Here is a 115,343-nt window from a genome sequence, read left to right as displayed (position 1 = left end):
AGGAGACCGTGGCCCGCGTGCACAACCTGGGCCACCCGCCCCGCCGTTTGACCTTCCTCGACCTGGACGGCTCCGAGCACACCCTGCCCGCTGCCGGTTCTGCCGTGATGAACGGCGAGAAGAAGGTGGGCACCGTGACCTCGGTGGCCCTGCACCACGAGGCTGGGCCTATCGCCCTGGCCGTCCTCAAGCGCTCGGTTGACCCCGCCGCCACCCTGCGCGTGGTGGACGGGGGAGATACGGACGCCGACGGCAACCCCGCAACCAGCCAGTACGCCGCCGCCCAGACCGTGATTGTCGCTCCGGACGCCGGCCAGGTGGCAGGACGCCGGAACATGGGGGACTTTTTACGGTAGGCAGTGCTGTTCTGCTGTGACCTCCGCTGCGTATCACGAGTTGCTCTCTGGGGCGCAGGGGCCTTGGTCGTCAGTTGAAGGAGGCAGGGGGATTCTTGCTTGGGTCTTAGACGGTAGAACCAAGCGTTGGTAGTAGGTGGAACTGGTTTGGTTCTGTTGCCAAAATATTTTTCACAGATTCTTGACAAGTGATGTTCATCATGTAAGTATTTGTAATACGGCTCACAGGTTCACAATTTGTAATGAAAAATTTTCAATTTAGGGAGTCGCGATGTTTAAGCGATTTTATGTTTTTCTTGTATCTCTAGTAATTGCTATTTCGTTTGGCCTAATGGTGCCAGCAAATGCTATTACTTCCCCTGGAGGCTCGCATAATAGCGAGATTCTGGCAGAGAAGCTTTTAGAGTATGCTGTCCTTGATTCAGCTGGCAATATTGACTACTTCGATGTCGATGGAGCCCGGGCAGACGATGTAAGCGAAGTTGTTTTGCTGTCAGCCATTTCGTACAATCAGGGGGTATCAAATCGTCTTGGAGGGGGAGCTTTTCCTGCTCTTGCTGGGCATGATCCTCAAATTGGCTTTCCAGTTCATGGGAATTGGTGCGGCCCAGGGGTGAGTGGCCCTGGCGCTCCGATTGATTTGCTCGACACGCGGTGTCGCACTCATGACCTGTGTTATGCAGAGAAGGGTTATTTCAATAAAACCTGTGACCGTCAGCTAGTTGCTTTGATTACAGTTGACTTACAGATGAATAAGTACTCAGGCTGGGTGAAGGCTAAGGCAATTGCTATTAGGCAAGTTTTTGCTCCTAATGCGATTTTTTAGAAAAGGTGGTAGAGATGGTATCTTACGTGACTGGTAATCAGTGGGGAACATTCTCTTCCCCGCGCTGGCAAAAATTCAATCTGCTTGCTGCCTTTATATTTCTGGCAGGTGCTCTTGCCTTTACCTATGGAGGGCTTACCACCAGCTATAGCTGGGCTCTTGCACCCCTGCTGGGTCTTCTTGGCCTTGGGCTAAGTCTCTTGGCCCGCACCTGGGGCTGGGCAGTGGCCTTCTCCCTGCTAATCCTAACCCTCCCAGCAGTCATCGCCCTACAGGGCGTATAAGGCGCATAAAACCGACCGATACTAAAGAAGTGGGCCGCCGACCCCCCCCCGGTGGATGGAGACCTCTTATGCCTCTAGGGCCTAGCGGCCGAAGAGGACCTTAGCCTCTTCGTAGCGGTGAACCGGAACGGTCTTGAGGCCGTTGAGGGCCTCAGCGAAATCAACACGCTTGATCTCGGTGCCCTGCATGGCAACCATCTTGCCCCATTCCTTGTCGTGAATCATGTCGACAACCTGGATGCCCAGGCGGGTGGAAAGTACGCGGTCAAAGCCGGTAGGGGCGCCACCGCGCTGGATGTGGCCCAGGGTGGTGTTGCGGGTTTCAATGCCGGTGATGCGCTCGATCTCCTGGGCAACCCAGTCACCGATACCGCCCAGGCGGGGGCGGCCGTCCTTCTCCTGGCCCTTGCCTGCCATCACATCGTCGAAGCCTTCAGGGATGAAGCCTTCGGCAACAACGATCAGGGGGGAGCGACCGCGGTCGTGAACTTCCTTGACCCAGCCGGAAACCTCTTCCATGGAGACCTTGACCTCGGGAATCAGAATGGCGTGGGCGCCACCGGACATGCCGGAGTGCAGGGCAATCCAACCAACGTGACGGCCCATGACCTCAGCGACCATGGCGCGGTGGTGGGACTCGCCGGTGGTACGCAGACGGTCCAGGGCATCGGTTGCGATAGAAACTGCGGTATCGAAACCGAAGGTGTAGTCGGTTGCCTGCAGGTCGTTATCAATAGTCTTGGGAACACCAACCACGGGCAGGCCCGCGTCAGCCAGGCGCTTAGCACCAGCCAGGGTACCCTCGCCACCGATAGCGACAATAGCGTCGATACCGTTGCGTTCCATCATGATCTCGATGTTCTCGGGGCCACCCTTAGGACCATCGAAGGGGTTAGTGCGGGAAGTACCCAGGATGGTGCCGCCGGTACGGGCCAGGCCACGAACCTTGGTGCGGGGCAAATCCATGAAGTCGCCTTCAACAACACCGCGCCAACCGTCGCGGAAGCCAACGAACTCATCGCCGTAGGTCTTGACGCCATTGAGCACAGCGCCACGGATAACAGCGTTCAGGCCGGGGCAGTCGCCGCCGGAGGTGAGCAGACCGATCTTCATGGAGAAACTCCTTGTGTTATTCCTGGTGGGGAATGATGGTGGTGACCCTGTTGGGTTTCTGCCCGTTTAGGCAGTCCAAAGTGTGGGTCTTTGTTGGTTTCTATTGTAGTAAAGAGGGGTTGCGTTGGGTAGCTGTGGGGTAGGTTGCGCTGTATGTTTTCAACCTCGCCGTTAGAGTCAGTGATGACTTTATGTCGGGTGAGGTAGTAGGTTCGGGCGCACCGGATATACAGATAGCGCGGCACATGAACCTTCACAAGCGACCCTCTCGCAGCTTCGCTTCGCTCAGGTGCGATTCACGCCAGCCGCCGAGCCAGCTTGCTTGCGGTTCATATGCCGCGCTTACTTGGCGTCCTGCGTACCACTGAGGCGCACGCGCCTGTATACCCGCGTCAGGCAAATTACTGCGCGGTTGCCAACAGCTTCTGCATGCGGGCCAGGCCTTCGGCGAGGTCTTCATCGCCCAGGGCGTAGGACAGGCGCAGGTAACCGGAGGGGCCAAAAGCCTCACCGGGAACAACCGCTACTTCAGCCTCTTCCAGGATGATTTCGGCAAGCTCAGCGGAGGTCTGCGGGGTCTTACCCGCAATGGTCTTGCCCAGCAGGCCGGTGACGTCGGCGTAGGCGTAGAAGGCACCCTTGGGGGTGGGGCAGTGGACGCCCTCGATAGCGTTAAGCCCCTCAACGATGGTCTTGCGGCGGCGGTCGAAGGCCTTATGCATCTCGTTGACGGCGTCGAGGGAACCCGAGACAGCTTCAAATGCCGCCAGCTGGGCGATGTTGTTGACGTTAGAGGTCATATGTGACTGCAGGTTGGTTGCCGCCTTGGTGATGTCGGCGGGGGCAATCATCCAGCCCACGCGCCAGCCGGTCATGGCGTAGGTCTTAGCAACGCCGTTGAGAATAACGGTGTTCTCAGCCAGGGCAGGGACGGCTTTAACGATGGAGGTGAAGGGTACGCCGTCGTAGGTCAGGTGCTCGTAGATTTCGTCGGTGAGCACGATGATGCCCTTCTCCAGAGCCCACTCACCAATGGCCTTGGTTTCTTCGGGGGTGTAGACCGCGCCGGTGGGGTTAGAGGGGGATACGAAAATCAGGGCCTTGGTGGCGGGGGTGTAGGCTTCCTCCAGCATGTCGGGGGTGACCTTGTATTCCTTGTCGGCGCCGGCGAAGACTTCAATGGGGTTGCCACCGGCCAGGCGGATAGCCTCGGGGTAGGTGGTCCAATAGGGGGCGGGTAGCAGCACGTCGTCGCCTTCGTCAATGACGGTGGCAAAGGCCTGGTAGACGGCCTGCTTGCCACCGTTGGTCACGATCACCTGGGAGGCATCGATATCGATACCGGAATCGCGCTTGGTCTTCTCAACGATTGCCTGCTTGAGGGCGGGTAGACCAGCAGCCTGGGTGTAGCGGAAGTTAGCGGGGTCATCGAGGGCCTTGCGGGCGGCGTCCACGATGTAGTCGGGGGTGGGGAAGTCGGGCTCGCCCGCACCGAAGCCGATCACCGGGCGTCCTTGTGCCTTCAGGGCCTTAGCTTTAGCGTCAACGACCAGGGTGGCCGAGGGGGCGATAGCGCCGATGCGGCGTGATACGCGGGCAGTCATGGTGAGGTTCTCGCTTCCGTCCTGCGGGCAGGACCGTCGGGGTGGGGCAAATGAAGGGCGCGGACGCCAGCGCGGCGGCTGGCACCTACCCCTTAAATCATAGGGCGGACGGCAGCTGGGAGAGGGGCTGGCGCGCACCAAATTGCCAAAGCAAAAAATTTGTTCTACAGTAGATAACGTTGTTCGCAACCGAACAGCTTTAGGTTTGTGCCCGTAAAGGTTTCAAGCCTCCTTGAAGGGGTAACCTTCAAAGGGCGGTGGCTCAATTGGTAGAGCAGCGGTCTCCAAAACCGCAGGTTGCAGGTTCGAGTCCTGTCCGCCCTGCTTCAAGCCTCACAGGTTTATTTGTCAATCGAACAGTTGATGTTCATGATGAGTCTAGAAAGGGGCGGGCCTACCATGGCTAAATCAATCGCCGCCAGGACCGCCGATTCTGAAGAACCAGGCGCAGAGAAGAAGCTGGGCTTCTTCGGCCGTATTTTCCAGTTCTTGCGCGAAGTTATCGCAGAACTCAAAAAAGTCACCACCCCCACCGGTAAAGAACTGGTGCAGTACGTGATTATTGTTCTTTTCTTTGTTGCTTTTATGATGCTCTTCATCTCGGGCCTAGATTACGTTTTTGGTCAGGGAGCCTTCTGGATTTTTGGTAACGGCATCAACTAGTAGCTCCGACAGCTAGGCCGATGGCGGCCTAGCCCGTAGAATCTTTTGTGAATGTAAGGGTCTATGTGCCCTCAAGTAAACCCCAATGACGAAAGCAGGAAAGCGTGTCCGAGCAGGAAGTTGCACCTGAAACCGAAGAGGTCGTAGAACCTGCAGAGCAGGCAACCGACGAGGGCCACGAGGCTGTTGAAGTAGCAGCCGCTGAGGTCGTTGAAGAAGTCACCGAAGCTGAAGAAGCCGGTGAGCCCGCCGTTGACCCGCTCGAAGAATTCAAGGCTAAGCTGCGCCGCCAGGAAGGTGAATGGTTCGTCATTCACACCTACGCCGGCTACGAGAATAAGGTTAAGGCCAACCTCGAATCCCGTGCCCAGACCATGAACGCTGAAGACGACATCTTTGAGGTTCAGGTCCCCATGGAAGAGGTCATGGAGGTCAAGAACACCACCAAGAAGCTGGTTCGTCGCGTGCGCGTGCCCGGCTACGCTCTGGTGCGCATGAATCTGACCGACGAGAGCTGGGGCGTTGTGCGCCACACCCCCGGTGTGACCGGCTTCGTGGGGCAGGACGCCTACAACCCGGTTCCCCTGCGTCTTGATGAGGTTGTCGACATGCTGGCTCCCGTCTTTGAGGCTGAGCAGGCAGAAGCAGGCGCCGCTCCCAAGGCTGCACCCGCCGTCGAGACCGGCTTTGAGATTGGTGAGGCCGTCACCGTTAAGGAAGGCCCCTTCGAGGGCATGCCCGCAACCATCTCAGAGATCAACGCAGCAGCTTCATCCATGGTTGTGCTGATTTCCGTCTTCGAACGCGAGACCCCCGTGACCCTGAACTTCTCACAGGTCACCAAGATGTAACACCGGTCAGACCGGTTACAGGCCGCCCCGCTTGATGTGGGGCGGCCCTTTTGTTTTCGTTCAAAAGTGGGGGAGGGCTACTAAAATTTTCCGCATTTATTCTGGTTTACCCGCAACTAGTTGCGGGTAAACCAGAATAAATGCGGGGGAGTCTATCGTGAGGGCGTTTGCACAGTCGACCTAACCCCGCACCTACGCGCGCCTGTGAGCAAGCACCCAGGGGCGGACGTCCGCACCGCAATAGCTTTAAAGCCCAGACCGTACTAAGATAGAAGACTGTATGTGCGCACCCACGCCGGTGTGCCCCTACACGGTGCAGCCGCCGCCATGGCAGCACCACCGCCCGGTACATACTCCTGTGTGCCGGTCCACCAGCTAAGAAAAGGACCAAACACAAATGGCTCCCAAGAAGAAGGTCGCAGGCCTCATCAAGCTGCAGATCCAGGCAGGCGCCGCTAACCCCGCGCCCCCCGTTGGCCCCGCACTCGGTGCACACGGCGTCAACATCATGGAATTCTGCAAGGCCTACAACGCAGCCACCGAATCCCAGCGCGGCAACATCATCCCCGTAGAAATCACCGTCTACGAGGACCGCTCCTTCACCTTCATCACCAAGACCCCTCCCGCAGCACAGCTCATCAAGAAGGCAGCTGGCGTTGCTAAGGGCTCCGGCGTACCCCACACCCAGAAGGTCGGCTCACTGACCCTGGACCAGGTCAAGGAAATCGCCCAGACCAAGATGGAAGACCTCAACGCTAACGACATCGACGCCGCAGCGAAGATCATCGCCGGCACCGCCCGCTCCATGGGCATCACCGTCGAAGGCTAAAACCCTTCCACCCCGCCCACCGCGGGGAACCGAGGTTCACACCTCACCCAAAGACAATTGTTAGAGTCTCCCACCCGGGAGGCATGTGGCAGAGCCGAGCGCGGCTCACCAAAGACCACACCTGCAAAGGAGAAAAGCAGATGGCAAAGCGCAGCAAGGCGTACCAGGCAGCTGTAGCCAAGATCGAAGCGGACAAGCTCTACGCACCCGCCGAGGCTATTGCAGTAGCAAAGGATATCGCGGCAGACAAGCCCAACTCAACCGTTGAGGTCGCACTGCGACTCGGCGTTGACCCCCGCAAGGCAGACCAGATGGTACGCGGTACCGTCAACCTGCCCAACGGCACCGGTAAGACCGCCCGCGTTGTAGTTATCGCAGCCGGCGAAAAGGCTGAAGCAGCAGAAGCAGCTGGCGCTGACTTCGTTGGCTCAGACGACCTGATCGCAAAGATCGCTGGCGGCTGGACCGACTTCGACGCAGCAGTTGCAACCCCCGACATGATGGGCAAGGTTGGCCGTCTGGGTAAGGTTCTGGGTCCCCGTAACCTCATGCCCAACCCCAAGACCGGCACCGTCACCATGGACGTTGCTAAGGCAGTTGCAGACATCAAGGGCGGTAAGATCGACTTCCGCGTTGACCGCAACTCAAACCTGCACTTCATCATCGGTAAGGCTTCCTTCACCGCTGAGCAGCTGACCGAGAACTTCGAAGCAGCTCTCGAAGAGGTTAACCGCCTCAAGCCCTCATCAGCTAAGGGCCGTTACATCTCAAAGGCAACCATCGCCACCACCTTCGGTCCTGGCGTTCCCGTTGACCCCTCAACCGTAGCCTAAGTTTCTTAGACCCTAACGGTTAAACAAGGCAGGCTCTCCGCGCATACGTGCGGGGAGCTTGCTTTTTCAGATTAAAGAAAAGTACTTAAGTACTCTCTTTGGTCTAGTGACAGAATAACTCTGGTTTTTCCTGCACCCTGGCTATAGGCTACTTATCAACCAGCCCCATCAAGGAGTCTGGCATGTTAGAGAAAAGAGATAAAGATGTCCCTTTTACCCCCCCCGTTCTGCTTTTAGTATCTGTGCGGTTGGCGCTGTGTTGATTGGTGGAGTAGGTCTTGCACCTGCTTCAGCTGATAGTTCAGTTCCAAGGAGCCAAGATAGCTCTGTGCAGATGGTAACTATGATTGCTGATTCCTCTGCCTTTAAGGAATACGTTTATGATTTTGATTTGCCGGAAGGCGCCAGCATGGAGATTCTTGAGGGCGGTCTTGTTCTTGTAGAAGATGCTGAGGGGAATTTTATGGCTGGTGTTGCTGCTCCTTGGGCTAAGGACGCCGAGGGAGTGGACGTACCGACTCATTATGAGATTCGGGGATCTACTTTGGTTCAGGTTGTAGAGCATCGGGGGCAGGAGAGCGTAGCGTATCCTGTGACAGCTGACCCTTGGCTAGGACGGGATTTGATTAGCCGCGTCTGGGTAACTAACCATCGTGAAGGCTACAAGGTAAATGTTGTAGCCACTAGTTGGGGCAGGGCTTTTAGTGGAGTCGCGACACATAAGGCACATGTTGATGAACTTGTCTCGAAGACCGCACGGGGGCGGATAACACCAACTATCCGAGAACAGTATCTCTGCCATGTCGCTGGTAACCTTTTCGAGAGAGAAGATTATAATATGGAATCCTGGTTGCCCTATAGGCCCTGGTGGCAGCAACTGAACTTGGTTGACCAATATAACCCGGGAGGTAGCCGTTATGCATAAGTATAAGTATCTCGTAGGTGTACTCAGTATAGTAACCCTTGGTTTCCTCATTTTTATCTGCAGCAGTTTTAGCGCTATAGTGACTTATTCTAAAATTGCTGCAAGCCCCTACGAATCTACTCCAGAAGAAGTTGCTTTAGCTTTCGCATACACGCTAGATAAAGAAGATTTCGATAGTTCTACCTCTCTGTACGATGTCTTCGCTGATTCAACAGTTTCAATAGCAACTATTGATGACCTTAAGAAAGCAGTAGGTTTACCGGATACATGCGATTTAGCGACACAGGAAGTAGAAGACGTAAAAAGTAGGAAGTTAGATGGCACGATTTCAGTTGCAATTCCTTATATCTGTGAGGGGAAAGCAACCACTCATGAAATCTATGTTTCAAATGGAACCTGGGAAACTCCCAACGGTGCAGGAAAATTTGTGGTTTCGATAGCGGCTGGCAAAGCTGGATATCCTCTATAAGCATTGAACGCCTGATTTAGCGTGTAGAGCACTCCTCCCTGATAGGCCCCACCACCGTAGCCTAAGTTTCTTAGACCCTAACGGTTAAACAAGGCAGGCTCCCCGCATGTGTCGCGGGGAGCCTGCTTTTTGTTGTGACGGGGGCAGGGCAAGGGCGGGGTGAGCGGATGCCCGGGTCTAGCTTTCGCAGGCACAGCCAGCTATTCTTGTGTTCAAGAGCACACCCCTATCAAAGATGATTGGAGGCCCCGCCCCGTGTACCGTGTCGCCTACTACCCCTACCCGCGTCCGTCCGACCTGCCCGCCTATCGCGATGAAAAGTCGCTCTACCCCGGCCTGCTTGCCCTGCAAGAACCGGTGAGTCAAACCGTCTTTCTCTACCGCCTAGAAACCCTGTACGAGGGGGACTTTCCCACCGACTACACCATCTATAACTATGCTGGTGGACCCCTTGAGAGCGAAATGCGCATTAATATCTCCGCCCTGGGGCCTGCAGACGAACGTGGGGACGGCGAGCCGATGTATCAGTTTGAAGCGTACTCCCGCTTCGAAGACCGCGCCGGCAAACTCATCTCGCAGGGGCTGCTGACCCGCACCGGCGAAATCCGCTGGGACGAACAAGACCCCGGCCACTGGCTACACCCACATGTGAAAACCCTGATTGAGTACCTGGCTCAGGCCCCGGCCAAAGCACCTGAGACCATCGAAGAAGGGCAGGTTATCACCTGGGACCTGCCACAACTCCTGAGTGAAGAACTAACCATCACCGACCATAACTTTGAACGCCACCTGCCCCACTGGTTCGCAGTAGAGCACAGCGAAGATTGCACCTGGTATACAGAGCACCTCGCGCAGCAAACCGACGATGAGGAGCCCCTGCCACCGCTTAACCGTCTAGTACAGGTAGTCCACCCCGATACAGTAAGCGACAGACCAGCCCACCCGGGGGCGTCTGCCCCTAGTATCGGCTATACCGCGAAGATTCATAGAGGGGGTGGCGTCCTCAAATGGGGCCGAGACTTGGCGCCCACGGTGTGGGGCAGAGAAGCTGATGCCGGGCTACTTCCCGGTTTCAGCGGCGAGAACCTGCCCGGTTCAATTCGAGATTTGGTAGAGCAGGGTGAGATTATCTACCCCGATGACCGCATTGAGCAGGCACGAGGCTAACTGCTTCCCTAACGAGTGTGCGCCTTATCGCCGAGCGTGCCGCAGATAGGTGCACGCTCAGCGATAAGGCCCACGCTCGGTCGAATCAGGGTTGCGCTGTGGTGGGAAGGCTACGGTTAGGGCATACCGTGCAACCGTCGGGCATAATAGAGGTCATGACCAGCCCCGCCCTCACCATCACCGGCCTGACCAAGCTGTTTGGTGCGTCCGCCGTGCTTGGCGGCATCGACCTGACCGTGCCCGGTGGCAGCCTGCTTTCCCTGGTGGGGGAATCGGGGTCGGGTAAATCTACCCTGCTGCGCATTATTGCTGGGCTGGAACAGGCGGACGCCGGTAGCGTCCTCTTCGGGAACCAGCCGGTAGGCGTTGGGGGAGGGCGCCACATCAAGGGAACAGACAAGCCCCGGCAGGCAGGGGGAGCGCCGGTGGGGTTCGTCTTCCAAAAACCCGTGCTCTACCCCCACCTGAGCCTGGAAGAGAACATCCTCTTTGCCCAGCGCCTGCGCGCCCAGAAGCAGCTGGACCGCGACCACTACCTTTCCCTCGTCGATACCCTGGGGCTGGGGGAGCACCTGCGCAAGAGGCCGGCGCAACTATCGGGCGGCCAGGCCCAGCGGGCCGGTATCGCCCGGGCCCTGGTGCGTAAGCCCACCCTGGTTCTCTTCGACGAGCCGCTCTCCAGCGTGGACGAGCACCTGAGCGAAGCCATCCGCGCCGACCTGGTGACCCTGCACCGCCAGCTGGGGTTTACGGGTATCTACGTCACCCACAACCCCGACGAAGCCCTCGCGATGGGCCAGCAGCTTGCGGTGCTAGAGGGCGGACGCCTGGCCCAGGTTGCCGCCCCGGGGCAGGTACTGGCCGCACCGGCGTCCGCGCAGGTTGCCCGCCTGCTGCACCCGCTCTACAACGAGCTAGAGGTAGAACGGGATGGGCGGGCAATACCGGCCGGTATCTCCGCCCACGGCTTTAAGCGAGCGGACGCCGCTAGTCCGGGGGCCCTACCTGTACGGGTGCTGGGCGTACTCGCCCATACGGCAGGGAACCGTTTTAGCCTTGAAACCACTCGGGCGGTAGAGCTGCCACACCCGGATGGTGCCGTGACCATTCCCGCCGGTAGCCCGCTCACGGCTGTGCTGCCAGAAACCCCGGTAGGTGCGGAGCAGGCTCTCTACTTGAAACTCCGACCAGGTGCTCTGCACGTATTTAAGTGATTAAGCACCCTTAAACCCGGTTTTAACTTGCCAGAGCCCCGCTAACCGTGGTTAGATGAAGTAACCAAAGACCGCCGGTCTGTGCCTTTTACAGGTACGATAAGGGCTAACCAGCCCACCTGCGTAGGTGCCGATAACAGAATACAAACCAGTTTTTGCTGGGCTTGTATTATGCCTCGATGCCTGCGCGTCGGGGCATTTTTTGTTGGCCTGGCGGGATAAGAACTGGAAGGAACACCATGGCAACACAGGATAAGATTGCTGCCGTCTCTGAGATCAAGGAACTCCTTGAATCCTCAAACGGCGTAATTCTCACCGAGTACCGTGGTCTCACCGTTGCACAGATGAAGGAACTTCGTCGTGCACTGGGTACTGAGACCGAGTACGCCGTGGTAAAGAACACTCTGACCGCTATCGCGGCTAAGGAAGTTGGCATCGACGCATTCGATGGTCAGCTCCACGGCCCCAGCGCAATCGCATTCATCAAGGGCGACTTCATTGATGCTGCGAAGGGTCTGCGTGACTTTGCCAAGGCTAACCCCCAGCTGATCGTTAAGAGCGGTTACTTCGAGGGCGAAGCTCTCGACGAAGCTGGCATCAACAAGTTTGCAAGCCTCGAATCACGCGAGGTACTTCTTGCAAAGGTCGCAGGCGGCGCAAAGGGCGCAATCGCAAAGGTTGCTCGCACCGTTGACGCTCTGCGTATCAAGCTCGAAGAGCAGGAAGGTGCAGCGCCCGAGGCCGAGTAATCGCCTCGTCTCTGCCCACCGCACAGACTTCGGCCCACTCGTCTGGGCCACCCCACAATTTTCAAGCTCGCAGGCTGAAATACTGAGGCTTGCAACTGAATCAAAGAAGGAGCCAATCTCATGGCTAAGCTTTCAATCGAAGAACTCATTGAAGCATTCAAGGAACTGTCACTCGTTGAGGTTTCCGAATTCGTTAAGGCATTCGAAGAAGAATTCGACGTAACCGCAGCTGCTCCCGTTGCTGTTGCTGGTGCTGCCGGTGGCGACGCTGGTGCTGCTGAAGAGCAGTCAGAATTCGACGTTATCCTCGAATCAGCTGGCGACAAGAAGATCGGCGTTATTAAGGAAGTTCGCGCCCTCACCTCACTGGGTCTGAAGGAAGCTAAGGACCTCGTTGACGGCGCTCCCAAGCCCGTTCTCGAAGGCGTTTCCAAGGAAGACGCAGAGAAGGCTAAGGAAGCTCTCGAAGGCGCTGGCGCAACCGTCACCCTCAAGTAAGTTTCTTACTTTTCTTATCTTTGGCGCAGGGGCGGCACCCGTTACGGGTTGCCGCCCTTGCGGCTTTTTGTTTAAGGACGGACGCCGCCCTCACCTCTTCCCCTGCCTGCTGGTTTTGGTTAGGCTGGGGTCATGGGTAAGACTCTGATTCGTGCATTCTGGTGTCTGTTGCTGGCCGGTGCTCTGGCCTGGCTGGCTATCCTGGTGTGGCCGGGGCACCCGGTCACCTCCTGGCTGACCACCCGCCTGGTTATAGCCCAGGCCGTGGCCTTCCCCACCCTGCTTGCGGTGGCCGGGGCGGGCGTCCTGATAGCGGCCCTGCTGGTAGCCCTGCGCTCTAGAACCAGCACAATCACCCGCTGCCTCGCCGGGCTGACGGCACTAGCCTGTGCCGCTTCTAGCCTGCTGGCGGTGATTGACCCCTACGGGGCTGCACGCTACCAGGCACGCGGGGTGCCCGCCATCGGGTGCGCCAATATGCAGCCCTACCGGGTCACCATCTATAACGCCCTCGACACCCTCACCGACCAGAGCCTGGCCCGGCTACTGGCTGATCAACCGGATTTTCTGGTGCTCCCCGAAGTCTCACCCGACACGCCCGCTCTAGCTGGTGGGGTACCGGGCTACCAGGTCTTTGCATCCACGAGCCAAAAGCCCCATATTGCCCCAACCCTGACCCTGGTGAGCGACAGGCTGGGCTCCTACACCGCGCAGGAAGTGCCCATGACCTTCGGGGCCCTTCTGCTGACTCCTGAAAACCAGGCCAGCGGGCAGCCCCAGCTACTAGCGGTGCATACCGCCCCGCCCGTCCCTATCTATATGCAGCAGTGGCGTGAAGATCTCGCTACGATTGACCGGCTGGCCCGCGATGAGGGGAGCCTCGACCTGATAGCCGGTGACTTCAACGCGACCCTGCTGCACGGCAGCTTGGCCAGCTACGCGGGGGCTGGCTCACTGCTGGGGGCGGACGCCGCCTTGGCTACTGACCAGATAGAGGGCACCTGGCCGGTGGGCGGGGTGCTGGGAATGAGAGCCCCTATTGATCACGTCATAGTGATGCAGGGTCCACCTGCTCGCGGTGAAGAAGTGACCTACCAGCAGGTGGGTGAATCTGACCACCTGGCAGTGAACGCCCTCGTAGGACTCTGCGGGTAGGCACGTGGGCTAGCACATAGCACAATCTGGAATATTTGCCGGTCTGCCCTGCACGCTGGTACCCCGGACCTAGAAGGAGGGCAGAGGGGTAAGCTGGATATGACAAACGATTGACAGAGCCCCCACCGCACCCCACCCAAGGAGCCCCGCGTGACTAAGCCCGGACGTCCGGACGCCGCCGAACTACTCGCCGCTGCTGAGCAAGCCTATGCCACCTACCATGAGCAGGTCCGCACCGACCCCGACTACCCGGCCCTGCACCTGGCACCCCCCGTTGGCCGCCTTAACGACCCCAACGGGCTGATCTACCATGAGGGTACCTACCATGCCTTCTACCAGTACTCACCGGTACACCCCACCCGTGCCGTATTCTGGCGCTACGCCACCAGCGACGACCTGACCCACTGGCAGGACCGCGGCACCGCCATTGCCCCCACCGACTGGTTTGACAAGAACGGCTGCTACTCCGGCTCCGGCTTCGTGGGTGAGGACGGCACCTTTGAGTTCTTCTACACCGGCAACGTGAAGGACGCCGACGGCAACCGTGAAGCCTACCAGGTGCTCTTTACCTCCCCTGACCAGGGCAAGACCTTCACCAAGCAAGAGGTCTTTATCAACGGCCCCGAATCTGGCTACACCGCCCACTACCGCGACCCCCACGTAGTGGAGCGCGACGGCACCTTCTACGCCGTGATCGGTGCCCAGCGCGAGGACGAAACCGGGGCCGTGGTGCTCTACTCCTCACCGGACCGCCGCACCTGGACCTTCGACGGCGAAATCACTTTCTCAGACCCGGCCCTGGCCAAGCTGGGCTATATGTACGAGTGCCCCGGCCTGATTCAGCTGCGCGATGAAGAAACCGGCGAGCTCAAGGACGTGCTGATTTTCAGCCCCCAGGGTATGGAGGCCGACGGGGAGAAGTACAACAACATCTTCCAGACCGGCTACATCGTGGGCACCCTCACCGGCACCCATTTTGAGGTCACCACCCCCTTCACCGAGCTGGACGCTGGCACCGAGTTCTATGCCCCCCAGTGCTTCCACGGAGTGGGGCAGGACGGCTCCCATGCTGTGCTCCAGGGCTGGTTCGGCAACGCCGACCAGGACGACCACCCCTCCTGGGACAACCACTGGGTACACATGCAGACCTACCCCCGCCGCCTCACCCTGCGTGCTGGCCGTATCTACCAGAACCCCGTGGATCAGCTTGATAGCGCCCTGGCACCCGCCCCGGTTAAACCCGCAGCTCATGGCGAGATTGTAGAACTGTCGGACGCCCGCGTCTGGCGCCTGCGCGGTGAAGTTGAGGTGGCTAGCCCTGTGCAGATTATCGTTGAGGACGCCGCAGGCCAGGCTCTGGCTCTGACCCTGAGTGAGGATGGAGCCCACCTGGACCGCACCGGTAGCCGTTACACCGTGGGCGGGGCAGAACGCCACCGCACCCTTGAGAAGGCCACCACCCGCACCTTTGACCTGCTGGTCGATGCCTCCGGTACCGAGCTCTTTGTCGATGGGGGAGCGGCCGTCTTCTCAGCCCGCACCTACTTCACCGGCAGTAAGCGTACCGTCCGCCTGCTAGCTGATGAGGCAGCCGTGCTGAGCCTCGAAGCTGCCCGGCTTGTAGAAGACTAGGGTAAATGGCGCCGGTGCCTTAGTGCACGGGGCGAAAAATTTTCCGTGACCTGGCACCGACAGGAAACAGTAAGACCTGTCTCACAGGTTGTCGACGGTGGTAGGCTGGTAGAGACGCCGCACACAGCGGCCCCACCACTCCCAACCACTATGAGGTGACAACCATGGCAGGCTTCTTCAAAAAGCTCTTCGGCGGTAGCGACGACACCGCAGCGCAGACTCCCGCTCCCGCAGCTACTCCCGCGGCAGTACCGTCCGCCGCTGGCGCGTCCGCTCTGACCGCCCACATGAACGGTACCGTTGTCGAGCTTGCCGGCGTGAGCGACCAGATGTTCGCCTCAGGCGCCCTGGGCCCCGGTGCCGCCATTGAGCCGACCGCAGGTGTGGTTGTGGCTCCCGCAGACGGCGAAGTAACTGTCGCCTTCCCCACCGGCCATGCCTTCGGCATCCGTACCGCAGACGGCTTGGAAATCCTGATTCACGTAGGCTTCGATACCGTGGAGCTGGACGGCAAGTTCTTTGAACCCAAGGTCAAGAAGGGGGATACCGTCACCCGCGGCCAGGTGCTGGTGGAGTTTGACCTGGAGCAGGTCAAGGCTGCAGGCTACCCCGTGACCACCCCGCTGGTTATCACCAACGCCAAGAGCTCCGTTGCCGACCTGACAGTTGCCAACGCAGGAAGCGACGTAGCAGCCGGTGCTGACTTCATCACCGCAGCTCGCAAGGGCTAAAACAAAGCGTGAGATAGGGTCGGTGGTCACCTAACCAGGTGGTCACCGACCTTCTGTAAGGGGCTGTTTTGGCCCCTTTTTTGGTGCTAGTATGTCAAACGATTGGCATGTTTGTTTTTACACACAACATACACACTCGCGCCGAGGCAGAACCACAGATATAGGGGGAGCCTGGCCCATACACCAAGGAGAAGACATGGACCACAAATCCGTGGCTGAGCGAGTCCTCACCGCCGTTGGCGGCACGGACAACATCGCAGCAGGCGCCCACTGCGCCACCCGCCTGCGACTGGTGCTCAAAGACATGAACGTCATCAACCAGGCTGCCCTGGACAACGACGAGGACCTCAAAGGTACCTTCAACAACTCCGGCCAGTTCCAGATCATCGTGGGACCCGGCGACGTTGACGAGGTCTACAAGCACATGGCCGCAGCCGGCATGAAACAGGTATCAAAGGACGAACTCAAGAACGTCGCAGCGGACCAGGGCAACCTCTTCACCCGCTTCATCAAGGTCGTCTCAGAAATCTTCCTACCGATCATCCCCGTGCTGGTCGGTTCCGGTCTGCTCATGGCACTCAACAACGTGCTTACCGCAACCGGTATCTTTGACCCCGATAAGTCACTCATCCAGCTCTATCCCGCTTGGACCGGCTTCGCCGAAATCGTCAACCTGCTCTCGGCAGCGGCCTTCGCCTTCCTGCCCGTGCTCGTCGGCTTCACCGCCACCAAGGTCTTCGGCGGTAACCCCTACCTGGGTATGACCATGGGTGCTGCCATGGTCTTCCCCTCCCTGGTCAACGGCTACAATGTAGCAGCCGCCCTGCAGGACGGCACCATGACCTACTGGGACGTCTTCGGCATCCAGGTGCAGCAGGCTGGCTACCAGGGCACTGTCCTGCCCGTCATCCTGGTTGCCTTCATCCTGGCCAACATTGAGAAGTTCTTCCACAAGATTCTCAAGGGTGTCATCGACTTCATGTTCACCCCCACCCTCACCCTCTTGATCACCGGCTTTGTCACCTTCATGCTGGTCGGCCCGCCCATGTTCAAGCTGGGCACTATGCTGGGCGAAGGCATCAACTGGCTTTACGACACCGCTGGCCCCCTCGGTGGCTTCCTCCTCGGTCTGCTCTATTCACCGGTTGTCATTACCGGCCTGCACCAGTCCTTCCCGCCCATTGAACTCCAGCTCATCGCCACAACCGGCGGCTCCTTCATCTTCGCTATCGCTTCCATGGCTAATGTGGCCCAGGGCGGTGCCGCCCTCGGTGTCTACCTGACCACCAAGGACAAGAAGATGAAGGGCCTGGCGGGTGCCACCGCACCCTCAGCCTTCCTCGGTATCACCGAACCCGCCATCTTCGGCGTCAACCTGCGCCTGCGCTGGCCCTTCTACATCGCAATGGGTGCCTCAGCTATCGCATCAGCTCTGATTGCTCTTTTCGGTGTCAAGGCCAAGGCCCTGGGCGCGGCAGGCTTCCTGGGCTTCCCCTCCATCAATAACGACCTGGGTATGGGTTGGACCGGCTTCGCCATCGCTATCGTGACCTCAGCCGTCCTCTCCACCGGTGCCTCCTTCATCTACGGTAAGCGCGCCTTCGCCGGCCAGGTTGCCGAAGAAGAAGTTGAAGCCGCCACCCCCGCAGCTACCGCTGCATCTGTAGCTGCCCCCGCCGCGTCCGCCCCCGCAGAAGCCACCGAAGGCTACGAACTGACCGCCCACCTCAACGGCACCGCCGTGGAACTCTCAGCGGTATCAGACCCCACCTTCGCCTCCGGCGCCCTGGGCCCCGGCGCAGCCGTAGAACCCACCGAAGGCAAGCTCTACGCACCCGCCGACGGCAAGGTCACCGTAGCCTTCCCCACCGGCCACGCCATCGGCATGCGCACCGACAAGGGCGTAGAAGTCCTCATGCACATCGGCTTCGACACCGTCGAGCTGGACGGCAAGCACTTCACCCCCAAGGTCGAAAAGGGCCAGGACGTCAAGCGCGGCGACGTGCTCGTCGAGTTCGACATGGCTGCCATCAAGGCCGCAGGCTACCCCCTGACCACCCCGCTGGTCATCACCAACGCCAAGAAGACTGTTGACTCAACCGCTCTTGCCGTTGCTGCAGGCTCAACCGTGGCCGCAGGCCGCGACGAGCTGGTCAGCGTAGCCGCTAAGACCGCAGCCGTCTAAAACCTTCCCGGCGAAGAAAACCCGCCCCGTGCCCGTCCTGATAGTAAGGACGCGCGCGGGGCGGGTTGCTTTGCGCGAGGGGGCGGAGGAATCTGCGTCGTAGCTCGTTGGCTCGGGGCTGGCGTGAATTGCGACGAGCCCCCGGGCGAGGAGCAAGAGGGTCACGAGCCAAGACGCAGATTCCTCCGCTCACCTCAGCTACAGAGTAACCTTGAAAGGTAACACCGTACCCAGGAGGATTCCATGCCCGAGCAAACCTACGACTTTACCGTGCGCGAAGCGACCGAAGCTGACTACCCCGGCGTGATTGAGGCACTGACCAACGCCTTTGAGCACGACCCGGTCATGAACAAGGCGATGGGCGGGGATGGCCGCACCGAAACCGTCCGCGGGCTTTTTGAGTTCCAGCTGCGCACCACCTACGCCCCGAAGGGCACTATCGATATCGCCGTCACCGCCGACGGCAAGGTGCTGGGCGCTGCCCTGTGGCTCTCGCCCAAGGCCCAGAAGGGTAACCTGCTGGCCGACATTAAGGCCCTGCCCGACTACTACCGGGTACTGGGGAAGGGGCTGGCTCGTGCCACCGTCACCGAGCTGCGCCTGCTGGCGGCCCGCCCAAAATTCGACCACTGGTACCTCTACACCATCGGTGTGCACGAGGACGCCCGCGGGCACGGCATCGGCTCCCACCTGCTGGATTACCGCCGCGAGCGTCTGGGCGAGGTGCCCGCCTACCTGGAGGCTTCTACCTACCGGTCAGCTTCTCTCTATGCCCGCCACGGGTTTGTTGAGCTTTTCCGGTTTAAGGGCGGCAAGCCTGCCCTGGGCATGTTGCACCCGGCTCCGGTGACCCAGGTATCGCTTCATGACCACCACCGGAATAAGTAATATTCTTTTTCCTCTGGTTCAGGGGCGTTCACGAGTGAGCTCTGTGTCAAAGAATAGAAATCGCGGAGAGGTCGGGCAGGGGACGTTAGCTTATGCCACCGCGCTCTCTACCCAGAGCAGGGAGCGGGTGCTTGACCCCTCATGAAGGCTCACCGGTAGTGTATCGCTGCCGGTGAGCTCTTTTTCTTCGCCGTTCATGGCGTGCATGAGCTGGGCGACGGCCCGCTGGGCCATTGCGTCGATGGGCTGCACCACGGTGGTTAGCTCGGGCAGGAGGGCCCGGCTGGTTTCGGTGCCGTCAAAGCCGATGACCTGTAGGTCCTGGGGCACCTGCCGGCCGCTAGCGCGGGCATAGCCCAGCACCATGGCGGCATAGACATCGTTTGAGGCGAAGACAGCATCAACCTGCGGGTGCTCAGCGAGATAGGTATGAATGCGCTCGCGTTTGGTGGCCTGCGGGGTGGTGAAACCTAACTCGAGAATCTGGGGGGCGTAGCCTGCTTCGGTGATGGCTAGCTGGTAGCCGCGCTGGCGGGCGTTGTCGGGGGAGAGTGTGGAGGTGATGTGCAGGACGTTGGTAGCACCCCCGTCCAGGAGCAGGCGGGTAGCTCGGTAGGCGCCGTCGAAGTTATCGCAACTGATGTTGGGGCCCCGGCCGGTCTCTTGCCGGTCGATGGTAATCAGGGGAGCGCCCAGGTGGGGGAAATTGGCGACAACCTGGGAGTGGGCGCCGGTGATGACTCCGTCGACCTGGTTGGCAATGAGCATATCCAGGTAGCGCTGCTCTGACTCGGGGTGGTCGTTGGAGTTACAGAGGATGGTCTTGTAGCCGATGTCGGCCAGATGGGATTCGATGCGGTAGGCCATCTCCCCGTAGAAGGGGTTGGCGACGGAGGGGAAGACTAGGCCGATGAGCTGGCTTTTTTGCCCCTGGAGGGAGCGAGCGATGGCGTTGGGCCGGTAGCCCAGCTGTTGCATGGCGTCGAAAACTTTGACGCGGGTGGCTTCGGAAAGGTAGCCCCGGTTGTTGAGTACCCGGGAGACGGTGGTGGGGGAGACGCCTGCCAGCGCAGCGACATCGCCAAGTTTTGGTTTGGGCACGCGGTGCTCCGGTCTGTTGGGTTGGGCTCGGGTTGTTCTCAATTATAGGGCCTGTCTAACAGGCGCTGAGAAGTGTTGAGCTGTGTGACGGGAGCTAAGCTGTGCCCTGAGACTGACGGCGCCGCCCCGGTAAGGGGCTAGCTGGGAAGAGGAAGGTAGGAGACAGCCTGACCGGCAGCAGCTCCGTCTGGTGGGATGAGCGCCAGAGCGTCTGCGGTGGCAAAGGAAGTGAGCATATGGGACTGGGTCTTGGGCAGGGGGGTGAGCTTTCTGCCCTCGGGGGTGGGAGTAAGGGTAGCTGGTAGCAGGCGCAGGTCGTGTTTGCGGTAGCCGGGTACCGGGTGGGTGAGGACGCCTTCAGCCAGCTCGGCTAGGGGAGCAGCAGTGGCGCCGGTGAGCCAGGGGGTGAGGTAGGAGTAGAGGGCGGTGTAGGCCGCCAGCGGGTTGCCGGGTAGGCCGAGGACGAGAGGGGAGGTGGGGTTGCTGCTGGCAGGTAGGCGGGCGGCCAGGGCTGGGTGGCCGGGACGGATGGCGACGGATTCAAAGAGGTAGCTGGCCTGAAGGTCGTGGAGGGCGCGGCGCACCCAGTCGGCGGTGGAGGTTGAGGAGCCGCCGGTAATAAGTAGCAGGTCGGCGCCGGTGGCGGTGAGCCAGTTGGTGAGCTGGGTTTTGCTGTCGGGCAGACGGCGGACGCTGCTAACGCTGGCTCCCAGGTTTTCGATGATGTGGGGGAAGGCCATGGAGTAGGCGTCGCGCACCTGGCCGGGGCCGGGGAGGCCGGAGGTAATTATTTCGTTGCCGGTGTAGGCGATGGCGATGGTGGGGCGGGCGGTGACGGTGAGGGTGTCAAGGCCGAGGGTGGCGAGGGCTCCGAGATGACGGGCGGTAATGGGTGTCCCCGCGGGAAGTACCGTGCTGTTGGCTGAAAGTTCTTCACCTGCCCGTCGTATGTCGGCACCGAGTGCCGGATAGCCTTGACCAAAAACTTTGGGATCGGGTCCGAGCGTGTTGCCGTCTACTAGGGCGTGTTCCTGGCGGAGCACGGCGTCGGTGCCCGGGGGGATGAGCCCGCCGGTCAGAACGGGGGTAGCCTGGCCGGGGGTTAGGGGCAGAACTCGCTGGTGGATATTCTCGCCCTCTGCTGCTGGCGGGTGGGTGAGCAACTGCCAGGGTGGGGCACCGGCGGTGGCGTAGCCGTCCATAGCTGAGGAATCATAGTGGGGCACCGGCAGCAGAGCGCGGGCATCCTTGCTCAGGGTTCTGCCGACGGCTTCAGCGAGGGGAACCTCTTCTTCGGTAAGGGTAAGGGCCTCCCCTGCCCGGTGCAGGAGCTGCCTGGCCTGGTGCCAGCTGATGTGGTGCACGGTGGTCCTCCTTAGGGCTGGGGCGGTGCCTGGGTGTAGCCTGCGGCGCGGGCGGCCTCCCAGGTATCAACGTCGGCGGTCAGGTCGGCAGGTAGCTCTAGTTCTGCGGGGTCAAGGGGGCTGAGAAAGCGGCGGACGGAGGCGTTGGCGGTATCTCCGGCAAAGGCAGGAGCCAGGGCCGTGGCCCGGTAGATGCCCAACAGGGGTTGGGTGATGCCCTCAGAGACAGCCCAGTAGCCGGTGACCTCATCCGGTGCGGACGCCGCCGCCTGCAAAAGTAGGGGCACAGCGGCCCGGGCTCGGGGCAGGTCGCAGGAAAGGACCAGTACCCAGTGGTGGGAGAGTGCCGAAAAGTCATGCTGGGCTGCTGCCAGGGCCGCAAGCCCGGCAGAAATACCGGCTGCTGGCCCGCTAAAAGCTGGTTCTTCTCGGGTCTGTAGGACGCCCGCGGGCAGGGTGAGCTCTGCCGGGCCGACGACCACGCGGTGCTCCGCACCCGTGCAAGCGGCGATAACTCCGTCGAGCAGGGTGTGCTCACCGTTGGAGAGCAGGGCCTTGGGTACCCCGCCGAGGCGGGAGGAGCGTCCGCCCGCCAGGATCAGGGCCGAGTAGCTGGGGGTGTTCACCGGGTTGTCCTCCTAGCCACCGGCAAAGGGCGGAAGAACATCCAGGCGTTCAGCCTGTTTCAGGAGCATCGGGTCATCGAGTTGCTCGTCGGTGGCGGCAACCCCGTCGACGAGGAAGGTGCAGCGCGGCAGAATATCGGCCAGGGTCTGGCCCGAGGGAGTGCTGCCGGTGAATTCTTCTGCCAGGTAGGTACGAACCTGGGCAAGAGTAGGGGCAGGTAGCTGGGCTGGGTCGAGGGTGAGGCTGGGGCGGCCCGCTGCCGCCCGGGCTGCGGCGAAAAAGTTAATCTGCATGGAAAGTCCTTGAATCTTAGCCGCCGATGGCGCTCATGGATCGAGTAGGTTGGGTGAAGTCGGGGGCGTCGAAACCGACGGTATCCTTGCCGTGAGCCTTGGGCTTGGCCCACATGGCTCCGCGCCAGATCTGAGCCAGTTCAGTATCGCTGGCTCCGCCGCGCAGGGCGCCCATGAGGTCGGTTTCGGTCAGGGAGAAGAGGCAGGAGCGCACCTTGCCGTCGGCGGTGATGCGGGTGCGAGTGCAGGCCGAGCAGAAAGGCTCGGTGACCGAGGCGATAATGCCTACCTGGCCCAGGGGCTCTGCTGTGCCGGCGTGACCCAGTGGGTAGACGTCCCAGAGGGCTGCGGGGGAGGCCCCGCGCGGACGCCCGTGGGGCAGCAGGTCGTAGTGGTCAGCCAGGCGCTGACGAATCTGCTCGGCGGTGATGGTGCCTTCGCGGGTCCAGTTGTGGTCGGCGTCCAGGGGCATCTGTTCGATGAAGCGGAGCTGGTAGCCGCCCTCTAAAGCCCAGGTGAGGAGTTCATGGCCCTGCTCATCGTTGACGCCGGCCATGAGGACCGCGTTGATTTTGAGGGGGGTGAGCCCGGCGGCAGCTGCGGCTTCAATACCTGTGAGTACCGAGGCTAGCTTATCCCTGCGGGTGAGCTGCGCGAACGTTTCGGGGCAGATGGTGTCGAGGGAGACGTTGACCCGGTTGAGCCCGGCCTGAACCAGGGCATCTACCTTTTTATCGAGTCCGATGCCGTTGGTCGTCAGGGCGATGGGCAGGTGGGGGTGTTCGGCGCGGACGGCAGCAATAATATCGGTGAGGTCAGCTCGTACTAGGGGCTCGCCACCGGTAAAGCGTACCTCTTCGATTCCTAGATCTCGCACACCTACCCTTACCAGGCGGGTGACCTCATCGAGGGTTAGAAGCTGTGTGCCGGGCAACCAGTTGAGGCCTTCGGCGGGCATACAGTACACACAGCGCAGATTGCACTTGTCCATCAGGGAAATGCGCAGGTCAGTGGCGGTTCGGCCCCAGCGGTCGGCAAGGGGCCCGGTGGTGGGCACGCCCGGGTGTGCAGCTGCACTGGCACCGCCGGTCACAACTGGGATAGACGAACCCAGGGGCACCGGGGGATTGGGGGCTGAAGACTGGGGCATACCCGCACTTTCACAAATCTTAATCGGCATTTCAGATGTAATATTTAGCCTAGCTAAACCGGGTGAAGAACACCACCTGGCTCTACACTAATCTATAGACAAAGACCCTCTGCTAGCCACTGTTACCCCGTCATTGGAGACCCCATGCGCCGCCTGAGCACCCTTCTCGTCCCCCTTCTATTGGGTCTTACCGCCTGCGGGGGAGTAGCAACCTCCCCACAGAGGCAGGACGCTGAGGTACAGCTCTTTGCAGCGGCCTCCTTGGGGGCTGTGGGCGATGAGCTCATAGCGGCCTATCGTCAAGAAAACCCGCAGGTCTCTATCACTGCCACCTACGCAGGGTCATCCCAGCTGGTTACGCAGATGGTCGAAGGCGCTACCCCCGACCTGCTGATTACAGCCGATAGCACCACCATGAACCAGGCTCTTGAAAAGGTTGAAGAGCTCGCTGCTGCGACCCCTGAGACTATTGCCACCAACGCCCTGGTGCTGGCAACTGCTCCAGGTAACCCTGCCGCCATTGATAGCGTTGATGACCTGGCCTCACCCGGCGTCCTAACCGCTATCTGCGCCGAGCAGGTGCCCTGCGGACGCCTGGCCCACCAGGAACTTAGCCGCCAGGGCGTAGAGCTAGCCACCTCCACCGAAGAAGCTAACGTCTCGGCAGTTTCCACCAAGGTAGCCACCGGCCAGGTGGATGCCGGCTTCATCTACTCCACCGACGCCACCGCTATCTCAGCCAGCGACGATATCACCGTCATCGACCTGCCCGACTTAGAACGCAACGCCTACCCCCTAGCTCTTACCGGCAGCGGTCAAGGTAAGGAAAGCGCCCAAAACTTTGCGAACTGGCTGACGACCTCAGATGCCGCCGCCCAGATTCTTGCCGACTACGGCTTCGAACCTGCCTAAACTAGAACCATGAGCACCCCCGGTTCCGCACCCCCACCGCCAAGAGTGCGGGTTAGTCCCTTTACCTCCGTCCCCGTGCACGCTGTGCTCCCCACCCTGCTCACCCTGGCACTCATCGCGGGTCCCCTACTGTCTCTCCTGGTCCGTACGCCCTGGGGGAGTCTGCCCCAGCTGCTGGCAGAACCAGCTGCCCTGGCTGCCGTCCGGCTCTCGGTGCTCACCGCTCTAGCTGCTACCGCTGTATCAGCCCTGCTGGGCACCCCTACAGCCCTAGTGCTGGCCACGGTTCTCGAGCAGTCTCGCGCTCGCCGCCTGAGCTGGACCCTCTACGGGTTGATCTACACCCCCATCATCTTCTCCCCGGTGGTCTCTGGTCTGGCCCTGCTCTTTTTCTGGGGCAGGCGAGGGCTGCTCGGCTCCTGGCTTGAAACGGCAGGCCTATCGGTGGCCTACACCCCGCTGGCTGTGGTTCTGGCCCAAACCTTTGTGGCCCTGCCCTTCTTTGTGGCCACCCTGGTCACCACCCTGCGGGCCCTGCCGCCAGAATATGCCGAAATAGCCCGGCTTGAGGGGGCCAGCCCCGCGGAGGTCACCGCCCGGGTGCTGCTCCCGCTGGCTACCCCCGGCCTGCTGACGGCAGCCGTCCTGACCTTTGCTCGCGCCCTGGGGGAGTACGGTGCCACCGTCACCTTCGCCGGGAATATTGAGGGTGTGACCCGCACTCTTCCGCTGGCTATTGACCTGGCTTTAAGCTCTAACCGCATGGACGCTGCCCTGGGGGCGGCGCTCATGCTGATCGCCCTCTACCTGGGCCTGCTGGCCGCCGGAGCCTTTGCCCTCTGGCTGGGCCGACTGAAAGGAAACCGCCGAGCATGACACAAGCCCAAGAGACCCTTGACCGGCTGCTCCCCGCGGGGGAGAGTATCGCGCCGGGCGCCTATGCTGCCTGTGTGCGTGAACTGGTCGCTGCTACCGTCACCCCCACCAGTCAGCGGTTACCCCTCCAGCAGGCCGCCGGCCGCCAGCTCGCAGAACCTCTCTACGCCTTGATTCCACAGCCCTCCTTCGCCAACTCCCAGATGGACGGCTACGCCCTGACCAGTAGTGCGGCACAGGGGGAAGCTCGTATCTTTCGGGTGGGGCCCGATATTCCCGCCGGGGCGTCCGTGAGCGGGCTGCCGGTGGCTGATGATGTGGTCTACCCCGTTATGACCGGCGCTCCCGTGCCTGCTGGGTACACCACCGTGGTACCGGTTGAGCGCAGCCGCCCGCTGGGAGGGCAGCCGGACGCCGCCGGTTTCGTGGGCGAGGGCGGGCAGGTTGAGCTACCGCAGGCATCTCCCGGTACCTTTGTGCGCAGCGTGGGGGAGGACGTTGCCGCCGGTCAGCTCCTGGCCGACACCGGTAGCCGTCTGACTCCGGCCCTGCTTGGTGCCCTGGCTGCCCAGGGGATCGGGGAAGTGGAGGTCTACCGCCCTCTGAACCTGCTCATCATTACCGGGGGCGATGAGGTCGCTCCCGCCAGTGCTGCCCCCGCCCCGGGGCAGATATTTGATGCCAATGGGCCGGTACTCACTGCCCTTGCTGAGCAGGACGGTTGCGCCACCGACCACCTGCCCATCGGCGACTCCGTGGAAAACTTTATTGCTGCCCTGACCGGTGCGCTTGCAGAGCGGACGCCCGATGTAATCGTCACCAGCGGAGGTATCAGTCACGGTAAGTATGAGGTGGTTCGTCTGGGTCTGGCGGCCCTGGCTGCCGACCCTGCTGCTCGGGGCACTGCTGCTGGCAGCGCGGTTCGGGTGCTTGCGCACTGGTTTGGTCACGCCACCCAGCAGCCCGGCGGCCCCCAGGGCCTGGCCCTGCTGGGTTTTCCTGCTGGCAGGGTGCTGCCGGTGGTCTGCCTGCCGGGTAATCCGGTCAGTACCCTCATCAGCTACCACTTGCTGCTGCGGCCAGCCCTGGTTCATCTGACGGGTGAAGAACGGAAGGACGCCCGTGGCCAGCTAGTGCTCGAAGCTCCCCTTGCTGCCCCGGAAGGTAAAACCCAGTACCGGCGGGCTCGGCTGACCCGGCAGGTCCAGCCGGACGGGAGCGTCCTGACCCTGCTGGCTCCGAGTGCTGCCACCGGTTCCCACCTGCTGCTGCACGCGGCGCAGGCTGATGCTCTGGTTGAGCTTGAGCCCGGTCAAACCTATCGCGGCAGCGAGCTGGTGCGGTATATTCCCCTGTAGATGCACCAAAAGTTACCCCGCCTGCAAATCACGTATAGTAAATACTGATTAATTTTGTGTTGAGAGGCTAAGCCAAGAACCATGACCGCCCCCACCCCCACAGACCAGCTCACCCACGTGCGCGCCGACGGCAGCGCCCACATGGTCGATGTCACCGAGAAAAACGAAACCACCCGCACCGCCGTGGCTGAGGGCTATATCGTTACCCGGGCAGACGTCATTGAAAAAATCTTTGACGCCGACCTGCCCAAGGGGGACGCTCTGCCCGTCGCCCGCGTCGCCGGCATCATGGCAGCCAAGAAAACCCCCGACATCATCCCGCTCTGCCACCCCCTTCCCCTGGGCAAAATCACCATCGACTTCGAACGCCACCCCGACCGCGTCCGCATCGAAGCCCTGGTCAAAACCCGCGGCGTCACCGGCGTAGAAATGGAAGCCCTCAGCGCGGTCTCCGGCGCAGCCCTCACCGTCTATGACATGATCAAGGCCGTCGATAAGCAGGCCACCATCACCGGCCTGCGGGTTCTGGAAAAAACCGGCGGAAAATCCGGCGACTGGAAGGTGGAGCAGTGAGCAGCAGCTACACCCTGCCCGAGAACCGCACCGGCCTAGTGATCGTGGCCTCTACCCGGGCCGCCCGCGGAATCTACGAAGACAAGTCTGGCCCTCTGGCCGTAGCCTGGCTGCGCGACCAGGGCTTCGACACCCCTGACGCGGTCGTCGTAGCGGACGCCGACGTCCCCGCCTACATCGACCGGCTAGTCGCTGCCGGTAACCTACCCACCTTCATCCTGACCAGCGGCGGCACCGGCCTCAACTCAGACGACACAACCGTCGAAGCCGTGCGCCCCCACCTCACCAAAGAAGTCCCCGGCATCATGCACGCCTTCTGGAATCAGGGTCTCAAAAACACCCCCGCCGCCGTCCTTTCCCGCGGAATCGCAGGCGTCATCGGCACCAGCTTCATCATGACCCTGCCCGGCTCCACCGGCGGAGTCAAAGACGGCTGTGCCGTGCTCGAACCCCTCGTTACCCACATCTGCCGCCAGCTAGAGGACTACCATGACCACTAACCACCCAGACCCCACAGGAGCCAACCCCTACGCCGGGCGTCCGCTCGAACCGGTTGACTCCACAGTCGTTCACGCCTCCATTACCGAAGACCCCCTCGAACCGCTCCTGGCAGGAGCTAAAGAAGCGACCATGACCCGCGCCATGGGTGCCCTGGTCGTCTTCGACGGTATCGTGCGCGACCACGACCACGGGGAGCCTGTAGCGGCCCTTGCCTACAGCGCCCACCCCCAGGCAACCGACTACCTGGAGCGCGTCCTGCACTCGGTGGCAGAAGAAATCCCCGGCGTGCGTCTGTGGGCAGCCCACCGCATCGGCCCCATCCCCATCGGCGAATCCGCCCTCACTGTCCTTGCGGCAGCAGCCCACCGCGGTACCGCCTTCACCGCCTGCTCCCTGGCAGCTGACCGCATCAAAGCAGAAGTGCCCATCTGGAAAGAACAAGAACTCACCGACGGCAGCGTGCAGTGGGTAGGAATCGATACGCCTACCGGCTAGAAGCATAGAAGATGCAGATGCTGCTGGGGCAGGTCTTGCGTTCCGAGCCCGCTGGCTCGGGGCTGGCGTGAATTGGGGCGAGCGCCCCAGCGCGAGCCCCAAGAGGGTCTGCGGGCGAGAATGCGAGACCTGCCCAGCGGGAAGAGCCCGCTTCACTCTAGAGAAAGACCTACCATGACCTCTGAACTAACCTCGCTGGCCTACCAGCTCTACGGGCGGCAGATGATTCTGCCGGAGATGGGGCAGGCTGGTCAGGAAAAGCTGAACACTGCAACGGTTGCGGTGATCGGGGCAGGCGGCCTGGGGTCCCCGGCCCTGCTCTACCTAGCCGGGGCGGGCGTCGGTCGTATTCTCATCATCGACGATGATGCGGTAGAAACCTCTAACCTGCACCGTCAGGTCATCCACTCCTATGCCCGGGTGGGGTCCTCCAAAGCTGACTCAGCCGCCCAAACCCTACGCGAACTCAACCCCCTGATTAGGGTCGAAGCAGTCAAGGAACGTCTGACCGACGCTAATGCGGCAGAGCTACTAGCCGGGGTGGATGTGCTGGTCGATGGTTCCGATAATTTCCCCACCCGCTACACCGCCTCCCGCGCTGCTGCCGCCCTGGGTATTCCCCATGTGTGGGGTGCCATTCTCGGGTTTGACGCCCAGATGAGCGTCTTCTGGGCGGGTCATGGGCCGGTCTACGAGGACCTGTACCCGCTCGAACCAGCCCCCGGTTCGGTGCCTAACTGCGCTACCGCAGGGGTGATTGGTGCCTTGGCTGGGGTCGTTGGAACCGCAATGGCCCTGGAAGTTATTAAGCTGCTGGCCGGTATTGGGCAGCCGCTGATGGGCGAGGTGGGCTACTATACCGGTCTGACCGGCCGCTGGGAGTACATCCCCCTGCTTGCCTCTACCCCCCGCGCCGCTTCTGGTTCGGGCACCGACCCGAGCGCCCGCACTGCGGGTTCCGGTGCGGACGCCGGTGGGCAGGTAGCGGGGGAGGAGCAGGCCCCTGCGCCCCTGCGTCCGCCTGCTGCCGACTGGGAACCTGCTACCGCGGAACCTGACCAGTACGGTATGGAAGTTACCTGGGCTGATATTGCCAGCTCACCCTACTTTGAGGGGGTTCCCCTCATTGATGTGCGAGAGCCCCACGAGCACGCAGCGCTGGCTGTTCCGGGTAGCTTCAACCTACCCCTGTCGCTGATTGAGGCCGCATCCACCGATCTGGATCTAGGGTCGGCCATTGACACGATCCTGCCCAGCCACCAGGGGCGCTATGCCCTCTACTGTGCGGCGGGGGTGCGCTCGCTCAAGGCGCTGAAGCTGCTCACCGATGCTGGTTTCAGTGATCTCTACAGCGTGGAAGGCGGGATTGACTCCTGGCTGACAAGCCAGGGGTAGGGCTTCTGAGCGGATGGTTTAAAGCCCTATCGCCGCTGAATATGTGCATGCCTGATGCTTAATTAGCGAAGATTTTTATTCGGTATTTATTGTGCGAATTATTGGGTAAACTGGTGCCCATGACACAGCAGGCATCACACACACCTGGGCCCGACGGGCCGCTCACTGACAAGCTCATCAAATTTGGCAAATTCTTCACCAAGTGGGACGAAACCGACGACGGCCGCGCAGCCTTCCTCAAGGGTGGTCGCGCAGGCGATGTTTTCTACCGCAACCGCTGGAGCCATGACAAGGTCGTCCGCTCCACCCACGGCGTTAACTGCACCGGCTCCTGCTCCTGGCAGGTCTTCGTCAAAGACGGCGTGATCACCTGGGAGGCTCAGGCCACTGACTATCCCACCGTCGGCCCCGACCGCCCCGAATACGAACCCCGCGGCTGCCCCCGCGGCGCTGCCTTCTCCTGGTACACCTACTCACCCACCCGCGTGAAGTACCCCTACATCCGCGGTGTGTTGCTGGAGATGTACCGCGAAGCCCGTGCCCGCCTGGGCGACCCCGTCGAAGCCTGGGCCTCGATTGTCTCTGACCCCGAAAAGCGTTCCCGCTACCTGAGCGCCCGCGGTAAGGGCGGCCTGGTACGCGGCTCCTGGGCAGAAGCCCTGGAAATGGTGGTCGCAGCCCAGATTCACACCATCAAGACCTACGGGCCCGACCGCAACATCGGCTTCTCGCCCATTCCTGCCAAGTCCATGGTCTCCCACGCTTCGGGTGCTCGCTACATCGAGCTCATCGGCGGCGTGATGACCTCCTTCTACGACTGGTACGCCGACCTGCCGGTGGCCTCACCCCAGGTCTTCGGCGACCAGACCGACGTGCGTGAATCCGGTGACTGGTGGGATGCCACCTACCTGATGATGTGGGGCTCCAACATCCCGGTCACCCGCACCCCCGACGCCCACTGGATGGCCGAGGTACGCTACCGCGGCACCAAGGTTGTCTCCGTCTCGCCCGACTACGCCGATAACACCAAGTTCGCCGACGAGTGGCTACCCGCCCAGGCTGGCACCGACGCCGCCCTTGCTATGGCTATGGGGCACGTGATCCTCAAGGAGAACTTTGTCGACCGCCGCGTTGAGTTCTTCGAGAACTACGTGAGCACCTACACCGACTTCCCCTTCCTGGTCACCCTAGAGACCCGCGAGGACGGGGTGACGGTTCCGGCTAAGTTCCTCACCGCCGCCAACCTTGCCGAGCACGCCCAGGTGCCCGATGCGTCCTTCAAGACCGCCCTGCTCAACCGCGAAACCGGTGAGGTTGTGGTACCCAACGGTTCACTGGGTTACCGCTACAACGCAGAGGACGAAGGCAAGTGGAACCTGGACTTACAGGGGGTCAAGCCCGCCCTGTCCATCCTTGATCTGCCGACCGGCGCCGAGCGCGCCGTCGAGATCCAGATGCCCGCCTTCGACGAGCCCTCGGGCCGCGGCAAGATTATTACCCGTGGCGTACCCACCATCACCGTCGAGGGCAAGACTGTCACCACCGTCTTTGACCTTATGCTGGCTCAGTACGGCATTGGCCGCCCCGGTCTACCCGGTACCTGGGCCACCGGGTTTGAGGACGCCGACACCCAGTACACCCCGGCCTGGCAGGAAGCCATTACCTCCGTACCCGCCGATGCTGTGATTCGCACCGCCCGCGAATTCGCCCAGAACTCCATCGATTCGGGTGGCCGCACCATGATTATCATGGGTGCCGGTATCTGCCAGTGGTACCACGGTGACACCACCTACCGCGCGATTCTAGCCCTGCTCATGATGTGCGGCGCTGAAGGCCGCAACGGCGGCGGCTGGGCCCACTACGTCGGCCAGGAAAAGGCTCGCCCCATCACCGGCTGGTCCCACATGGCCAACGCCCTGGACTGGATTCGCCCGCCGCGTACCCAGGCAGGCACCGCCTTCTGGTACATGCACACCGACCAGTTCCGCTCCGACGGACGTACCACCGACTCCCTGCAGTCACCCCTAGCCAAGGGGGATTTGCGCGGGGTTCACACCGCGGACGTCCTAGCCCGCTCCGTACGCATGGGCTGGATGCCCTTCTACCCCCAGTTCCCCGAGAACTCCCTGGACCTGGCGGACGCCGGTGCCGCAGCGGTTGCCGCAGGCACCGCAGAGTCCCCGGCAGACTACGTTGCCCAGCGCCTTAACTCTGGCGACCTGGACTTCTCGGTGGAGGACGTCGATAACCCGGTCAACTGGCCCCGCACCCTGGTGCTGTGGCGCAACAACCTGCTGGGCTCGTCCGCCAAGGGCGAGGAATACTTCCTCAAGCACCTGCTGGGCACCCACAACTCGGTCATGGGTAAGGACGCCGAGGATTTCAAGCCCGCCGAGGTCAAGTGGGCCCAGAATGCGCCCGAAGGCAAGCTGGACCTGCTGGTGACCACCGACTATCGCATGACGTCCTCAACCCTGCTGTCGGACATCGTCTTCCCCGCCGCTACCTGGTATGAGAAGCACGATATCTCTTCCACCGACATGCACCCCTACATTCACGCCTTCTCCCCGGCCATTAACCCGCCCTGGGAGACCAAGACCGACCACCAGGTCTTCAAGGAACTGGCCTACCTGTTCTCCAAGTGGGCAGCCAAGCATCTGGGCAAGCGCAGCGACCTGGTATCCGTGCCCCTGCAGCACGATACCCCCGGTCAGCTGGCCCAGCCCGGCGGCCATGCACCTGACTGGAAGAACCAGGGCATCAAGGGCATTCCGGGCAAGAACATGCCCATCTTCACCGTGGTGGAGCGCGACTACCCGGCTATCTACGACATGTACACCTCGGTCGGCCCCCTGCTCTCCAAGCTGGGAACCACCACCAAGTTTGTGACCGTGGACGTCAACGAGCAGCTGGCCCAGCTGGCTGAGGAACACGGCGTCATGGGTAGCGGTAAGGGCGCTGGCCTGCCGGCTCTCGACACCGATATCAAACTGGCCGACACCATCCTGGCTCTTTCGGGTACCTCCAACGGCCCCGTGGCCCTCAAGGGCTTCAAGGCCTTGGAAAAGCGGGTGGGCAAAAAGATGCACCACCTTGCTGAGGGTAACGAAGAAAAGCGCATTAAGTTCCGCGATACCCAGGACCGGCCCTGCCCCGTCTTTACCTCACCGGAATGGTCAGGCTCAGAGACCGGTGGACGCCGCTACGCCCCCTTCACCCTCAACATCGAACAGCTCAAGCCCTTCCACACCCTCACCGGTCGTATGCACTTCTTCCTAGACCACGACTGGATGAGCGAGATGGGCGAGCAGCTGCCGGTCTACCGCCCGCCGCTGGATATGCACAACCTCTTCGGTGAACCTGAAATTGGTGAGACCGGCGACCTGTCGGTAGCTGTACGCTACGTGACGGTGCACAACAAGTGGGCTATCCACTCCTCCTACCACGACAACCTCTACATGCAGACCCTCTCCCGCGGTGGCACCCATGCCTGGATGAGCCCTCAGGACGCTGCCAAAATCGGGGTCAAGGACCACGACTGGATTGAGTGTGAGAACGCCAACGGCGTCTTCGTGGGTCGCGCGGTGGTCTCCCACCGTATGCCCGAAGGTGTGGTCTACGTGCACCACGCCCAGGAGCGCCTGGTCAACATTCCTAAGTCAGAGGTCTCGGGCAAGCGAGGCGGCATTCACAACTCCGTCACCCGCATCATGGTCAAACCCACCCACCTGATCGGTGGCTACGCCCACCAGGCCTACGCCTTCAACTACCTGGGACCCACCGGTAACCAGCGAGATATCGTTTCAAGAATTCGCCGCCGCAAGCAGGAGGTAACCTACTAATGCGCGTCATGGCACAAGTTTCAATGATCATGGCCCTCGACAAGTGCCTGGGCTGCCACACCTGCTCCGTCACCTGTAAGCAGGCCTGGACCAACCGAGCCGGTACCGAATACGTCTGGTTCAACAACGTCGAGACCCGCCCCGGCCAGGGCTACCCCCGCCGCTACGAAGACCAGGAAAAGTGGAAGGGCGGCTGGGTGCTGAACAAGCGCGGACGCCTGGAGCTCAAGAGCGGTAACCGCTTCAAGAAACTCTTTACCCTCTTCGCCTCCCCGGTTCAGCCCGAACTCTCGGACTACTACGAACCCTGGACCTACGACTACGAGAACCTCACCAACGCGCCCCTAGGCGATGACTTTCCCACCGCGCGTCCTAAATCTCTGATTACCGGTGAGGACACCTCCATCGAATGGGGCCCCAACTGGGACGACAACCTGGGCGGTGCCCACGAGTCCGGCCACCTGGACCCTCTGGTTGAAAAGGTGCGTCAGCAGTCAGAAGAGAAGATAAAGTTCGAGTTCGAACGCACCTTCATGTTCTACCTGCCCCGTATCTGCGAGCACTGCCTCAACCCCTCCTGCATGGCATCCTGCCCCTCCGGCGCTATCTACAAGCGCGAAGAGGACGGCATCGTGCTGGTCGACCAGAATCAGTGCCGCGGCTGGCGCCAGTGCATCACCGGCTGCCCCTACAAGAAGATTTACTTCAACCACAAGAGCGGCAAGGCCGAAAAATGTACCTTCTGCTACCCCCGCATCGAGCACGGTATTCCTACCGTCTGCGCCGAAACCTGCGTGGGCCGCATGCGCTACATCGGTATCTTCCTCTACGACGCCGACCGCGTGACCGAAGCCGCCTCTGTACCCGATGAAAAGCAGCTCTACCAGGCCCAGCTCGACATCATGCTTGACCCCTTTGACCCCGAGGTCATTCGTGAGGCAACCAAGCAGGGCATCCCCGACTCCTGGATTACAGCAGCCCAGAAGTCACCGGTCTACAAGCTGGCCAAGGAGTGGAAGATCGCCCTTCCCCTGCACCCCGAATACCGCACCATGCCCATGGTCTGGTACGTACCGCCGCTCTCACCCATCATCGACCTGCTCAAGGAACAGGGCCACGACGCAGAGTCCCAGGCCAACCTCTTCGGAGCCATCGACTCCCTGCGTATCCCCGTCGAATACCTTGCCGAGCTCTTCACCGCAGGTGACACCACCATCGTGGTCAATGTGCTCAAAAAGCTAGCCGCCATGCGCGCCTACATGCGAGACATTACCCTCGGCGGCGTCGGCAACGAAGAGATCGCCCACGAAGTCGGCATGACCGGCGCAGAAATGTACGAGATGTACCGCCTCATGGCTATCTCCAAGTACGAAGAACGCTACGTCATTCCTCCGGCCCACCTGGAGGACGCCCACAACCTCGAAGAAATCGGCTGCTCCCTCGACACCGACGGCGGCCCCGGCATGCTCTACGACGGAGCCTTCACCGACCCCGGCGATCGCCCCGTGCCTGTCTCCGCAGGTTCCTACGCTAACGCCGCCCGCGCCGACGGCAAGGTCGATATCTTCATGTGGGACGGCAAAACCCGCCCCGACTCCCTATTCCCCGATACTTCCGGAAGCAAGAAGGTCTAGCCGTGGCAGGATTCTTCTCCAAACTCCTCAAACGCAACGCGGCGGAGGTGGAACCACCCACCCCGCCCTCGGGCGACCCCTTCGACATGGACTGGGGGAGCGGGCACCCCACCGACGCCGTGGTCTACCAGCTCACCAGCGTCCTCATGCGCTACCCCAGCGAAGAAACCCGCGCCCTGCTGCCCGAACTCACTGCGCTTGCCCAAGAAACCGGCAATGACTACTTAATGCGCGGTGTAGCCCGCATCAAGACCTGGTACGAGGCAACCGAGCTTGACGCCATGCAGGCTGAATATGTGCAGGAATACGACCTGTCGCGTCGCCACGCTTTCCACCTGTCCTACTGGACCGAGGGAGACACCCGCCGCCGCGGCGAGGCCCTGGCCCGTTTCAAGCAGATGTACCGCGACTCCGGCATGGTCACTACCCTGCACGGGGAACTGCCGGACTACCTGCCCATGGTTCTCGAGTTCACCGCCCTGGTGGACGCCCGGGCCGGACGGGCAGCGCTTCAGGCCTACCGGCCCTCTCTGGAACTTCTTCGCCTGGCCCTGCGCGATGACAACCTGCCCTACTATGAGCTGATTGAGGCGGTCTGCCAGACCCTGCCCGGAGTTTCCCCAGAAACTCAGGCGGACGTGCAAAAACTGGTCACCGCAGGCCCGCCCGCAGAAGCTGTCGGCCTGGCCCTGGCCCCCGGCGACCCCCGCCTGCTACCCCTTTTGCTGCCCCACGAACAGACACCCGGCGCCACCATCGGTGCCGACCATAAGAACGGAGCCACCCTGTGACCGGCACAGTTAACGCCCTCGACTTCTTCCTCTGGGGCATCTTCCCCTACATCACCCTCGCCATCGTCATCGGCGGTACTCTCTGGCGCTACAAGACCGACCAGTTTGGCTGGACCACCCGCTCCTCCCAGATGTACGAGTCCAAGCTGCTGCGGATTGCCTCCCCCATGTTCCACTACGGCATCCTGGTCGTGCTCGTGGGCCACATCGTGGGTCTGGTAATCCCCAAGTCCTGGACTGACGCGGTTGGCATCTCCGAGCACTTCTACCACATCAACGCCCTGGTGCTGGGCTCCATTGCAGCGGTTGCTACCCTGATCGGCCTCTTCGCCATGATTTACCGCCGCCGCACCTCGGCCACCGTCTTCCGCGCCACCACCTGGAACGACAAGATGATGTATGTAGCCCTGACCAGCGCCATCGTCCTTGGCTCAGTTGCCACCCTCTTCAACGCCATGGAAATCGAAGGCGAACACAACTACCGTGAAACCGTCTCGGTCTGGTTCCGCTCCCTCTTCTACTTCCAGCCCAACGTCGAGGCCATGGCCAGCGCTACCACCTCCTTCCACATCCACGTGATTGTGGCCATGATTCTCTTCTGCCTCTGGCCCTTCACCCGCCTGGTGCACGCCTTCACCGCACCCCTGCACTATATCTTCCGGCCCTACATCGTCTACCGCTCCCGCGGCAAGCGCAACCACGCCCGCGGCTGGTCACCGGTCGGCACCGCAGATTCCGTGAATAAGGACGCCCGCACAGTCGAGCGCCAGCACCACCACCACTAAGGAAAACACCATGTCTACTACAGCAGCGCCTGCGAAAGATCCGCAGCTTGCTGGCCAGTTCAAGTACGTCATTATGGCGGCCCTGGCCTCCATGATTGGCTTCTGGGGCTGGACCATGATTGGCCCCCTGGCCAAGTACTACACCGAAACCTACGGCCTGACCGAGGGGCAGCGATCCCTGCTCATTGCTACCCCGGTGATCGTTGGGTCCCTTGCCCGTATTCCGGTGGGTGCACTGACCGACCGCTTCGGTGGGCGCATTATGTTCACCATCATGCTGACCCTTACCGGGTCCATGGTGCTCGTTACCGGCCTGGTGGGGCAGATGGGTAACTTCTCCCTGCTGCTGGTGGCAGCCTTCTTCCTGGGTATTGGTGGCTCCATCTTCGCGGTGGGTATTCCCTTTGCCGCTGCCTGGTTTGAGCCCCACCGCAAGGGCCTAGCCACCGGTATTTTCGGCATGGGCATGGTTGGTACCGCCTGCGCCGCCTTCTTCAACCCCCGTATGCTGGCTGCTTTTGGCTACTTTCCCACCCACGTCATTATGAGCTGCGCAGCCCTGACCTACGCCGTCATTGTCTGGCTCTTCATCCGTGACTCACCCGTCATGAAGGCCCGTACCCCCGAGCCTGTTCTGCCCAAGATTCTGGCGGTGTCCAAGAAACTGGTGACCTGGCAGCTCTGCTTCATCTACGCCGTGGTTTTCGGTGCCTTCGTGGCTTTCTCCAACTTCCTGTCAACCTACATGCAGAACATTTACGGCTATGAGGCCGTTGCCGGTGGTACCTTCGCTGCCATGTTCGCAGCCTGTGCCGTGCTGGCTCGCCCCTTCGGCGGCGTCGCAGCCGATAAGTTCGGCGGCAAGCTCACCACCCTCATCGTTTTTGTTGCTATGACCGTGCTGGCTGTCTGCATCGCCTTCGAGCCCGAGAGCACCGCTGTGAACACCCTGCTTCACGTGGTCATGGCCCTCTTCGTGGGTTTCGGTACCGGCACCATCTACGGCTGGCTGGGCAAGGTCGTTCGCCCGCAGGACACCGGCACCGTATCGGGCCTGGTCTCGGCAGCCGGTGGTCTGGGCGGCTACTTCCCGCCCCTGATTATGGGCGCTGCCTACACCGCTTTCGGCAACTACTTCTGGGGCGTTCTGGCCCTTGGCGCGACCTGCGTCATCTCCATTGTGGTTTCCCTCTGGATGGCTTCAGATAAGAAGCCTGCCCGCGCCGCCTAAGCTCGGCTTGGCACTCCCCGTTCAGGGAGATTTCCGGACGCCCGCGCCCCGCTTTCCTGCCTTTGGGCAGGGGCGGGGCGCGGTTGCGTCCGCCCCCCCGTAAAATCGACTTCTCCACCCCAAAAGTCCCTCATGTGGTGCTTTGGGTGTAAGGTGTGGCACAATAAGGGTTGTTACAACTAAAACGCCGTTACAACTGGTGCGGGAGAGACCGTACATGCTCGAGGTTGAGGGACCACGGGCACCGGCGCCGAAGGAGCAAACCCTCCCCGGGAAACTCTCAGGCACATGTACCGCTCAGTTAGGCAACTCTGGAGAGGGGCGTCAAACCCCCACCGAAGGGGCAAAATTCGCGCCCGCTACCAAGCGTGATGGGTAGCTGCGAACCAAAACTCTCAGGTTTTAACAGAGCGGGGAGGGCACCACCACAGGGCACCCCTGTGGGCAGGTTTACCCTCTACCCCTGGAGAGTCACCATGTCATTTATCGACCGCCACCTTGGCCCCCGCTCAAACGACCAAGAAACCATGCTCTCGGTGCTGGGCTATGACAGCCTTGGCGCCCTCATCAACGAGGTCATCCCTTCCAATATTCGTCTAGAGGGCGACCTCAACCTGCCCGCCCCCCTGACCGAGCTTGAGGCCCAGAACAAGATTGCCTCCTACGCCGCCCTCAACCAGGTCAAGCACCAGATGATCGGTGCCGGCTACTACGATGCCATTACCCCGGCTGTGATTCGCCGCAATATTCTTGAAAACCCGGGCTGGTACACCTCCTACACCCCCTATCAGCCCGAAATCTCCCAGGGTCGTCTCGAAGCACTACTAAACTTCCAGAACACCGTGATGGAACTGACCGGCCTGCCCATCGCTAACGCCTCCCTGCTCGATGAGGCAACCGCCGTCGCTGAGGCCGCCGTCATGATGCACCGGGCCAACCGCAAGGTCAAGAACGGCTTCTTCGCTATTGACTCCCGTGCCCTGCCCCAGACCCTCTCGGTTGTCCGCGGCCGCGCTGAAGCCCTGGGCATTCCTTTTGTGATTACCGACTTTGCCGATGGCCTGCCCGAGGGCGACCTTTACGGCGTCATTATCTCCAACCCCGGCCACGATGGCGAAGTGCGCGACATTGAGCCGCTCATCAAGGCTGCCAAGGACCGCGGCGCCCTGGTCACCGTCATTGCTGATCTGCTGGCCCAGACCCTGCTGACTGCCCCCGGCCACCAGGGCGCTGACATCGCTGTTGGCTCCTCCCAGCGCTTTGGCCTGCCCTTCTGGTACGGCGGCCCGCATGCAGCTTTCATGGCTGTCTCTAAGGGCATGGAACGTAACCTGCCCGGCCGTCTGGTGGGTGTTTCCCAGGACGCCTTCGGCAAGCCCGCCTACCGCCTGGCCCTGCAGACCCGCGAGCAGCATATCCGCCGCGAAAAGGCCACCTCAAACATTTGTACCGCCCAGGCCCTGCTGGCTATCGCCGCCGGTGCCTACGCCGTCTACCACGGCCCTGAGGGCCTGCGGGCTATCGCTAACCGCCTGCACGATAATGCCGCCCGTATCGCCGCCGCTGGTACCGCTGCCGGCCTGAAGCTGGTCCACGAGACCTTCTTCGACACCGTTGCCTTCGAGGCCGAAGGACGCGCCGACGAGCTGGTCGCCAAGGCCCTGGACGCCGGTATCAACGTCCGTAAAATCTCAGCAGATCGTATCTCCATCTCCGTGGGCGAGTCCCACACCGATGAGGTCCTGGAAGCCCTGGCAGCTGCCCTGGGCGGTGAACTGGGGGAGACCGATGCCTACGAGCTGCCCGAGGCTCTGCTACGCACCGACGACTACATGACCCACCCGGTCTTCCACCTCTACCGCTCTGAGACCTCCATGATGCGCTACCTGCGCTCCCTCTCAGACAAGGACCTGGCCCTGGACCGCACCATGATTCCCCTGGGCTCTTGCACCATGAAGCTGAACGCAGCAGCCGAGATGGAACCCATCTCCTGGCCCGAGTTCGCCTCCATCCACCCCAACGTGCCTGCCGACCAGGCTGCCGGCTGGAAGGCCCTGATTGATGAGCTCTCAGCCTGGCTGGTGGAAATTACCGGCTACGACGCTATCTCCCTGCAGCCCAACTCCGGTGCGTCCGGCGAGTACGCTGGCCTGCGTGCTATCCGCGCCTACCACGAGGCTAACGGCGATACCCAGCGCACCGTCGTCCTGATCCCCATGAGCGCCCACGGCACCAACGCCGCCTCCGCCGCCCTGGCAGGTTTGTCCGTCGCCGGTGTGGCAACCGCCCCCGACGGCTCCATCGATGTTGAAGACCTCAAGGCCAAGATCGAAAAGTACGGTGACACCATCGCCGGCATCATGATCACCTACCCCTCCACCCACGGTGTCTTTGAGGAGCAGGTTGTTGAGGTCTGCCAGCTGGTGCATGACGCCGGTGGCCAGGTTTACGTAGACGGCGCCAACCTCAACGCCCAGATGGGTCTGGCCCAGCCCGGCAAGTTCGGTGGCGACGTCTCCCACCTGAACCTGCACAAGACCTTCGCCATCCCCCACGGCGGTGGTGGCCCCGGCGTCGGCCCTGTTGCTGTCGGTGCCCACCTTGAGAAGTACCTGCCCGGTAACGGCTTTGAAGCGGATGCCGAAGGCAAGCTGGTAGATGCGCCCCTGCCCATCTCCCAGGCTATGTTTGGTTCAGCCGGTGTGCTCCCCATCTCCTGGATGTACATCGCCATGACCGGCGCTGAGGGCCTGCGAGCTTCTTCCGAAACCGCCATTCTCTCGGCCAACTACATCGCCAAGAAGCTGGGCTCCCTGTACCCCGTGCTCTACGCGGGTGAGACCGGCCTGGTGGCCCACGAGTGCATCCTAGATCTGCGCGAGCTGACCGCCGCGTCCGGCATCACTGCCGAGGACGTCTGCAAGCGCCTCATGGACTACGGCTTCCACGCCCCCACCCTGGCCTTCCCCGTGCCCGGCACCCTCATGGTCGAGCCCACCGAATCAGAGTCCTTAGCTGAGCTGGATCGCTTCATTGAGGCCATGACCCAGATCCACGCTGAGATTCAGGAAGTCATCGACGGTAAGGTCAGCGCCGAGGAGTCTGTGCTGCGCAACGCCCCGCACACCGCCGAGGTTGTCACCGCCGACGAATGGACCCGCCCCTACCCCCGTTCGCAGGCCGCCTACCCCGTGCACGAGCTGCGCCTGAATAAGTACTTCACCCCCGTTGGCCGCATCGACGGTGCCGGCGGCGACCGTAACTTTGTCTGCGAATGCCCGCCCATGGAAGCCTTCGACATCGAAGTCCACAGCGCTTAAGGCTAGAAAGGTTTACCCCTATGTCACCCCAGAAAACTGCCCTCTACCAGGTCCACGCTGACCTGGGTGCCGCCTTCACCGACTTTGGCGGCTGGGACATGCCCCTCAAGTACACCAACGACGTTGAAGAGCACAAGGCTGTTCGATCAGCAGCTGGCCTTTTCGACCTCTCCCACATGGGTGAATTCCGGGTCACCGGCCCCGATGCCGGCGCATTCCTGGACTATGCCCTGCTCTCTAACATGTCCATTCTCAAGGTGGGCAAGGCCAAGTACTCCCTGCTGTTGGCCGAGGACGGCGGCGTTATCGACGACCTGATTACCTACCGCCTGGGCGAGGAAGAGTTCCTGGTTATTCCCAACGCAGCCAATGTTGCTGCTGACTACGAGGCTATGAGCGCCCGTACCGAGGGCTTCGATGTGCAGCTGGTCAATGAGACTGAAGCGACCTCCCTGGTCGCTGTTCAGGGCCCGGCCTCAGAAGCCATCCTGCTGGAGATGGACCCCTCTGACGCCGAGACCATCACCTCCATGGGCTACTACGCAGCTGCCCCGATTCGCTTCGGCAACATCGAGGCCCTGCTGGCCCGCACCGGCTACACCGGTGAGGACGGCTTTGAAATCTACGTCGCGAATGAGGACGCTGCCCAGCTCTGGGCCCTGGCCTCTGAACGCGGTGAGAAGCACGGGGCAATCCCTGCCGGGCTGGCCGCCCGCGACTCCCTGCGCCTCGAAGCCGGTATGCCCCTCTACGGCCACGAACTGGGCCGGGATATCACCCCCTTCGAGTCCGGCATGGGCAAGCTGGTTGAGATTGCCCTGACGAAGAAGACCGCCGACTTCGTGGGTAAGGACGCCCTGGTTCAGCTCTCCGAGCAGACCCCGGCTCGTTCTCTGGCGGGCCTCAAGGCCCAGGGCAAGCGCCCCGGCCGCGCGGGCTCCAAGCTGGTCGATGAGAGCGGCACCGAGATTGGTGAGATTACCTCAGGTATTCCCTCACCCACTCTGGGCTACCCTGTGGCTATGGCCCTACTGGCAACCGAGCACGCCACCGTAGGTGAGACTGTCAATGTTGATATCCGTGGTAAGGTTGCCCCCTTCGATATTGTAGAGCTGCCTTTCTACAAGCGCGAGAAGTAGGCCACGAGCGCATCTCGATCAGAACCCTGTGCTACCGTTACCCCGCCACGATCGGTCGGAAGCCGGTTGGTAGCACAGGGTTCTTTCTGACCTAGGAACCCTTGACACCCCAAAGGAGCATCACCTATGGAGCTAACAGCCACCCCCGATTATCTTTCTGAACCACCCCACTCAGAAGCACAAACCAAAGCCGAAGCCCTGGACTACGACATTTCCGTCTTCGAGATGTTCTCCATCGGTATTGGCCCTTCTAGCTCCCATACCGTGGGTCCCATGCGAGCCACCAACCGGTTCATCGCTGAACTGATTGATGCTGGCACGCTCAAGGACGTCACCCGGGTTCACATCGACCTCTACGGCTCCCTGGCTGCTACCGGCGCCGGGCACGGCACCATGAGCGCAGCCATTAAGGGGCTGGCTGGTTTCGTGCCCGAAACCATCGATATTGCTGCCGCCGAGGCCCTCATGGACCGCAACCAGGTGGACGGTACCCTGCCCCTGGCAGGCTACCCCTCGGCAGCCTTCGAGTCCGGTGCCCCCGGCCCAGAGGCAACCAAGGTGAGCGGGCCCGTCCTGGCCTACAGGGAAGCCGATATCACCCTGCGTCCGCTCACCGTACTTCCCCGCCACACCAACGGCATCAAGGTCACCGCCTACGCGGGGGAGGGCCTGCTGTTAGAGCGCACCTACTTCTCCATCGGCGGCGGGTTCATCGTTGAAGAAAACGAAGAATCATCGGGTTCCACCGGGCTATCTAAGGCTCCCTATCCCTTCGGGTCGGGCGAAGAGCTCCTTGATATGGCCAATAGTGCGGGCCTGTCCATCGCCCAGCTCAAGATGGAAAACGAGAAGACCGAGCGCAGCGAGAGCGAAGTACGTGCCGGAATTTTGCATATTCGGCAGGTCATGAAGGAATGTATTGGCTCGTCTCTGGAACGAATGGGTTACCTGCCTGGCCCGCTCAAAGTGCGCTGCCGTGCTGGCCAGTGGCACCGCGACCTGCTGGCAGAAGACCCTAAGAAGTCACCCGAGTTTGCTATTGACTGGGTTAACCTCATCGCCCTGGCCGTCAACGAGGAAAACGCCTTTGGTGGCCGTATCGTCACCGCCCCCACCAATGGGGCCTCAGGTATTATCCCGGCTGTGCTGCACTACGCCCTCAACTACGTGCCCTCGGTGCGTCACCGCGGTCAAAAGGTTATTGATGATGCTGTCGTTGACTTCTTCTTAGCGGCTGCCTCCATCGGTGCCCTCTACAAGAAGCGGGCTTCAATCTCTGGCGCTGAAGTAGGCTGTCAGGGTGAGGTCGGCACTGCCTCATCTATGGCGGCTGCGGGCCTGGCCCAGGTTATGGGCGGCACCAACGAGCAGGTAGAAAATGCCGCCGAAATCGCTATGGAGCACAATCTGGGGCTGACCTGCGACCCCGTGGGGGGTCTGGTGCAGATACCCTGCATTGAGCGTAACGCCATGGCGGCCTCCAACGCGGTGACCGCGGCCAAGATGGCCCTGCGAGGGGACGGTCAGCACCGAGTCTCTCTGGATCAGGTCATCGAAACCATGCGCCAGACCGGTGAAGATATGTCGCACCGCTACAAGGAAACCTCCATGGGTGGCCTGGCCGTCAATGTGGTGGAGTGCTAATCGGAGTTTGCAAAAAGAGCGGAGATTGGGTATAGACAGCGCAAATATTTTGCTGTAGCATGAATATTTGCGCTTCCCTAATCTTCTGTGCCTTCATATAGCGGTGGGCAGGTTGTAACAGGTTTTAAGTACGCCCCAGTACCCTCGAACATCAATCTAGCCACTACCCAGCACGGCACAGGTGCTATGACAGGCTAGTTTGTCTCTTCAGCGGGTCCTTGAGCGTACCGCCCCTGGTGGGGGAGCGGGTACGAACAGACATGTCTGTGGAAGGATCCAATCTTGGTCGCCTCGAGCACCTCTAACACTGAAGCCGCTAACGGCGTAGGTTCGCAGCGCCGAATCTCATTCGCAAAAATTGCTGAGCCCCTGCAGGTACCTAACCTGCTCGCGCTCCAGCTCGACAGCTTTGATCAGCTCGTCGGTAACGAACGCTGGGCAGCCAAAGCCGCTGTAGCAGCAGAAACCGGCGATACCTCCGTCAGCCAGACCTCAGGTCTTGCCGACATCTTCGAAGAAATCTCCCCGATCGAAGACTTCCAGGGCACCATGTCCCTGTCCTTCTCCGATCCCGAATTCGCCGACCCTAAGTACACCATGGAAGAGTGCAAGGATCGCGATGCGACCTACGCAGCTCCCCTGTACGTCAAGGCCGAATTCATGAACAACAACACGGGCGAAATCAAGCAGCAGACCGTGTTCATGGGTGACTTCCCCCTGATGACCGAATCCGGCACCTTCGTGATCAACGGCTCCGAGCGTGTCGTTGTTTCCCAGCTGGTTCGCTCACCCGGTGCCTACTTCGAAAAGACCGCCGACCGCACCTCCGATAAGGACATCTACACCGCGAAGATTATCCCCTCCCGCGGTGCCTGGTTCGAACTCGAAATCGATAAGCGTGACCAGGTAGGCGTCCGTCTGGACCGCCGCCGTAAGCAGTCCGTCACCACCCTGCTCAAGGCCCTGGGCTGGAGCGAAGCCAAGATTCTGGCTGAATTCGGTGAATTTGACTCCATTCGCGCCACCCTCGAGAAGGACACCGTCCAGACCCGCGAAGAGGCCCTGCTTGACATCTACCGCAAGCTGCGCCCGGGCGAACCCCCGACGGTTGATGCTGCCCAGAACCTGCTGGACAACATGTACTTCACCCCCCGTCGCTACGACCTGGCAAAGGTCGGCCGCTACAAGGTCAACCGCAAGCTCGGTATCGACACCCCCGTCAACGACCCCTCAGCATCAGTGCTGTCCCAGGACGACATCGCAGCCATGATTCGCTACCTGGTCACCCTGCACGCAGGTGGCACCAGCATCAAGGGCATCCGCGACGGCCAGGAAGTCGACATTCGCGTTGACGTTGACGACATCGACCACTTCGGCAACCGCCGCATTCGCGCCGTGGGCGAACTGATCGAGAACCAGATTCGCACCGGTCTGTCCCGCATGGAGCGCGTCGTTCGCGAGCGTATGACCACCCAGGACGTCGAGGCCATCACCCCTCAGACTCTGATTAACATACGCCCCGTGGTTGCCTCCATCAAGGAATTCTTCGGTACCTCCCAGCTCTCCCAGTTTATGGATCAGAACAACCCGCTGGCAGGTCTGACCCACAAGCGTCGTCTCTCCGCTCTGGGCCCCGGTGGTCTCTCCCGTGACCGCGCAGGCATGGAAGTGCGAGACGTGCACCCCTCTCACTACGGCCGTATGTGCCCCATCGAAACCCCTGAAGGCCCCAACATCGGTCTGATTGGCTCGCTGGCAACCTACGCCCGCATCAACCCCTTCGGTTTCATCGAGACCCCTTACCGTATCGTCAAGAACGGTCAGGTCACCGACGAGGTCAAGTACCTCACCGCCGATGACGAAAAGGGCAACACCATCGCTCAGGCTAACGCGCCCCTGAACGCAGACATGACCTTCGCCGAAGAGCAGGTTCTCTGCCGTGCGGGCGACGGTTCTGGCGAAGCTGTGCTGGTAGACGCCTCTGAGATTGAGTTCATGGACGTCTCCCCCCGCCAGATGGTGTCTGTGGCAACCGCCCTGATTCCCTACCTGGAACACGACGACGCTAACCGAGCACTGATGGGTGCTAACATGCAGCGTCAGGCCGTTCCCCTGCTCGAATCAGAAGCACCCGTCGTTGGTACCGGTATGGAGCGCTACGCGGCTCTTGACTCCGGTGACTCCGTCGTTGCTAAGAAGGCCGGTGTGGTCTCTGAGGTCTCCGCTGACCTGGTAGTCGTTCGTAACGACGATGGCACCACCACCTCCTACCCCATCCTCAAGTTCCAGCGCTCCAACCCCGGTAACTGCTACAACCACCGCGTTGTGGTCAAGGTAGGCGACCGCGTTGAAGAGCGTAGCCTGATTGCCGACGGTCCCTCCACCGATAAGGGCGAGCTGGCACTCGGTAAGAACCTGCTCGTGGCTTACATGTCATGGGAAGGCTTCAACTTCGAGGACGGTATCATCCTGTCCCAGCGCATGATCTCCGACGACGTGCTCACCTCAATCCACATTGAAGAGCACGAAATCGACGCCCGCGACACCAAGCTGGGTGCTGAAGAGATTACCCGCGACATCCCCAACGTCTCCGAAGAGGTGCTCTCAGCCCTCGACGAGCGCGGCATCATCCACATCGGTGCCGAGGTTGAGGCCGGCGACATCCTGGTTGGTAAGGTCACCCCCAAGGGCGAAACCGAACTGACCCCCGAAGAGCGCCTGCTGCGCGCCATCTTCGGTGAGAAGTCCCGCGAAGTTCGCGACACCTCCCTCAAGGTTCCCCACGGTGAGTCCGGTACCGTTATCGGCGTCCGTATCTTTGACCGCGAAACTGATGACGAAGACCTGCCCAGCGGTGTTAACCAGCTGGTTCGCGTCTACGTTGCCCAGAAGCGTAAGATCACCGTCGGCGATAAGCTGGCAGGCCGCCACGGTAACAAGGGTGTTATTACCAAGATCCTCCCCATCGAGGACATGCCCTTCATGGAAGACGGCACCCCCGTTGACATCATCCTCAACCCGCTGGGCGTCCCCGGTCGTATGAACATCGGTCAGGTACTCGAAGTTCACACCGGCTGGCTGGCCAAGCAGGGCTGGAAGATCGAAGGCAACCCCGCCTGGTTGGACAAGCTCCACAACTTCCCCAAGGAAACCGGTCCCACCAACGTCGCAACCCCCGTGTTCGACGGTGCCGGCGAAGAGGAACTCTTCGAGCTACTGGACCACGCTAACCCCAACCGCGACGGCGACCGCCTGATCAACCGCTCAGGTAAGGCCCGCCTGCTCGATGGCCGCTCCGGTGAGCCCTTCCCCGAGCCGGTATCCGTTGGCTACCAGTACATCCTGAAGCTGCACCACCTGGTTGACGACAAGATCCACGCACGCTCCACCGGCCCCTACTCCATGATCACCCAGCAGCCCCTGGGCGGTAAGGCCCAGTTCGGTGGCCAGCGCTTCGGTGAAATGGAAGTGTGGGCACTGGAAGCATACGGTGCCGCCTACACCCTGCAGGAAATCCTGACCGTCAAGTCTGACGACGTTCACGGCCGCGTGAAGGTCTACGAAGCCATCGTCAAGGGCGAGAACATCCCCGAACCCGGTGTGCCCGAGTCCTTCAAGGTCTTGATCAAGGAAATGCAGTCCCTCTGCCTGAACGTTGAGGTTCTCTCAACCGACGGTAAGACCATCGAAATGCGCGATGTAGAAGACGAAGGCTTCCGAGCAGCAGATGACCTGGGCATCGACCTGTCCCACGCAGAGCCCAGCTCTGTCGAAGAGGTCTAAACCCTCCCATCTGTTCGAACAAGACTTCAAAACACTAGGAAAGAGATAAGGACCAAATGTCCAACGAATCTTCACTTGGTTTGATGCGTATTGGCCTAGCGACCTCCCAGAACATCCTGGATTGGTCCTACGGCGAGGTTAAGAAGCCCGAAACCATCAACTACCGAACCCTGAAGCCCGAAAAGGAAGGCCTCTTCGACGAGCGCATCTTCGGCCCTACCCGCGACTGGGAATGCTACTGCGGTAAGTACAAGCGCGTGCGCTTCAAGGGCATCATCTGTGAGCGCTGTGGTGTAGAGGTAACCCGTGCCAAGGTGCGCCGCGAGCGCATGGGCCACATCGAGCTGGCAGCTCCCGTGACCCACATCTGGTACTTCAAGGGCGTGCCCTCACGCCTGGGCTACCTGCTTGACCTGGCCCCCAAGGACCTGGAAAAGATTATCTACTTTGCCGCCTACATGATTACCCATGTGGACGAAGAAGCCCGCCACGAGGACCTGCCCAACCTGCAGGCAGCCCACGACCGCGACAAGAAGGTCCTGCAGGACCAGCTCGCAGCCGACATCAACCTGATCGCCCGCGAAACCGAAGAGGAACTCGCCAAGATCGAGGCTGACGGGGGCAAGGCCGCCGAAAAGCGCAAGCTGCGCGACGCAGCCGAGCGCCAGATGGCGTCCGTCCGCAAGAACGCAGAGCGCGAAATCGAGCAGCTCGAGCGCGTCTGGGACCGCTTCAAGAACCTCAAGGTCGCCGACCTTGAAGGCGATGAGGCCCTCTACCGTGGCATGGTCGACAAGTACGGCATGTACTTCGAAGGCTCCATGGGTGCAGAAGCAATCAAGAAGCGTCTTGAGAACTTCGACATGGAAGCCGAAGCAGAGGCACTCAAGGACATCATCCAGACCGGCAAGGGCCAGAAGAAGACCCGCGCCCTCAAGCGTCTGAAGGTTGTCAACGCCTTCCTGACCACCGACAACTCCCCGCTCGGTATGGTACTGGACTACGTTCCCGTCATCCCGCCGGAACTGCGCCCCATGGTGCAGCTCGACGGTGGCCGCTTCGCGACCTCCGACCTGAATGACCTCTACCGTCGCGTCATCAACCGCAACAACCGACTCAAGCGTCTGCTGGAACTCGGTGCCCCCGAGATCATCGTCAACAACGAAAAGCGCATGCTGCAGGAAGCTGTTGACTCCCTCTTCGACAACGGCCGTCGCGGTCGCCCTGTCACCGGTCCCGGTAACCGCCCCCTCAAGTCCCTCTCTGACATGCTCAAGGGTAAGCAGGGTCGTTTCCGCCAGAACCTGCTGGGTAAGCGTGTTGACTACTCGGGTCGTTCCGTTATCGTCGGTGGTCCCACCCTGCAGATGCACCAGTGTGGCCTGCCCAAGCAGATGGCTCTGGAGCTCTTCAAGCCCTTCGTCATGAAGCGCCTGGTTGACCTCAACCACGCCCAGAACATCAAGTCTGCTAAGCGTATGGTCGAGCGTTTCCGCCCCCAGGTGTGGGACGTTCTCGAAGAGATCATCACCGAGCACCCCGTGCTGCTGAACCGCGCACCCACCCTGCACCGCCTGGGTATTCAGGCCTTCGAACCCCAGCTGGTCGAAGGTAAGGCTATCCAGCTGCACCCCCTGGTCTGTTCAGCGTTCAACGCTGACTTCGACGGCGACCAGATGGCAGTCCACCTGCCCCTGTCACCCGAGGCTCAGGCCGAGGCCCGCATCCTCATGCTGTCCTCCAACAACATCCTGAAGCCCTCAGACGGCCGCCCCGTTGCGGTACCTGACCAGGACATGATCATCGGTCTCTTCCACCTGACCACCGCCCGTGACGGTGAAAAGAACGAAGGCCGCCTCTTCTCGTCCTACGCCGAAGCCATCATGGCCATGGACCGTCACGAGATTGAGCTCTACACCAAGGTCAAGATCGTGCTGGACGACTTCGTACCCTACGAGGGCTGGGAAGCCCCCGAAGGCTACGAGCCCGGTCAGCCCGTCCTGGTAGAAACCACCGTCGGTCAGGTCATCTTCAACGAGACCCTGCCCGCCGACTACCCCTGGTACACCGGCATTGCCGACAAGAAGTCCCTGGGTGCCCTCATCAACGACCTTGCTGAGAAGTACCCCATGCACGTGGTAGCCAAGACCCTTGATGCCCTCAAGAACACCGGCTTCTACTACGCTTCACGCTCAGGTGTGACCGTTGCGGTCTCCGATATCGCAGCGCCCCCCACCAAGCCCGCCATTATGGAAGGCTACGAAGAGCAGGCTGCCAACATCGAATCTCAGTTCGCCATGGGTCTGATCGACGACGCCGAACGCCGTACCGAACTGATCGACATTTGGACCAAGGCAACCGACGAGGTTGCCGAGGCCATGAAGGAAAACCTGGCTGAGAAGAACACCACCATTAACCGCATGGTCACCTCCGGTGCACGCGGTAACTGGATGCAGGTTCGTCAGATTGCAGGTATCCGTGGTCTGGTGTCCAACACCAAGGGTGAGATTATGCCCCGCCCGATTAAGTCTTCCTACCGTGAAGGCCTGTCGGTTCTGGAGTACTTCATCGCAACCCACGGTGCTCGTAAGGGTCTGGCAGATACCGCGCTGCGTACCGCAAACTCCGGTTACCTGACCCGCCGTCTGGTTGACGTTTCTCAGGACGTCATCGTGCGCGAGCATGACTGTGGTACCCGCCGCGGTCTGACCCTGCCCCTGATTGAGAAGGACGCTTCTGGCAAGGTTTCCCTGCACGAGAACGTCGAGTCTTCAATTCACGGCCGCGCTCTTGCCGTTGATGTTGTGGCTGAAGACGGTACCGTTCTGGCTGCTGCCGGTGCCGACGTCTCAGATATCGTCATTGACGACCTGTTCAAGGCCGGTATCGAAGAGGTTCGCGTCCGCTCCGTCCTGACCTGTGAGTCAGCAGTTGGTGTTTGTGCCCTCTGCTACGGCCGTTCCATGGCCTCTGGCAACCTGGTCGACATCGGTGAGGCCGTCGGTATTATCGCGGCTCAGTCCATTGGTGAGCCCGGTACCCAGCTGACCATGCGTACCTTCCACACCGGTGGTGTCGCATCGGCTGACGATATTACCCAGGGTCTGCCCCGTATTCAGGAGCTCTTCGAGGCCCGCACCCCCAAGGGTGTTGCCCCGATTTCAGAGGTCACCGGTCGCGTTACCATCGAGGACACCGACAAGTCCCTCAAGGTCGTTGTCACCCCCGATAACGGCGATGACCCGGTAGCCTACCCCGTGCTGCGTCGTGCCCGCCTGGAAGTTGCTGAAGGTGACCACATCACCGTCGGTACCCAGCTGGTCGCCGGTGCTGTTGACCCCAAGGAGATCCTGCGTATCCGCGGTCCCCGTGAGGCTCAGAAGCACCTGGTGGACGAGGTCCAGGGCGTGTACCGCTCCCAGGGTGTAGGCATCCACGATAAGCACGTTGAGGTTATCGTTCGCCAGATGCTGCGTCGTATCACCGTCATCGACTCCGGTGAGACCAACCTGCTCCCCGGTGAGCTGGTTGAGAACATCGCCTTCCAGAACGCCAACCGTGCGGCTCTGGCTGAGGGTAAGCGTCCTGCCTCAGGTCGCCCCGAGATGATGGGTATTACCAAGGCGTCACTGGCTACCGAGTCCTGGCTGTCTGCCGCGTCCTTCCAGGAAACCACCCGCGTCCTTACTCAGGCTGCGATGGAAGGTAAGGAAGACCCGCTGGTCGGCCTCAAGGAAAACGTCATCATCGGTAAGCTCATCCCCGCCGGTACTGGCCTTGCCATGTACAACGACATCGAGGTTGAGCCCACCGACGAGGCCCGCGAGGCTCTGTTTGCTCAGACCGCAACTCCCTACAATGATTTCAGCTATGCCGAGACCAACGAGGGTGCTATCAGCCCCGAGTTCCAGGCTATTCCGCTGGATGACTACGAGTTCGGTAAGTAAACCGTCCGCCGTTAGCCCGGTATAGATAAGGCCCTTCCCTGCAGATTTGCGGGGGAGGGCCTTGCTTGTAGGTGTATGTTGAGTCTGCGCGAAGAAACAGGCGGACGGACGGGCGCCTGTTTGCGGGGAAATCTTAGGTGAGCTGGTTGCCCTGTGCTGCTAGGAGCCTTTCGAAGTGAGTAAGGAGTTCTGCCCTGTCTGGGCTCAGGCCGGTGATGAGTTCAAAGGCGTCGGCTGCCTGTCCCACTGCCATGAGCCCGCCGGGTAGTACCCTGCACCCTATAGAACTGGCTTTCTGTATCAGCGGGGTGTTTTGCGGTAGGTAGATGACGTCGAAGACCCAGAGTTGTGGGTGCAGATAGTCCAGGGGTAGGGGAGCGCCGGGGTGGTGGTGCATACCGATAGGGGTGGCGTTGACCAGGCCGGTAGAGGCAGCAAGAACAGCAGCTAGCTCATCCTCCGTGACGGCGCGGACGGTTGCGTCCGGGTAGAGCTCGGCCAGCTGCTGGGCTTTGGCTATAGCCCTTTGACCATCGAGGTCAAATAGATTGAGCGTTCTAGTTCCTAGGCTGAGGAGGGCATCTGCGGTGGCAGAGCCCGCACCACCCACACCTAGCTGGGTGACCTCTCTCAGATCGCCGGGAGCAGGCTCAAGGCCCTGACTCAGAGCCGAGGCAAAACCACTGACATCGGTGTTGTAGCCTAAGAGCCTGCCTTCTTGCGCTACCACCGTATTGACAGCCCCTAGTCGGGCGGCGGCGTCCGACACCTCATCCAGGTGCTCAAGTACCGCTTGCTTGTAGGGGAAGGTGATGTTGAAAGCGTTGAAGCCAAAATCAAAGCCCCAGTGTAGGAGCTCACCGATGGGCAGGGCGCCAGCTGCCCGCTGGCTAGGGCCTAAAGCATCAAGGTCAATGGGTCGGTAAAGATATCGCAGTCCCGCTCGATCGGCCGCAAACTCGTGCAGCGGGGGAGTCAAGGAAGCTGTAATACCGCTTCCCAGTAACCCGACCAGGTATGACTCTTGGGGTGTGCTCACGGGGCCGTCCTTTATCTACGAGTAAAGCTCTTCCGTTCTACCACGAATCGCTGGGTAAGCCTAGCTAGCTAGATGGCTGTCTCATCGGTAGGCTTATTTGAGCACACTTGAGCGGCCTCAGCTGCTCACCTTTCGCACACTTTGAGGGTTGAATGAAACTATCACGACATGTAGGGGTCAAACTTGGCGTCTTTGGGGCTGCCCTGTCTTTAGCAGCCGGAGCCTATCTGATCCCGTCCCAGGCCGACGTGGAGCTGACACCGGCGGGCGTCAACGCCCAGAATCTGGCCCAGCTGGTGAACTCCACCCAGCCCACCGCTAATAACCCCTACCTGGTAGGAGCGGGCGTCGCCGACATTACCGGTGAGGTCGCCGAGGTGGCCTTCGTGGGCTACGGTACTGACACCCAGAAGGGGTCTGGTATTCACTCCCGCCAGTACGCCCGTGCCTTCGTGGTCATTGACCCTGCCACCGGTTCCCGTAACCTCATCGTGGTCCTCGATGCGCTTAGCGCCTGGAACAGCATCCGGGCTGAGCTAGTAAACCGAATTCAGGCAGAACTCGGCCCCGAGTTCACCGAAGCCAACATCATGGTCACGGCCTCCCATAGCCATGCCACCCCTGGCGGGGTGAGTAAGGATGTACTGTACAACCTGGCAACCCTGGGCTTCAACGAGCCCACCTTTAACAATCAGGTCAACGGGTCTATGCAGGCTATCCGCGAAGCCCTGGCCGACCTTGCCCCCGGTAACGTGACGGTCTCTAGTAGCCAGCTCACCGGTGTGGGCGTCAACCGCTCGGCGGTGGCCCTGGAGCAAGACCCGGCTAACCTCACCGATGCGCTGATCGACGGGGTAGACCCTACCAGCACCACCTTCCGATTTGAGCACGACGGGGTGACCCGGGCCGTCCTCAACTGGTTTGCTATCCACCCCACCTCCCTCACCAACAAAAACACCCTGGTCTCCTCCGATAACAAGGGCTACGCCCAGTACCTGCTCGAAACTGTCGATCACGGGGTGAACCTCAACGCGGGTTCCGAGGACGATGCCTTCATCGCGGCCTTTGCCAACAGCAACACCGGTGACGTCTCACCCAACACCCAGCTGCAACCGGGTATGGGCCCCACCAACGACATGTTCACCAACCTTGAGATTCAGGGAACCAAGCAGGCGGACGCCGTCCGCACCCAGCTTGCCAGTGCCGGTACCCCGGTGGGGCAGGGGCTGGATTCCCGCATTACCTATGTAGATTTCTCCAAGGTGCAGGTGGACGCCCGGTGGACGGGCACCGGCTACGCGGGCTCTACCTGTAACGCCTCGCTGGGTGCCCCCTTCGCAGCCGGCAGCGTGGAGGACGGCCCCGGCGCAGCAGGCTTCAATGAGGGGGCTAATGCGAACAAGGTCTGGAGCGACTTCAACTGGCTGGCCTACAGCTCGTCCGCTGATCTAACCGCCTGCCAGTACCCTAAGGCCAACCTGCTTGCCGTCCACGAGAAGGTGCAGCAGAAGCTACCCGTGCAGGTGATGCGCTTTGGCAACTACTACCTACTGGGTATGCCCGGTGAACACAACGGGGCCGTGGGCGTACAGTACCGCCAGGATATGGCAGCCCTGCTGGGCGTTGACGAGTCGCAGATTATCGTGCAGGGCTACACCAACGCCTACAGTCACTACGTGACTACCCCGCAGGAATATCTTTCTCAGCAGTATGAGGGTGGGGCCACCGTCTTTGGCATCAACACCATGGGGGCCTTCCGTCAGACCCTCAACACCGTGGCGACTTCCCTCCGTGATGGCACGGAGCTGCCGCTGGGTGATAAGCCTTCCGTGCGCACCCCCATGAAGAGCGCTGTGGGTAAGGTCTGGTACGACCTGCCCGGTGCAGGCCATCACTATGGCAAGGTGCTCACCCAGCCTGCCAATACGGCTCGCGGCTCAACCGTCAGCGCCCTCTTTGTGGGAGCTCACCCCAACAACGACCAGCAGCTCAACTCCAGTTACCTGGAAGTGCAGCGGCTTGTGGGGAACCAGTGGGTCACCGTTGCCGGTGATAACGACCCGGCCACCCGCTTCCACTGGAAACGCCATCTGGCAGCCCAGTCCCGCGTAACGATCGAATGGCAAATTCCTGCTGATGCGCTTCCCGGTACCTACCGGATTCTCTACCACGGGGACTCCAAGAACGGGGTCGGTACGATCACCCCCTTCACCGGGGCCACCCGAAACTTCACCGTCAGCTAGTTCCATACAAGGTGCGGACGCCGGCGCCCCCTTCCCGGAGTAGGGGAGGGGGGGCACCGGCGTCCTTGATATTTAAGCCTTAAGTGCCCGACATCACCAGCTTTAAAGGCTTAAAGCTGCCTCAGAGCTGGGCAGGGGGTAGATTAAGCCTTTCTAACCAGCTAGAGTAGTACCTGGAGTACTTAGCAGTAGTATCTACTGCCCGCACAGACACGTTCTGAGCAGTACATAAGAACCAATGGCAGAATGGACACCGTCCTTTGGCCTTGTTCGCCCGGGCACTCAGCCCGATTAGCGATCTTGAGGCCTAAATGCCATTTTTTGTTGTGTCTGGGCTCCTGCTAAGTCAAAGAGATTTTCTTTTGCGCTTATCCCAAGTGACAGAAGGCAAGTAAACCGGTAGCCCCTAACGGGGCCACCGATACCAAACGGAGAACAAGTGCCTACAATTCAGCAGTTGGTCCGTAAGGGCCGTGCACCCAAGGTCGTTAAGACCAAGGCGCCCGCACTTAAGGGCAACCCCATGAAGCGTGGCGTATGCACCCGTGTATACACCACCACCCCGAAGAAGCCGAACTCAGCACTGCGTAAGGTCGCACGTGTTAAGCTCAACGGCGGCGTCGAGGTTACCGCATACATCCCCGGTGAGGGCCACAACCTTCAGGAACACTCCATCGTGCTCGTTCGCGGTGGTCGTGTGAAGGACCTCCCCGGTGTTCGTTACAAGATTGTACGTGGCGCACTGGATACCCAGGGCGTTAAGGGCCGCGGTCAGGCTCGTTCACGCTACGGCGCAAAGAAGGAGAAGAAGTAATGCCTCGTAAGGGTCCCGCTCCTAAGCGTCCCCTCGTAAACGACCCCGTTTACGGCTCACCGCTGGTTACCCAGCTCATCAACAAGGTTCTGCTGGATGGCAAGAAGTCAACCGCTGAGCGCATCGTTTACGGTGCTCTCGAAGGCGTTGCCCAGAAGACCGGCGCAGACCCCGTAGTAACCCTCAAGAAGGCAATGGACAACGTCAAGCCTTCACTCGAGGTCCGCTCACGCCGCGTTGGCGGCGCGACCTACCAGGTCCCCGTCGAAGTTCGTGCAGGCCGTGCAACCGCTCTGGCCCTGCGCTGGCTCGTTGGCTTCTCAAAGCTTCGCCGCGAGAAGACCATGACCGAGCGTCTCATGAACGAGATCCTGGATGCGTCCAACGGTCTCGGTGCCGCTGTGAAGCGTCGCGAAGACACTCACAAGATGGCCGAGTCCAACAAGGCCTTCGCACACTACCGCTGGTAATTTCTTCGTAGCCTGCCGTTATTACATACGTACATAGCGGCAGGCTTTCGGAGTTTCTCACAAGGGAGAACAAAGTGGCACTAGACGTGCTTACCGACCTGAATAAGGTCCGCAACATCGGTATTATGGCGCACATTGACGCCGGTAAGACCACCACCACCGAACGCATCCTCTTCTACACCGGTATCAACCACAAGCTCGGTGAAACCCACGACGGTGCGTCCACCATGGACTGGATGGCTCAGGAACAGGAACGCGGTATTACCATTACCTCCGCGGCAACCACCTGCTTCTGGAAGAACAACCAGATCAACATCATCGACACCCCCGGCCACGTTGACTTCACCGTTGAAGTTGAGCGTTCACTGCGCGTCCTCGACGGCGCTGTTGCAGTGTTCGACGGCAAGGAAGGCGTTGAGCCCCAGTCTGAAACCGTTTGGCGCCAGGCTGACAAGTACGAAGTTCCCCGCATCTGCTTCGTCAACAAGATGGACAAGCTGGGTGCAGACTTCTACTTCACCGTAGACACCATCGTCAAGCGCCTCGGCGCTAAGCCCCTCGTTATGCAGCTGCCCATCGGCGCTGAAAACGACTTCATCGGCGTCGTTGACCTGCTCACCATGCAGGCCTACGTCTGGCCCGGCGATGTCAAGGGTGACGTTACCATGGGTGCCTCCTACGAAATCCAGGAAATCCCCGCTGACCTGCAGGAAAAGGCAGAGCAGTACCGCGCAGAGCTCGTTGAAAACGTAGCAGAAGCCTCTGAAGACCTCATGGAAAAGTACCTCGAAGAGGGCGAACTGACCATTGAGGAAATCAAGGCAGGCGTCCGCGCCCTGACCGTTGCCAACGAAGCCTACCCCGTCTTCTGTGGCTCAGCATTCAAGAACCGCGGCGTTCAGCCCATGCTTGACGCAGTTCTCGACTACCTGCCCTCACCGCTGGACGTCCCCGCGATGATCGGCCACCTGCCCTCTGATGAAGAGGTTGAGGTAACCCGTAAGCCCTCAGCTGACGAGCCCTTCGCAGCTCTGGCCTTCAAGGTTGCAGCACACCCCTTCTACGGTCAGCTGACCTACATCCGCGTTTACTCCGGTAAGGCAGAACAGGGCCAGCAGGTCCTCAACGCCACCAAGGGTAAGAAGGAACGTATCGGTAAGCTCTTCCAGATGCACTCCAACAAGGAGAACCCTGTTGAAGAGATCCAGGCAGGTCACATCTACGCAGCAATCGGTCTGAAGGACACCACCACCGGTGACACCCTCTGCGACATTGCTAACCCCGTAGTTCTGGAATCCATGACCTTCCCCGCCCCCGTGATCTTCGTGGCTATCGAGCCCAAGACCAAGGGTGACCAGGAGAAGATGTCAACCGCTATCCAGAAGCTGTCTGCTGAAGACCCCACCTTCACCGTTTCACTCAACGAAGAAACCGGCCAGACCGAAATCGGCGGCATGGGCGAGCTCCACCTCGACATCATCGTTGACCGTATGAAGCGCGAATTCAAGGTTGAGGCTAATGTTGGTAAGCCCCAGGTTGCTTACCGCGAAACCATCACCAAGAAGGTCGAGAAGGTCGACTACACCCACAAGAAGCAGACCGGTGGTTCCGGTCAGTTCGCGAAGGTTCAGGTTTCCTTCGAACCCATCGCCCTCGATGCTGAAGAGCTCTACGAGTTCGACAACGTCGTCACCGGTGGTCGTGTTCCCCGTGAATACATCCCCTCCGTTGACGCCGGTATCCAGGACGCAATGCAGCTCGGTATCCTCGCTGGCTACCCCGTTGTTGGTGTCAAGGCAACCCTGATCGACGGTGCTTACCACGATGTTGACTCGTCTGAAATGGCCTTCAAGATCGCTGGTTCAATGGTCTTCAAGGAAGGCGCACGTCGCGCTGCTCCCGTCCTGCTGGAGCCCCTGATGGCTGTTGAAGTACGTACCCCCGAGGACTACATGGGCGACGTTATCGGTGACCTGAACTCACGTCGTGGTCAGATCCAGTCCATGGAAGATGCAGCAGGCGTCAAGATCGTTCACGCTCTTGTACCGCTGTCAGAAATGTTCGGTTACATCGGTGACCTCCGTTCAAAGACCCAGGGTCGTGCAGTCTTCTCCATGGAGTTCGACAGCTACGCTGAGGTTCCCAAGAACGTCGCTGATGAAATCATCCAGAAGAGCCGCGGCGAGTAATTCTCACCCGGGTGCGGCTCACCCCGTGTGAGCCGCACCGCTTTTCAAAAAAACCTTGTAATTGAACCCGTCTTCGGGTTTCGCCCCACCGGCCTTATCCGCTATTGTGGTAGCTAGACCGCCTTTTACGGCGGAGTGCGCCGGTGTGAAACCCGAGTGCAGGTTCTCAAATCTTCTCTATAGGAGGAATACTCTTGGCTAAGGCTAAGTTCGAGCGCTCCAAGCCTCACGTAAACGTCGGTACCATCGGTCACGTTGACCACGGTAAGACCACCCTGACCGCTGCAATCTCCAAGGTTCTGGCTGACAAGTACCCTGACCTGAACGAGCAGCGCGACTTCGGTATGATCGACTCCGCTCCTGAAGAGCGCCAGCGCGGTATTACCATCAACATTGCTCACATCGAGTACCAGACCGAGAAGCGTCACTACGCACACGTTGACGCCCCCGGTCACGCTGACTACGTCAAGAACATGATCACCGGTGCTGCTCAGATGGACGGCGCAATCCTCGTTGTTGCTGCTACCGACGGCCCCATGGCTCAGACCCGCGAGCACGTTCTGCTGGCTCGCCAGGTTGGCGTTCCCACCCTGCTCGTTGCTCTGAACAAGTCAGACATGGTTGAGGACGAGGAACTGCTCGACCTCGTTGAAATGGAAGTTCGCGAACTGCTCTCCTCACAGGAGTTCGACGGTGACAACGCTCCCGTTGTTCGCGTTTCCGCTCTGAAGGCTCTCGAAGGTGACCCCGAGTGGGTTGCTAAGGTTGAAGAGCTCATGGACGAGGTTGACAACTTCATTCCCGACCCCGTTCGTGAGAAGGACAAGCCCTTCCTCATGCCCATCGAAGACGTCTTCACCATCACCGGTCGCGGTACCGTTGTTACCGGTCGCGCCGAGCGCGGTACCCTGAAGATCAACTCCGAAGTTGAGATCGTTGGTATCCGCCCCATCCAGAAGACCACCGTTACCGGTATCGAGATGTTCCACAAGCAGCTCGACGAAGCATGGGCAGGCGAGAACTGTGGTCTGCTGCTTCGCGGTCTGAAGCGCGACGACGTAGAGCGTGGCCAGGTTGTTGTTGAGCCCGGCTCAATCACCCCCCACACCCAGTTCGAGGCTAACGTCTACATCCTCTCCAAGGATGAAGGCGGCCGCCACAACCCCTTCTACTCGAACTACCGCCCCCAGTTCTACTTCCGCACCACCGACGTTACCGGTGTTATCACCCTTCCCGAGGGCACCGAAATGGTTATGCCCGGCGACAACACTGAGATGACCGTTGAGCTCATCCAGGAAATCGCAATGGAAGAGGGCCTCGGCTTCGCAATCCGCGAAGGTGGCCGCACCGTTGGTTCAGGTCGCGTTACCAAGATCATCAAGTAAGTTTCTTACTTCCCGATCTGAACTCCTGCTAGCTACTAGCTAGCGGAGGGCGATAGAGGCTGGCCCCGCAGAGCAATCTGCGGGGCCAGCCTCTTTTGTGTTACTTGATGAGGCTCTGATGAGCAGTGTGTCTATTGATTCTTAGCCCAGGGGATAACCGGGGTCTCACGATTGCCCTGCTTCTGGGCTTGAGGCTGCATTGCCGGTTCGTCTGCCCGGGCAAGGAGCCGCCAGATAACGAGCCCCATGAGAACAAAGCCCAGGAAGAGGAGTGACCAGGCATTTAAACCGTCTAAGACGTAGAGCACCTGGTAGGTCAGCAGTAGAGCCGTGAGGGGAGGAGCCAACTTTTTCCCTACCATGGCGGAGGCCCCGAGAAGCGTGCCGGTGGCAGCAAGCAGCAAAATCGTATCGTAGGGGGCTAGAGAGGGATAGTTGAAAGGGAGAATGAACAGGCTATAGAAGACCTGGGCGCTAAAGGCTAACCAGAAAAGACGGGTAGGGCGATTGCTCTGACGCGGGACGCCAGCAGGCTGGGCACGCATCCATATCGGCAGCACTTCAGGGCGGCTTACCAGGGTCAAAATCGCACGGCTGAGGGTGAGGGCCTGGAAGAAGTAGAACACCCCGTTATCCATATCGTGATAGAGCAGGGTCTTCAGGAGCAGGCTATTGAGCCCTAGAAGCAGGATTGCGGGCCGGGCGGCAGGGGAGACCAGCAGGAACCAGGCTAGGGTGAAAAGCAGAATAAGAACCAGCGAGAGCGGGAAGCTTTCATCGGAGAAGTAGGGGTAGACCCCGGTGAAGTGAGCGATAATCAGACCGGTGAGTGACATGGCCCGGTTGTGCTGGTAGCCCCACCGTCCTAGCGGGTCAGCAGGACGTACGCGCAGAGGCACACGACCCGGAACAGGAGGACGGGCAGCTTGTGCTGCCGGGGCTAGAGCTGCCAACAGGGTTGTAGTTACTAGAACGCTCACCGTAATCCAGGTCAGAACAGCGACGTTGCTGAGGCTGGTGAGCCCCCATAGCAGGGTAGCTAAGCCCGTGGTGAGAGCAACCGAGATAAGGGCTGACTGGGCAGCAAGGACGCCCTGGGTGCGTGGTGCTCGTAGCCAGGTGAGAGCAAGCGCCAAGAGTATGAGGGAGCCAAGAGCCGTGCTGGGGTTCCAAGCGGTATCAATAAGGAATAGGGCCACTGCGGCAGAACCCCAGCTCAAACAAAGACCCAGGATATACTCCACCGGGCTCTGAGCAGGAGTTCTCTGAAAGAGCAAGAGTATGGAGCTCAGGGCAAGGGCTGCGGTAAAGCTAAGGAGGAGCAACAACAGGCTACGACCGGTGAAGGAAGAAAAACTCATCAGCACGACAGCTGCGCCCACCAAGTAGATCCTCAAGGTAACCAGAGCATGAGAACGTGCTGAATGATTAAGCAGGGGGAGGGCAGCAAGGATGCCTGCCGCTGCAATTGCCAGGGTGAGAAGATTGTACTCAGCCGGTAGCGGACCTGTGCACAGCATGATGAGCGCAAGGGGCACAACCACATAGAACGTGGTCAAAAGCCCTACCGGTTCAAGGCCGCTAGGGGAGCGTAGCTGGGCTGGGGCGTCCTTACTGTAGGGAGAAGTGAGGGGAGTAGCAGTCCTGCCCTGCATTGTGCGGGTACCCAGAGCCCTGCTCAGGGTGAGAAGGGCAACGCAGAGGGTCAGCCCGGTATAAATACCGAGTCCAAGGCTATGAATTCCGTACCCCATCGGTTCAGTAAGAGCCATGAAGGTCAACGATACTGAGGGGCGGGTCGTAATAGCTGCCGTCGTTCCGAGGAGGCCCGCGAGGAGAGCGAAAAAGAAGATGGCATGAGAGGCGGGAAAGGACCCGCGGGATGCAGGAGGTGCTGTTTTTCGGGAACGCAGGAGCAGCTCGGCCAGGAGATAGCTGGCGGATGTTCCTGCCGCCAGAAGGACTACCCCAAGGTAACGGGGGCTACCTGCTACGAACCCTAGAGCAAGAACCGCGACAGCAGTGAGCGTGAGCGTGGAGAACTGAGTCCAGCGGACAGAGCGCAAGCTGGTAGCGTTGCGGACGTCGAGCGCTTGAGCACTACCGCTCGCTGCTGGCAGGCAGAAAGCCCCAAGCAGGAGGAGAATAACCGCTAGGGGAGCCGGCGGTAGAACGAAAAATCCTACCCACGCCAGAGCTAAGGCACCTAGGGGAAGATGCTGACTGAGCTGGGTGCGGTAGGCCAAAATGCCGAGAGAGGCGCAGTTGGCGAGGCTGATGAGGCCCAGGAGCACAGTGCTTGAAAGATTCTCCTGCGTGAAAGAAGTCAGCGGTGTTGCGGGAGCGGTATCAATAAAGGTGGGAATTGCCTGCATCCGGTCTATGAGCCATGCGAGAGCAGAAGCAAGGAAGGGCTGGGCTAGTGCCCAGGTGATCCAAGCATCGATGTCCGTCCGCCAAGGTAGGGGAGGACGGGCCCAAGCTAGTACGAGCGCACTTGCCACCAGGAAAAGGGCAACAGGGATAGAGAAAGGGAACGAGATGACGCTGAGCTCGTGAAGCCACAGGGCTAGGGCAGCTACCGCTAGCAAGGAATAGATACGGGCCTGGAGGTAGTAGAGCCAGGTGGGTGGCTGCCTGAGCTGGGCTCCCGCATAAAGGGCCGCCAATGCTGCAATGATGCTGATTTCCCAGGGCGCCAGGCTGGTGTAGAAAATGGCAGCGCCTACAGTTGCCGGAACGAAGATACGAGAAGCATCGAGAAAACCTGCGGCAAGTTGAGTAGGCATGCGGTCCTGGAAGGCCCGCAGCCAGAGAGTAAGCGCGGTTGCAAGGACGAGGAGAGCAACGAAATACCAGATCAGCGCGACTTGCAGGTTCTTTGACATGGCCAGGACGTCAGAGACCAAAAAGGCTAGGGCCAGGTAGCTCATAACCCGGGCCTGCATCAGGGCTAGGGCGCCACAGGCGGCAAGAGTGCCGATGCAGGAAACCAGTAACCAGAGTAGGGGCCCTGACTCTGGCCAGATGAGGGTGTAGAAAGCGAACCCGCACAGGGGGATAAGAGCTAGGGCCGTACCGGTAAAGGCGTAGGACGCCAGTCGCAGCTTGGGAACCCAACGAAAGGTGCCCAGCCCCGCTGTATAGAAGAGAGCGGCAAGAGCAGACAGCAAAAAGGCCTGTTGCGGCGCTGTGGCCAGAGAGGTGGCCAGCAGCCCGGCGGCGCTGATAATCAGAAGACTGCCCAGGTATAGACCGATATTGAGCAGGATATTCTCAGTAGAGCGTCGGTGAGATTGGGGCCGGAAATCTGGGTGTGTGCTCATAGTTTTATCCTAGTGAGGGCGCGCACTATTGCTCGGTATATGACAGGCTTCTTTCCTCTTCTATGCAGTGCGCGGACGCTCGCGATTGAGTAGAAGATTAAAGGAAAAGTGGGCTGAATGTGGGGCTGGGCACTTCACACAGAAAAACCTTGCGGGGAGCCCTGGACTCTGGCAAGATGGATAACGTTGTTCAAGCGCTTACCCCGTGAAAGTAGCCCTGATTCCTTCTCGAATCGGGTGAAGGTAAGCCCAAATATGACCCAATCGATCAGTTCGAGGGAAAAGTGCGCTCCTTTTTGCCCTAGCAAAAAAGCGACACGCCCGAGTTCGGGGGTCGGTGCCTCGGTAGGGTGAGGAACCCGGCAAACGTCGGATTCAGCCTACGCAGAGGTGGCGCGAAAGAGACGAAGAATCATCTCTTTACCTCAAGCGCCAGATAAAGGAGCAACCGCTCCGTTACAGGGAAGTAGACAAGAAAGAGAGTCCGACAGATGGCGGGACAGAAAATCCGCATCCGTCTGAAGTCATACGACCACGAGGTCATTGATTCTTCAGCTCGGAAAATCGTTGAGACAGTTACGCGTGCAGGCGCGACGGTAGTAGGCCCCGTGCCGCTGCCCACCGAAAAGAACGTTTACTGTGTTATCCGTTCGCCTCACAAGTACAAGGACAGCCGCGAGCACTTCGAAATGCGCACGCACAAGCGTCTGATCGACGTCGTTGATCCGACCCCCAAGGCTGTTGATGCCCTCATGCGTCTTGACCTTCCGGCAGACGTAAACATCGAAATCAAGCTGTAGAGGATCGCATCTAAATGACTAACAAGTTCGAGCGCCAGGTTAAGGGCCTGCTGGGCACCAAGCTTGGCATGACCCAGGTCTGGGACGAAAACGGCAAGTTCGTGCCCGTTACTGTCGTCAAGGCCGATTCCAACGTTATTACCCAGCTGCGCAACGCTGAGACCGATGGCTACGAAGCTATCCAGATCGGTTTCGGTGCAATCGAAGCTCGCAAGGTAACCAAGCCCCTCGCCGGTCACTTCGAGAAGGCAGGCGTAACTCCTCGCCGTCACCTCGTTGAACTGCGTACCTCAGACGCCGCTGAATACTCACTCGGTCAGGAACTGACCGTTGAGCTCTTCGAAGCTGGCCAGAAGGTCGACGTAGTTGGCAAGACCAAGGGTAAGGGCTTCGCCGGTGTTATGAAGCGTCACGGCTTCGCAGGTGTAGGTGCATCACACGGTGCCCACAAGAACCACCGTAAGCCCGGCTCAATCGGTGGCGCATCATACCCCGCACGCGTTTTCAAGGGTATGCGCATGGCAGGCCGTATGGGCGCTGCACGCCACACCACCATGAACCTCACTATTCAGGGTGTAGACGCCGAAAACAACGTTCTTCTGATCAAGGGTGCTATCCCCGGTCCTAAGGGCGGCGTTGTTCTGGTTCGCACCGCTGTGAAGGGAGCCTAATAAACCATGGCTGTCAAGACCGTAAAGGTAGACCTGCCCGCTGACATCTTCGACGCTCAGGCCTCTATTCCCCTGCTTCACCAGGTAGTAGTAGCCCAGCTCGCAGCAGCACGCCAGGGTACCCACAAGACCAAGAACCGCGGCGAAGTTTCCGGCGCAGGTCGTAAGCCTTTCAAGCAGAAGGGCACCGGCCGCGCACGTCAGGGCTCAATCCGTGCACCCCACATGACCGGTGGTGGCATCGTACACGGCCCGACCCCGCGTAGCTACGCACAGCGTACCCCCAAGAAGATGATTGCAGCTGCACTGCGCGGCGCTCTCTCAGATCGCGCTCGTCACGACCGCGTTCACGTTGTTGAAGCTCTGGTAGAAGGCACCAAGCCCTCCACCAAGGCAGCTAAGGCAGCAATCGCAGAGATCACCAGCCGCAAGAACGCACTGGTTGTCATCGACCGCAAGGACGACCTGGTAGCACTGTCAGCACGCAACCTTGAGAACGTTCACGTCATCTACGCAGATCAGCTGAACACCTACGATGTTCTGATCTCAGACGACGTCATCTTCACCAAGGATGCCTACGACGTATTCGTCGCAGTTGCTTCCAAGGCTAAGAAAGAGGCTGCTAAGTAATGTCTGTTACCACCTCAACTTTCAAGGATCCCCGCGACGTGATCATCGCTCCCGTCGTGTCGGAAAAGAGCTACGGTCAGCTCGACGAAGGTAAGTACACCTTCCTCGTAGACCCCCGCTCCAACAAGCTGGAAATCAAGCAGGCCATCGAGACTATCTTCGATGTCAAGGTTGCTTCCATCAACACCGCTAACCGTCAGGGCAAGCGCAAGCGCACCCGTTTCGGTTGGGGTGCTCGTAAGAACACCAAGCGTGCGATTGTAACCCTCAAGGAAGGTTCAATCGACCTCTTCGGCGGTCCGGCTGCATAAGCACCGGAGACCACTTTAGCGAAGGAAAGAAATATCTAAATGGGTATTCGTAAGCACAAGCCGACGACCCCGGGTCGCCGCGGCTCGAGCGTCTCAGATTTCGCAGAAATCACTCGCTCAACCCCGGAAAAGTCCCTGGTTCGTCCGCTCCCCAAGAAGGGCGGCCGTAACAACACCGGTCGCATCACTACCCGTCACAAGGGTGGTGGCCACAAGCGCCAGTACCGTCTGATCGACTTCCGTCGTCACGACAAGGACGGCGTCGACGCACGCGTTGCACACATCGAGTACGACCCCAACCGTACCGCCCGCATCGCTCTGCTCCACTACGTTGATGGCACCAAGCGTTACATCATCGCCCCCAACAAGCTTGCTCAGGGCGACATCGTAGAGTCAGGTCCCTCTGCCGATATCAAGCCCGGCAACAACCTGCCCCTGCGCAACATCCCCGTTGGTACCGTGATTCACGCTGTTGAGCTCCGCCCCGGTGGCGGCGCCAAGATGGGCCGCTCTGCTGGCGCATCCATCCAGCTGGTCGCTAAGGAAGGCAAGTACGCCCAGCTGCGTCTGCCCTCCGGCGAAATCCGCAACGTGGACGTCCGCTGCCGCGCAACCGTCGGTTCCGTCGGTAACGCTGAGCAGTCCAACATCAACTGGGGTAAGGCCGGCCGTAACCGCTGGAAGGGCATCCGCCCGACCGTCCGCGGTGTCGTCATGAACCCCGTTGACCACCCCCACGGTGGTGGTGAAGGTAAGACCTCAGGTGGCCGTCACCCGGTTAACCCCAACGGTAAGCCCGAGGGTCGCACCCGTCGCCCCAACAAGGAAAGCGACAAGCTCATTGTTCGTCGCCGTCGTACTGGCAAGAAGCGCTAAGGAGCCTGAAACATGCCTCGTAGTTTGAAGAAGGGCCCTTTCGTTGATCAGCACCTTTTTGTAAAGGTTGCAGCTCAGAACGAGAAGGGCACCAAGAACGTTATCAAGACTTGGTCCCGCCGCTCGATGATTATCCCCGACATGCTCGGTCACACCATCGCAGTGCACGACGGACGCAAGCACGTACCCGTGTTCATCACTGAGTCCATGGTTGGTCACAAGCTCGGCGAGTTTGCGCCCACCCGTACTTTCCGTGGCCACGTTAAGGACGACCGCAAGGGTAAGCGTCGCTAAGCTACGGTTCACCCCGTACCTTAGAAACGTTTTCCTTTCGGCAATAGACGAAAGAGAGATAGGCAATGGAAGCCAAGGCAACTGCGTCTTACGTACGCGTTACGCCTATGAAGGCACGCCGCGTCATCAACCTTATCCGTGGTAAGCAGGCGGAAGAGGCTCTGGCGATTCTGAAGTTCGCTCCTCAGGGCGCATCAGAACCGGTATACAAGATCGTTGCATCAGCTGTTGCAAACGCTCGCCAGAAGGCCGCCCAGCAGGGCGTCCCCTTCAAGGAAGAAGAGCTGTTCATCAGCGAAGCATACGCGAACGAAGGTCCCACCATGAAGCGATTCCAGCCTCGTGCCCAGGGCCGTGCGTTCCGCATCAACAAGCGCACCAGCCACATCACCGTGGTAGTCGCTACCCCGGAGAAGGAGGAGGGCCGCTAAATGGGTCAGAAAATTAACCCCAACGGTTTCCGACTTGGCATCACCACCAACCACGTCTCAAAGTGGTTCGCTGACTCCAACAAGGAAGGCGAACGCTACGCAGACTTCGTTCGTGAAGATGTAAAGATCCGCGAACTCCTGTCCAAGGGCATGGAGCGCGCAGGCATCGCCAAGGTCGAAATCGAGCGTACCCGTGACCGCGTCCGTGTGGACATCCACACCGCACGTCCCGGTATCGTTATCGGCCGCCGCGGCACCGAAGCTGACCGCATCCGCGGTGAGCTCGAGAAGCTGACCGGCAAGCAGATTCAGCTGAACATCCTCGAGGTTGCTAACCCCGATCTGTCAGCTCAGCTGGTTGCCCAGGGCATCGCAGAACAGCTCGCTTCACGCGTTGCTTTCCGCCGCGCTATGAAGAAGGCAATCCAGTCCGCACAGCGTGCAGGCGCCAAGGGTATTCGTATCCAGTGCTCCGGCCGTCTGGGTGGCGCTGAAATGTCACGTTCCGAGTTCTACCGCGAAGGCCGTGTGCCCCTGCACACCCTGCGTGCGAACATCGACTACGGCTTCTTCGAAGCAAAGACCACCTTCGGCCGCATCGGCGTCAAGGTTTGGATCTACAAGGGTGACCTCACCGACAACGAGCTTGCTGCACAGCAGGCTGCCGGTAACCGTCGTGGCAACGGCCGCGGTGGCGACCGTCGTCGCGCAGGTGGCCGTGGTCCCCGCCGTGAACGTCGTTCCGACAACGCTTCAGCACCCGCTGAGGCTAAGACTGCAGAAAACGGTGAGGCATAAATGCTAATTCCCCGTCGAGTAAAGTACCGCAAGCAGCATCACCCTAAGCGTTCAGGTATGGCTAAGGGTGGCACCGAGGTAGCGTTCGGCGAGTGGGGCATCCAGGCCCTGACTCCCGCATACGTCACCAACCGCCAGATTGAAGCTGCACGTATTGCAATGACCCGTCACATCAAGCGTGGCGGTAAGGTTTGGATCAACATTTATCCCGACCGTCCGCTGACCAAGAAGCCTGCTGAAACCCGTATGGGTTCCGGTAAGGGTTCACCCGAATGGTGGGTCGCAAACGTCAAGCCCGGTCGAGTCATGTTTGAACTCTCCGGCGTATCCGAAGAAGTGGCTCGTGAAGCTATGCGCCTCGCAATCCACAAGCTCCCGATGAAGGCACGTGTTGTGCGTCGCGAAGGTGGTGAATAGAAATGGCAGTTGGATCAAAGGATCTGAGCATCGACAAGCTGGCAGAGCTCTCCAATGAGAATCTGGTAGAGAAGCTGCGTGAGTCGAAGGAGGAGCTGTTCAACCTCCGTTTCCAGGCAGCCACCGGTCAGCTTGAAAATCCCGGTCGTATCCGCTCGGTCAAGCGCGACATTGCACGTATTTACACCGTGCTGCGTGAACGCGAGCTCGGTATTCGTCCCGCAACCGAAGGTTAAATCACATGAGTGAAGTAAAGACTGAAGAGCGCGGCTACCGCAAGACTCGCCGCGGCTACGTAGTGTCCGACAAGATGGACAAGACTGTAGTCGTTGAGGTCGAGGACCGCGTAAAGCACGCCCTGTACGGCAAGGTTATGCGCCGTAGCTCCAAGATCAAGGCACACGACGAGCAGAACACTGCTGGTATCGGTGACCTCGTTCTCCTGGCCGAGACTCGTCCGCTCTCCGCTTCAAAGCGCTGGCGCATCGTCGAGATCCTCGAAAAGGCTAAGTAAACACTACGTTTACTCAAGCTACGAGCTAGCTAGAGCTCCCCTTCCCCTCATACCGAGGGGGAGGGGAGCTCTCTATTTTTAAGGGTGCTAGCTCACTGCCTAAGAGTGGTGCATCTCTCTAGGCTGGCAGCCCCTGCTGTGGTAAAGTTTTCATTCTGTGTGGTTCTCTATACCCACACAACCACGGTTCTTTTCGTGCCACAGCATAATGCCGCTCAAAACGCGGGGTTCGCCCGCTTACGCGGGTCTAGATGTTCGTCGGCATGATAGGAGCCCAGGCGTGTCCGCCAACTCTTCAACTTCTCTAAGGGCTGTAAGAGACCGGCGCGTCAACATCCCGTAGAAATGTTCCGCAAGGCTGGCTCACAAAATATCGTGTGTCGGAACCGGCGAGACGACAGGAGAAATATGATTCAGCAGGAGTCACGACTCAAGGTTGCTGACAACACCGGTGCGAAGGAAATCCTGACCATCCGTGTTCTCGGTGGCTCAAAGCGTCGTTACGCAGGCATTGGCGACATCATCGTCGCAACCGTCAAGGACGCAATCCCCGGCGGTACCGTAAAGAAGGGCGACGTTGTTAAGGCAGTAGTCGTCCGCACCAAGAAGGAAGTTCGTCGTCCCGACGGCTCCTACATCAAGTTCGACGAGAACTCAGCAGTAATTCTCAAGAACACCGATGGTGACCCCCGTGGCACCCGTATCTTCGGACCTGTTGGCCGCGAACTGCGCGACAAGAAGTTCATGAAGATCATTTCACTTGCTCCGGAGGTGCTCTAACTCATGGCTAAGATCAAGTCTGGCGACCTGGTACAGGTTATTTCAGGTGCAGATAAGGGTAAGCAGGGCAAGGTTCTGAAGGTATTCCCCAAGACCGAGCGCGTGCTGGTTGAAGGCGTTAAGATCGTCACCAAGCACAACAAGGCTAACCCCATGACCGGCGAAGCTGGCGGCATCGAAAAGGTTGAGGCACCGATTCACGTTTCAAACGTTGCAATCGTTGATCCCGAGACCAAGAAGCCGACCCGCGTTGGTTACCGCCTCGAGACCGTAGAGCGCAATGGCAAGGAACGCACTGTTCGCGTTCGCGTTGCCAAGAGCTCGGGTAAGGACATCTAATGACCGAAGCAAAGATTACCCCTCGTTTCAAGACTAAGTTCAACGAAGTAGTCACCCCCGCCCTGCAGGAAGAGTTCAAGTACGAGAACGTCATGCAGGCACCGAAGATCGTTAAGGTCGTCGTTAACATGGGTGTTGGTGAAGCTGCTAAGGACGCGAAGCTCATGGATGGTGCTATCCGCGACCTCACCGCTATCACCGGTCAGAAGCCGCTCGTTACCCGCGCGAAGAAGTCCATCGCACAGTTCAAGCTGCGTGAAGGTCAGCCCATCGGCGCACACGTCACCCTCCGTGGCGATCGCATGTGGGAATTCCTCGACCGCCTCGTCACTCTGGCACTTCCCCGTATCCGCGACTTCCGCGGCCTCTCGGACCGCCAGTTCGACGGTAACGGTAACTACACCTTCGGTCTGACCGAACAGTCTATGTTCCACGAAATCGATCAGGACTCAATCGATCGTGTACGTGGTATGGACATCACCGTAGTAACCACCGCAAAGACCGACGATGAAGGCCGTGCGCTTCTGAAGGCACTCGGCTTCCCGTTCAAGACCCAGTAACGACTACGTTATAGGTCCGCACCGAATCACGGTGAGGAAACCATAACGAGGAAGGGCTCAGCCCACCATGACTATGACAGATCCTGTCGCAGATATGCTGACCCGTTTGCGCAACGCAAACTCAGCACATCACGACACCGTGTCAATGCCTTACTCCAAGCTCAAGGCTCGCATCGCCGAGATCCTCAAGGCTGAAGGCTACATCGCTGACTTCAAGGAAGAGGAAGCAAAGGTCGGTAAGACCCTCACCCTCGAACTGAAGTTCGGCCCCTCACGTGAGCGCTCCATCGTAGGCGTTCGCCGCATTTCCAAGCCGGGTCTGCGTGTATACGCAAAGTCCACCAACCTGCCCCAGGTACACGGTGGCCTCGGCATCGCAATCCTGTCAACCTCTTCAGGTCTGCTCACTGACAAGCAGGCTGCGAAGAAGGGTGTTGGCGGCGAAGTCGTCGCTTACATCTGGTAGTCGGTAGAAGAGAAAGGAAGAAGAATGTCACGTATTGGACGTCTCCCCATCTCGGTTCCTGCCGGCGTTGAGGTAAAGATCGACGGCAACGTAGTTGCTGTTAAGGGTGCAAAGGGCGAGCTGACCCACGAGGTTGCTGCTCCCATCACTGTTGCACTCGAAGACGGTGTTGTCACCGTTTCCCGCCCGAACGATGAGCGTGCATCACGTTCACTGCACGGCCTGACCCGCACCCTGATTCAGAACATGATCATCGGTGTTACCGAGGGCTACTCCAAGAAGCTCGAAATCGTTGGTACCGGTTACCGCGTAACCGCTAAGGGTTCCGACCTCGAGTTCGCACTTGGCTACTCACACCCCATCATCATTGAAGCACCCGAGGGTATCAGCTTCGCTGTTGAGGGCGCTAACAAGCTGACCGTTTCCGGTATCAGCAAGCAGCAGGTAGGCCAGGTAGCCGCTAACATCCGCGGTCTGCGCAAGCCCGATCCCTACAAGGGCAAGGGCGTTCGCTACGAAGGCGAGCAGATCCGTCGCAAGGTCGGAAAGGCTGGTAAGTAACAATGGCTGTAAAGACTAAGTCAGCACAGCGCGCACGCCGTCACGCACGCGTCCGCAAGTACGTTTCAGGCACCGCAGCACGCCCCCGCCTGTCTGTCACCCGCTCAGCTCGTCACATGTTCGTTCAGGTCATCGACGACACCAAGGGTCTGACCCTGGCATCAGCTTCCACCATGGAAGCAGACCTGCGCGCAGCAGAGCTGGACAAGACCGCTAAGGCAAAGCGCGTCGGCGAACTTGTTGCCGAACGTGCCAAGGCTGCAGGCATCGAAGCTGTTGTCTTCGACCGCGGTGGTAACAAGTACCACGGCCGTGTCGCAGCAGTAGCTGAAGGCGCACGCGAAGGAGGTCTGGCACTCTAATGAGCGAGCAGACTGTAAACGAAAAGGAAACTCAGGTGACTGAAGCAACCGCAGAAGCTACCGCTGAAACCTCCGAAAAGCGCGAAGCCCGCCGCAACGAGCGTGGCGAACGCCGCGGCAACCGCGGTGAGCGCCGCAACAACCGCGGTCGCGAAGAAGAGAAGGACAAGTTCATCGAGCGCGTTGTCACCATCAACCGCGTCTCCAAGGTCGTCAAGGGTGGTCGTCGCTTTAGCTTCACCGCACTCGTCGTCGTCGGTGACGGTAACGGTATGGTTGGCGTTGGCTACGGCAAGGCGAAGGAAGTTCCTGCAGCTATCTCAAAGGGTGTTGAAGAAGCAAAGAAGAACTTCTTCCGCGTACCCCGCGTTGAAGGCCGCACCATTCCTCACCGCGTTCAGGGTGAAGCAGCAGCAGGCGTAGTTATGCTCCGCCCCGCTACCGCTGGTACCGGTGTTATCGCTGGTGGTCCCGTTCGTGCCGTACTTGAGGCAGCAGGCATCCACGATGTTCTGTCCAAGTCACTCGGTTCATCGAACCAGATCAACATTGTCCACGCGACCATTGAAGCACTGCGTCAGCTCGAAGAGCCCGTAGCAGTTGCTGCACGCCGTGGTCTTCCCCAGGACGAGGTTATCCCCGGCTTCCTGCGTGTCGCTCAGTCTGAAAAGGCAGGTGCGTAATGACCGGTAAGCGTATTCAGCCCAGCGACGCAAAGCTGGAAATCACCCAGATCAAGTCCTACGTCGGTGAAAAGCAGAACATGCGCGACACCCTCCGTTCCCTGGGCCTCAAGCGCCCCGGCAACAAGGTTGTTCGCACTGCTGACCCCGTCACCTGCGGCATGATCAACACCGTAGCTCACCTGGTTCAGGTTGAGGAGGTCAAGTAAAGATGGCAAACAACGACGCTATCAAGATTCACGATCTGCGCCCGGCACCGGGTGCCCATAAGGCTAAGACCCGCGTAGGCCGCGGTGAAGGCTCAAAGGGTAAGACCGCAGGTCGCGGTACCAAGGGTACCAAGGCACGTTACCAGGTTCGCGCCGGCTTCGAAGGTGGTCAGCTTCCGCTGCACATGCGCCTTCCCAAGCTGCGCGGCTTCAAGAACCCCTTCCGCACCGAGTACCAGGTTGTTAACCTGGACCGCATCGCGGAACTGTTCCCCGAGGGCGGCGACATCACCGTTGACGCTCTGGTAGCAGCTGGCGCAGTTCGCAAGAACGAACTGGTCAAGGTTCTGGGTACCGGCGAAATCTCAGCAGCCTACAACGTAACCGTTGACAAGGTTTCTGAGTCAGCTAAGGCCAAGATTGAGGCTGCCGGCGGTTCTGTAACCGTCAAGTAGTCCCATGACGCACCGGGCAACCGGTTGCGGCATCTTCTTGCGGGTGCCCCGCTCACTTCGGTGAGCGGGGCACCTTTCTTTACGCTCAGAGGTTTGAGCTACACACGATTGAGTTTTAAGCGATAGACTGGAAGAGATTGTGTACTTACCCCCACCGCCTGCACCGTGCAGGGGAGAGGGGCATCAAAGATTTTGTCTCACAGGAGGACATGTGCTGACCGCTTTCGGACGGGCTTTCAAGACGCCCGACCTGCGTAACAAGCTGCTGTTCACCCTGGGTATTATCGTGATTTACCGTGTGGGCGTCTTCATCCCCGCTCCCGGTGTCTCTTACGGAAACGTGCAGCAGTGCCTGTCGACCGTCACCGCAACCGGTGGCGTTTACGACATGATTAACCTCTTTAGCGGTGGCGCCCTGCTCCAGCTGTCGATTTTTGCCCTGGGCGTTATGCCTTACATTACCGCGAGCATTATTGTTCAGCTGCTTCGCGTTGTCATTCCCCGCTTCCAGCAGCTTCACGAGGAAGGTGCCCAGGGGCAGACTAAACTGACCCAGTACACCCGTTACCTCACCATTCTGCTGGCGCTATTGAACGCGACCACCATTGTGTCGCTGGCCCGCTCCGGTATGCTCCTTCAAGGGTGCACCCTGCCGATTATTCCTGACGATGGCATCTGGAACATCCTGCTGATTATCACTGCCCTCACCGCCGGTACCGGCGTGGTTATGTGGCTGGGTGAGCAAATCACCGAAAAGGGCGTGGGCAACGGTATGTCCCTGCTGATTTTCACCTCAATTGCAGCCTCCTTCCCCTCGGCGTTCGGTTCCATCTTGCAGACCCAGGGCTGGGGTATCTTCTCAGCGGTCGTAGCGGTAGGTCTGCTGGTCATCGTGGCCGTTGTCTTCGTTGAGCAGTCTCAGCGTCGCATCCCAGTCCAGTACGCTAAGCGGATGATTGGGCGCCGTACCATCGGCGGCACCACCACTTACATTCCGCTCAAGGTCAATATGGCTGGCGTTATCCCCATCATCTTCGCCTCCTCCATGCTCATGGTGCCCGGCCTGATTGCCCAGTTCAACACCCCCTCAGACGGCTCAGCTCCGCCCGAATGGGTTAACTGGATCAACACCTACCTGGTCATGGGTGATCACCCGCTCTATATGACCCTCTACTTCCTGCTTATCCTGGGATTTGCCTACTTCTACGTCTCCATCACCTTCAACACCGAAGAGGTGGCTGGCAACATGAAGAAGTACGGTGGCTTCATCCCCGGTATTCGTGCAGGACGTCCCACCCAGGAATACCTGAGCTACGTTCTCAACCGTATTACCCTGCCCGGCGCCATCTACGTAGCTGTCCTAGCGCTCCTGCCGCTGGTGGCCTTCGTCCTCTTCGGCGCTAACCAGAATTTCCCGCTCGGCGGTGCCTCACTGCTGATCGTCATCGGCGTTGGTCTTGACACTGTCAAGCAAATCGACGCCCAGCTCCAACAACGCAACTACGAAGGACTACTGCGATGAACCGTCTGCTCATCATTGGCCCTCCCGGCGCCGGTAAAGGCACCCAGGCCGTCAAAATCGCTGAAAAGCTGAACATCCCCGCTATCTCCACCGGTGACATCTTCCGCAAGAACATCAAGGAAGAAACCGAGCTGGGCAAGGAAGCCAAGAGCTACATCGACTCGGGCAACCTGGTTCCCGACTCCGTGACCAACCGTATGGTCCGCGCCCGCCTGGCTGAAGACGACACCGCCAACGGATTCCTGCTCGATGGCTACCCCCGCAACACCGCCCAGGTCGGTGAGCTCGACACCATCTTGGCAGACATGGGCCAGGAAATCGGCCAGGTTCTCCTGCTGGTTGCTGACAACGATGAACTGGTCGAGCGCCTCCTGGGCCGCGCCGCTAAGGAAGGCCGCTCAGACGACAACGAAGAGGTCATCCGTCACCGCCTCAAGGTCTACGAGGAAGAAACCGCACCCCTCGTAGCTATCTACACTGAGCGTGGCCTCGTTACCCAGATTGATGGTCTGGGTGAGATTGACGAAGTCACCGCCCGTATCATGGACGCCCTCAACTAAGGCAGCAACCCTACCTGTGCCCCCGGTCATTGCGGGGGGCACAGGTCTTTAACGCACACTGGTGTAGTTTGGCTCAAAAGCCCAGCACACAAACCTAGCCAGGAAAGAACCCTATGCGCCGTATCGAATACAAAACAGACCGCCAACTCGCAGACATGGCCCGAGCCGGCGTCATCACATCCCGCGCCCTGGACGCAGCGGTAGCAGCTGCCGCCCCCGGCGTCACCACCGCCGAACTCGATACCGTCTTCCGCGGCGTCCTGGCTGAATACGGGGCGGGATCCAACTTCCTGGGCTACTACGACTACCCGGCCACCATCTGCACCTCCGTGAACGACGTTGTCGTCCACGGTATCCCCGGCGACCTTGCCCTAGCAGAAGGTGACATAATCTCTATCGACGGCGGCGCCACAGTACAGGACGCTCGCGGCACCACCTGGCACGGCGACTCAGCCCGTACCGCCCTCATCGGCGAAGTATCGGACGCCCGCCGTGAACTCTCAGAAATCACCCGAGCAGCCCTCTGGCACGGCATCGCAGCCCTCGCCACCGCCAAAAAAATTGGTGAAGTCGGCTTCGCCATCGAAAACTTCGTTCGGGAAGAAACCGGCGACAAATACGGGATCATCGAAGACTTCGTAGGCCACGGCATCGGTACCTCCATGCACATGGCCCCCGACGTCCTCAACTACGCCGCCCGCGACCTCGGCCCCCGTGTCAAAAAGGGCATGGCCTTCGCCATCGAACCCATGCTCGTGACCGGTGGAATCGAAACCGTCACCCTCGACGACGACTGGACCATCAAAACCGTCGATGGGGGAGACGCCTGCCAGTGGGAACACTCCGTCTGCGTGCACTCCGAAGGTATCTGGGTGCTCACCGCAGAGGACGGCGGCGCCTCCGAACTCTCCAAACTCGGCGTCACCGTCAAACCCATCCCCGCCTAAACCACGCACCCCAACCCACAGCGTCCGCCCCGCATCGCACCGAAAGCAGCAGCCATGACCGAAACCACCAGCGTCCCCCTGGAAATCTCCAGCGCCCGCCCCGAACCCGGCCAAATCATCCTCAAAGCCCCCCGCTGCGGCAAACCCCCGCGCCACATCGCAGACTTCGACATGGCCGGCCGCCGAGCCTTCCTCGAAGAACTCGGCTACAAGCCCTTCCGAGCCGCCCAGCTCTCCAAGCACTACTTCGAACGCCTCGTCAACGACCCGGCCCAGATGACCGACCTGCCTGCAGCAGAACGCGAAAAAATGGTCGCCGACGCCATGCCCCAGCTGCTCACCACCGTCCGCACCCTCGAAGCCGACGGCGGCGACACCCTCAAAGTCGTCCACCGCCTCTTCGACGGAGCCCTCGTCGAATCCGTCATTATGCGCTACGACAACCGCGTCACCATGTGCATCTCTTCCCAGGCAGGCTGCGGCATGAACTGCCCCTTCTGCGCCACCGGCCAGCAGGGACTCACCCGCAACCTCTCCACCGCCGAAATCGTTGAACAGGTCATTGCAGGCGCCCGCTACCTCAAAGACATGAAAGGCCTCGAACAGGCCGAAGGCGGCTCCGAAGACACCCGCCCCCTGCGCGTCTCCAACATCGTGTTCATGGGCATGGGCGAAGCCCTCGCCAACTACAAAGCCACCATGGGAGCCGTCCACCGCCTCATCGACCCCGCCCCCGAAGGACTCGGCATCTCAGCCCGCGGCATCACCATGTCCACCGTTGGCCTCGTCCCCGGCATCCGCAAATTCGAACTAGAAAAACTCCCCATCACCCTAGCCCTCTCCCTGCATGCCCCCGACGATGAACTCCGCGACGAACTCATCCCCATCAACCAGCGCTGGAAAGTCGACGAAACCCTCGACGCCGCCTACGACTACTACCGCACCACCGGCCGCCGCATCTCCATCGAATACGCCCTCATCCGCGACATCAACGACCAGGGCTGGCGCGCCGACCTCCTCGGCAAAAAACTTGCCTCCCGCGGACGCGGCTGGGTGCACGTCAACCCCATTCCGCTGAACCCTACCCCCGGCTCCAAATGGACAGCCTCCCGCAAGGGCGTCGAACAAAACTTCGTCGAGCGCCTACGCGCCCACGGCATCCCCACCACCGTACGCGATACCCGCGGAAGTGACATCGACGGTGCCTGTGGCCAGCTTGCTGCTAAGGAAGATTAAATGCTGATGCACAGCAGATGCGCTTTTGCCTGCTGACCCTCTCGCTGGTTCGCTAACGCTCACGAGCGATTCACGCCAGCCCCAGCCAGCAGGCTGACAGCGCATCTGCTGTGCTCAGTTGTAGGGAGTCTGGTCAGCTGGCTGCCGAAGCGTCCTGCCCCTGCCCTTAAGCCCCGGACCTTAATGTGAAGCTCGCTATGTTTTGCGAAAACCATTAACATTCCGGGGCTTTTGCCGTATATTAGTTTGTTGGTTGTCTGTGCCATGCGTTTAGTACGCAAGCGGAGCGGTACCCGAATCCGGGAGAACGCACCGAATACAGAAAAAACACTACCAAGAGCCCCCAAGACACCTTGGGAGCACGAAAGTAAAGCGGAGGATATGGCCAAGAAAGACGGCGTCATCGAGATTGAAGGTACCGTGGTCGAAGCACTGCCCAACGCATCATTCCGCGTTGAGCTGGACAACGGACACAAAGTACTTGCACACATCTCAGGCAAGATGCGTCAGCACTACATTCGAATCCTGCCTGAGGACCGAGTAGTAGTCGAGCTCAGCCCCTACGACCTCTCACGCGGTCGTATCGTCTACCGCTACAAGTAAACACGAGCACCAAACGTCGCTAAGCAGCGGCGTTTACGCCGTGTAAAAGGGGTAAACAGTTCTCCCACCGGCTAGCCGGACACAGAACCTCTTACCCCGCCCGTCCAAAAGCATTAGCTGAAACATCAACGCAAAGGAATGCGATGAAGGTCAAGCCGAGCGTTAAGCCGATCTGCGACAAGTGCAAAGTGATCCGCCGTCACGGTGTGGTCATGGTGATCTGCGAAAACCCGCGCCACAAGCAGCGCCAGGGCTAATCACTAGCCAACGCTGACAAGACCACCCCACCAGGTGGCACAACAGAAAATGGCACCGCTCCTGCCCACAAAAGCAGGATACCTCCGGGCACAGAGGCCGGGGACCGGGACAACCGGGCAGTGATGTCACAGACCTCTGCGAAAACAAGGAGAACGCCCCATGGCACGTCTCGCTGGAGTCGATATTCCCCGCGAAAAGCGCGTGGAAATTGCTCTTACTTACATCTACGGCGTGGGCAAGACCCGTGCAAAAGAAGCGCTTGCTGCAACCGGTGTTGACCCCAACACCCGCGTCAAGGACCTTGACGATACCCAGCTCGTAGCACTTCGTGACTTCATCGAAGGCAACTACAAGGTTGAAGGTGACCTTCGCCGCGAGGTTGCTGCCGACATCCGCCGCAAGGTAGAAATCGGTAGCTACCAGGGTCTGCGTCACCGCCGTGGCCTTCCCGTACACGGCCAGCGCACCAAGACCAACGCACGTACCCGCAAGGGCCCGAAGCGTACCGTCGCAGGTAAGAAGAAGTAAACAGTGTTGCCTCAGTCTTGCACATCGCGTAAGACCAACACTTCAACCAAAACTTTGTAGGAGAATCAAAAATGCCTCCCAAGACTCGCGCAGCGGCCAAGCGTACCGGCCGCCGCAAGGTTTCCAAGAACATTGTTGCCGGTCAGGCACACATCAAGTCAACCTTCAACAACACCATCGTTTCAATCACTGATCCCTCTGGTGCTGTTATTTCCTGGTCATCCGCCGGCGAAATGGGCTTCAAGGGTTCACGCAAGTCAACCCCCTACGCAGCTCAGATGGCCGCTGAGACCGCTGCAAAGCGCGCTCAGGAACACGGTGTCCGCAAGGTAGACGTTTTCGTCAAGGGCCCCGGCCCCGGCCGCGAAACCGCTATCCGCTCACTCCAGGCCACCGGCCTCGAAGTTGGCTCCATCCAGGACGTCACCCCCGTTGCCCACAACGGCTGCCGTCCTCCGAAGCGCCGCCACGTCTAAGCCCCACCGGCTAGACGCGTCCCGAACATCGGGCGACCCGCAACCCACCGGCTGCAGGTCAATGAACAGACTGCTTCGTCTGCTTCCTCACTCGTTTTTCCCAACCTGTGAGCTCATATAGCGGATGCTCACCGAAAGGAAACATAGTGCTCATTGCACAGCGCCCCATCCTGCGTGAAGAACACGTATCGGAAAACCGTTCACGCTTCACCATCGAGCCCCTCGAACCCGGCTTCGGCTACACCCTGGGTAACTCCCTCCGCCGCACCCTTCTCTCATCCATCCCCGGTGCCGCTGTAACCAGCATCCGCATCGACGGTGTGCTGCACGAATTCAGCACTGTAGAAGGTGTGACCGAGGACGTCACCGAGATCATCTTGAACATCAAGAAACTCTCCATCTCTTCAGAGAACGACGAACCCGTCATCGCCTACCTGCGCAAGCAGGGCGAAGGTGAACTCACCGCAGGCGACATCGAGGTGCCCGCAGGCGTCGAGATCCACAACCCGGACCTCCACATCGCAACCCTCAACAACCGCGCAAACTTCAACGCAGAACTGACCATCGAACGCGGCCGCGGCTACGTCTCGGCAGCACAGAACAAGTCAGGTGACGCAGAAATCGGCCGCATCCCGGTCGACTCCATCTACTCACCCGTCCTTAAGGTCACCTTCCGCGTCAGCGCGACCCGTGTTGAGCAGCGCACCGACTTCGACTCCCTCACCCTGGACGTCGAAACCAAGGAAGCAATTGCTCCCCGCGACGCAGTCGCATCAGCAGGCAACACCCTCGTTGAGCTCTTCGGCCTGGCCCGTGAACTCAACACCGCCGCTGAAGGTATCGAAGTTGGCCCGTCACCCGCTGACGAGTCAATGGCCGCAGACCTGGCTCTGCCCATCGAAGACCTGGACATGACCGTCCGCTCCTACAACTGCCTCAAGCGCGAAGGCATCCACACCGTGGGTGAACTCGTGACCCGCAGCGAAGCAGACCTCATGGACATCCGCAACTTCGGTGCCAAGTCCATCGACGAAGTTAAGGCAAAGCTCACCGAGCTTGGCCTGTCCCTCAAGGACTCACCCGCCGGAATGGACCTCTCAGCCCGCCTGCAGGACGACGACAGCTACGGCAGCGACTACTAAGACACCGGCAGTCAACGCTTCCAGGCGTTACACCAGTCAAACATCTTTGGTTCCCCTGCCGTGAGGCAGTAAGGAACGGCTTACCAGGAGAATAAATTATGCCTACTCCCACTAAGGGTCCCCGCCTCGGCGGATCACCGACCCACGAGCGCATCATGCTGAACAACCTGTCTCAGCAGCTCTTCGAGCACAAGCGCATCACCACCACCGTTACCAAGGCTAAGCGTCTGCGCCCCGTCGCCGAGCGTCTGATCACCTTCGCAAAGAAGGGTGACCTCAACGCTCGCCGCCGCGTTCTGCGCTCCATCGGTAACAAGACCGTAGTCCACGAGCTCTTCACCGTCATTGCCCCCGCAATGGCAGAGCGCCCCGGTGGCTACACCCGCATCACCAAGATTGGTAACCGCAAGGGCGACAACGCTCCCATGGCAGTTATCGAACTGGTCATGGAGCCCGTTGCAACCGCCGCAGCTGTTTCTGAAGCTAGCAAGGTAGCAGAGGCCGCAGCACCCGCAGCAGAAGAGACCAAGGCAGCAGCACCCGCAGCAGCCGAGTCATCAGACCTGCCCGCAGGCGCACACGCAGCAACCGAGAACGGCGAAGCTCCCGAGGGCTTCGAGATCAAGGGCAACGCTGACTCCATGAAGTACCACGTACCCGGCTCACGCTGGTACGCAAACACCCAGGCTGAAATCTGGTTCGACACCAAGGAATCAGCTGAAGCAGCAGGTTACGCACCTGCCGGTGGTGCAGCAGCACAGACCATCTCCGAAGACTAATTCTTAGTCACCGGTAGATAAAAAGGCGGCTCTTCCCCTCACACGGGGGAGGGCCGCCTTTGTCTGTAGCGGGTAAAGTGGAGTGAGCCTGTACCCCGCCTTCTAAGGAGAGCCTTGACCGAAAACTCCGAGCAGCTATACGAGCCCCGCGTACGCGTGCGCCTTGATTTTGCCTACGATGGCGGACCCTTTGCAGGTTGGGCCAAACAGCCGGGGCTTATCACCGTCCAGGGAGTCCTTGAAGAAGCCCTAGCCCTTATCTTCCGTCGCCCCATCTACACGACGGTGGCAGGGCGCACCGATGCCGGCGTTCATGCCCTGCACCAGGTGGTGCACTTCGATGTTGCCCAGGACGCCTGGGAGCGGCTACCCGGGCGCAGCCAGGACGAACCGGCGTCCGCCCTATGCCGCAAACTGCGCGGAGCCCTCAGCCGGGCTTTGGCCGATGCAGAAGTAGAACTAGGGCTGCCGGCCCGCCTACAGGGTTATATGCAGCGGGCGATTACGGTCAGTAGCTGTCAGGAGGTCCCAAGCGATTTTGACGCCCGCTTCTCGGCCCTAGAGCGTTCTTACCGGTACCTGCTCGAAGACGGGCAGGACGAAACCGGTAGTAACCCACTTAACCGCCATCATGCCTGGCAAATCAACCCGATACTTGATCTTGAACTGATGAACCGCGCTGCCCAGAACCTCTTGGGCCTTAACGACTTCCTCTCCTTCTGTAAGCCCCGCGAAGGATCCACCACGATCCGCGAGCTGCGCGAACTCCGATTTATCCGGCGGGAGGACGGACTCATCGAGGCAAGCATCAGAGCAGACGCTTTCTGCCACAACATGGTGCGCACCCTCATCGCCTCACTGGTCATGGTAGGGGAGGGGAAAAAGGACGAAGCCTGGCTCATCTCCCGTATCGAAGAGCCCGTACGAGACTCCCAGGTGCGTCTAGCTGCCCCGCGTGGTCTGGCCCTAGCCGCTATTACCTACCCTGAGGCGTCCGGCTACGCAGCCCAAAGCGAGAAAGCCCGAAACCTACGAACCCTCTAAATCACATGCCTGTGATTTAAACGTGAGGTCGGTCAAAACCCCGTCTTTAAAGGGCAAAGACCTGGATTAAGAGACTGAAACTCTGTATAGTTTCATACGTTGTGCGTATACCGCCCTCATTTCGTACCCTGTTCTTCGGTCTAGTTGCAGGACAATAACGGGGAACAAGAGGTCTGAGGAAATCGGTACCGCAGATGCGTTTGGCCCTCACCCAAACCCTGCGTAAACGCACCTATGTAAACCAGCGCGATACCCAACTAGCGCTACAAGAAACGAGAAAAGGCGAAATTTTGCGCACTTACACTCCGAAGTCAGGCGACAACAACCGCCAGTGGCACATCATCGATGCCTCTGATGTTGTTCTCGGCCGTCTCGCAAGCCAGACCGCAATCCTGCTGCGCGGCAAGCACAAGCCCACCTTCGCACCCCACGTTGACATGGGTGACTCCGTCATCATCATCAACGCTGAAAAGGTTGCACTGACCGGTGCCAAGCTTGAGCAGAAGCGTGCCTACCGCCACTCCGGTTACCCCGGTGGTCTGAAGTCAGTCAACTACGCCGAACTGCTGGAAACCAACCCCGTTCGCGCCGTAGAAAAGGCTGTTAAGGGCATGCTCCCCAAGAACAAGCTGGCTGCCCAGCAGCTCAAGAACCTCAAGGTCTACGCAGGTTCCGAGCACCCCCACGCAGCTCAGCAGCCCAAGACCTACGAATTCACCCAGGTTGCCCAGTAATTCGGGCCTACGAAAGAACTATTAAAGGAGACATCGTGGCTCAGAACGAAGAGTACACCACCGAAGAAGAGCTCACCAGCTACACTTCCGAGTCTTCAGCACCCGTTGCTGAAAAGGCTGCCCGCCCCGCCCTGACCGTTGGCGGTCAGGCTGTTGGCCGTCGCAAGGAAGCCGTTGCCCGCGTCCGCCTGGTACCCGGTACCGGTAAGTGGACCGTCAACGGTCGCGAGCTCGACAACTACTTCCCCAACAAGCTGCACCAGCAGGAAGTAAACGACCCCTTCAAGCTGCTTGAACTCGAAGGCGCCTACGACGTCTTCGCACGTATCTCAGGTGGCGGCCCCTCCGGCCAGGCTGGCGCTCTGCGTCTTGGCGTTGCTCGTGCCCTGAACGAGATTGACGCTGAGAACAACCGCCCCGCTCTGAAGAAGGCAGGCTTCCTGACCCGCGACGCTCGCGTTATCGAGCGTAAGAAGGCTGGTCTTAAGAAGGCACGCAAGGCTTCACAGTTCTCAAAGCGCTAAGCTACGATTACTGGGCCTACTGCTCAGATTTGTTGTCAAATGCCCCATTTCTCTTTGCAGAAATGGGGCATTTGCTTTGCCCGGCTTAGGGTCAAAAGACGTGTAACAGTGGGGTGTCTCACGTCTTATGCCTAAAATAGGTGTGGAACATACACACGAGAGAAAGGGTGCCCATGGCATCTTCGAACACCACTCGCACTTCACGCTCCACCAAGGCCGCAGGCAAGGACGCCGCAGCCGAGGTTGAAACTCCCAGCACCGAAGCTGCGGAGCAGGCTACCCCTGAACAGGCAGCTGACCCTAAAAAGGAAGCAGTTAAAGCAGCTCTCACCAAAGAGACCCGCCGCGTTTCGGTCGTAGAGGACTACAGCGCAGAGCTTGATGAGATCTCCTCCCTCACTAAGAAACTGAGCGGGGATACAGCGAAGTCGGACGCCTGGAAGGCCGGCTACCCCTACGACAAGAAGCTTTCCCGTAAGGAATACGAAAAAGAAAAGCGAGCCCTGCAGATTGAGCTGCTCAAACTACAGCTCTGGGTCAAGGAAACCGGCCAGAAGGTACTGATTATCTTCGAAGGCCGAGATGCAGCTGGTAAGGGCGGTGCCATCAAGCGTTTCATGGAGCACCTGAACCCCCGCGGTGCCCGCGTGGTTGCGCTTGAAAAGCCCACCGATGTCGAGCAGACCCAGTGGTACTTCCAGCGCTACATCCAGCACCTACCCTCCGGCGGCGAAATCGTGCTCATGGACCGCTCCTGGTACAACCGAGCAGGCGTAGAGCGCGTCATGGGCTACTGCACCTCCCAGCAGTACTACGAATTTATGCGTGAGGTCCCTGAATTAGAACGTATGCTGGTCAACTCCGGCGTCAAACTGATCAAGTTCTGGTTCTCCGTAACCCGCGCAGAGCAGCTGGCCCGTTTCAACTCCCGCCGCACCGACCCCGTCCGCCAGTGGAAGCTATCTCCCACCGATTTGGCCTCCCTCGATAAGTGGGATGACTACACCGCGGCTAAAGAGGCCATGTTCTTCTACACCGACACCGGCGATGCCCCCTGGACCGTTGTGAAGTCCAACGACAAGAAGCGTGCCCGCCTCGAAGCCATGCGCCACGTGCTCAACCAGTTCGACTACCCAGATAAGGACCACGCACTGGTCGGTTCTACCGACCCACTCATCGTGGGTAAGGGATCCGACGTTCTAGAAGACGATGTGCCCGAAAACCCTGAGGGTTTCCCCGTCCTGCGTGAAGAAAAATAGAACTGAGCGCGTAGAATAATCAGTAATGTCTAGATTATTCGGAACCGACGGTGTACGCGGTCTCGCTAACGAAGTGATTACTCCTGCTCTTGCTATGGAGCTTGCGCAGGCCGCGTCCATCGTCCTTGGGTTCAATACGGTTAAAGAAGGTGTCCGCCCCAAGGCTGTTATCGCCCATGACTCCCGTATCTCAGGTGAGTTCATTGGCGCGGCAATGACCGCAGGCTTTGCAGCATCAGGTGTCGACGTGCTCGACGCGGGTATGGTGCCCACTCCCGCGGCGGCCTACCTGGTGGCAAGCACAGAAGCCGACTTCGGCGTCATGATTTCTGCTTCCCACAACGCGGCTGAAGACAACGGAATTAAATTCCTGGCTCGCGGCGGTAAGAAGCTGGATGATGCGATTGAGGACGCCATTGAGGCCCTCTATCGCTCCAAGGACTTCCGTTACCCCACCCACGGTGAGGTGGGGCGAGTCCGTCCGCTGACTGACGGTGAAGACCGCTACGTCACCCACCTGGTCTCAACCATGCCCGAGCACCGCCGCCTGAACGGCCTCAAGGTTGTGTTGGACTGCGCTAACGGCGCCTCATCCGGGGTTTCTCCTGACGCCTTTCGCACCCTGGGGGCCAAGGTGTTTGTGATCGGCGCTGAACCCGATGGTATTAACATCAACGACGGTGTGGGCTCAACCCACCCCGAGAAGCTTCAGGAAGCGGTCGTCCGCCACAGCGCCGACCTGGGCATTGCCCATGACGGTGACGCCGACCGTTGCATGGCTGTCGATGAGCAGGGCAACCTGGTAGATGGCGATCAGATTATGTCGATTCTGGCGTTGTCGATGAAGGAAGCTGGCACCCTTAAGGACGACACCCTGGTTGCCACCGTCATGTCTTCACTGGGCCTGGAAATCTTCCTCAAGGAACACGGCATCAAGCTAGAGCGCACCGCTGTGGGCGATCGCTACGTGCTGGAATCCATGAACAAGAACGGCTTTAACCTGGGCGGTGAGCAGTCGGGCCACGTGATTATGTCGGACCACGCCACTACCGGTGACGGCGTGCTCACCGGTCTGCATCTGGCTGCTGAAATGGCCCGTACCGGTCTGCCCCTCTCTGAGCTGGCTAACCGCATGCAGGCAACCCCCCAGAAGTTGATTAACGTCAAGGGCGTTGACCGCGCTGGCGTTGCTGGCTGTGTGCCCCTGCAAGAAGCGATTAAGGACGCCGAGGCCCAGCTGGGCGATACCGGTCGAGTTCTGCTTCGCCCCTCGGGTACCGAACCCCTGGTGCGCGTCATGGTTGAAGCTGAGACCCAGGAGGTTGCTGACGCAACAGCCCAGGCTCTAGCTGATGTCGTAGCTCGTGAACTAGCTATCTAAAGTAGCCTATTTCGGGTGTAAAACCTAAGAATATATATAAGACCCCGGTAGGTAACTACCGGGGTCTTACTTATAACGGACAGAAAAAATTACTTGACGGTCAGGGCGTCACGGATTTCCTTCAGAAGAGCAACCTGAGGATCCTCTTCTTCAACCTCTTCTTCAAGGTCGAGCTTGGCAGCGCGACGCTCGTTGAACTTGTTGACGGGCATAACAATGCAGAAGTACAGGGCTGCTGCAACAATGAGGAAGTTAATAACTGCGGTCAGGAAAGCGCCAAACTGAATGGGGCCAACAATGAGCCAGTTGTCGAAGTTAACTTCCTGGCCACCGGTCGCAAGGGCGATGGCAGGCATCATAACCTTCTCAACCAGGGCAGTAACAACGGCGGTAAAGGCAGAGCCAATAATCAGACCGACTGCGAGGTCGATGACGTTACCGCGGGTGATGAAATCTTTAAAACCACTAAGCATGAGTTCAAGAATAGCGGTTTCTGCCAGCGGTGAACACCAATCTGAACTGAAATTTTCGCTGTAAACCAGTGGGTTTACTCACAGGTTGGGGTAACCTACCAGCTTATGCTAAAAATTTGTAGGTTTCCAGTCATCAACCCGTTCGTTGGTACCTGTTTCTTTACCGGGCGTCGGGTTATGAGGGGCAGTGGTGTTGAAAAGATCGTTTGCACAGCCGCTAAGAGGACGCGATATGCCTAGTTCTTTCGCAGGAGAACCTTGCGGATTTTGTGGTCGTGGGACTTCTTGAGGATAAGACGGGCCCGACCGCGCGTGGGACGCACGTTCTCCCGTAGGTTTGGTTCGTTGATGGATCGCCAAATGCTCAGGGCCAGCTCAATCGCCGCGTCCTCCGACAAATCGGCATACCGTTTGAAGTAGGAATCTGGGTTGGTGAAAGCCGACCGCTGGAGCTTCAGGAAGCGTTGCACATACCAGTGCTCTATATCTCTGGTGGAAGCATCAACATAGATAGAGAAATCAAAGAAATCAGCCAGGCTCAGGGCTGAGCTTTTCTCGCTCTCAAGCTTGGCTGGAGCTAGCACGTTGAGCCCCTCCACAATGAGCACATCGGGGCTGGTAACCTCGATGCGCTCGCCTTCAATGATGTCGTAGTAGAGGTGGGAATATTTAGGGGCGGTGACGAGGGGAGCCCCCGATTTAACTTCGGACACAAACCGCAGGAGGGCACGGCGGTCGTAGGACTCTGGGAAACCTTTGCGCCCCATGAGCCCCCGGCGTTCTAGCTCGGCATTGGGGTAGAGGAAGCCGTCGGTGGTCACCAGCTGAACGTTGGGGGTCGAGGGCCAGCGCCTGAGTAGCTCCTGTAGGACACGGGCTGTGGTGGACTTGCCTACAGCAACGGATCCAGCGACGCCAATAATAAAAGGAACTTTTTGCCCCTGAATGCCCAAAAAGCTGTTGGTCATGTGGTTGGTACTTGCAGCTGCGTTGACATAGAGGTTGAGCAGGCGCGAAATGGGGAGGTATACCTGCGCTACCTCATCCAAATCGATGGTCTCGCCCAGCCCACGAAGCTGCTGGAGCTCGTCCTCTGTGAGCGGAACTGAAATCTCGCTAGCGAGTCGTGACCAGGTATCTCGGTCTAGCTCAGTGAAAGGGGAGTATTTGGAAGAAAGCGCAGACATGCTCATTTACATCAGTCTAGAGGTCAGAAGGTGGCTCACCTAATATGACAGAGGTCTATAGAGAGGCAACAGGTTGCGACACTGTGGCGAAAACTGCAAGGGGTCAGTGAATTCTTAGATGTAAGATGAAGGCATGTGTGGAATCGTAGGATACGTAAGTCTCGGCACTGCCGCAGACGGTAAAAAATTTGACCATACCGCATACGATGTGGTTCTTGAAGGTCTGCGCCGCCAGGAATACCGCGGCTATGACTCAGCTGGCGTCGCCCTCATCGGCGATAATGGTATTGAATTCCGTAAGAAGTCAGGTAAACTCGCTAATCTTGAAGCTGAAGTAGAAGCTAACCCGCTGCCTGCAACCACTATCGGTATTGGTCATACCCGCTGGGCTACTCACGGTGGCCCCACCGATAACAATGCTCACCCGCACGTTGTCGACAACGGCCGTCTGGCAGTTGTGCACAACGGCATCATCGAAAACTTCGCAGAACTGCGAGCCGAACTGGTCGAAGAAGGCTGCGAATTCAAGTCACAGACTGACACCGAAATTGCCGCTAACCTGATTGCTTCCATCTACAACAAGCTGGAGAACAAGGACCTCACCGAAGCCGTCCGCCAGGCATCAAACCGCCTTGAAGGCGCCTTCACCATCCTGGTCATCCACGTTGACCACCCTGACCGCGTTGTAGCAACCCGTCGCAACTCACCTCTGGTTATTGGCCTGGGTGAAAACGAAAACTTCCTGGGTTCAGACGTTTCTGGCTTCATCGACTACACCAAGAAGGCCGTCGAAATGGGCCAGGACCAGATTGTTACCATCACCGGTAGCGACTACTCCATCATCGACTTCGAAGGCTTCCCCGCCAACGGCAAGGAATTTACTATCGAGTGGGACGCAGCTGCCGTTGAAAAGGGTGGCTTCGACTCCTTCATGGAGAAGGAAATCCACGAACAGCCCGCCGCTGTGCGCGATACCCTGCTGGGCCGTCTGGATGAAAAGGGTAACCTTACTCTCGACGAGCTCAAGATTGACGATGCCACCCTGCGTTCCGTCAACAAGATTATCGTTGTTGCTTGCGGTACCGCTGCCTACGCAGGCCAGGTAGCCCGCTACGCTATCGAGCACTGGTGCCGCATCCCCACCGAGGTCGAGCTGGCCCATGAGTTCCGCTACCGCGACCCCATCGTAGACGAGAAGACCCTGGTCGTTGCCCTCTCCCAGTCCGGCGAAACCATGGACACCCTCATGGCAGTGCGCCACGCCCAGGAACAGGGCGCCAAGGTTATTTCAATCTGTAACACTAACGGCTCAACCCTGCCCCGTGAATCCGATGCAGCTCTCTACACCCACGCGGGCCCCGAGATTGCAGTTGCATCCACCAAGGCCTTCCTCTCACAGATCGCTGCTGCCTACCTGCTCGGTCTCTACCTGGCCCAGCTGCGCGGCAACATGTACAAGGATGAAATCCGTACCATCCTTGAAGAACTGCAGAAGATGCCCGAAAAGATTCAGGCTGTTATCGACAACGAGCAGCAGGTCAAGGACCTCGGCACCTCTATGAAGGACGCCAAGTCCGTGCTCTTCCTGGGCCGCCACGTTGGCTTCCCCGTAGCGATGGAAGGCGCCCTGAAGCTCAAGGAAATCGCCTACCTGCACGCCGAAGGCTTCGCAGCGGGCGAGCTCAAGCACGGCCCCATCGCCCTTGTCGAAGAAGGCCAGCCCATCTTCGTTATCGTCCCCTCACCCAACGGTCGCGACTCCCTGCACTCCAAGGTTGTTTCTAACATCCAGGAAGTCCGCGCTCGCGGTGCAGTGACCATCGTTATCGCAGAAGAGGGCGATACCGCTGTTGAGGAACATGCAGATCACATCATCCGCATCCCCTCCTCGCCCAGCCTGCTCCAGCCCCTGCTCTCCACTGTTCCCCTGCAGATTTTTGCCTGCTCAGTGGCTCATGCCAAGGGCTACGACGTTGACCAGCCCCGTAACCTGGCTAAGTCAGTAACCGTCGAGTAAAGCCTCTTTACGCAAGAGAGATTGGAACCCCGTACCCGGTAGGGTGCGGGGTTCGCTCTTTAAACTGATAGGCGGGGCCGTAGAATGGGCAGAAGAAAGGCGGAGCTAGCAGGAGTGATGAGGAGATCCCCATGATAATTGGTACCGGTACTGACGTGGTCAATATAGATCGGTTTGCTGAGCTCTTAGAACGTACCCCGGCTCTACAGGAGCGGCTCTTTGCGTCGGGGGAGCGGGGGTTGCCCGTCCGTTCCCTAGCTGCCCGCTTTGCGGCCAAGGAAGCCGCTGCCAAGGCCCTGCGTGCCCCTGCTGGTTTGAACTGGCAGGATTGCTGGGTAGAGAAGGACGCGGACGGCGCCCCCTACCTGGTCGCGGAAGGGACGGTTGCTCGGCGTGCTGCTGAACTAGGGATCAACCGCTGGCATCTCACAATGAGCCATGATGAACCTATAGCTACCGCAACCGTTGTGGCAGAACACCTGAGCGATAGTGACCTGTTGACCCTGCTGCGTTTAGATCCCTCTGCTCGAGGGTTGCTGCTAGCTCACCCGGTAGGAGAGGGGAACTAGAGTGGCTAGCGCCAAAGAATTAATCCACGGGGACGTCGAACAATATGTTACTTCCCCTACTTCTTCCTCTCATAAGTACACCCGCGGGGTGCTGGGTCTGCTGACCGGTAGCGACACCTATCCGGGTGCTGCCCTTATGTCTGCCCGGGCTGCCGTCAATACCGGGGTCGGCATGGTGCGGTTTGCTGGAACGTCGTCCCTGAACTTCCAGGTACAGCTGGCCGTGCCTGAAGCTGTATGCAGCGTGAGTGAAGCCGAGAATCTACACGTAGATGCCTGGGCCCTTGGCTCAGGCATTGCCGGCGAAGCGCGAGAAGCTGAAGCCCTGGCCGTCCTTGCGGGAGGGCAGCCGGCCGTTATTGACGCAGGGGCAGTATCCCTAGCTGCCCGGCTGGTGGCTGATGGGCTAGAGCTGACGGCACACCATATTCTGACGCCTCATGCCGGCGAGCTGGTCGATGCCCTGACCTGGCTTCTGGCTCTGGTACCGTCCGCACTCCATGCCCTTGATCCCGAGCTCACCGAGCCACCCAGTCGGGAGCAGGTCGAAGCTGACCTGTACCGCTTTGCCCGCCTACTGGCTCAGGTAACGGGGGCAACTGTTCTGCTTAAGGGCAGTGTGACTATCCTAGCTGCACCCACCGGTGAGCTCTTTCAGATAACCAGCGAGAACCACTGGCTGGCCACCGCCGGTAGCGGGGATACTCTTACCGGTATTCTGGGGGCTCTTCTTGCCCGCTATCAGGCAGAAGAATCCAAGCCCGGTGCCCTCTCAACTGACTACGCCAGGCTAGCGGGCGCCGCCATTCAGATACATCAGTTAGCAGCAGACCTGGTGCACGGAGCAGGGATTTCTGGCCCCATGCCACCAACCCTGGTAGCCCAGAATATTCCCGAGGCCGTAGCCATATTTCTTGAGAAGTAGACCTATAACAAAGGCCGGTTACCCTGACGGTAACCGGCCTTCTTGTGTGTGAGCCTTAGTAGGCGCCATCCTTAGCGAAGACCGCGCGGACGGTGCGGAAAAGAATGACGATATCGCTCATCACCGACCAGTTCTCAACGTAGTAGAGGTCTAGGCGAATAGACTCTTCCCACGAGAGATTCGAGCGGCCAGAGACCTGCCAGAGGCCAGTAATGCCGGGCTTGACCAGCAGGCGGCGGTAGGCGTCCTCTTCGTACTGTTCAACTTCAGAGGGCAGCGGGGGGCGGGGCCCCACAAGCGACATATCGCCGACAAAGACGTTCCACAGCTGAGGAAGCTCATCGATGGAGTACTTGCGGATAAACTTACCGATCTTAGTGATGCGGGGGTCATCTGCCATTTTGAAGAGTACCCCGTTGCCCTCGTTCCGGTCCATAAGCTCCTTTTTGAGCTCTTCGGCGTTGGTTACCATGGAGCGGAATTTAATCATGTAGAAGGGGGCACCCCGGTAGCCGACGCGTTCCTGCAGGAAGAAGATGGGGCCGCCGTCCTTTTTGACCAGCAGGGCAACGGGGACGAGTAAGGGGGCCAGGAAAATCAGGCCAAGGCCCGATGCTACAACGTCGATAGCCCGCTTGACCAGGGCCTGCATGCCTTCAATACGTGGAGTATGAACGTGAATCAGGGGGACGCCGTTGAGCGGCTGGGTATGGATACGGGGGCCCGCGATATCGGTCATAGCGGGAGCCATGATGAGTGCAACGTGGGCAGCAGCTAGTGCCCATCCCAGGCGGCGAAGCTCTGTGGGATTGAGCCCGTGACCGGTAGAAACCGCCACCGCGTGAATATTGTTCTCACGAACCACCCTGAGGACTTCTGAGGCATCGGGGGAATAGCCAAGTGTCGGAATAGCGCCATCAGCGAGCTGGGTGCCGGGACGAGAACGAGGCAGGTAGGCCGCTACCGGGAAGAGACCGGAGGTACGGGCCCCCTGGAGGGTCTTGTAGAGGTGCTCGCCTGAGGCTGAGTCACCGATAATCATGACGCGAGAAAGAGCCCGGCCTTTATTGCGCCAGTGGACGAGCCAACGGCGCACGCCCCAGCGGGCGCAAAGAAGCAGGACCATACCGATGGGGTAGGCCAAGATAACGTAGGTGCGGGCAAAATCGATTTTGGTCAGGTAGGAGAAAATTGCGATGACCGCGAAGAAATAGGTCGTTGCTTTGGTTACCAGGCGGTATTCATCGACACCGTGCCCTAGGTAGCGAATATTGCGGCTATTGGCAATCGAGAGTGCAAAGAGCCAAATAAGACCAAAGGCTACACCTGTTCCCACGTATCCTAAAGGCAGGTTGGTGCGTCCCATGACTTCTGAGTTTTGAAAGCCGAAGCTAGCAATATGAGCCAGGGTGATAGCGAGTGTAATAGCCAAAGTGTCGGCTAGGTAGAGAGCAACCCTAATTTTGGGGTGCCAGGTGCGGCGGTTGCGCGTTTCTGCCCACCGCTCCTCAATGTACTGTTCGTTCACTAGTGTGTATTCCCCTAAAGATGGAGTCTGCTCCGGGTGCGAGAGTGAGGTGGGCAGACCTGTACGATTAGGCTTTTAATACTACAGTGTCAGCTGGCTTAAGAGCAGGTAGATATCCTGAAATATGTTTCACACTTTCAGCTGAAAGTAACTTGTTAGTGCTGGTCAGAGTGTTCTTAGTGGGTAAGTCCAGCTTCATGCAGGATAAAATCGATCACCGGTTCGTAGAGGTGCGGGGTGACGTTATCGTCCATGGGGACCGCAACGAGTATCTGCCCCTGTTCGGCGGATACAAAAAGCCCGGGGTCGTTGCAGTCGGCGATACCGATGGTCGGAATCCCAGCGGAGGCCGCATAGCCGGCAAGCCCGTGGTCGGCGATGACAAGACCGGGAGTAATTCCCCGTTCTTGAAGCTGGGCGAGCGCTAGCTGCATAGGGCCGGGGAAGTGAGTGTGCTGCAGGTTGCCGTACTGCTCGAACATAATGACGTCAAAGATTTGGCGGATATCGCCGTCAAGGAAACGGTCGCCCTCCTCGATGGTCAGGACGGTTGCCCCATGAGTTTTGGCTGCTGCTGCAAGACGGGCGTAGATAGGGAAAAGGCCGGCGGGGTGGCCGGTGGCAAAAAGCAGGCTTTTGCCCGCCCGTACTGCGTCACCGAAGATACGGGCGTATTCGGTGAGCCCATCAATACAGAGATCAGCGCTGATGGTGTCTTGGCCCTCCCTGTGATTGGGGTCAGAACTGGTACCGACCCTGCGCGCCATTAGCTCGAAGATATCGTCGACGGTCCAGTTTCTGGTCCACTTGACACCGAACTCTAGGTGCTCGTTGCCCTCAACAAAGCCCTGCATATGGGCGAGGTTGTTCTCGCGGGCGGTTGCTACCTGCCCGGTGATCCGGGATTTATCGAGGTAGGCTGCGAATTCTTGGCGGGTCATGGAAAAGGTCATGGGTTTCCTCCTAAGAGCAGGCAAGGGATTGATAGAGCTGAATAAGGGCCTGGGCTGTTGCCTGCCAGGTAAAGTCGTGGGCGCGCCGGGCCCCGGCTTGCCCTAATGTGAATCGACGCTGCGGGTCTCTCACAAGCTGCTCGATGGCGTCCGCCCAGGCGGCAGGCGTCCGCTGGTCTACCAACAGGCCGGTGCGGTCGGCTGCGACGGCCTCCCTGAGCCCGTCTACCTTGCTGGCCAGGACCGGGGTTCCGCAGGCCGAGGCCTCCAGAGCTACCAGGCCAAAAGTCTCTGAGGACGAGGGGCAGGCAACGATATCGGCTTGTCGGAAGGCCTGCGCCAACTCTGGGGCAGGGAGTGAGGGTAGCAGGCGGACGCGGTCAGCTAGCCCCAGCTCTTCCGCCCGGGTCTCGAGAAGTTGTTCGTAGTTGGTTCCTGAGGTGCCGATGATATCGAGGCTAACATCTAAGCCCTCTGGTAGTAGGGCCAGAGCTTCCACCAGTAGGTGGGGGCCCTTGAGGTGCTGGGGCCGGCCAGCGAAGACTAGGTGGGCGGCGTCGTCCTGACCCTCGTGGAGGGGGCGGACGCCCTCGCGCGGGGAGAAGATAGACAGGTCAACCCCGGGGGGTATCGTCACCAGCTGGGACGCCCTCGCCCCGTAGAAATCCCGCATCTGGTCAGCCTCATATTCGGTATTAACTACCAGGGCAGCGGCCCTGCTCACCAGGGCCTGCTCGCCGCGCAGACGGACGTCCGGCTCCGGGCGCTCGCCTTCGCCCAGCCGGGCGTTCTTAGCTGCGGCGGTGGTGTGCATGGTGTGAACCAGCGGTACCTGCGGGTAGGCAGCAAGAGCTGCCAGACCAGAGAGCCAGTAGTGACTGTGAATGATGTGGGGAGGGCGCGAGGCTAGAGCCCGGACGGCCATAGCAAACCCCGGCACCAATTCCGGCAGATCCTCCTTGCGAGCCCCTTCAGCCTCAGGCAGGTAGAGCGCGGTGACGGTAGCTCGCCGGTGGTACTGTACCTGCCCAGCCAATTGACGGGAGCTAGCTAGAGTAAATACCTCCACGGTCAGCTGAGGGTTAGCCTCAAGAAGAGCCGCCAAAGAACGCTCAATATAGACGTTCATACCGCCAGCATCCCCTGACCCCGGTTGGGCTAGGGGAGAGGTGTGCATCGAAAAGATGTGCAGGTGTAGCGGAAAAGAAAAACTCACACTCTAACTCTACCTGGGCAACCACAGCTATAGCGTGCAGAAGTCTGGCGCAGACGATTCAGCGACAAACTCAACTAAGCTAGAGAGAAAGACCATTCGCCCCAGGAGGACACCGTGCCACTTGACAGCCTCTACCGCGCTCACGGCTTTGTGCCCCTTGACGCCCCCACAGACGTAGAACGTCTTGCCGTCATCGACCTGGACGCTGTGGAACACAACGTCCGGCGTATCAAAACCCTGATCGGGCAACGGTCCCTCATCGCCGTGGTTAAAGCGGATGCTTACGGTCACGGGGCACTAGAGGTAGCACGTTCTGCGGTAGCGGCAGGAGCTGACTACCTGGGGGTTGTTCACGTCAAAGAAGCTCGTGCCCTCCGCTCTGGTGGTATCGCTGCCCCCATCATCGCCTGGCTCCATACACCCCGCACTAACTTTGCCCAGGCCCTGGAAGACCGACTTGAGCTGGGTATCTCCAGCACCTGGGAACTGGAGGCTATCGCCGCTGCCCACCGCGCCAGCGGGCAGAAGGAACCAGTCAAGATTCACCTGAAAGTTGATACGGGCCTAGGGCGTAACGGCGTAACCATGGCAGAGTTACCGGCGCTCGCCACTGCCGCACGTCGGCTCGAAGAAGCTGGTCTTCTAGAGGTTGTTGGAGTCTTTTCTCATCTAGCGGTAGCTGACGAACCGGAGCGTACCGAAACAGCTGAGCAGTCTTCGACCTTTGACCGGGCACTAGATATCCTGCATTCTGCCGGTCTACGCCCCACCCTGCGCCACCTGGCCAATACGCCGGCAACCTTCAGCGCGGCGTCCATCGGTGCAGAAGAGGGCCTGCTCCGGGATGCCGTGCGGGTCGGCCTGGGCCTCTACGGGCTCTCCCCGCTAGCAGGGATCACCCCTGAAGAGCTGGGGCTGCGCCCCGTCATGCACCTGCAAACCTTCATCAACGCCGTCAAAGAGGTGCCGGCCGGGCAGGGAGTCTCCTACGGGCTCAACTACGTGACCGACAAGCCTACGACCCTGGCCCTGGTACCGGTCGGCTACGCGGACGGCGTTCCCCGAGTCGCAACCGGCGGGCCGGTCCGTATCTACCCGGCCTCCGGCCCCGCCCGCACCTACCGAGAGGTGGGCAGAATTGCCATGGATCAACTGGTCGTTGACCTGGGTGAGCCCGGCCTGGCTGACCCTGCCGCCGGCTTCTTGGGGGCACCAGCTGTCCTCTTCGGCTCAGGCGATAATCCACCGGTCACCGACTGGGCAGAAGCAGCCGGAACCATCAACTACGAAATCGTTACCCGCATTTCCCCGCGCGTTACCCGCATCAGCGTTGGCGGGTCCTGGAAAGACAAGAACTAAGACCGTGAGCTCAGACCATATTCTTGATGTAGAAATTACCGGCCCCGACCACACCCGTGCCCTAGCCCTAGCTCTAGCGCCCCATCTTGCCGCGGGTGATGTCTTGATTCTCACCGGCGAACTGGGAGCCGGAAAAACTACCTTCACCCGTTCCCTGGGCGAGGGGCTTGGCGTACGCGAAGGCGTCATTTCTCCCACTTTTGTGCTCTCTCGAGTGCACCCCAACCTGCCCAACGGCCCCCGCCCCGGCGGGCCCGACCTGGTGCATGTGGATGCCTACCGACTGGCCAGCGCCGAAGAGCTGGACGATCTCGATCTGGAATACTCCCTGGATCGCTCCGTCACCGTCATTGAATGGGGCCGCGACAAAGCTGAGCACCTGTCAGACTCTATTCTCGATCTGGAATTTACCCGCGTCACCGGTGCTGACCTGGCCGAAACCGATCCCTACGCCCTTTACGCCCCCGGAAGCTGGGAGGAAGAAGATGAGGACGATGGCGCCCCCGAACCCCGCCGCCTGCGCCTCATCGGGAGGGGACCCCGCTGGGAAAATATTTGGGACGAATTAGTGGAACATCTGACTCGTGGAGGGGGAGCCTAGGGACCTTTGGAAGCACCGCGGGCTCGCGCTCGCTGCCGATCCTCGACGTAGCCTCTGAGCCTAAACGCGCTAGACTGGTGGGGTGCTTATTCTTGCTCTTGATTCATCCGCTATAGCTTCTGTGGCCCTGGGCCGTCTCGATGGTAACCAGCTGACCCTGCTTGCCTCACGGGCAACCGAAGACACGCGCTCTCACGCTGAGGTCATGTCTCCCTTTGTGGCTGAGGTTCTGGCTGAGGCAGGAGTATCGGGCCAGGATATCGATGCCGTCATCACCGGTACAGGTCCCGGTCCCTTCACCGGCCTGCGCGCCGGTATCGTCACCGCGCGTTCCCTGGCCTTTGCCTGGAGCAAGCCCCTGTACGGAATCATGAGCCTGACCGCCCTGGCCGAGACAGCAGAAGCTGCCGCGCGGGCGTCCGGTCACACCCGTTTTTTGGTGGCCTCAGATGCCCGCCGCAAGGAAATATACTCGGCTGTCTATGAACTAACTGAGCAGGGCTATCAGCTTGAAAGCGGCCCCACAGTGGGCCCGGCCAGCGAGGCGCCTGCCCTGCCCGCCTATGGGTTCGGCACTTCCCTTTACCCCGAGGCCCTGGCCGCCCAACCCGGCTTTGAACATATCCAGCCGGACGCCGCCGCCCTCCTGGCCGCCTCAGCCCGCCTGGGCTTGACCAACCTCAGCACCGATACGAGCGCTCTCTACCTGCGCGAATCTGATGCCAAGGTGCCGGCTGCCCGTAAGAAGGCTAGCGCCTAATGCTGCTGACCGACCTGCCCACGGGTCTGGCTGACGGGGCTCGGGCCCGGGAAATGACCCTGCACGATATTCCTGCTGTACATGCCCTTGAAATGCAGCTTTTCCCGGCTGATGCCTGGCCGTTGGATATGTTCTTAGCTGAAATCACCCACGAGACGAGGGGCTATATCGTCCTGGAAATCCCCGCAGAAACCGGCCCGCAGGTTATCGGCTATGCCGGGCTCATGAGCGTAGCCGATACCGCCGACGTGCAAACCATCGCTGTTGCCCCCGCCTATGAGGGGCGCGGCTACGGGCGAGCCCTACTCGATTTTCTCGCCCGCGAAGCAGCCGCCCGCGGCGCTGAACAGATACTACTGGAGGTACGCGCCGATAACCCCCGGGCCCAGGACCTCTACCTGAAAAACGGTTACCAGCAGATCCATGTGCGCCGCCGCTACTACAACGACGGGGTCGACGCCCTCATCATGCGCCGCGACCTCACCCAACAGACCGCCTAGCAAGGAGAAACCAGCCATGACCGCTAAAACCGAACCCCTGGTGCTGGGTATTGAGTCCTCCTGCGACGAAACCGGTATCGGCATTGTGCGGGGTTCTACCCTGCTGACCAATACCGTCTCGTCCTCCATGAATGAGCATGTGCGCTTCGGCGGTGTGATTCCCGAAATTGCCTCCCGCGCCCACCTGGACGCTATGGTCCCTGCCCTCCAAGCTGCCCTGGACGAAGCCCAGGTGAGCCTGGACGATCTAGACGCTATCGCCGTGACCGCAGGCCCCGGGCTGGCCGGTGCCCTCATGGTTGGCGTCTCTGCCGCCAAGGCTCTGGCAACTGCCACCGGTAAGCCCCTCTACGGGATCAACCACCTGGTAGCCCATGTGGGGGTTGGTCTGCTCGATGACTGCGGTATTGAGGGCCATACGGCTGACTTCCTCGACGGCCTGCCGAGCGAAGGAATCGGGGCTCTGCTGGTCTCTGGCGGGCACACGGAAATTCTGGCCGTGCGCGATATTACCGGCGAGGTTGAGCTGCTGGGGGCCACCCTGGACGACGCAGCCGGTGAAGCCTACGACAAGGTAGCCCGTCTGCTGGGCCTGCCTTACCCGGGTGGACCGGTGATTGACCGGGTGGCTGCGGACGGCAACGGGGCGGCTTTCGCCTTCCCCCGCGGCCTGTCAACCCGCAAGTTTATGGGCACCGCTGAGGAGCCCGGCCCCCACCGCTATGACTTTTCTTTCTCGGGTCTAAAGACCGCTGTTGCCCGCGTCGTTGAGGGCTTTGAGGCTCGGGGTGAAGAGGTTCCGGTTGCTGATATCGCAGCTTCTTTCCAGGAAGCTGTGGTCGACGTTATTACCAAGAAAGCTATGCTGGCCTGCACTGAACGCGGTATCACCACCCTGCTGTTGGGCGGGGGAGTGGCCGCTAACTCCCGCCTGCGTGAGCTGACTGCCCAGCGTTGCGCTGAGCACGGTATCAAGCTGGTCATTCCCCAGCTGAGTCTGTGCACCGATAACGGGGCCATGGTGGCGGCCCTGGGCGCCCGTCTGGTGTCTGAGGGACGGGCGCCGTCGGGTATCGACTTCACGGCAGACTCGTCCCTGCCCGTCACTAAGATTTCGCTCTAACCGGAGAAAGTGCGAGGGTCTGGGGCAGAAGGCCTACAGCCCCTTGATAGCTTGTGCGGCCAGGTCGTCCACCACAGCCTGCAGGTTTCCGCCGTTTTCGGCGGCGACACGACGCTGGCGCTGATAGCCCGCCCCGGTCAGGCAGATACGCTCCACATCAGCCAGTTCGGTAGAGCATCCCAGGTCAGAGGCAATAGCCTCCAACTTATTCAGAAGCCCCAGGGTATCTTCGGTGACCAGGCGTTCGGTGTTCTGGTTGTCGAGAATGACGATGGCCTCGGTGCCGTAGCGGGCAGCCCGCCACTTGTTTTCCTGTACGTGCCAGGGCTTGAGAGGCTCAATTCGCTTGCCCGCATCGAGCTGGCGGGAGAACCACTCCACCAGGCACTGGGTAAAAGCGGTCAGAGCCGTGATATCACGAATAGAGGCCAGCCCGTCGTAGGCCCGCATTTCTACCGTGCCGTACTTGGGTACGGGGCGAACGTCCCACCGGTTTTCACTGGGGTCATCAATGACGCCGGTGACTACCAGGTCGTTGAGGTAGTCCTCGTAGTCTTCCCAGCGTTCGAAGGCGAAGGGCAGGCCAGAGGTGGGTAGCTGCTGGAAAATTTGGGCCCGCTGGGAGGCGAACCCGGTATCTTCCCCTTCCCAGAAGGGGGAGGATGCCGACAGCGCGAGCAGGTGGGGGTAGAAGTTGGTGAGCCCGTTGAGCACCGGCAGGGCCTTATCTCGCGAATTGACCCCGGTGTGCACGTGTACCCCGTAGATGATTTGACGGCGGCCCCAGAACTGGGAGCGGTCGAGCACCCGCAGGTAGCGGTCCTTATCAACGACTTTTTGGTCCAGAGCGCGGGAGAAGGGGTGGGTGCCGGCAGAGAAGAAGGCTAGGCCCAGCTGGTCGGTGATGTCTTTCAGGACGCCGGTGGCCTGGGTGAGCTGGTCGGCGGCCTCCGCCGGGGTCCGGCAGATGCCGGTGACAAGTTCAACGGTGTTATTCAAAAATTCGCCGGTGATATGGGCCCGGTCCGGGGCTGCTTCAAGAACCTGCGGGTGCTGTTCTTGCAGTAGTGCTAGCACTTCGTCTGCGCGGGATGCCAGTTCGCGGGTTTCGGGGTTGACGAGGGCGACCTCCCATTCCACTCCAATCGTGGACTGGTCTGAGGGGTGAAAAATCATGCGCTGGCTCCAGGGTCTCGGTGCGGTGCTGGTTCTATCTTAGGGGCAGAGGCTAGCGCAGAAGAATCCGGCTCACTCTATGACGTTCCTGGTGAGATAGACGTAATAAACTAGGCTGGCTCAGCCCAGATGGCTAGGCGCTGGGAGGCTGCTCCCTCGCCCAACCGGGTCAGGATGAGGGTGGCTTCTTTCGCGGCAGTTCCCTTTTTCTTTTTCACCCCGGCGAGTAGGGTGGCCCGGAGCTTTTCGGGAATCACATCGACTCCCCGCTTTTTGACGGTCAGGGTGGTAATACCCTGCTCTTTGACCCAGCGGCGCAATTTTTTCTCGTTGAGGGGCATGGTACCCAGGACGCGGTAGGCCCGGCCTAGCGAGCTAGGGGCGGGGGAGTCTGAGGTTAGGTAGGCGATATTTTCATCAAGCAGGGTAGCCCCAATCGCTCGGGCGAAGTCTTCCACCAGGTGGGAGCGCACTACCGCACCGTCAGGCTCAATCAGGTAGGCGCCCAGCTCAGTTACTTCAACCGGCTCTTCATCAGCTGACGCGGCCAGGGGAGAACTTATCTCACCCAGCACCTGCCGGGTGGTGGCGTCCGCCCCCAGCACTGTAGCTGATCGGGCAATCCCGGGGCGGGCTAGGGCATTGAACCAGAGCACCACCTCAACCACGGACCCGCCGTGGCTGACCCACTCGGCCTCCACCCCGCTTGGAATGGCCTCGTGGGGCAGGCCCGGGCCTAGCTTCACCCCCATAGGAATTCCGGTTGCCGCCAGCTTCTCTAAGAAGGAGAAAGGCGGGGAGAAAGCTTCGGGGTCAAAAAGGCGGGAGATGGTAGAGCCGCCTTCAATCTCTCGTCGGGCTGGGTCTAGCCAGAGGGCGGCGACGCGCTCGCCGGTTACGGTGGTGAGTTTTTCGAGCTCAACCTGTTCTACATCGCCCACGAGTACCTGGGCAGCCGGGTAGGCAGAGAGGTTGTGGGCGGTCAGGGCTGCCGTGGCGGGATCGAGCTCAACGGACGTCACCGCTAAACCTGCGCGGGCAAAGGCGAGGGAGTCTGCCCCCAGGCCGCAGCCTAAATCAGCAACTGAGGTAAGTCCGGCCTCGATGAAGCGGGCGGCGTGGTGGTCGGCGACGGCGGCGCGGGTTGCCTGCTCATAGCCGGCCTCGGTGAAAAGCATGTGTGAGGCGTCTTGCCCGAACTTGGTAGCCCCCAGGGTGCGAAGACGGGCCTGGGTAAGCAGGGCAGAGGAATCCTCGGCGCTGAAGCCCTGAGCCCGCAGCTTACTGACGGCTTGGAGGGAATCAGCCGGCTGATAGGGCACTAGCTGCTCTAGGACTGCTAGCTGGTCGGCGGAGAAAGGCTGGGCACCTGCGCGGGGGAAAAAGGTCATGCACTTAGTTTAAGGGGTGGGGGAAGGCCTGCTGGTTCAGAAAGCGAAGGGCGGGGGAAGACCCGCTGAAAGCCGACTGGCTGGGTCTGGCGTGAATCGGGCGAGCCCCCAGGGCGAGCCCGAGAGGGTCAGTCGGCGCAAGCGGGTCTTTCCCGCCCCGACCCTCGAAGGTGGGGCCTGCCAGGAGTTAGAGGGTCAGTCGGTGCAAGCGGGTCTACCGCGCCCCGTCCCCAACCAATTAAGTTCCAGAACGCGCTTCGTCCTGCCCCTTATCTGCCCTTCTTCCCGTGGGCAGCTTGGTGATGGGTTGGGTGGCCAGGGCCCAGACAGCTCCGCCCAGGGCGCCAGAGCCGATGGCGGTAAAGGCTACCGGGAGGGAGGAAACCAGCATGATGCCTGAGATAGCCAGGGGCCCGGCGACAATGGCGACCTGGGAGAACATAGACCAGATGGAGAGGAATTTGGCGCGTCCGACGTTGGGGGAGAGGTCGGCGCCGATGGTCATGTTGATGCCGGCGCCGAAGCCGTTGCCGATGGCCATGAGGGCTAGACCTGTGATGAAGCCTGCGCTGGTGGGTAGTAGGGGTACGAGGATGAAGCCGGCGCCGAAAATGCTGAGGCAGAGGGCGAGGACGGCGGAGCGTCCTACTCGGTCTTTGAGGTAGCCTCCGGGGACCATGAGGACCATTTCGAGGGCTGATCCCAGGGCGATGGCTAGGGCGATCTGGGAATCGCTCCACCCTAGGTGTAGGCCCCAGAGGGCGGCGACGATGGGTTGGGTTACTCGGCTCATGGCGAGGGTGATGATGCCGAGGCCTGCGACCCAGACGGCGGGCCAGCGGACGGCTAGGGCGAGGTCTTCTTCGGTGCGGTTTGAGCGGGCTGTGCTGGTGGCGGTGTCGAAACGTTGGTTGAGTTTGCGGATGCGCAGGCAGAGGGTGGCTGCGACGACGAGGGCGAGGGCGAAGAGGAAGACCGTCCAGAGGGGGAGCCAGAGAAGGAGGAGGGCTGAGGCGAGGGGCCCGGCGAGGGCACCTGCTCGTTGGGCGCCGCCGAGAGCGGTCATGGCTTTGCCGCGGTCTTGGGCAGCGACAGTTTCTGCTAGTACGGCTTGCCGGGCGAGCCCCCACGCGACGGTGGCTGGCACACGAGCAACGTGGGCGAAAAAGTAGAGCCATAGAGCCCCTGCCAGGGGTAGGGCGAGGGAGAGCGCTGAAAGGGTGAGGGCTCCAGAGGCGCTGAGGGTTGCCCAGGTCATGGCTCGTTTGTCGCCTACACGGTCGATGCCTGCACCTACCGGGACGGTGCAGATGAGGGCGAGGACGCCCGCGGCGGCTACCAGCAGGGAGGCGAGTTCGGGTGAGGCTCCTAGCCTGATAGCTGCAATGATTTGGATGGGGACGACGGCCCCGAAGCCGGCTGCGAAGAGAAAGGAGGGGACGAGTACCGGCCAGAAGATGAGTTTGAGCATGTTTGCCTTTCTGCCGGGTTTGGGGGCTTTCAACCTGTATTTTATTGCACATCAGTGGTGATGCTGGTGGTGCGCTGTCTGCGAAACCGGCGCCTTATCTTGCCCGTAGGGGGTGAGGGGAATAAAGTTTTAGTTAGCACTTGACCGCTGACAGTGCTAAATCGGCAGCCGGTAGCACCGCGACGATACCAGGTGTAGCCGCCTTAGCACCCCCACGGTCACCCCATAAGTTTTACGCTGAGACCTCACTTGAAGGAGTACCTCACCATGGCTATCAAGCCCCTCGAAGACCGCATTGTCGTTCAGATCGTTGAAGCAGAGCAGACCACCGCATCAGGTCTGGTCATCCCCGATACTGCTAAGGAAAAGCCCCAGGAGGCTAAGGTTATCGCTGTTGGCCCCGGCCGCATCGACGACAAGGGCAACCGCATCCCCGTTGACGTAGCTGAAGGCGATGTCGTTATCTTCTCCAAGTACGGTGGCACCGAGGTTAAGTACGGTGGCGCTGAGTACCTGATTCTGTCAGCCCGCGACGTACTGGCTGTCGTTTCCTAAGTTTTCGCTGTTTCTACCGAATACAACACGAAACACGAGAAAGAAGTAAGGATTCATGGCAAAACAGCTTGAATTCAATGATGATGCGCGTAAGCACCTGCAGGCAGGCGTCGATAAGCTTGCTAACGCTGTCAAGGTGACCCTGGGCCCCCGCGGCCGTAACGTGGTGCTTGATAAGCAGTGGGGCGCACCCATCATTACCAACGACGGTGTATCTATCGCCCGCGAGATTGAACTGGAAAACCCCTACGAAAACCTGGGTGCCCAGCTCGCTAAGGAAGTAGCTACCAAGACCAACGATGTTGCTGGCGACGGTACCACCACCGCAACCGTCCTGGCCCAGGCTCTGGTATCTGAGGGCCTGCGTAACGTCACCTCGGGCGCTGCCCCCGGTGAGGTCAAGCGCGGCATCGAGGCCGCTACCAAGCTGGTGTCAGAGCGCCTGCTGGCTAACGCCCGCGAGGTAACCGGCGAAGAGGTTGCCCACGTGGCAGCTATTTCTGCCCAGTCACCTCAGATTGGTGAGCTGCTCTCTGAGGCCTTCAGCAAGGTAGGCCAGGACGGCGTTATCACCATCGAGGACGGCTCCACCACCGAGATTGAACTCGAAGTGACCGAGGGTATGCAGTTCGATAAGGGCTACCTCTCACCGTCCTTCGTCACCGACCCCGAGCGTGCTGAGGCTGTTCTCGAGAACACCGCAATCCTGCTCTACCAGGGCAAGATTTCCACTGTGGCTGAGATTATGCCCGTGCTCGAGAAGATTGTTCAGGCTAAGAAGTCCCTGACCATCATCGCTGAGGATGTTGACGGCGAAGCCCTCTCCACCCTGGTCGTTAACAAGCTGCGCGGCAACCTCGATGTTGTTGCGCTGAAGGCACCCGGTTTTGGTGACCGCCGTAAGGCGATTTTCCAGGACCTGGCTATCCTGACCGGCGGCACCGTTATTACCGGTGAACTGGGCATTTCCCTGGACGCCGTCACCCTGGATCAGCTAGGTTCAGCCCGCCGCGTGACCGTCACCAAGAACAACACCACCATCGTTGATGGTGGCGGTACTTCTGAGGCTGTTGCTGAGCGCGTTGACCAGCTCCGAGCCGAAATTGAGCGTGTGGACTCCGAGTGGGACCGCGAAAAGCTCAAGGAACGCCTGGCCAAACTGGCCGGTGGCGTGGGTGTCATCAAGGTGGGTGCAGCTACCGAGGTTGAGGCCAAGGAACGCAAGCACCGAATTGAGGACGCCGTGTCCTCCACCCGCGCAGCACTCGAAGAGGGCATCGTCGCAGGTGGCGGTACCGCCCTGGTTCACGCCCTGGCAGCCCTGGACGGCGTTGAGCTCGAATCCCGCGATGCCCAGGTGGGTGTAGACATCGTCCGCCGCGCCCTGGTTCAGCCCCTGCGCTGGATCGCGGAGAACGCCGGCGAGGACGGCTACGTGGTCACCTCCCGCGTGGCAGATATGCCCATCGGTCACGGCTTCAACGCCGCAACCGGTGAATACGAGGACCTCATCGCCCGCGGCGTCATCGACCCCGTCAAGGTCACCCGTTCAGCCCTGGAAAACGCAGCGTCTATCGCTGCCTTGGTGCTGACTACCGAGACCCTTGTTGTCGAAAAGCCCGAGGAAAAGGACGAGGACGAAGCCAAGTAAGGCTCCGCTCCAAGGGTCCTTACCCGGAGCCCCTTTCGGGTACAGCAGATCCCGCTCTTGCAGTGACTAACACCGTAAGGGCGGGATTTGCTTTTTAAAGCAAATTTTCAGTCGCCGGGAGTAACATTTTTAACTTGGTGTCTTCCTGCCCGTTACCCCTCAGTAACCGGTGTTCTGGCACCAGATAACCGTCAGCAAAGGAGGTAGACCGCAGTGCCCCGCCCAGCAAGCGAGACCAAGCCAGCCACCGGCACCATCGCAACCGTCACTCGTTCAGCAGAACGCGCCTGGCGCCCCGAGATTCAGGGGCTGCGTGCGCTCGCCCTCCTGCTGGTTGCCGCCTACCACTTCTGGTTTGGTCGTGTATCGGGCGGTGTCGATGTCTTCCTGTTGATTTCAGCGTTTTTGTTGACCGGCTCTTTTGCTCGCAAGATTGAGCAGGGCAAGCTGGTAGGGCCCGGCACCTGGTTCGGCCTAAAGACTCTGGTGGCCTATTGGGTTCATGTCTTTAAACGCCTCCTGCCCCTGGCTTCTATTACCGTTGTTCTGACCCTCTTGGGCACCTACTTCTTTATTCCGGCAGAGCGTTGGCTGGCGATTGCCGATGAGGCAAAGGCCGTGATTCTGTACCAGCACAACAACTGGTCGATCGAGAACGCGGTGGACTACTACGCAGCCGATACCTCCCTGGCCTCCCCCTTCCGTCATTTCTGGTCGCTGTCGGTCCAGGGGCAGATGTATGTGCTGTGGCCGGTGCTGATGGTTGCCCTCGCCCTGGTGTTGGGGCAGCGTATGAGGGGTTCTGCCCGCTGGGCTTTAAGCGGTGCCTTTGCAGCCCTCTTTGTGCTATCCCTGTCCCACTCGATTGAGGTCACTGCGGCCAACCAGCAGGCGGCCTATTTCGAAACCGAGGCCCGCCTGTGGGAATTCGCGCTGGGTTCCTTGGTGGCTCTCTGGCTGCCCGTCCTGAAATTACCGCCGCTAGTGCGTGCGGTGCTGGGCTGGGCTGGGATTGCGGCGATTATCGCCTGCGGTTTTGTTCTGGACGTCAACGGCACCTTCCCCGGTTATGTGGCGCTGTGGCCCACCCTGGCGGCCTCGCTCGTCATTATCGCCGGAGATACCGGAACCCGGTTTGGCCCCGAAAAACTCCTTACCGCCAAACCTCTGCTGGCCCTGGGGGGTTTCTCCTATGCCCTCTACCTGGTGCACTGGCCCATTCTCGTGTTCTACCTAACCCAGACCCACCAGGAAAAGGCGGGATTCTGGGCAGGGCTTGGCCTGCTTCTTCTCTCGGGTGTTATCGCCTGGGCTCTGACCCAGCTGGTCGAAAAACCCCTGCGGGACTGGGCCCTGCCTAACCGGTCTATGACAGCGGGTCTAGTGACCGGTGCGCTGTGCATGGGCCTTGCTCTTGCTCCCTCCTATGCCTGGCAGTCCTCTATCTATCGCCAGGCCGAGCAGGCAGAAGCTAACCGCACCCTCAATAACGTGGGAGCGGCCGTGCTACAGCCCGACTACGAATACACAGGGGAAGAAGACGCCCCCGTCATCCCCATCCGTGCCGTGCTCGATGCGGATTGGGCTGACCTGGGCACAGCCTGCACTGACGTGACTCCCGAGCTGGCCGTCCCCGATTCTCTTGCCGGAGACTGCACCTACGTCGCCTACTCACCCCAACCCAGCCGAACCATCGTGGCCTGGGGTAACTCCCACATACAAATGTGGATGACGGCCATGCGTCCGCTCGCCCAATCCCAGGGCTGGACGGTCATCGCACTGACCCGACCCGGCTGCTTCCTCGGTGAAACCGACAACACCGCCTACGCTAGCGGGTTTGAGTGCGATACCTGGGCGGCAGACAGTGCCGCCTTCATCCAGGACCTTGCCCCCAACACCGTCCTGCTGCACGGCACCAAGTCAGAACCCAACCTGCCCGACACCCCGCTGCTCGATGCTGAAAGCCGTATCGCGGAACTTACCGGCGTAGGCATCCAGGTGCTGGGCCTGCGCGATACACCGCGCATGGAAACCATGCACAAAGACTGCCTCGATACCTTTGGCTCAGCAGAGGACTGCGTCATGAGCCCCGGCCAGGACGTCACGGTCAACCCCCTCAACTCCCTCGAAGAAACCTACCCGGGTTTTGCTGCCCTCAACCTCTCTGACCTGATTTGCCCCGAGAACGCCTGCCCGGCGTCCATCGGTAATATCTACACCTACTTCGACTACGACCACATCACCGCAACCTATATCGAAACCCTGGGCCCCTACTTCGACCCGCGCGTGCTCGAAGCCCTGGGCAAAGCTGATGCTAGCTCGCAGGCCCATAGCCAAGTAATACCTGCCGGAAGCGCCCCCTACGAGGCTGTGGAATAGAAACGGCGGGGGAGGGGTTTCACCCAGTACGAACAGGGACGAAACCCGTGATGTGAGCAAGCGGCAGTTAGCTGCCCGGGCCCTACGCTCGCGCATCGGGGCTAACCCGACTAAGATTAAAACCAGTGTCGCTAAGCGCCCACCTGAATACCCTCGAAAGGTAGCGAACCCTTCATGACTACTCCCACTGCACTGAGCGAAGACCCCTTCGGCTTCACCGGCCTCACCTACGATGACGTCCTGCTCCTGCCCGGCAACACCGACGTCATCCCGTCAGATGCAGACACCACCACCCGCCTGACCAAGCGCATCTCCATCGCCTCACCGATTATCTCGGCAGCGATGGACACCGTGACCGAGTCAGCCCTGGCCATCGCGATGGCTCGCCTGGGCGGTATGGGCGTGATTCACCGTAACCTTTCTATCGCTGACCAGGCTGACCACGTGGACCGCGTCAAGCGCAGCGAATCGGGCATGATCACCAACCCTGTGACCGTTGGTCCCGACGCCACCATCGCCGAGCTCGATGCCCTGTGCGGCCACTACAAGGTTTCGGGCCTTCCCGTTGTGGATGATGAGAACGTACTGGTTGGCATCATTACCAACCGCGACACCCGCTACCTGCCCGAGTCCACCTTTGAGACCACCCGCGTGCGCGACATCATGACTAAGATGCCGCTCATTACCGGCCACGAGGGCATGAGCAAGGACGAAGCCTTCGCCCTGCTGGCAGAAAACAAGATTGAGAAGCTGCCCCTGATCGACAAGGACGGCAAGCTCACCGGCCTGATTACCGTCAAGGACTTCACCAAGAGCGAGCAGTACCCCCGCGCCACCAAGGACGAGGACGGCCGCCTGCGCGTTGGCGCGGCTATCGGCTTCTTCGGCGACGGCTACGAGCGCGCCATGACCCTGGTTGAGGCAGGCGTTGACGCTCTCTTCGTCGATACCGCTAACGGCCACTCCCAGGGCGTACTCGATATGATTGCCCGCCTGAAGAAGGACCCCGCCGCAGCCCACGTTGATGTGGTGGGCGGCCAGGCTGCTACTCGCGCCGGTGCTCAGGCCATCATCGACGCAGGTGCCGACGCCGTCAAGGTGGGCGTTGGCCCCGGCTCCATCTGCACCACCCGCATCATCGCAGGCGTCGGCGTCCCCCAGATTACCGCCATCAATGAATCAGCTAAGGCTGCTATTCCCGCAGGTGTACCCCTGATTGCGGACGGCGGCATGCAGCACTCCGGTGAAATCGGCAAGGCCCTGGTGGCAGGCGCCGATTCGGTCATGCTGGGCTCCCTGCTTGCCGGTACCGCCGAATCACCCGGCGACCTGATTTTCGTCAACGGCAAGCAGTTCAAGGCCTACCGAGGCATGGGCTCCCTGGGGGCTATGCAGTCCCGCGGCGGCAAGAAGTCCTTCTCCAAGGACCGCTACTTCCAGGCCGATGTCTCATCCGAAGAGAAGCTGATCCCCGAGGGCATCGAAGGCCAGGTACCCTACCGCGGTCCCCTCTCATCAGTGCTACACCAGCTGGAAGGCGGCTTGCGCCAGACCATGTTCTACGTTGGTGCCCACACCGTTGAAGAGCTCAAGAACAAGGGCAAGTTCGTGCGCATCACCTCAGCAGGTCTGAAGGAATCACACCCCCACGACATCACTATGACCGTCGAAGCCCCCAACTACCGCCGCTAAATTTATAACGGCCCGCCCCGGTACCTCACCAGCTAGTGAGGTGCCGGGGCTTCCGAACGTTACCACGCTCGTTTGCACCAACCGGCCTAACACCGGTGAAAGGAAAGATCCATGACCGACATCCAGATTGGTATGTCTAAGCGCGCTCGCCGCACCTACTCACTCGATGAAATCGCCCTGGTACCCACCCGCCGTACCCGCGACGCCCACGATGTGAACCTAAGCTGGCAGATTGACGCGTTCAAGTTTGACACCCCCATTATTGGTGCCCCCATGGACTCCGTCATGTCACCGGCCACCGCCATTGCCCTGGGCAAGCTCGGTGGCCTTGGCGTCCTCAACCTTGAGGGCCTGTGGACCCGCTACGAGGACCCCCAGCCCCTTCTTGATGAAATCAATGCTCTCCCCGCAGACGACGCTCCTGCCGCTACCCGCCGCATGCAGGAAATCTATGCTGAGCCCATCAAAGCTGAGCTGATTACTGCCCGCCTAGCTGAGATCCGCGAATCTGGCGTAATTGTTGCAGGCTCCCTGACACCCCAGAACACCCAGGAGTTCTACCAGACCGTGGTCAAGGCTGGCGTTGACCTCTTTGTTATTCGCGGTGCAGCAGTATCTGCCCAGCACGTCTCCTCTCGCCATGAACCCCTGGACCTCAAGAAGTTCATCTACGAGCTGGACGTGCCTGTGATGGTCGGTGGCGTCACCGGTTATACCCCGGCGATGCACCTGATGCGCACCGGCGCGGCCGGTGTGCTGGTCGGTTTTGGTGGCGGGGCTGCCCTGACCACCCGCCGCGGCCTGGGCATCCAGGCTGCCATGGCCACCGCGATTTCCGACGTCGCTGCTGCGCGTTCTGACTACCTGGACGAGTCCGGTGGCCGCTACGTACACGTGATTGCGGACGGCTCCCTGGGCCGCTCAGGCGACATGGTCAAGGCACTGGCGATGGGCGCGGACGCCGTCATGATTGGCGCGCCCCTGGCCCGTGCAGCCGAGGCACCCGGTGCTGGCTGGTACTGGGGCAACGAAGCTCACTCAGCTGACTTCCCCCGCGGCATCCGCACCTACCAGGGCACCGTAGGCTCCCTAGAAGAGGTGCTCTACGGCCCTTCAGCCCACACCGACGGTAGCGCTAACCTGGTGGGCGCCCTCAAGCGAGCACTGGCAACCTGCGGTTACACCGACCTCAAGTCCTTCCAGCGCATCGACGTCAACGTCACCCCCTACGTCAAGTAGATGATGCCCCCGGCCCCGTGCACCTAGCTTTCCTAGGCGCGCGGGGCTGACCTGCTTTCGTCCTCCCGTCTCAAGCCGAAAAGAGCAATCGTGCTAAAAACCGCTTTGACCCCCCGCTGGCTCCTCGGACTGCTCCTGGTGCTAGCGCTGGCTAGCGGTTTCGTCATGCTCAGCAAGTGGCAGATTAACGCCTCCACCCTGGGGCAGGTCACCGCCGATCCGGCTAAGGACCAGGTGCGCCCCTATAGTCGGGTACTCCAGGCCCATGACGCACTGAACATGTCTGAGGTCGACACCGTGGTTGAGGCAACCGGCAGCTATGTGCCGGGATCCACCTACCTGGTGGAAAACAAGCTGAAGGACGGTGTCGAGGGCTACTGGCTGGTCAGCCTCTTCGTTCCTGACGATAGTCAGCAGGTAAGCACCAGCCTGGGGGAGGGGCCCCGCGGTATCGTCGTGGCCCGCGCCTGGACCCCTATCGCTGAGATTCCCGCTGAACCGACCGGCACCGTGACCATTGCGGGGCGCGTTGTGGGTAACGACGCCCCGCTGACCAGCCGTGACATCAGCGATGAAAACCGGGGTAGGGATCGTGTGCTGGCCTCCGCCAACTCCTCCTACCTGACCAACGTCTGGAACGCTGCCCTCTTCAACGGCATCTTGACCCTCGACTCCGAAAGCAGCGGAGCCACCCCGCTCACCGACCAGGGCACCATCGCCGATACCGCAACCCTGCTCGATAGCAGCGGTACCCTTCAGCCTATCCGCGCTGACCAGGTCACCGACGAAACCGTTGACTGGCTCAACATCTTCTACGCCCTTGAATGGCTGGTCTTTGCGGGCTTCGCCCTCTACCTCTGGTACCGCCTGCTCAAGGACTCGGTCGACAAGACCACCGACCCCACCCTCTACTTCGAGTACGAGGGCGAATACTGGGTCGATGAGGCCACCGGCCGCCCCTACTACTGGGACCCGGCAGATCAGGCCTACTACTACTTTGATGATATTCCGGACGCCCCCGCCCCACCTGCCCGGTAGGGGCTAGCTGGCCCACCGGCGTCCGCCCACCAGAAACCGACCACCCACACCAGCTAAGGGAGAAACCAGCTGTGAGCGAGAACCCCACTCCGCGCCCCGTCCACCGTACCGATGGCAAGAAAGTAACCCTCGCTGAGGGAGCCACCGAAACCAATGCCGCAGGCGGTTTTACCGTTCGCAAGAAATTCGGCGGAACCGAGTCACAGATTCGTGGGGCCCTGACCTTCTACAAGTGGTGCGCCTGGATTTCAGGCACCTTCTTGCTGCTATTGGTTGCCGAAATGATCAGCCGTTACATCTTCGGCTACGACCTGGTGGCCGGTGGCGTAGATGCCCAAACCGGTGAAACCGTGGCCCTGGGCTGGCTCAACCTCGAGACCGGTAACCTGCATGGGGGCCTGAACATTTCCACCTGGATTCTGATCATTCACGGCTGGTTCTACGTCGTCTACCTCCTCTCCTGCTTCCGTCTCTGGCTGCTCATGCGCTGGGCCCTGCCCCAGATGATTGTCATGGCCCTGGGCGGTGTGGTGCCCTTCCTGTCCTTCATCGTGGAGCGCCGCATCTACGCCGAAACCCTCGCCCTGCTTGATGCTAACCCGCAGGCCACCAAACGTTACTAGGTCTAGCGATTCCCTGCACTAGAATAGAACCCAAGGATTACCCTTCAACCCCAACCGAAAAGGTATATACCTGTGACTACCCACAACCCCATCGAGGAGCTCGAAGAGCGCCCCGTACTGGTCGTTGACTACGGCGCCCAGTACGCGCAGCTCATCGCGCGCCGCGTGCGTGAGGCCGGTGTCTACTCTGAGCTGGTTCCTCACACCATGCCTACCGAGAAGATGCTCGCCAAGAACCCGGCTGCCATTATCCTGTCCGGTGGCCCCTCATCTGTCTATGAGGATGGCGCCCCCAAGGGCGACATCGCCATGTTCGAAGCCGGTGTGCCCGTCTTCGGTATCTGCTACGGCTTCCAGGTCATGGCTCAGACTCTCGGAGGTACCGTCGCTAAGACCGGTCTGCGCGAATACGGCGCAACCGACGCCGTTGTGTGCGCCGAGAATTCCTCTTTCTTGACCGGTACCCCCAAGACCCAGAACGTCTGGATGAGCCACGGTGACTCTGTCTCCGAAGCCCCTGAGGGCTTTGAGGTTCTGGCCCAGACCCCCGGTGCAGCGGTTGCAGCTTTCGTCGATGAGAAGCGTAAGTTCGGTGGCGTGCAGTGGCACCCCGAGGTCAAGCACTCAGACTACGGCCAGGTTGCCCTGGAGAACTTCCTCTTCAACGTGGCGGGCCTGAAGAAGACCTGGTCTACCGGTAACATCATCGAAGAGCAGGTTGCTAAGATCCGCGAGCAGGTGGGCGATGACCAGGTCATCTGCGCCCTCTCTGGCGGTGTTGACTCATCTGTTGCCGCTGCCCTGGTTCACAAGGCTGTGGGCGACCAGCTGACCTGCTTCTTCATCGACCACGGTTTGCTGCGCGAAGGCGAGCGTGAGCAGGTGGAGCAGGACTACGCGTCAACCATGGGTATCAAGGTTGTGACCATCGATGAGTCAGAGCGCTTCTTGGGTGCTCTGGCCGGTATTACTGAGCCTGAGGCTAAGCGTAAGGCTATTGGCCGCGAGTTCATCCGCTCCTTCGAAGCTGCCCAGCGCAAGCTGATTGAAGAGGCTGGCGCTGAGGGCACCGACATCAAGTTCCTGGTGCAGGGTACCCTCTACCCCGATGTTGTTGAATCTGGCGGTGGCGAGGGCGCTGCCAACATTAAGTCCCACCACAACGTGGGCGGTCTGCCTGATGACCTGCAGTTTGAGCTGGTTGAGCCCCTGCGCACCCTCTTTAAGGACGAGGTCCGCGCTATCGGCCGTGAGCTGGGTGTTCCCGAGAAGATTGTTGCCCGTCAGCCTTTCCCCGGCCCCGGCCTGGGTATCCGTGTGATTGGTGAGGTTAATAAGCACAACCTGGATATCCTGCGCGCTGCTGACCTGATTGTGCGTGAGGAGCTGACTGCCGCTGGTATGGACGAGGAGATCTGGCAGTGCCCCGTGGTGCTGCTGGCGGACGTCCGCTCCGTTGGTGTTCAGGGTGATGGCCGTACCTACGGTCACCCGATTGTGCTGCGCCCGGTGTCGTCTGAGGACGCGATGACTGCTGACTGGTCACGCCTGCCTTATGACCTGTTGGCGAAGATTTCTAACCGGATTACGAATGAGGTTGCTGAGGTGAACCGAGTGGTTCTGGACGTGACCTCAAAGCCTCCGGGAACGATTGAGTGGGAATAAACCAAATTTTCCGAGCGAGCGAGGAAATAAAAATTTGGTTTATTCCGCGAGCCTGCGAGCGGTTATATCGGCATAGATCGCATGTCTGCGATACTCGTGATTGCAGCACAGGCTAAGCGAAAGGCCGCCCTATCAACCGGTAGGGCGGCCTTTTTTCGGTTTTTAGAATCCGTAGGCCTTCATCAGGGTATCCGAGAAGGTTACCTGGTAGGGGAGTTCACGTAGTGTTGCTTCATCGATATCAATACCGCGTTGAGTGGCTGCTTCAACGTACTCTTCCCAGGGGAAATCAACCTGGTGGGGAACATCTGCTTTCACAATAGTGAGGAGTTCTTGGATAGCTTTGTCTGCCGTTTGGTGCCATTTCCCTGGGGCATCCGGGTTGCCGTGCCAGAAGGAGGTTAGCCCCCGGTCCATGTCGAGCTTGATGAGTGAACCGTCTTGGAGTTTGAGGTATTGGGCAATACTTACACTGAGGGTAGGGCTGGTATTTTCAACCGGCGGGGTATCGAGGTCGCACACGATGATGAGTGCTATTACCGGTGTATTTTTGATAATAAGCGGTTCTCTAGTGAGCTCAGACCGCTCTGCGCCCTCAGTCAATACCGGACGGTAGCGGGGTGGAAAATATGGCTTACTCATGATGCGCGCTGACGCTGGTGATCACCTGCAGGGTACGGTGAGAGGGCGAACCGGTGATTGTTAGAGCCATGGTGACAACCTATCCCATCTTTCCTAAACGTCTAAGAGATTGCCGAACAGCCCCCGTCCTTATTGGGTTATAGGCAGAAAAGTGTGTCCCCAACACCCCCACAACCCAATCAACACAAGGCAACCAACCCCACAAGTTAGCCCCACAAGCTAACCTAAACCAAGTGAGCCCAAAAACCCCACATGCCTGAT

Annotated in this window: 109 protein-coding genes, 1 tRNA gene and 2 riboswitches (1 of these 112 running past the window's edge); of the genes, 92 read left to right on the top strand and 18 right to left on the bottom strand. The window is 60.0% G+C overall.

The genetic code is table 11. From position 1 onward, the window contains the following. From ygfZ to L6758_RS04990, 3 genes are all read left to right on the top strand, one after another. Nucleotides 1-356, top strand: the final stretch of a protein-coding gene (gene ygfZ / locus L6758_RS05000) for a CAF17-like 4Fe-4S cluster assembly/insertion protein YgfZ (protein WP_237204750.1). It extends 787 nt beyond the left edge of the window; only the last 356 of its 1,143 coding nucleotides appear in the window; its start codon lies off the left edge, out of view; it ends in the stop codon at nt 354-356. A gap of 271 nt (nt 357-627) precedes the next feature. Next, the gene (locus L6758_RS04995) at nt 628-1,182 is read left to right on the top strand and encodes a hypothetical protein (RefSeq protein ID WP_237194778.1); all 555 of its coding nucleotides are present in this window, start codon (nt 628-630) and stop codon (nt 1,180-1,182) included. A 26-nt stretch (nt 1,183-1,208) separates the two neighbouring features. Continuing rightward, nucleotides 1,209-1,466 (top strand): hypothetical protein, encoded by a 258-nt coding sequence (locus tag L6758_RS04990; RefSeq protein ID WP_237194777.1) that lies wholly within the window; start codon nt 1,209-1,211, stop codon nt 1,464-1,466. An 81-nt stretch (nt 1,467-1,547) separates the two neighbouring features. On the opposite strand, the gene L6758_RS04985 is transcribed toward L6758_RS04990, so the two are convergent. Together L6758_RS04985 and L6758_RS04980 are read right to left on the bottom strand one after the other, a co-directional pair. Next, nucleotides 1,548-2,579: a 6-phosphofructokinase gene (locus tag L6758_RS04985; RefSeq protein WP_237194775.1), complete on the bottom strand. Its 1,032-nt coding sequence runs from the start codon at nt 2,577-2,579 to the stop codon at nt 1,548-1,550. Between the two features lie 401 nt (nt 2,580-2,980). Further along, nucleotides 2,981-4,183: a pyridoxal phosphate-dependent aminotransferase gene (locus tag L6758_RS04980; RefSeq protein ID WP_237204751.1), complete on the bottom strand. Its 1,203-nt coding sequence runs from the start codon at nt 4,181-4,183 to the stop codon at nt 2,981-2,983. Between the two features lie 251 nt (nt 4,184-4,434). Between L6758_RS04980 and L6758_RS04975 the strand changes: the two genes are divergently transcribed. The 16 genes from L6758_RS04975 to L6758_RS04900 all read left to right on the top strand — a co-directional run bounded on the left by L6758_RS04975 (nt 4,435) and on the right by L6758_RS04900 (nt 18,972). Next, nucleotides 4,435-4,507 (top strand) — tRNA-Trp (locus tag L6758_RS04975). Nucleotides 4,508-4,582: 75 nt separating this feature from the next. After that, a complete protein-coding gene (secE, locus tag L6758_RS04970) occupies nt 4,583-4,846 on the top strand; it encodes a preprotein translocase subunit SecE (protein WP_237194772.1) in 264 nt (87 codons plus the stop codon). 104 nt (nt 4,847-4,950) lie between these two features. Next, complete coding sequence (nusG, locus tag L6758_RS04965) at nt 4,951-5,697, top strand: transcription termination/antitermination protein NusG (RefSeq protein WP_237204752.1); 747 nt, start codon at nt 4,951-4,953, stop codon at nt 5,695-5,697. 397 nt (nt 5,698-6,094) lie between these two features. Beyond that, nucleotides 6,095-6,526, top strand: coding sequence for a 50S ribosomal protein L11 (gene rplK, locus L6758_RS04960; RefSeq protein WP_135012423.1), 432 nt, complete (start codon nt 6,095-6,097; stop codon nt 6,524-6,526). 140 nt (nt 6,527-6,666) lie between these two features. Then, entirely contained in the window at nt 6,667-7,359 is a 693-nt protein-coding gene (gene rplA, locus L6758_RS04955) for a 50S ribosomal protein L1 (protein WP_185174246.1), read from the top strand. 343 nt (nt 7,360-7,702) lie between these two features. Next, nucleotides 7,703-8,284 carry a DUF2599 domain-containing protein gene (locus tag L6758_RS04950; RefSeq protein ID WP_237204753.1) on the top strand — a complete coding sequence of 194 codons (582 nt, stop codon included), beginning with the start codon at nt 7,703-7,705 and terminating at the stop codon, nt 8,282-8,284. Further along, a complete protein-coding gene (locus L6758_RS04945; RefSeq protein WP_237204754.1) occupies nt 8,277-8,753 on the top strand; it encodes a hypothetical protein in 477 nt (158 codons plus the stop codon). The genes L6758_RS04950 and L6758_RS04945 overlap by 8 nt, the downstream gene beginning before the upstream one ends. A 255-nt stretch (nt 8,754-9,008) precedes the next feature. Then, the gene (locus L6758_RS04940; protein ID WP_237204755.1) at nt 9,009-9,920 is read left to right on the top strand and encodes a hypothetical protein; all 912 of its coding nucleotides are present in this window, start codon (nt 9,009-9,011) and stop codon (nt 9,918-9,920) included. Nucleotides 9,921-10,075: 155 nt separating this feature from the next. Continuing rightward, nucleotides 10,076-11,134 carry an ABC transporter ATP-binding protein gene (locus L6758_RS04935; protein ID WP_237204756.1) on the top strand — a complete coding sequence of 353 codons (1,059 nt, stop codon included), beginning with the start codon at nt 10,076-10,078 and terminating at the stop codon, nt 11,132-11,134. A 239-nt stretch (nt 11,135-11,373) separates the two neighbouring features. Then, the gene (rplJ, locus tag L6758_RS04930; RefSeq protein WP_237204757.1) at nt 11,374-11,883 is read left to right on the top strand and encodes a 50S ribosomal protein L10; all 510 of its coding nucleotides are present in this window, start codon (nt 11,374-11,376) and stop codon (nt 11,881-11,883) included. Between the two features lie 120 nt (nt 11,884-12,003). Continuing rightward, complete coding sequence (gene rplL, locus L6758_RS04925) at nt 12,004-12,381, top strand: 50S ribosomal protein L7/L12 (protein WP_185174250.1); 378 nt, start codon at nt 12,004-12,006, stop codon at nt 12,379-12,381. A gap of 132 nt (nt 12,382-12,513) precedes the next feature. Then, nucleotides 12,514-13,536: an endonuclease/exonuclease/phosphatase family protein gene (locus tag L6758_RS04920; RefSeq protein ID WP_237194762.1), complete on the top strand. Its 1,023-nt coding sequence runs from the start codon at nt 12,514-12,516 to the stop codon at nt 13,534-13,536. A 150-nt stretch (nt 13,537-13,686) separates the two neighbouring features. Beyond that, the gene (locus tag L6758_RS04915) at nt 13,687-15,168 is read left to right on the top strand and encodes a glycoside hydrolase family 32 protein (protein ID WP_237194760.1); all 1,482 of its coding nucleotides are present in this window, start codon (nt 13,687-13,689) and stop codon (nt 15,166-15,168) included. Between the two features lie 164 nt (nt 15,169-15,332). Beyond that, complete coding sequence (locus tag L6758_RS04910) at nt 15,333-15,899, top strand: PTS sugar transporter subunit IIA (protein ID WP_237194759.1); 567 nt, start codon at nt 15,333-15,335, stop codon at nt 15,897-15,899. A gap of 196 nt (nt 15,900-16,095) precedes the next feature. Next, a complete protein-coding gene (locus L6758_RS04905) occupies nt 16,096-18,084 on the top strand; it encodes a sucrose-specific PTS transporter subunit IIBC (protein WP_237194757.1) in 1,989 nt (662 codons plus the stop codon). Nucleotides 18,085-18,327: 243 nt separating this feature from the next. Then, the gene (locus L6758_RS04900) at nt 18,328-18,972 is read left to right on the top strand and encodes a GNAT family N-acetyltransferase (protein WP_237194750.1); all 645 of its coding nucleotides are present in this window, start codon (nt 18,328-18,330) and stop codon (nt 18,970-18,972) included. Nucleotides 18,973-19,062: 90 nt separating this feature from the next. Here the strand turns inward: L6758_RS04900 and L6758_RS04895 are convergent, their stop codons facing one another. From L6758_RS04895 to moaA, 5 genes are all read right to left on the bottom strand, one after another. Beyond that, the gene (locus L6758_RS04895; RefSeq protein ID WP_237194749.1) at nt 19,063-20,073 is read right to left on the bottom strand and encodes a LacI family DNA-binding transcriptional regulator; all 1,011 of its coding nucleotides are present in this window, start codon (nt 20,071-20,073) and stop codon (nt 19,063-19,065) included. A 137-nt stretch (nt 20,074-20,210) separates the two neighbouring features. After that, nucleotides 20,211-21,437 carry a molybdopterin molybdotransferase MoeA gene (locus L6758_RS10990; RefSeq protein WP_272878733.1) on the bottom strand — a complete coding sequence of 409 codons (1,227 nt, stop codon included), beginning with the start codon at nt 21,435-21,437 and terminating at the stop codon, nt 20,211-20,213. Nucleotides 21,438-21,448: 11 nt separating this feature from the next. Further along, nucleotides 21,449-22,063, bottom strand: a complete 615-nt coding sequence (mobA, locus tag L6758_RS04880) for a molybdenum cofactor guanylyltransferase (RefSeq protein WP_237194748.1) — start codon at nt 22,061-22,063, stop codon at nt 21,449-21,451. 12 nt (nt 22,064-22,075) lie between these two features. Beyond that, the gene (locus tag L6758_RS04875) at nt 22,076-22,357 is read right to left on the bottom strand and encodes a MoaD/ThiS family protein (protein WP_237194747.1); all 282 of its coding nucleotides are present in this window, start codon (nt 22,355-22,357) and stop codon (nt 22,076-22,078) included. Nucleotides 22,358-22,373: 16 nt separating this feature from the next. Beyond that, on the bottom strand, nt 22,374-23,507 hold the full coding sequence (gene moaA / locus L6758_RS04870) for a GTP 3',8-cyclase MoaA (RefSeq protein ID WP_237194746.1): 1,134 nt from the start codon (nt 23,505-23,507) through the stop codon (nt 22,374-22,376). A gap of 144 nt (nt 23,508-23,651) precedes the next feature. Here moaA and modA point away from each other — a divergent pair, with 144 nt between their 5' ends. From modA to L6758_RS04785, 17 genes are all read left to right on the top strand, one after another. Then, nucleotides 23,652-24,419: a molybdate ABC transporter substrate-binding protein gene (gene modA, locus L6758_RS04865; RefSeq protein WP_237194745.1), complete on the top strand. Its 768-nt coding sequence runs from the start codon at nt 23,652-23,654 to the stop codon at nt 24,417-24,419. Nucleotides 24,420-24,428: 9 nt separating this feature from the next. Next, the gene (locus L6758_RS04860; RefSeq protein WP_237204758.1) at nt 24,429-25,295 is read left to right on the top strand and encodes an ABC transporter permease; all 867 of its coding nucleotides are present in this window, start codon (nt 24,429-24,431) and stop codon (nt 25,293-25,295) included. Beyond that, on the top strand, nt 25,292-26,653 hold the full coding sequence (locus L6758_RS04855; protein ID WP_237204759.1) for a molybdopterin molybdotransferase MoeA: 1,362 nt from the start codon (nt 25,292-25,294) through the stop codon (nt 26,651-26,653). The genes L6758_RS04860 and L6758_RS04855 overlap by 4 nt, the downstream gene beginning before the upstream one ends. Nucleotides 26,654-26,734: 81 nt before the next feature. Further along, nucleotides 26,735-27,226, top strand: a complete 492-nt coding sequence (gene moaC / locus L6758_RS04850; RefSeq protein WP_237204760.1) for a cyclic pyranopterin monophosphate synthase MoaC — start codon at nt 26,735-26,737, stop codon at nt 27,224-27,226. Further along, complete coding sequence (locus tag L6758_RS04845) at nt 27,223-27,726, top strand: MogA/MoaB family molybdenum cofactor biosynthesis protein (protein WP_237204761.1); 504 nt, start codon at nt 27,223-27,225, stop codon at nt 27,724-27,726. The genes moaC and L6758_RS04845 overlap by 4 nt, the downstream gene beginning before the upstream one ends. Beyond that, entirely contained in the window at nt 27,716-28,222 is a 507-nt protein-coding gene (locus L6758_RS04840; RefSeq protein WP_237204762.1) for a molybdenum cofactor biosynthesis protein MoaE, read from the top strand. Before L6758_RS04845 ends, L6758_RS04840 begins: the two co-directional genes overlap by 11 nt. A gap of 174 nt (nt 28,223-28,396) precedes the next feature. Continuing rightward, nucleotides 28,397-29,617, top strand: a complete 1,221-nt coding sequence (locus L6758_RS04835; RefSeq protein ID WP_237204763.1) for a ThiF family adenylyltransferase — start codon at nt 28,397-28,399, stop codon at nt 29,615-29,617. A gap of 119 nt (nt 29,618-29,736) precedes the next feature. Continuing rightward, a complete protein-coding gene (locus L6758_RS04830; protein WP_237204764.1) occupies nt 29,737-33,459 on the top strand; it encodes a nitrate reductase subunit alpha in 3,723 nt (1,240 codons plus the stop codon). Further along, nucleotides 33,459-35,093 (top strand): nitrate reductase subunit beta, encoded by a 1,635-nt coding sequence (gene narH / locus L6758_RS04825; protein ID WP_237194736.1) that lies wholly within the window; start codon nt 33,459-33,461, stop codon nt 35,091-35,093. Before L6758_RS04830 ends, narH begins: the two co-directional genes overlap by 1 nt. Before the next feature lie 2 nt (nt 35,094-35,095). Continuing rightward, nucleotides 35,096-35,884, top strand: coding sequence for a nitrate reductase molybdenum cofactor assembly chaperone (gene narJ / locus L6758_RS04820; RefSeq protein ID WP_237204765.1), 789 nt, complete (start codon nt 35,096-35,098; stop codon nt 35,882-35,884). Next, complete coding sequence (gene narI, locus L6758_RS04815) at nt 35,881-36,669, top strand: respiratory nitrate reductase subunit gamma (protein WP_237204766.1); 789 nt, start codon at nt 35,881-35,883, stop codon at nt 36,667-36,669. The genes narJ and narI overlap by 4 nt, the downstream gene beginning before the upstream one ends. A gap of 10 nt (nt 36,670-36,679) precedes the next feature. After that, nucleotides 36,680-37,900, top strand: coding sequence for an MFS transporter (locus tag L6758_RS04810; protein WP_237204767.1), 1,221 nt, complete (start codon nt 36,680-36,682; stop codon nt 37,898-37,900). A gap of 192 nt (nt 37,901-38,092) precedes the next feature. Then, nucleotides 38,093-38,206: riboswitch (glycine riboswitch) on the top strand. Beyond that, nucleotides 38,207-38,319, top strand: a riboswitch (glycine riboswitch). It abuts the riboswitch before it with no gap. Between the two features lie 57 nt (nt 38,320-38,376). Next, on the top strand, nt 38,377-41,220 hold the full coding sequence (gcvP, locus tag L6758_RS04805) for an aminomethyl-transferring glycine dehydrogenase (protein WP_237204768.1): 2,844 nt from the start codon (nt 38,377-38,379) through the stop codon (nt 41,218-41,220). A 20-nt stretch (nt 41,221-41,240) separates the two neighbouring features. Further along, the gene (gene gcvT / locus L6758_RS04800; protein ID WP_237204769.1) at nt 41,241-42,359 is read left to right on the top strand and encodes a glycine cleavage system aminomethyltransferase GcvT; all 1,119 of its coding nucleotides are present in this window, start codon (nt 41,241-41,243) and stop codon (nt 42,357-42,359) included. Between the two features lie 126 nt (nt 42,360-42,485). Further along, complete coding sequence (locus L6758_RS04795) at nt 42,486-44,003, top strand: L-serine ammonia-lyase (RefSeq protein WP_272878568.1); 1,518 nt, start codon at nt 42,486-42,488, stop codon at nt 44,001-44,003. Nucleotides 44,004-44,285: 282 nt separating this feature from the next. Then, nucleotides 44,286-47,786, top strand: a complete 3,501-nt coding sequence (gene rpoB, locus L6758_RS04790) for a DNA-directed RNA polymerase subunit beta (RefSeq protein ID WP_237185973.1) — start codon at nt 44,286-44,288, stop codon at nt 47,784-47,786. A gap of 56 nt (nt 47,787-47,842) precedes the next feature. Beyond that, complete coding sequence (locus L6758_RS04785) at nt 47,843-51,733, top strand: DNA-directed RNA polymerase subunit beta' (protein WP_237194725.1); 3,891 nt, start codon at nt 47,843-47,845, stop codon at nt 51,731-51,733. Between the two features lie 133 nt (nt 51,734-51,866). Here the strand turns inward: L6758_RS04785 and L6758_RS04780 are convergent, their stop codons facing one another. After that, nucleotides 51,867-52,772, bottom strand: coding sequence for a shikimate dehydrogenase (locus L6758_RS04780; RefSeq protein ID WP_237204770.1), 906 nt, complete (start codon nt 52,770-52,772; stop codon nt 51,867-51,869). Nucleotides 52,773-52,924: 152 nt separating this feature from the next. Between L6758_RS04780 and L6758_RS04775 the strand changes: the two genes are divergently transcribed. From L6758_RS04775 to tuf, 5 genes are all read left to right on the top strand, one after another. Continuing rightward, entirely contained in the window at nt 52,925-55,015 is a 2,091-nt protein-coding gene (locus L6758_RS04775) for a neutral/alkaline non-lysosomal ceramidase N-terminal domain-containing protein (RefSeq protein ID WP_237204771.1), read from the top strand. Between the two features lie 439 nt (nt 55,016-55,454). Further along, a complete protein-coding gene (gene rpsL / locus L6758_RS04770) occupies nt 55,455-55,829 on the top strand; it encodes a 30S ribosomal protein S12 (RefSeq protein ID WP_083090707.1) in 375 nt (124 codons plus the stop codon). Beyond that, nucleotides 55,829-56,299: a 30S ribosomal protein S7 gene (rpsG, locus tag L6758_RS04765; RefSeq protein ID WP_135012878.1), complete on the top strand. Its 471-nt coding sequence runs from the start codon at nt 55,829-55,831 to the stop codon at nt 56,297-56,299. The genes rpsL and rpsG overlap by 1 nt, the downstream gene beginning before the upstream one ends. Nucleotides 56,300-56,373: 74 nt before the next feature. After that, a complete protein-coding gene (fusA, locus tag L6758_RS04760; RefSeq protein WP_237204772.1) occupies nt 56,374-58,488 on the top strand; it encodes an elongation factor G in 2,115 nt (704 codons plus the stop codon). A gap of 194 nt (nt 58,489-58,682) precedes the next feature. Further along, nucleotides 58,683-59,873, top strand: a complete 1,191-nt coding sequence (gene tuf, locus L6758_RS04755; RefSeq protein WP_237204773.1) for an elongation factor Tu — start codon at nt 58,683-58,685, stop codon at nt 59,871-59,873. Between the two features lie 131 nt (nt 59,874-60,004). Here tuf and L6758_RS04750 read toward each other — a convergent pair whose 3' ends face one another. Then, entirely contained in the window at nt 60,005-63,199 is a 3,195-nt protein-coding gene (locus L6758_RS04750) for a hypothetical protein (RefSeq protein ID WP_237204774.1), read from the bottom strand. Between the two features lie 491 nt (nt 63,200-63,690). Between L6758_RS04750 and rpsJ the strand changes: the two genes are divergently transcribed. From rpsJ to glmM, 35 genes are all read left to right on the top strand, one after another. Continuing rightward, nucleotides 63,691-63,999 (top strand): 30S ribosomal protein S10, encoded by a 309-nt coding sequence (gene rpsJ, locus L6758_RS04745; protein WP_068169589.1) that lies wholly within the window; start codon nt 63,691-63,693, stop codon nt 63,997-63,999. A gap of 14 nt (nt 64,000-64,013) precedes the next feature. Then, nucleotides 64,014-64,670, top strand: coding sequence for a 50S ribosomal protein L3 (rplC, locus tag L6758_RS04740; RefSeq protein WP_135012885.1), 657 nt, complete (start codon nt 64,014-64,016; stop codon nt 64,668-64,670). A 6-nt stretch (nt 64,671-64,676) separates the two neighbouring features. Next, nucleotides 64,677-65,300, top strand: coding sequence for a 50S ribosomal protein L4 (rplD, locus tag L6758_RS04735; RefSeq protein WP_135012886.1), 624 nt, complete (start codon nt 64,677-64,679; stop codon nt 65,298-65,300). Then, the gene (gene rplW / locus L6758_RS04730; protein ID WP_135012887.1) at nt 65,300-65,611 is read left to right on the top strand and encodes a 50S ribosomal protein L23; all 312 of its coding nucleotides are present in this window, start codon (nt 65,300-65,302) and stop codon (nt 65,609-65,611) included. The genes rplD and rplW overlap by 1 nt, the downstream gene beginning before the upstream one ends. 39 nt (nt 65,612-65,650) lie before the next feature. Beyond that, nucleotides 65,651-66,487 (top strand): 50S ribosomal protein L2, encoded by an 837-nt coding sequence (gene rplB / locus L6758_RS04725; protein ID WP_135012888.1) that lies wholly within the window; start codon nt 65,651-65,653, stop codon nt 66,485-66,487. A 12-nt stretch (nt 66,488-66,499) separates the two neighbouring features. Then, the gene (gene rpsS, locus L6758_RS04720; RefSeq protein WP_083090719.1) at nt 66,500-66,781 is read left to right on the top strand and encodes a 30S ribosomal protein S19; all 282 of its coding nucleotides are present in this window, start codon (nt 66,500-66,502) and stop codon (nt 66,779-66,781) included. A 65-nt stretch (nt 66,782-66,846) separates the two neighbouring features. Continuing rightward, on the top strand, nt 66,847-67,212 hold the full coding sequence (rplV, locus tag L6758_RS04715; protein WP_083090720.1) for a 50S ribosomal protein L22: 366 nt from the start codon (nt 66,847-66,849) through the stop codon (nt 67,210-67,212). Beyond that, nucleotides 67,213-68,010, top strand: coding sequence for a 30S ribosomal protein S3 (rpsC, locus tag L6758_RS04710; RefSeq protein ID WP_185174281.1), 798 nt, complete (start codon nt 67,213-67,215; stop codon nt 68,008-68,010). It abuts the gene before it with no gap. Further along, nucleotides 68,011-68,427: a 50S ribosomal protein L16 gene (rplP, locus tag L6758_RS04705; protein ID WP_135012890.1), complete on the top strand. Its 417-nt coding sequence runs from the start codon at nt 68,011-68,013 to the stop codon at nt 68,425-68,427. Nucleotides 68,428-68,429: 2 nt separating this feature from the next. Then, the gene (gene rpmC, locus L6758_RS04700) at nt 68,430-68,663 is read left to right on the top strand and encodes a 50S ribosomal protein L29 (protein ID WP_083090723.1); all 234 of its coding nucleotides are present in this window, start codon (nt 68,430-68,432) and stop codon (nt 68,661-68,663) included. A gap of 5 nt (nt 68,664-68,668) precedes the next feature. Beyond that, the gene (gene rpsQ, locus L6758_RS04695; RefSeq protein WP_083090724.1) at nt 68,669-68,941 is read left to right on the top strand and encodes a 30S ribosomal protein S17; all 273 of its coding nucleotides are present in this window, start codon (nt 68,669-68,671) and stop codon (nt 68,939-68,941) included. A 408-nt stretch (nt 68,942-69,349) separates the two neighbouring features. Next, a complete protein-coding gene (rplN, locus tag L6758_RS04690; RefSeq protein ID WP_135013742.1) occupies nt 69,350-69,721 on the top strand; it encodes a 50S ribosomal protein L14 in 372 nt (123 codons plus the stop codon). 3 nt (nt 69,722-69,724) lie between these two features. Then, nucleotides 69,725-70,060 (top strand): 50S ribosomal protein L24, encoded by a 336-nt coding sequence (rplX, locus tag L6758_RS04685; RefSeq protein WP_185174282.1) that lies wholly within the window; start codon nt 69,725-69,727, stop codon nt 70,058-70,060. Further along, a complete protein-coding gene (gene rplE, locus L6758_RS04680) occupies nt 70,060-70,620 on the top strand; it encodes a 50S ribosomal protein L5 (RefSeq protein ID WP_135013744.1) in 561 nt (186 codons plus the stop codon). Before rplX ends, rplE begins: the two co-directional genes overlap by 1 nt. Nucleotides 70,621-70,687: 67 nt before the next feature. Then, nucleotides 70,688-71,086 (top strand): 30S ribosomal protein S8, encoded by a 399-nt coding sequence (gene rpsH / locus L6758_RS04675; protein WP_135013745.1) that lies wholly within the window; start codon nt 70,688-70,690, stop codon nt 71,084-71,086. A 24-nt stretch (nt 71,087-71,110) separates the two neighbouring features. Then, entirely contained in the window at nt 71,111-71,647 is a 537-nt protein-coding gene (rplF, locus tag L6758_RS04670) for a 50S ribosomal protein L6 (RefSeq protein ID WP_237204775.1), read from the top strand. Nucleotides 71,648-71,649: 2 nt separating this feature from the next. Beyond that, a complete protein-coding gene (gene rplR / locus L6758_RS04665; RefSeq protein WP_135013747.1) occupies nt 71,650-72,009 on the top strand; it encodes a 50S ribosomal protein L18 in 360 nt (119 codons plus the stop codon). Then, nucleotides 72,009-72,692, top strand: coding sequence for a 30S ribosomal protein S5 (rpsE, locus tag L6758_RS04660; RefSeq protein WP_135013748.1), 684 nt, complete (start codon nt 72,009-72,011; stop codon nt 72,690-72,692). The genes rplR and rpsE overlap by 1 nt, the downstream gene beginning before the upstream one ends. Continuing rightward, nucleotides 72,692-72,901 (top strand): 50S ribosomal protein L30, encoded by a 210-nt coding sequence (gene rpmD / locus L6758_RS04655; protein ID WP_135013749.1) that lies wholly within the window; start codon nt 72,692-72,694, stop codon nt 72,899-72,901. Before rpsE ends, rpmD begins: the two co-directional genes overlap by 1 nt. Before the next feature lie 2 nt (nt 72,902-72,903). Continuing rightward, nucleotides 72,904-73,356: a 50S ribosomal protein L15 gene (gene rplO, locus L6758_RS04650; protein WP_135013750.1), complete on the top strand. Its 453-nt coding sequence runs from the start codon at nt 72,904-72,906 to the stop codon at nt 73,354-73,356. A 211-nt stretch (nt 73,357-73,567) separates the two neighbouring features. Further along, nucleotides 73,568-74,878 carry a preprotein translocase subunit SecY gene (secY, locus tag L6758_RS04645; RefSeq protein ID WP_185174286.1) on the top strand — a complete coding sequence of 437 codons (1,311 nt, stop codon included), beginning with the start codon at nt 73,568-73,570 and terminating at the stop codon, nt 74,876-74,878. Next, a complete protein-coding gene (locus L6758_RS04640; protein WP_237204776.1) occupies nt 74,875-75,438 on the top strand; it encodes an adenylate kinase in 564 nt (187 codons plus the stop codon). The genes secY and L6758_RS04640 overlap by 4 nt, the downstream gene beginning before the upstream one ends. Nucleotides 75,439-75,551: 113 nt before the next feature. Continuing rightward, nucleotides 75,552-76,385: a type I methionyl aminopeptidase gene (map, locus tag L6758_RS04635; protein WP_237204777.1), complete on the top strand. Its 834-nt coding sequence runs from the start codon at nt 75,552-75,554 to the stop codon at nt 76,383-76,385. Nucleotides 76,386-76,439: 54 nt separating this feature from the next. Further along, nucleotides 76,440-77,621, top strand: coding sequence for a 23S rRNA (adenine(2503)-C(2))-methyltransferase RlmN (gene rlmN, locus L6758_RS04630; RefSeq protein WP_135013067.1), 1,182 nt, complete (start codon nt 76,440-76,442; stop codon nt 77,619-77,621). A gap of 381 nt (nt 77,622-78,002) precedes the next feature. Continuing rightward, nucleotides 78,003-78,224, top strand: a complete 222-nt coding sequence (gene infA, locus L6758_RS04625; protein ID WP_083090737.1) for a translation initiation factor IF-1 — start codon at nt 78,003-78,005, stop codon at nt 78,222-78,224. 143 nt (nt 78,225-78,367) lie between these two features. Further along, nucleotides 78,368-78,481 (top strand): 50S ribosomal protein L36, encoded by a 114-nt coding sequence (gene rpmJ, locus L6758_RS04620; protein WP_004005257.1) that lies wholly within the window; start codon nt 78,368-78,370, stop codon nt 78,479-78,481. Nucleotides 78,482-78,641: 160 nt separating this feature from the next. Further along, nucleotides 78,642-79,010, top strand: a complete 369-nt coding sequence (gene rpsM, locus L6758_RS04615; protein WP_083090738.1) for a 30S ribosomal protein S13 — start codon at nt 78,642-78,644, stop codon at nt 79,008-79,010. Nucleotides 79,011-79,081: 71 nt separating this feature from the next. After that, nucleotides 79,082-79,486, top strand: a complete 405-nt coding sequence (gene rpsK, locus L6758_RS04610) for a 30S ribosomal protein S11 (RefSeq protein ID WP_083090739.1) — start codon at nt 79,082-79,084, stop codon at nt 79,484-79,486. A gap of 146 nt (nt 79,487-79,632) precedes the next feature. Further along, nucleotides 79,633-80,628 (top strand): DNA-directed RNA polymerase subunit alpha, encoded by a 996-nt coding sequence (locus tag L6758_RS04605; protein WP_135013066.1) that lies wholly within the window; start codon nt 79,633-79,635, stop codon nt 80,626-80,628. A 98-nt stretch (nt 80,629-80,726) separates the two neighbouring features. Then, nucleotides 80,727-81,407, top strand: a complete 681-nt coding sequence (gene rplQ, locus L6758_RS04600) for a 50S ribosomal protein L17, sunset domain variant (protein WP_237204778.1) — start codon at nt 80,727-80,729, stop codon at nt 81,405-81,407. Between the two features lie 114 nt (nt 81,408-81,521). After that, the gene (truA, locus tag L6758_RS04595) at nt 81,522-82,451 is read left to right on the top strand and encodes a tRNA pseudouridine(38-40) synthase TruA (RefSeq protein ID WP_237204779.1); all 930 of its coding nucleotides are present in this window, start codon (nt 81,522-81,524) and stop codon (nt 82,449-82,451) included. A 290-nt stretch (nt 82,452-82,741) separates the two neighbouring features. After that, nucleotides 82,742-83,185 carry a 50S ribosomal protein L13 gene (rplM, locus tag L6758_RS04590; protein WP_135013063.1) on the top strand — a complete coding sequence of 148 codons (444 nt, stop codon included), beginning with the start codon at nt 82,742-82,744 and terminating at the stop codon, nt 83,183-83,185. Between the two features lie 35 nt (nt 83,186-83,220). Further along, nucleotides 83,221-83,709 (top strand): 30S ribosomal protein S9, encoded by a 489-nt coding sequence (rpsI, locus tag L6758_RS04585; RefSeq protein ID WP_135013062.1) that lies wholly within the window; start codon nt 83,221-83,223, stop codon nt 83,707-83,709. A gap of 173 nt (nt 83,710-83,882) precedes the next feature. Then, entirely contained in the window at nt 83,883-84,968 is a 1,086-nt protein-coding gene (ppk2, locus tag L6758_RS04580) for a polyphosphate kinase 2 (RefSeq protein ID WP_237198918.1), read from the top strand. A 25-nt stretch (nt 84,969-84,993) separates the two neighbouring features. After that, entirely contained in the window at nt 84,994-86,349 is a 1,356-nt protein-coding gene (gene glmM, locus L6758_RS04575; protein WP_237204780.1) for a phosphoglucosamine mutase, read from the top strand. An 89-nt stretch (nt 86,350-86,438) separates the two neighbouring features. Here glmM and mscL read toward each other — a convergent pair whose 3' ends face one another. After that, complete coding sequence (mscL, locus tag L6758_RS04570) at nt 86,439-86,822, bottom strand: large conductance mechanosensitive channel protein MscL (protein ID WP_185174296.1); 384 nt, start codon at nt 86,820-86,822, stop codon at nt 86,439-86,441. 236 nt (nt 86,823-87,058) lie between these two features. After that, entirely contained in the window at nt 87,059-88,015 is a 957-nt protein-coding gene (gene coaA, locus L6758_RS04565; RefSeq protein ID WP_237204781.1) for a type I pantothenate kinase, read from the bottom strand. Between the two features lie 127 nt (nt 88,016-88,142). Between coaA and glmS the strand changes: the two genes are divergently transcribed. The 3 genes from glmS (at nt 88,143) to L6758_RS04550 (ending at nt 91,520) form a co-directional block, all read left to right on the top strand. After that, a complete protein-coding gene (gene glmS, locus L6758_RS04560; RefSeq protein WP_237204782.1) occupies nt 88,143-90,026 on the top strand; it encodes a glutamine--fructose-6-phosphate transaminase (isomerizing) in 1,884 nt (627 codons plus the stop codon). 131 nt (nt 90,027-90,157) lie between these two features. Then, nucleotides 90,158-90,595: a holo-ACP synthase gene (locus L6758_RS04555; protein WP_237204783.1), complete on the top strand. Its 438-nt coding sequence runs from the start codon at nt 90,158-90,160 to the stop codon at nt 90,593-90,595. A 1-nt stretch (nt 90,596) separates the two neighbouring features. Then, nucleotides 90,597-91,520 (top strand): ADP-dependent NAD(P)H-hydrate dehydratase, encoded by a 924-nt coding sequence (locus tag L6758_RS04550; protein WP_237204784.1) that lies wholly within the window; start codon nt 90,597-90,599, stop codon nt 91,518-91,520. A gap of 55 nt (nt 91,521-91,575) precedes the next feature. Here L6758_RS04550 and L6758_RS04545 read toward each other — a convergent pair whose 3' ends face one another. The 3 genes from L6758_RS04545 to L6758_RS04535 all read right to left on the bottom strand — a co-directional run bounded on the left by L6758_RS04545 (nt 91,576) and on the right by L6758_RS04535 (nt 95,130). Continuing rightward, on the bottom strand, nt 91,576-93,048 hold the full coding sequence (locus tag L6758_RS04545) for a sugar transferase (RefSeq protein ID WP_237204785.1): 1,473 nt from the start codon (nt 93,046-93,048) through the stop codon (nt 91,576-91,578). A 176-nt stretch (nt 93,049-93,224) separates the two neighbouring features. Continuing rightward, on the bottom strand, nt 93,225-94,001 hold the full coding sequence (locus tag L6758_RS04540; protein ID WP_237204786.1) for a phosphatase: 777 nt from the start codon (nt 93,999-94,001) through the stop codon (nt 93,225-93,227). Nucleotides 94,002-94,011: 10 nt separating this feature from the next. Further along, nucleotides 94,012-95,130: a glycosyltransferase gene (locus tag L6758_RS04535; protein ID WP_237218609.1), complete on the bottom strand. Its 1,119-nt coding sequence runs from the start codon at nt 95,128-95,130 to the stop codon at nt 94,012-94,014. Nucleotides 95,131-95,331: 201 nt separating this feature from the next. Here L6758_RS04535 and alr point away from each other — a divergent pair, with 201 nt between their 5' ends. The 5 genes from alr to tsaD all read left to right on the top strand — a co-directional run bounded on the left by alr (nt 95,332) and on the right by tsaD (nt 99,560). Further along, entirely contained in the window at nt 95,332-96,576 is a 1,245-nt protein-coding gene (alr, locus tag L6758_RS04530; protein WP_237204788.1) for an alanine racemase, read from the top strand. A 4-nt stretch (nt 96,577-96,580) separates the two neighbouring features. Continuing rightward, nucleotides 96,581-97,177, top strand: a complete 597-nt coding sequence (gene tsaE, locus L6758_RS04525; protein WP_237204789.1) for a tRNA (adenosine(37)-N6)-threonylcarbamoyltransferase complex ATPase subunit type 1 TsaE — start codon at nt 96,581-96,583, stop codon at nt 97,175-97,177. Nucleotides 97,178-97,259: 82 nt separating this feature from the next. Further along, nucleotides 97,260-97,937, top strand: a complete 678-nt coding sequence (gene tsaB / locus L6758_RS04520) for a tRNA (adenosine(37)-N6)-threonylcarbamoyltransferase complex dimerization subunit type 1 TsaB (RefSeq protein ID WP_237204790.1) — start codon at nt 97,260-97,262, stop codon at nt 97,935-97,937. Continuing rightward, the gene (gene rimI / locus L6758_RS04515) at nt 97,937-98,437 is read left to right on the top strand and encodes a ribosomal protein S18-alanine N-acetyltransferase (RefSeq protein WP_237204791.1); all 501 of its coding nucleotides are present in this window, start codon (nt 97,937-97,939) and stop codon (nt 98,435-98,437) included. The genes tsaB and rimI overlap by 1 nt, the downstream gene beginning before the upstream one ends. 16 nt (nt 98,438-98,453) lie before the next feature. Continuing rightward, nucleotides 98,454-99,560 (top strand): tRNA (adenosine(37)-N6)-threonylcarbamoyltransferase complex transferase subunit TsaD, encoded by a 1,107-nt coding sequence (gene tsaD, locus L6758_RS04510; protein WP_237204792.1) that lies wholly within the window; start codon nt 98,454-98,456, stop codon nt 99,558-99,560. Between the two features lie 33 nt (nt 99,561-99,593). Here the strand turns inward: tsaD and L6758_RS04505 are convergent, their stop codons facing one another. From L6758_RS04505 to L6758_RS04495, 3 genes are all read right to left on the bottom strand, one after another. Then, a complete protein-coding gene (locus L6758_RS04505; RefSeq protein ID WP_237204793.1) occupies nt 99,594-100,736 on the bottom strand; it encodes a glutamate--cysteine ligase in 1,143 nt (380 codons plus the stop codon). 110 nt (nt 100,737-100,846) lie between these two features. Then, nucleotides 100,847-102,127 (bottom strand): class I SAM-dependent methyltransferase, encoded by a 1,281-nt coding sequence (locus L6758_RS04500; RefSeq protein WP_237204794.1) that lies wholly within the window; start codon nt 102,125-102,127, stop codon nt 100,847-100,849. 238 nt (nt 102,128-102,365) lie between these two features. Further along, nucleotides 102,366-103,598, bottom strand: a complete 1,233-nt coding sequence (locus L6758_RS04495; protein WP_237204795.1) for an MFS transporter — start codon at nt 103,596-103,598, stop codon at nt 102,366-102,368. 267 nt (nt 103,599-103,865) lie between these two features. Here L6758_RS04495 and groES point away from each other — a divergent pair, with 267 nt between their 5' ends. The 8 genes from groES (at nt 103,866) to guaA (ending at nt 114,440) form a co-directional block, all read left to right on the top strand. Beyond that, entirely contained in the window at nt 103,866-104,153 is a 288-nt protein-coding gene (gene groES / locus L6758_RS04490; RefSeq protein ID WP_135013045.1) for a co-chaperone GroES, read from the top strand. A gap of 55 nt (nt 104,154-104,208) precedes the next feature. Then, on the top strand, nt 104,209-105,804 hold the full coding sequence (gene groL, locus L6758_RS04485; protein ID WP_237204796.1) for a chaperonin GroEL: 1,596 nt from the start codon (nt 104,209-104,211) through the stop codon (nt 105,802-105,804). 213 nt (nt 105,805-106,017) lie between these two features. Continuing rightward, nucleotides 106,018-108,183 carry an acyltransferase family protein gene (locus L6758_RS04480; protein ID WP_237204797.1) on the top strand — a complete coding sequence of 722 codons (2,166 nt, stop codon included), beginning with the start codon at nt 106,018-106,020 and terminating at the stop codon, nt 108,181-108,183. 174 nt (nt 108,184-108,357) lie between these two features. Then, the gene (gene guaB, locus L6758_RS04475) at nt 108,358-109,875 is read left to right on the top strand and encodes an IMP dehydrogenase (RefSeq protein WP_237204798.1); all 1,518 of its coding nucleotides are present in this window, start codon (nt 108,358-108,360) and stop codon (nt 109,873-109,875) included. Between the two features lie 111 nt (nt 109,876-109,986). Further along, entirely contained in the window at nt 109,987-111,114 is a 1,128-nt protein-coding gene (locus L6758_RS04470) for a GuaB3 family IMP dehydrogenase-related protein (protein WP_237204799.1), read from the top strand. Nucleotides 111,115-111,204: 90 nt separating this feature from the next. After that, nucleotides 111,205-112,152 carry an SURF1 family cytochrome oxidase biogenesis protein gene (locus tag L6758_RS04465; protein WP_237204800.1) on the top strand — a complete coding sequence of 316 codons (948 nt, stop codon included), beginning with the start codon at nt 111,205-111,207 and terminating at the stop codon, nt 112,150-112,152. 71 nt (nt 112,153-112,223) lie between these two features. Then, nucleotides 112,224-112,775 carry a DUF3817 domain-containing protein gene (locus tag L6758_RS04460; protein WP_237204801.1) on the top strand — a complete coding sequence of 184 codons (552 nt, stop codon included), beginning with the start codon at nt 112,224-112,226 and terminating at the stop codon, nt 112,773-112,775. A gap of 72 nt (nt 112,776-112,847) precedes the next feature. Next, complete coding sequence (gene guaA / locus L6758_RS04455; RefSeq protein WP_237204802.1) at nt 112,848-114,440, top strand: glutamine-hydrolyzing GMP synthase; 1,593 nt, start codon at nt 112,848-112,850, stop codon at nt 114,438-114,440. Nucleotides 114,441-114,602: 162 nt separating this feature from the next. Here the strand turns inward: guaA and L6758_RS04450 are convergent, their stop codons facing one another. Then, nucleotides 114,603-114,962, bottom strand: coding sequence for a hypothetical protein (locus tag L6758_RS04450; RefSeq protein WP_237204803.1), 360 nt, complete (start codon nt 114,960-114,962; stop codon nt 114,603-114,605). Nucleotides 114,963-115,343 lie beyond the last annotated feature (381 nt).

The organism is Rothia nasimurium, assembly GCF_928382285.1.
Classification (GTDB): Bacteria; Actinomycetota; Actinomycetes; order Actinomycetales; family Micrococcaceae; genus Rothia; species Rothia nasimurium_E.
The sequence above is the reverse complement of the archived record's forward strand: the minus strand, read 5'-3'. Positions and strand labels throughout refer to the sequence as shown.

Excerpts from the sequence above, each read along its gene's own strand:
- L6758_RS04995 (WP_237194778.1), top strand. The coding sequence starts at position 628 with ATGTTTAAGCGATTTTATGTTTTTCTTGTATCTCTAGTAATTGCTATT.
- L6758_RS04985 (WP_237194775.1), bottom strand. The coding sequence starts at position 2,579 with ATGAAGATCGGTCTGCTCACCTCCGGCGGCGACTGCCCCGGCCTGAAC.
- L6758_RS04980 (WP_237204751.1), bottom strand. The coding sequence starts at position 4,183 with ATGACTGCCCGCGTATCACGCCGCATCGGCGCTATCGCCCCCTCGGCC.
- secE (WP_237194772.1), top strand. The coding sequence starts at position 4,583 with ATGGCTAAATCAATCGCCGCCAGGACCGCCGATTCTGAAGAACCAGGC.
- rplK (WP_135012423.1), top strand. The coding sequence starts at position 6,095 with ATGGCTCCCAAGAAGAAGGTCGCAGGCCTCATCAAGCTGCAGATCCAG.
- rplA (WP_185174246.1), top strand. The coding sequence starts at position 6,667 with ATGGCAAAGCGCAGCAAGGCGTACCAGGCAGCTGTAGCCAAGATCGAA.
- L6758_RS04950 (WP_237204753.1), top strand. The coding sequence starts at position 7,703 with ATGATTGCTGATTCCTCTGCCTTTAAGGAATACGTTTATGATTTTGAT.
- L6758_RS04945 (WP_237204754.1), top strand. The coding sequence starts at position 8,277 with ATGCATAAGTATAAGTATCTCGTAGGTGTACTCAGTATAGTAACCCTT.
- L6758_RS04935 (WP_237204756.1), top strand. The coding sequence starts at position 10,076 with ATGACCAGCCCCGCCCTCACCATCACCGGCCTGACCAAGCTGTTTGGT.
- rplJ (WP_237204757.1), top strand. The coding sequence starts at position 11,374 with ATGGCAACACAGGATAAGATTGCTGCCGTCTCTGAGATCAAGGAACTC.
- rplL (WP_185174250.1), top strand. The coding sequence starts at position 12,004 with ATGGCTAAGCTTTCAATCGAAGAACTCATTGAAGCATTCAAGGAACTG.
- L6758_RS04920 (WP_237194762.1), top strand. The coding sequence starts at position 12,514 with ATGGGTAAGACTCTGATTCGTGCATTCTGGTGTCTGTTGCTGGCCGGT.
- L6758_RS04910 (WP_237194759.1), top strand. The coding sequence starts at position 15,333 with ATGGCAGGCTTCTTCAAAAAGCTCTTCGGCGGTAGCGACGACACCGCA.
- L6758_RS04905 (WP_237194757.1), top strand. The coding sequence starts at position 16,096 with ATGGACCACAAATCCGTGGCTGAGCGAGTCCTCACCGCCGTTGGCGGC.
- L6758_RS04900 (WP_237194750.1), top strand. The coding sequence starts at position 18,328 with ATGCCCGAGCAAACCTACGACTTTACCGTGCGCGAAGCGACCGAAGCT.
- L6758_RS04875 (WP_237194747.1), bottom strand. The coding sequence starts at position 22,357 with ATGCAGATTAACTTTTTCGCCGCAGCCCGGGCGGCAGCGGGCCGCCCC.
- moaA (WP_237194746.1), bottom strand. The coding sequence starts at position 23,507 with ATGCCCCAGTCTTCAGCCCCCAATCCCCCGGTGCCCCTGGGTTCGTCT.
- modA (WP_237194745.1), top strand. The coding sequence starts at position 23,652 with ATGCGCCGCCTGAGCACCCTTCTCGTCCCCCTTCTATTGGGTCTTACC.
- L6758_RS04860 (WP_237204758.1), top strand. The coding sequence starts at position 24,429 with ATGAGCACCCCCGGTTCCGCACCCCCACCGCCAAGAGTGCGGGTTAGT.
- L6758_RS04855 (WP_237204759.1), top strand. The coding sequence starts at position 25,292 with ATGACACAAGCCCAAGAGACCCTTGACCGGCTGCTCCCCGCGGGGGAG.
- moaC (WP_237204760.1), top strand. The coding sequence starts at position 26,735 with ATGACCGCCCCCACCCCCACAGACCAGCTCACCCACGTGCGCGCCGAC.
- L6758_RS04840 (WP_237204762.1), top strand. The coding sequence starts at position 27,716 with ATGACCACTAACCACCCAGACCCCACAGGAGCCAACCCCTACGCCGGG.
- L6758_RS04835 (WP_237204763.1), top strand. The coding sequence starts at position 28,397 with ATGACCTCTGAACTAACCTCGCTGGCCTACCAGCTCTACGGGCGGCAG.
- L6758_RS04830 (WP_237204764.1), top strand. The coding sequence starts at position 29,737 with ATGACACAGCAGGCATCACACACACCTGGGCCCGACGGGCCGCTCACT.
- narH (WP_237194736.1), top strand. The coding sequence starts at position 33,459 with ATGCGCGTCATGGCACAAGTTTCAATGATCATGGCCCTCGACAAGTGC.
- L6758_RS04810 (WP_237204767.1), top strand. The coding sequence starts at position 36,680 with ATGTCTACTACAGCAGCGCCTGCGAAAGATCCGCAGCTTGCTGGCCAG.
- gcvP (WP_237204768.1), top strand. The coding sequence starts at position 38,377 with ATGTCATTTATCGACCGCCACCTTGGCCCCCGCTCAAACGACCAAGAA.
- gcvT (WP_237204769.1), top strand. The coding sequence starts at position 41,241 with ATGTCACCCCAGAAAACTGCCCTCTACCAGGTCCACGCTGACCTGGGT.
- L6758_RS04795 (WP_272878568.1), top strand. The coding sequence starts at position 42,486 with ATGGAGCTAACAGCCACCCCCGATTATCTTTCTGAACCACCCCACTCA.
- L6758_RS04785 (WP_237194725.1), top strand. The coding sequence starts at position 47,843 with ATGTCCAACGAATCTTCACTTGGTTTGATGCGTATTGGCCTAGCGACC.
- L6758_RS04775 (WP_237204771.1), top strand. The coding sequence starts at position 52,925 with ATGAAACTATCACGACATGTAGGGGTCAAACTTGGCGTCTTTGGGGCT.
- rpsG (WP_135012878.1), top strand. The coding sequence starts at position 55,829 with ATGCCTCGTAAGGGTCCCGCTCCTAAGCGTCCCCTCGTAAACGACCCC.
- L6758_RS04750 (WP_237204774.1), bottom strand. The coding sequence starts at position 63,199 with ATGAGCACACACCCAGATTTCCGGCCCCAATCTCACCGACGCTCTACT.
- rpsJ (WP_068169589.1), top strand. The coding sequence starts at position 63,691 with ATGGCGGGACAGAAAATCCGCATCCGTCTGAAGTCATACGACCACGAG.
- rplC (WP_135012885.1), top strand. The coding sequence starts at position 64,014 with ATGACTAACAAGTTCGAGCGCCAGGTTAAGGGCCTGCTGGGCACCAAG.
- rplD (WP_135012886.1), top strand. The coding sequence starts at position 64,677 with ATGGCTGTCAAGACCGTAAAGGTAGACCTGCCCGCTGACATCTTCGAC.
- rplW (WP_135012887.1), top strand. The coding sequence starts at position 65,300 with ATGTCTGTTACCACCTCAACTTTCAAGGATCCCCGCGACGTGATCATC.
- rplB (WP_135012888.1), top strand. The coding sequence starts at position 65,651 with ATGGGTATTCGTAAGCACAAGCCGACGACCCCGGGTCGCCGCGGCTCG.
- rpsS (WP_083090719.1), top strand. The coding sequence starts at position 66,500 with ATGCCTCGTAGTTTGAAGAAGGGCCCTTTCGTTGATCAGCACCTTTTT.
- rplV (WP_083090720.1), top strand. The coding sequence starts at position 66,847 with ATGGAAGCCAAGGCAACTGCGTCTTACGTACGCGTTACGCCTATGAAG.
- rpsC (WP_185174281.1), top strand. The coding sequence starts at position 67,213 with ATGGGTCAGAAAATTAACCCCAACGGTTTCCGACTTGGCATCACCACC.
- rplP (WP_135012890.1), top strand. The coding sequence starts at position 68,011 with ATGCTAATTCCCCGTCGAGTAAAGTACCGCAAGCAGCATCACCCTAAG.
- rpmC (WP_083090723.1), top strand. The coding sequence starts at position 68,430 with ATGGCAGTTGGATCAAAGGATCTGAGCATCGACAAGCTGGCAGAGCTC.
- rpsQ (WP_083090724.1), top strand. The coding sequence starts at position 68,669 with ATGAGTGAAGTAAAGACTGAAGAGCGCGGCTACCGCAAGACTCGCCGC.
- rplN (WP_135013742.1), top strand. The coding sequence starts at position 69,350 with ATGATTCAGCAGGAGTCACGACTCAAGGTTGCTGACAACACCGGTGCG.
- rplX (WP_185174282.1), top strand. The coding sequence starts at position 69,725 with ATGGCTAAGATCAAGTCTGGCGACCTGGTACAGGTTATTTCAGGTGCA.
- rplE (WP_135013744.1), top strand. The coding sequence starts at position 70,060 with ATGACCGAAGCAAAGATTACCCCTCGTTTCAAGACTAAGTTCAACGAA.
- rpsH (WP_135013745.1), top strand. The coding sequence starts at position 70,688 with ATGACTATGACAGATCCTGTCGCAGATATGCTGACCCGTTTGCGCAAC.
- rplF (WP_237204775.1), top strand. The coding sequence starts at position 71,111 with ATGTCACGTATTGGACGTCTCCCCATCTCGGTTCCTGCCGGCGTTGAG.
- rplR (WP_135013747.1), top strand. The coding sequence starts at position 71,650 with ATGGCTGTAAAGACTAAGTCAGCACAGCGCGCACGCCGTCACGCACGC.
- rpsE (WP_135013748.1), top strand. The coding sequence starts at position 72,009 with ATGAGCGAGCAGACTGTAAACGAAAAGGAAACTCAGGTGACTGAAGCA.
- rpmD (WP_135013749.1), top strand. The coding sequence starts at position 72,692 with ATGACCGGTAAGCGTATTCAGCCCAGCGACGCAAAGCTGGAAATCACC.
- rplO (WP_135013750.1), top strand. The coding sequence starts at position 72,904 with ATGGCAAACAACGACGCTATCAAGATTCACGATCTGCGCCCGGCACCG.
- L6758_RS04640 (WP_237204776.1), top strand. The coding sequence starts at position 74,875 with ATGAACCGTCTGCTCATCATTGGCCCTCCCGGCGCCGGTAAAGGCACC.
- map (WP_237204777.1), top strand. The coding sequence starts at position 75,552 with ATGCGCCGTATCGAATACAAAACAGACCGCCAACTCGCAGACATGGCC.
- rlmN (WP_135013067.1), top strand. The coding sequence starts at position 76,440 with ATGACCGAAACCACCAGCGTCCCCCTGGAAATCTCCAGCGCCCGCCCC.
- infA (WP_083090737.1), top strand. The coding sequence starts at position 78,003 with ATGGCCAAGAAAGACGGCGTCATCGAGATTGAAGGTACCGTGGTCGAA.
- rpmJ (WP_004005257.1), top strand. The coding sequence starts at position 78,368 with ATGAAGGTCAAGCCGAGCGTTAAGCCGATCTGCGACAAGTGCAAAGTG.
- rpsM (WP_083090738.1), top strand. The coding sequence starts at position 78,642 with ATGGCACGTCTCGCTGGAGTCGATATTCCCCGCGAAAAGCGCGTGGAA.
- rpsK (WP_083090739.1), top strand. The coding sequence starts at position 79,082 with ATGCCTCCCAAGACTCGCGCAGCGGCCAAGCGTACCGGCCGCCGCAAG.
- rplQ (WP_237204778.1), top strand. The coding sequence starts at position 80,727 with ATGCCTACTCCCACTAAGGGTCCCCGCCTCGGCGGATCACCGACCCAC.
- ppk2 (WP_237198918.1), top strand. The coding sequence starts at position 83,883 with ATGGCATCTTCGAACACCACTCGCACTTCACGCTCCACCAAGGCCGCA.
- glmM (WP_237204780.1), top strand. The coding sequence starts at position 84,994 with ATGTCTAGATTATTCGGAACCGACGGTGTACGCGGTCTCGCTAACGAA.
- mscL (WP_185174296.1), bottom strand. The coding sequence starts at position 86,822 with ATGCTTAGTGGTTTTAAAGATTTCATCACCCGCGGTAACGTCATCGAC.
- coaA (WP_237204781.1), bottom strand. The coding sequence starts at position 88,015 with ATGAGCATGTCTGCGCTTTCTTCCAAATACTCCCCTTTCACTGAGCTA.
- glmS (WP_237204782.1), top strand. The coding sequence starts at position 88,143 with ATGTGTGGAATCGTAGGATACGTAAGTCTCGGCACTGCCGCAGACGGT.
- L6758_RS04555 (WP_237204783.1), top strand. The coding sequence starts at position 90,158 with ATGATAATTGGTACCGGTACTGACGTGGTCAATATAGATCGGTTTGCT.
- L6758_RS04540 (WP_237204786.1), bottom strand. The coding sequence starts at position 94,001 with ATGACCTTTTCCATGACCCGCCAAGAATTCGCAGCCTACCTCGATAAA.
- L6758_RS04535 (WP_237218609.1), bottom strand. The coding sequence starts at position 95,130 with ATGAACGTCTATATTGAGCGTTCTTTGGCGGCTCTTCTTGAGGCTAAC.
- rimI (WP_237204791.1), top strand. The coding sequence starts at position 97,937 with ATGCTGCTGACCGACCTGCCCACGGGTCTGGCTGACGGGGCTCGGGCC.
- tsaD (WP_237204792.1), top strand. The coding sequence starts at position 98,454 with ATGACCGCTAAAACCGAACCCCTGGTGCTGGGTATTGAGTCCTCCTGC.
- L6758_RS04505 (WP_237204793.1), bottom strand. The coding sequence starts at position 100,736 with ATGATTTTTCACCCCTCAGACCAGTCCACGATTGGAGTGGAATGGGAG.
- L6758_RS04500 (WP_237204794.1), bottom strand. The coding sequence starts at position 102,127 with ATGACCTTTTTCCCCCGCGCAGGTGCCCAGCCTTTCTCCGCCGACCAG.
- L6758_RS04495 (WP_237204795.1), bottom strand. The coding sequence starts at position 103,598 with ATGCTCAAACTCATCTTCTGGCCGGTACTCGTCCCCTCCTTTCTCTTC.
- groES (WP_135013045.1), top strand. The coding sequence starts at position 103,866 with ATGGCTATCAAGCCCCTCGAAGACCGCATTGTCGTTCAGATCGTTGAA.
- groL (WP_237204796.1), top strand. The coding sequence starts at position 104,209 with ATGGCAAAACAGCTTGAATTCAATGATGATGCGCGTAAGCACCTGCAG.
- guaB (WP_237204798.1), top strand. The coding sequence starts at position 108,358 with ATGACTACTCCCACTGCACTGAGCGAAGACCCCTTCGGCTTCACCGGC.
- L6758_RS04470 (WP_237204799.1), top strand. The coding sequence starts at position 109,987 with ATGACCGACATCCAGATTGGTATGTCTAAGCGCGCTCGCCGCACCTAC.